Origin of the sequence: Aliivibrio sp. 1S175 (assembly GCF_001690985.1) — a bacterium.
Classification (GTDB): domain Bacteria; phylum Pseudomonadota; class Gammaproteobacteria; order Enterobacterales; family Vibrionaceae; genus Aliivibrio.
This window is the reverse complement of the sequence record NZ_MAJS01000035.1, coordinates 162,871-278,213: the sequence shown is the minus strand read 5'-3', so window position 1 is coordinate 278,213 and position 115,343 is coordinate 162,871. Positions and strand designations below refer to the sequence as shown.

Annotated in this window: 94 protein-coding genes and 1 riboswitch (2 of these 95 only partly in view); of the genes, 48 read left to right on the top strand and 46 right to left on the bottom strand. The window is 39.3% G+C overall.

Features of this window, described 5'->3' with window-relative positions; genetic code table 11:
- Positions 1–152, bottom strand: the 5' portion of a protein-coding gene (locus tag A6E06_RS12640) for a TerC/Alx family metal homeostasis membrane protein (protein WP_065593375.1). The gene continues 793 nt to the left of window position 1, outside the view; 152 of the gene's 945 nt are visible here — the first part of the coding sequence; it begins with the start codon at positions 150–152; the stop codon falls past the left edge of the window.
- A 389-nt stretch (positions 153–541) separates the two neighbouring features.
- Here A6E06_RS12640 and A6E06_RS12635 point away from each other — a divergent pair, with 389 nt between their 5' ends.
- Positions 542–1,705, top strand: coding sequence for a tetratricopeptide repeat protein (locus A6E06_RS12635; protein ID WP_065593376.1), 1,164 nt, complete (start codon positions 542–544; stop codon positions 1,703–1,705).
- 94 nt (positions 1,706–1,799) lie between these two features.
- On the opposite strand, the gene A6E06_RS12630 is transcribed toward A6E06_RS12635, so the two are convergent.
- Positions 1,800–2,684 (bottom strand): endonuclease/exonuclease/phosphatase family protein, encoded by an 885-nt coding sequence (locus A6E06_RS12630; protein ID WP_255312087.1) that lies wholly within the window; start codon positions 2,682–2,684, stop codon positions 1,800–1,802.
- Between the two features lie 239 nt (positions 2,685–2,923).
- Here A6E06_RS12630 and nrdD point away from each other — a divergent pair, with 239 nt between their 5' ends.
- The 4 genes from nrdD (at position 2,924) to A6E06_RS12610 (ending at position 7,505) form a co-directional block, all read left to right on the top strand.
- Positions 2,924–5,044 carry an anaerobic ribonucleoside-triphosphate reductase gene (gene nrdD, locus A6E06_RS12625; protein ID WP_065593378.1) on the top strand — a complete coding sequence of 707 codons (2,121 nt, stop codon included), beginning with the start codon at positions 2,924–2,926 and terminating at the stop codon, positions 5,042–5,044.
- On the top strand, positions 5,044–5,514 hold the full coding sequence (gene nrdG, locus A6E06_RS12620) for an anaerobic ribonucleoside-triphosphate reductase-activating protein (protein WP_065593379.1): 471 nt from the start codon (positions 5,044–5,046) through the stop codon (positions 5,512–5,514). Before nrdD ends, nrdG begins: the two co-directional genes overlap by 1 nt.
- 90 nt (positions 5,515–5,604) lie before the next feature.
- A complete protein-coding gene (locus A6E06_RS12615; RefSeq protein WP_065593380.1) occupies positions 5,605–6,792 on the top strand; it encodes an amino acid aminotransferase in 1,188 nt (395 codons plus the stop codon).
- Positions 6,793–6,860: 68 nt separating this feature from the next.
- On the top strand, positions 6,861–7,505 hold the full coding sequence (locus tag A6E06_RS12610) for an ATP-dependent zinc protease (protein ID WP_065593381.1): 645 nt from the start codon (positions 6,861–6,863) through the stop codon (positions 7,503–7,505).
- 74 nt (positions 7,506–7,579) lie between these two features.
- On the opposite strand, the gene A6E06_RS12605 is transcribed toward A6E06_RS12610, so the two are convergent.
- The 4 genes from A6E06_RS12605 to A6E06_RS12590 form a co-directional block, all read right to left on the bottom strand.
- Complete coding sequence (locus tag A6E06_RS12605; RefSeq protein WP_176713291.1) at positions 7,580–8,995, bottom strand: lytic transglycosylase F; 1,416 nt, start codon at positions 8,993–8,995, stop codon at positions 7,580–7,582.
- 169 nt (positions 8,996–9,164) lie between these two features.
- Positions 9,165–11,090 (bottom strand): methyl-accepting chemotaxis protein, encoded by a 1,926-nt coding sequence (locus tag A6E06_RS12600; RefSeq protein ID WP_255312086.1) that lies wholly within the window; start codon positions 11,088–11,090, stop codon positions 9,165–9,167.
- Between the two features lie 57 nt (positions 11,091–11,147).
- Positions 11,148–11,687, bottom strand: coding sequence for a hypothetical protein (locus tag A6E06_RS12595; protein WP_060992246.1), 540 nt, complete (start codon positions 11,685–11,687; stop codon positions 11,148–11,150).
- An 83-nt stretch (positions 11,688–11,770) separates the two neighbouring features.
- Entirely contained in the window at positions 11,771–12,148 is a 378-nt protein-coding gene (locus A6E06_RS12590) for a YgiW/YdeI family stress tolerance OB fold protein (protein ID WP_065593383.1), read from the bottom strand.
- 225 nt (positions 12,149–12,373) lie between these two features.
- Here A6E06_RS12590 and A6E06_RS12585 point away from each other — a divergent pair, with 225 nt between their 5' ends.
- Genes A6E06_RS12585 through yjjG form a run of 5 tightly spaced genes read left to right on the top strand, consistent with a single transcriptional unit; the run spans position 12,374 to position 17,122 of the window.
- Complete coding sequence (locus A6E06_RS12585; protein ID WP_065593384.1) at positions 12,374–13,861, top strand: cobyric acid synthase; 1,488 nt, start codon at positions 12,374–12,376, stop codon at positions 13,859–13,861.
- A 13-nt stretch (positions 13,862–13,874) separates the two neighbouring features.
- Positions 13,875–14,609 carry a molybdate ABC transporter substrate-binding protein gene (gene modA / locus A6E06_RS12580; RefSeq protein ID WP_065593385.1) on the top strand — a complete coding sequence of 245 codons (735 nt, stop codon included), beginning with the start codon at positions 13,875–13,877 and terminating at the stop codon, positions 14,607–14,609.
- A complete protein-coding gene (gene modB / locus A6E06_RS12575) occupies positions 14,609–15,298 on the top strand; it encodes a molybdate ABC transporter permease subunit (RefSeq protein WP_065593386.1) in 690 nt (229 codons plus the stop codon). Before modA ends, modB begins: the two co-directional genes overlap by 1 nt.
- Position 15,299: 1 nt before the next feature.
- On the top strand, positions 15,300–16,394 hold the full coding sequence (modC, locus tag A6E06_RS12570; protein ID WP_065593387.1) for a molybdenum ABC transporter ATP-binding protein ModC: 1,095 nt from the start codon (positions 15,300–15,302) through the stop codon (positions 16,392–16,394).
- A 47-nt stretch (positions 16,395–16,441) separates the two neighbouring features.
- Positions 16,442–17,122, top strand: a complete 681-nt coding sequence (gene yjjG / locus A6E06_RS12565) for a pyrimidine 5'-nucleotidase (RefSeq protein WP_065593388.1) — start codon at positions 16,442–16,444, stop codon at positions 17,120–17,122.
- 96 nt (positions 17,123–17,218) lie between these two features.
- Here the strand turns inward: yjjG and A6E06_RS12560 are convergent, their stop codons facing one another.
- Positions 17,219–17,407 carry a DUF2986 domain-containing protein gene (locus A6E06_RS12560; protein WP_065593389.1) on the bottom strand — a complete coding sequence of 63 codons (189 nt, stop codon included), beginning with the start codon at positions 17,405–17,407 and terminating at the stop codon, positions 17,219–17,221.
- A gap of 4 nt (positions 17,408–17,411) precedes the next feature.
- Positions 17,412–17,930 carry a DUF2058 domain-containing protein gene (locus tag A6E06_RS12555; RefSeq protein ID WP_065593390.1) on the bottom strand — a complete coding sequence of 173 codons (519 nt, stop codon included), beginning with the start codon at positions 17,928–17,930 and terminating at the stop codon, positions 17,412–17,414.
- 87 nt (positions 17,931–18,017) lie between these two features.
- On the opposite strand from A6E06_RS12555, the gene A6E06_RS12550 reads away from it, so the two are divergent.
- From A6E06_RS12550 to A6E06_RS12530, 5 genes are all read left to right on the top strand, one after another.
- Positions 18,018–18,326: a DUF1289 domain-containing protein gene (locus tag A6E06_RS12550; protein ID WP_065593391.1), complete on the top strand. Its 309-nt coding sequence runs from the start codon at positions 18,018–18,020 to the stop codon at positions 18,324–18,326.
- A gap of 330 nt (positions 18,327–18,656) precedes the next feature.
- The gene (gene torE / locus A6E06_RS12545; protein ID WP_065593392.1) at positions 18,657–18,833 is read left to right on the top strand and encodes a trimethylamine N-oxide reductase system protein TorE; all 177 of its coding nucleotides are present in this window, start codon (positions 18,657–18,659) and stop codon (positions 18,831–18,833) included.
- A 57-nt stretch (positions 18,834–18,890) separates the two neighbouring features.
- On the top strand, positions 18,891–20,069 hold the full coding sequence (gene torC / locus A6E06_RS12540; protein WP_065593393.1) for a pentaheme c-type cytochrome TorC: 1,179 nt from the start codon (positions 18,891–18,893) through the stop codon (positions 20,067–20,069).
- A 23-nt stretch (positions 20,070–20,092) separates the two neighbouring features.
- Positions 20,093–22,555, top strand: coding sequence for a trimethylamine-N-oxide reductase TorA (gene torA / locus A6E06_RS12535; RefSeq protein ID WP_065593394.1), 2,463 nt, complete (start codon positions 20,093–20,095; stop codon positions 22,553–22,555).
- Between the two features lie 276 nt (positions 22,556–22,831).
- A complete protein-coding gene (locus tag A6E06_RS12530) occupies positions 22,832–24,571 on the top strand; it encodes a glycoside hydrolase family 36 protein (protein ID WP_065593395.1) in 1,740 nt (579 codons plus the stop codon).
- 274 nt (positions 24,572–24,845) lie between these two features.
- Here A6E06_RS12530 and A6E06_RS12525 read toward each other — a convergent pair whose 3' ends face one another.
- The 6 genes from A6E06_RS12525 to pspF form a co-directional block, all read right to left on the bottom strand.
- Complete coding sequence (locus tag A6E06_RS12525) at positions 24,846–25,670, bottom strand: ATP-binding cassette domain-containing protein (RefSeq protein WP_065593396.1); 825 nt, start codon at positions 25,668–25,670, stop codon at positions 24,846–24,848.
- Positions 25,654–26,667: an oligopeptide/dipeptide ABC transporter ATP-binding protein gene (locus tag A6E06_RS12520; RefSeq protein WP_065593397.1), complete on the bottom strand. Its 1,014-nt coding sequence runs from the start codon at positions 26,665–26,667 to the stop codon at positions 25,654–25,656. The genes A6E06_RS12525 and A6E06_RS12520 overlap by 17 nt, the downstream gene beginning before the upstream one ends.
- On the bottom strand, positions 26,667–27,554 hold the full coding sequence (gene sapC, locus A6E06_RS12515; protein WP_065593398.1) for a putrescine export ABC transporter permease SapC: 888 nt from the start codon (positions 27,552–27,554) through the stop codon (positions 26,667–26,669). The genes A6E06_RS12520 and sapC overlap by 1 nt, the downstream gene beginning before the upstream one ends.
- Entirely contained in the window at positions 27,541–28,503 is a 963-nt protein-coding gene (locus tag A6E06_RS12510; RefSeq protein WP_065593399.1) for an ABC transporter permease subunit, read from the bottom strand. The genes sapC and A6E06_RS12510 overlap by 14 nt, the downstream gene beginning before the upstream one ends.
- Entirely contained in the window at positions 28,503–30,128 is a 1,626-nt protein-coding gene (gene sapA / locus A6E06_RS12505) for an ABC transporter substrate-binding protein SapA (RefSeq protein ID WP_065593400.1), read from the bottom strand. Before sapA ends, A6E06_RS12510 begins: the two co-directional genes overlap by 1 nt.
- Positions 30,129–30,206: 78 nt before the next feature.
- Entirely contained in the window at positions 30,207–31,247 is a 1,041-nt protein-coding gene (gene pspF, locus A6E06_RS12500) for a phage shock protein operon transcriptional activator (protein ID WP_065593401.1), read from the bottom strand.
- A gap of 196 nt (positions 31,248–31,443) precedes the next feature.
- On the opposite strand from pspF, the gene pspA reads away from it, so the two are divergent.
- From pspA to thiE, 12 genes are all read left to right on the top strand, one after another.
- Positions 31,444–32,109, top strand: coding sequence for a phage shock protein PspA (gene pspA, locus A6E06_RS12495; protein ID WP_065593402.1), 666 nt, complete (start codon positions 31,444–31,446; stop codon positions 32,107–32,109).
- Between the two features lie 45 nt (positions 32,110–32,154).
- Positions 32,155–32,379 (top strand): envelope stress response membrane protein PspB, encoded by a 225-nt coding sequence (gene pspB, locus A6E06_RS12490; protein WP_012551815.1) that lies wholly within the window; start codon positions 32,155–32,157, stop codon positions 32,377–32,379.
- The gene (gene pspC, locus A6E06_RS12485; RefSeq protein ID WP_017021854.1) at positions 32,379–32,765 is read left to right on the top strand and encodes an envelope stress response membrane protein PspC; all 387 of its coding nucleotides are present in this window, start codon (positions 32,379–32,381) and stop codon (positions 32,763–32,765) included. Before pspB ends, pspC begins: the two co-directional genes overlap by 1 nt.
- Before the next feature lie 135 nt (positions 32,766–32,900).
- Positions 32,901–34,298 (top strand): YcjX family protein, encoded by a 1,398-nt coding sequence (locus A6E06_RS12480; protein WP_065593403.1) that lies wholly within the window; start codon positions 32,901–32,903, stop codon positions 34,296–34,298.
- Positions 34,295–35,332: a YcjF family protein gene (locus A6E06_RS12475; protein WP_065593404.1), complete on the top strand. Its 1,038-nt coding sequence runs from the start codon at positions 34,295–34,297 to the stop codon at positions 35,330–35,332. The genes A6E06_RS12480 and A6E06_RS12475 overlap by 4 nt, the downstream gene beginning before the upstream one ends.
- 63 nt (positions 35,333–35,395) lie before the next feature.
- Positions 35,396–35,493: riboswitch (TPP riboswitch) on the top strand.
- A gap of 100 nt (positions 35,494–35,593) precedes the next feature.
- Positions 35,594–36,448: a bifunctional hydroxymethylpyrimidine kinase/phosphomethylpyrimidine kinase gene (thiD, locus tag A6E06_RS12470; protein ID WP_065593405.1), complete on the top strand. Its 855-nt coding sequence runs from the start codon at positions 35,594–35,596 to the stop codon at positions 36,446–36,448.
- A 5-nt stretch (positions 36,449–36,453) separates the two neighbouring features.
- Positions 36,454–37,221, top strand: coding sequence for an ABC transporter ATP-binding protein (locus tag A6E06_RS12465; protein ID WP_065593406.1), 768 nt, complete (start codon positions 36,454–36,456; stop codon positions 37,219–37,221).
- A 55-nt stretch (positions 37,222–37,276) separates the two neighbouring features.
- Complete coding sequence (locus A6E06_RS12460) at positions 37,277–38,032, top strand: ABC transporter permease (RefSeq protein ID WP_255312093.1); 756 nt, start codon at positions 37,277–37,279, stop codon at positions 38,030–38,032.
- Between the two features lie 27 nt (positions 38,033–38,059).
- Complete coding sequence (locus A6E06_RS12455; RefSeq protein WP_065593408.1) at positions 38,060–39,007, top strand: ABC transporter substrate-binding protein; 948 nt, start codon at positions 38,060–38,062, stop codon at positions 39,005–39,007.
- Between the two features lie 33 nt (positions 39,008–39,040).
- Positions 39,041–39,703 carry a thiaminase II gene (gene tenA, locus A6E06_RS12450; protein WP_065593409.1) on the top strand — a complete coding sequence of 221 codons (663 nt, stop codon included), beginning with the start codon at positions 39,041–39,043 and terminating at the stop codon, positions 39,701–39,703.
- A 54-nt stretch (positions 39,704–39,757) separates the two neighbouring features.
- The gene (thiM, locus tag A6E06_RS12445; protein ID WP_083190330.1) at positions 39,758–40,561 is read left to right on the top strand and encodes a hydroxyethylthiazole kinase; all 804 of its coding nucleotides are present in this window, start codon (positions 39,758–39,760) and stop codon (positions 40,559–40,561) included.
- 10 nt (positions 40,562–40,571) lie between these two features.
- Positions 40,572–41,192 (top strand): thiamine phosphate synthase, encoded by a 621-nt coding sequence (gene thiE, locus A6E06_RS12440; RefSeq protein WP_065593410.1) that lies wholly within the window; start codon positions 40,572–40,574, stop codon positions 41,190–41,192.
- Positions 41,193–41,233: 41 nt separating this feature from the next.
- Here the strand turns inward: thiE and A6E06_RS12435 are convergent, their stop codons facing one another.
- The 6 genes from A6E06_RS12435 to A6E06_RS12410 all read right to left on the bottom strand — a co-directional run bounded on the left by A6E06_RS12435 (position 41,234) and on the right by A6E06_RS12410 (position 47,033).
- Positions 41,234–42,016 carry a GGDEF domain-containing protein gene (locus A6E06_RS12435; protein ID WP_065593411.1) on the bottom strand — a complete coding sequence of 261 codons (783 nt, stop codon included), beginning with the start codon at positions 42,014–42,016 and terminating at the stop codon, positions 41,234–41,236.
- 336 nt (positions 42,017–42,352) lie between these two features.
- The gene (locus A6E06_RS12430; RefSeq protein ID WP_065593412.1) at positions 42,353–43,081 is read right to left on the bottom strand and encodes a DsbA family protein; all 729 of its coding nucleotides are present in this window, start codon (positions 43,079–43,081) and stop codon (positions 42,353–42,355) included.
- Positions 43,082–43,091: 10 nt separating this feature from the next.
- Positions 43,092–43,628 (bottom strand): protein disulfide oxidoreductase, encoded by a 537-nt coding sequence (locus A6E06_RS12425; protein WP_065593413.1) that lies wholly within the window; start codon positions 43,626–43,628, stop codon positions 43,092–43,094.
- Positions 43,628–45,727 carry a protein-disulfide reductase DsbD gene (locus A6E06_RS12420; RefSeq protein WP_255312092.1) on the bottom strand — a complete coding sequence of 700 codons (2,100 nt, stop codon included), beginning with the start codon at positions 45,725–45,727 and terminating at the stop codon, positions 43,628–43,630. The genes A6E06_RS12425 and A6E06_RS12420 overlap by 1 nt, the downstream gene beginning before the upstream one ends.
- A 61-nt stretch (positions 45,728–45,788) precedes the next feature.
- Positions 45,789–46,100, bottom strand: coding sequence for a hypothetical protein (locus tag A6E06_RS12415; protein ID WP_255310596.1), 312 nt, complete (start codon positions 46,098–46,100; stop codon positions 45,789–45,791).
- 234 nt (positions 46,101–46,334) lie between these two features.
- Positions 46,335–47,033: a metal-dependent hydrolase gene (locus A6E06_RS12410; protein ID WP_065593416.1), complete on the bottom strand. Its 699-nt coding sequence runs from the start codon at positions 47,031–47,033 to the stop codon at positions 46,335–46,337.
- A gap of 56 nt (positions 47,034–47,089) precedes the next feature.
- On the opposite strand from A6E06_RS12410, the gene A6E06_RS19835 reads away from it, so the two are divergent.
- Positions 47,090–47,260, top strand: coding sequence for a hypothetical protein (locus A6E06_RS19835; RefSeq protein WP_141676963.1), 171 nt, complete (start codon positions 47,090–47,092; stop codon positions 47,258–47,260).
- Between the two features lie 169 nt (positions 47,261–47,429).
- Here the strand turns inward: A6E06_RS19835 and A6E06_RS12405 are convergent, their stop codons facing one another.
- The 7 genes from A6E06_RS12405 to A6E06_RS12375 form a co-directional block, all read right to left on the bottom strand.
- Positions 47,430–48,098: an OmpA family protein gene (locus tag A6E06_RS12405; protein ID WP_065593417.1), complete on the bottom strand. Its 669-nt coding sequence runs from the start codon at positions 48,096–48,098 to the stop codon at positions 47,430–47,432.
- A gap of 155 nt (positions 48,099–48,253) precedes the next feature.
- Positions 48,254–48,811 carry a DUF1566 domain-containing protein gene (locus A6E06_RS12400; protein ID WP_065593418.1) on the bottom strand — a complete coding sequence of 186 codons (558 nt, stop codon included), beginning with the start codon at positions 48,809–48,811 and terminating at the stop codon, positions 48,254–48,256.
- A 2-nt stretch (positions 48,812–48,813) separates the two neighbouring features.
- Entirely contained in the window at positions 48,814–50,313 is a 1,500-nt protein-coding gene (locus A6E06_RS12395; RefSeq protein WP_065593419.1) for a DUF1566 domain-containing protein, read from the bottom strand.
- A complete protein-coding gene (locus tag A6E06_RS12390) occupies positions 50,310–52,625 on the bottom strand; it encodes a proprotein convertase P-domain-containing protein (RefSeq protein WP_065593420.1) in 2,316 nt (771 codons plus the stop codon). The genes A6E06_RS12395 and A6E06_RS12390 overlap by 4 nt, the downstream gene beginning before the upstream one ends.
- A gap of 9 nt (positions 52,626–52,634) precedes the next feature.
- A complete protein-coding gene (locus A6E06_RS12385; RefSeq protein ID WP_065593421.1) occupies positions 52,635–54,770 on the bottom strand; it encodes a TonB-dependent hemoglobin/transferrin/lactoferrin family receptor in 2,136 nt (711 codons plus the stop codon).
- A gap of 15 nt (positions 54,771–54,785) precedes the next feature.
- A complete protein-coding gene (locus A6E06_RS12380; RefSeq protein WP_065593422.1) occupies positions 54,786–56,789 on the bottom strand; it encodes a prolyl oligopeptidase family serine peptidase in 2,004 nt (667 codons plus the stop codon).
- A gap of 261 nt (positions 56,790–57,050) precedes the next feature.
- Entirely contained in the window at positions 57,051–57,518 is a 468-nt protein-coding gene (locus A6E06_RS12375; protein ID WP_065593423.1) for a MarR family winged helix-turn-helix transcriptional regulator, read from the bottom strand.
- Between the two features lie 148 nt (positions 57,519–57,666).
- Between A6E06_RS12375 and A6E06_RS12370 the strand changes: the two genes are divergently transcribed.
- Both A6E06_RS12370 and A6E06_RS12365 read left to right on the top strand, forming a co-directional pair.
- Positions 57,667–58,089 (top strand): organic hydroperoxide resistance protein, encoded by a 423-nt coding sequence (locus A6E06_RS12370; RefSeq protein ID WP_017021830.1) that lies wholly within the window; start codon positions 57,667–57,669, stop codon positions 58,087–58,089.
- A gap of 37 nt (positions 58,090–58,126) precedes the next feature.
- Entirely contained in the window at positions 58,127–58,522 is a 396-nt protein-coding gene (locus tag A6E06_RS12365; protein ID WP_065593424.1) for a DoxX family protein, read from the top strand.
- Positions 58,523–58,628: 106 nt separating this feature from the next.
- Here A6E06_RS12365 and ygjK read toward each other — a convergent pair whose 3' ends face one another.
- The 3 genes from ygjK to A6E06_RS12350 all read right to left on the bottom strand — a co-directional run bounded on the left by ygjK (position 58,629) and on the right by A6E06_RS12350 (position 63,153).
- Entirely contained in the window at positions 58,629–61,010 is a 2,382-nt protein-coding gene (gene ygjK / locus A6E06_RS12360; RefSeq protein WP_065593425.1) for an alpha-glucosidase, read from the bottom strand.
- A 142-nt stretch (positions 61,011–61,152) separates the two neighbouring features.
- Positions 61,153–62,148: a protein YgjJ gene (gene ygjJ, locus A6E06_RS12355; RefSeq protein ID WP_065593426.1), complete on the bottom strand. Its 996-nt coding sequence runs from the start codon at positions 62,146–62,148 to the stop codon at positions 61,153–61,155.
- A 234-nt stretch (positions 62,149–62,382) separates the two neighbouring features.
- Positions 62,383–63,153: a helix-turn-helix domain-containing protein gene (locus A6E06_RS12350; RefSeq protein WP_176703454.1), complete on the bottom strand. Its 771-nt coding sequence runs from the start codon at positions 63,151–63,153 to the stop codon at positions 62,383–62,385.
- A 94-nt stretch (positions 63,154–63,247) separates the two neighbouring features.
- Here A6E06_RS12350 and A6E06_RS12345 point away from each other — a divergent pair, with 94 nt between their 5' ends.
- On the top strand, positions 63,248–64,480 hold the full coding sequence (locus A6E06_RS12345; protein WP_065593427.1) for a CynX/NimT family MFS transporter: 1,233 nt from the start codon (positions 63,248–63,250) through the stop codon (positions 64,478–64,480).
- A 127-nt stretch (positions 64,481–64,607) separates the two neighbouring features.
- Here the strand turns inward: A6E06_RS12345 and A6E06_RS12340 are convergent, their stop codons facing one another.
- The 9 genes from A6E06_RS12340 to A6E06_RS12300 form a co-directional block, all read right to left on the bottom strand.
- Positions 64,608–66,029, bottom strand: coding sequence for an amino acid permease (locus A6E06_RS12340; RefSeq protein ID WP_065593428.1), 1,422 nt, complete (start codon positions 66,027–66,029; stop codon positions 64,608–64,610).
- A 303-nt stretch (positions 66,030–66,332) separates the two neighbouring features.
- Positions 66,333–69,242 carry an HD domain-containing phosphohydrolase gene (locus A6E06_RS12335; RefSeq protein WP_255312085.1) on the bottom strand — a complete coding sequence of 970 codons (2,910 nt, stop codon included), beginning with the start codon at positions 69,240–69,242 and terminating at the stop codon, positions 66,333–66,335.
- A gap of 161 nt (positions 69,243–69,403) precedes the next feature.
- Positions 69,404–70,831 (bottom strand): amino acid permease, encoded by a 1,428-nt coding sequence (locus A6E06_RS12330; RefSeq protein WP_065593429.1) that lies wholly within the window; start codon positions 70,829–70,831, stop codon positions 69,404–69,406.
- A 131-nt stretch (positions 70,832–70,962) separates the two neighbouring features.
- Positions 70,963–71,415 carry a beta-galactosidase subunit beta gene (locus A6E06_RS12325; RefSeq protein ID WP_065593430.1) on the bottom strand — a complete coding sequence of 151 codons (453 nt, stop codon included), beginning with the start codon at positions 71,413–71,415 and terminating at the stop codon, positions 70,963–70,965.
- Positions 71,415–74,516: a beta-galactosidase subunit alpha gene (gene ebgA, locus A6E06_RS12320; protein ID WP_083190329.1), complete on the bottom strand. Its 3,102-nt coding sequence runs from the start codon at positions 74,514–74,516 to the stop codon at positions 71,415–71,417. The genes A6E06_RS12325 and ebgA overlap by 1 nt, the downstream gene beginning before the upstream one ends.
- Before the next feature lie 340 nt (positions 74,517–74,856).
- On the bottom strand, positions 74,857–75,852 hold the full coding sequence (gene ebgR, locus A6E06_RS12315; RefSeq protein WP_065593432.1) for a transcriptional regulator EbgR: 996 nt from the start codon (positions 75,850–75,852) through the stop codon (positions 74,857–74,859).
- Positions 75,853–76,005: 153 nt separating this feature from the next.
- On the bottom strand, positions 76,006–77,346 hold the full coding sequence (locus A6E06_RS12310; RefSeq protein ID WP_065593433.1) for an MATE family efflux transporter: 1,341 nt from the start codon (positions 77,344–77,346) through the stop codon (positions 76,006–76,008).
- A 119-nt stretch (positions 77,347–77,465) separates the two neighbouring features.
- Entirely contained in the window at positions 77,466–78,476 is a 1,011-nt protein-coding gene (locus A6E06_RS12305; RefSeq protein ID WP_065593434.1) for a substrate-binding domain-containing protein, read from the bottom strand.
- 172 nt (positions 78,477–78,648) lie between these two features.
- A complete protein-coding gene (locus A6E06_RS12300; protein WP_065593435.1) occupies positions 78,649–81,741 on the bottom strand; it encodes a beta-galactosidase in 3,093 nt (1,030 codons plus the stop codon).
- A 338-nt stretch (positions 81,742–82,079) separates the two neighbouring features.
- On the opposite strand from A6E06_RS12300, the gene A6E06_RS12295 reads away from it, so the two are divergent.
- Complete coding sequence (locus A6E06_RS12295) at positions 82,080–84,194, top strand: alpha-galactosidase (protein WP_065593436.1); 2,115 nt, start codon at positions 82,080–82,082, stop codon at positions 84,192–84,194.
- A 272-nt stretch (positions 84,195–84,466) separates the two neighbouring features.
- On the top strand, positions 84,467–85,846 hold the full coding sequence (gene melB, locus A6E06_RS12290; RefSeq protein WP_065593437.1) for a melibiose:sodium transporter MelB: 1,380 nt from the start codon (positions 84,467–84,469) through the stop codon (positions 85,844–85,846).
- Between the two features lie 54 nt (positions 85,847–85,900).
- On the opposite strand, the gene A6E06_RS12285 is transcribed toward melB, so the two are convergent.
- The 3 genes from A6E06_RS12285 to A6E06_RS12275 are packed head-to-tail and all read right to left on the bottom strand — an operon-like array spanning position 85,901 to position 89,547.
- Complete coding sequence (locus A6E06_RS12285; RefSeq protein WP_083190328.1) at positions 85,901–86,617, bottom strand: 3'-5' exonuclease; 717 nt, start codon at positions 86,615–86,617, stop codon at positions 85,901–85,903.
- Positions 86,614–88,464, bottom strand: a complete 1,851-nt coding sequence (locus A6E06_RS12280) for a DUF294 nucleotidyltransferase-like domain-containing protein (protein ID WP_065593438.1) — start codon at positions 88,462–88,464, stop codon at positions 86,614–86,616. The genes A6E06_RS12285 and A6E06_RS12280 overlap by 4 nt, the downstream gene beginning before the upstream one ends.
- 12 nt (positions 88,465–88,476) lie before the next feature.
- Positions 88,477–89,547, bottom strand: coding sequence for a LacI family DNA-binding transcriptional regulator (locus A6E06_RS12275; protein ID WP_065593439.1), 1,071 nt, complete (start codon positions 89,545–89,547; stop codon positions 88,477–88,479).
- Between the two features lie 247 nt (positions 89,548–89,794).
- Here A6E06_RS12275 and A6E06_RS12270 point away from each other — a divergent pair, with 247 nt between their 5' ends.
- From A6E06_RS12270 to A6E06_RS12240, 7 genes are all read left to right on the top strand, one after another.
- On the top strand, positions 89,795–91,897 hold the full coding sequence (locus A6E06_RS12270; RefSeq protein ID WP_065593440.1) for an alpha-galactosidase: 2,103 nt from the start codon (positions 89,795–89,797) through the stop codon (positions 91,895–91,897).
- 235 nt (positions 91,898–92,132) lie between these two features.
- Entirely contained in the window at positions 92,133–93,833 is a 1,701-nt protein-coding gene (locus tag A6E06_RS12265; RefSeq protein WP_065593441.1) for a solute:sodium symporter family transporter, read from the top strand.
- Positions 93,834–94,078: 245 nt separating this feature from the next.
- On the top strand, positions 94,079–95,089 hold the full coding sequence (galE, locus tag A6E06_RS12260) for a UDP-glucose 4-epimerase GalE (RefSeq protein WP_065593442.1): 1,011 nt from the start codon (positions 94,079–94,081) through the stop codon (positions 95,087–95,089).
- Between the two features lie 101 nt (positions 95,090–95,190).
- On the top strand, positions 95,191–96,243 hold the full coding sequence (locus A6E06_RS12255) for a UDP-glucose--hexose-1-phosphate uridylyltransferase (protein WP_065593443.1): 1,053 nt from the start codon (positions 95,191–95,193) through the stop codon (positions 96,241–96,243).
- 194 nt (positions 96,244–96,437) lie between these two features.
- Complete coding sequence (gene galK, locus A6E06_RS12250; protein ID WP_065593444.1) at positions 96,438–97,598, top strand: galactokinase; 1,161 nt, start codon at positions 96,438–96,440, stop codon at positions 97,596–97,598.
- Positions 97,599–97,608: 10 nt separating this feature from the next.
- The gene (gene galM / locus A6E06_RS12245; protein WP_065593445.1) at positions 97,609–98,670 is read left to right on the top strand and encodes a galactose-1-epimerase; all 1,062 of its coding nucleotides are present in this window, start codon (positions 97,609–97,611) and stop codon (positions 98,668–98,670) included.
- 167 nt (positions 98,671–98,837) lie between these two features.
- A complete protein-coding gene (locus A6E06_RS12240; protein WP_141676962.1) occupies positions 98,838–101,429 on the top strand; it encodes an ATP-binding protein in 2,592 nt (863 codons plus the stop codon).
- A gap of 52 nt (positions 101,430–101,481) precedes the next feature.
- Here A6E06_RS12240 and A6E06_RS12235 read toward each other — a convergent pair whose 3' ends face one another.
- The gene (locus tag A6E06_RS12235; RefSeq protein WP_065593446.1) at positions 101,482–102,486 is read right to left on the bottom strand and encodes a substrate-binding domain-containing protein; all 1,005 of its coding nucleotides are present in this window, start codon (positions 102,484–102,486) and stop codon (positions 101,482–101,484) included.
- A 130-nt stretch (positions 102,487–102,616) separates the two neighbouring features.
- Between A6E06_RS12235 and A6E06_RS12230 the strand changes: the two genes are divergently transcribed.
- From A6E06_RS12230 to A6E06_RS12215, 4 genes are all read left to right on the top strand, one after another.
- Positions 102,617–102,949, top strand: coding sequence for a tRNA-binding protein (locus tag A6E06_RS12230; protein WP_065593447.1), 333 nt, complete (start codon positions 102,617–102,619; stop codon positions 102,947–102,949).
- A 297-nt stretch (positions 102,950–103,246) separates the two neighbouring features.
- Positions 103,247–104,755 (top strand): sodium:alanine symporter family protein, encoded by a 1,509-nt coding sequence (locus A6E06_RS12225; RefSeq protein WP_065593448.1) that lies wholly within the window; start codon positions 103,247–103,249, stop codon positions 104,753–104,755.
- Positions 104,756–105,147: 392 nt separating this feature from the next.
- On the top strand, positions 105,148–106,641 hold the full coding sequence (locus tag A6E06_RS12220) for a serine hydrolase (RefSeq protein ID WP_083190327.1): 1,494 nt from the start codon (positions 105,148–105,150) through the stop codon (positions 106,639–106,641).
- A 59-nt stretch (positions 106,642–106,700) separates the two neighbouring features.
- Entirely contained in the window at positions 106,701–107,204 is a 504-nt protein-coding gene (locus tag A6E06_RS12215; RefSeq protein ID WP_141676961.1) for a hypothetical protein, read from the top strand.
- A gap of 43 nt (positions 107,205–107,247) precedes the next feature.
- Here the strand turns inward: A6E06_RS12215 and A6E06_RS12210 are convergent, their stop codons facing one another.
- Positions 107,248–107,697, bottom strand: a complete 450-nt coding sequence (locus A6E06_RS12210) for a hypothetical protein (RefSeq protein ID WP_065593451.1) — start codon at positions 107,695–107,697, stop codon at positions 107,248–107,250.
- A 12-nt stretch (positions 107,698–107,709) separates the two neighbouring features.
- Entirely contained in the window at positions 107,710–109,821 is a 2,112-nt protein-coding gene (locus tag A6E06_RS12205; RefSeq protein ID WP_065593452.1) for an LruC domain-containing protein, read from the bottom strand.
- A 517-nt stretch (positions 109,822–110,338) separates the two neighbouring features.
- Between A6E06_RS12205 and A6E06_RS12200 the strand changes: the two genes are divergently transcribed.
- From A6E06_RS12200 to A6E06_RS12190, 3 genes are all read left to right on the top strand, one after another.
- Positions 110,339–110,686 (top strand): RidA family protein, encoded by a 348-nt coding sequence (locus A6E06_RS12200; protein WP_065593453.1) that lies wholly within the window; start codon positions 110,339–110,341, stop codon positions 110,684–110,686.
- Positions 110,687–111,097: 411 nt separating this feature from the next.
- Positions 111,098–112,414: a branched-chain amino acid transport system II carrier protein gene (gene brnQ, locus A6E06_RS12195; protein ID WP_083190326.1), complete on the top strand. Its 1,317-nt coding sequence runs from the start codon at positions 111,098–111,100 to the stop codon at positions 112,412–112,414.
- Positions 112,415–112,507: 93 nt separating this feature from the next.
- Positions 112,508–113,410: a histone deacetylase gene (locus tag A6E06_RS12190; RefSeq protein ID WP_065593455.1), complete on the top strand. Its 903-nt coding sequence runs from the start codon at positions 112,508–112,510 to the stop codon at positions 113,408–113,410.
- 94 nt (positions 113,411–113,504) lie between these two features.
- Here A6E06_RS12190 and A6E06_RS12185 read toward each other — a convergent pair whose 3' ends face one another.
- Positions 113,505–114,464: a LysR family transcriptional regulator gene (locus tag A6E06_RS12185; protein WP_065593456.1), complete on the bottom strand. Its 960-nt coding sequence runs from the start codon at positions 114,462–114,464 to the stop codon at positions 113,505–113,507.
- Between the two features lie 146 nt (positions 114,465–114,610).
- On the opposite strand from A6E06_RS12185, the gene A6E06_RS12180 reads away from it, so the two are divergent.
- Positions 114,611–115,343 carry the 5' portion of a hypothetical protein gene (locus A6E06_RS12180; RefSeq protein ID WP_065593457.1) on the top strand. The gene runs 50 nt beyond the window's last position, so 733 of the gene's 783 nt are visible here — the first part of the coding sequence; the start codon lies at positions 114,611–114,613; the stop codon falls past the right edge of the window.

The following is a 115,343-nucleotide window of genomic DNA, read 5'->3' as shown; positions in this document are numbered from 1 at the left end:
GCAGCACAAAAAATAAAGGCAAGAACAAACCAGAAAAAAGACCAAAGTAATGCTTTTTTCAAGCTTGGTGCTTCTTTTCTTGTTTGAAACATATCTAGAGCGAATAGAGCGAGAACAACGAAACCAAAAAGTTCCCAAGTTAACGGTGACATAATAATTCCTTACAAGTAGGTGAAAGGAATCCCGCTAAAATGAGTGAGTAAACCTTCCACCATAAACAATAAAATTAACGTTATGGTGTTTGGTCTTGTCAAAGTGATTGGCATTCATTTGCCCACTTACAGATACCGGAAGCCTAAGCTTCGGGATGACGATATCTGAACAAAGTTAAGTATTAAACTTTGTGACTACTCCCCAAGATCTGGATAGTAATCCTCATTTTTGATTTTTACAAACAAAAACTACTTGAATGGAAGTAATTTATAAATCAAAGGCATCAGGCATGAATATTTTCAGCATAAGTCACAAAGTTTTCTCTCGAGTTTTTACCTTTTGTGTCGATAATATAGGAGATGTCAAAAAATAGAATAAATGGTGTAACATGAATTGGATTCAAATTGCTGTTGGTGGATTAATTACTTTACTTGTATTGGTGAGTGTGAATTTCTTCTTTGTAAATCAAAAACAAAATAAAAAAGAGAAGCAAAGGGAGATGAAAGCAAGCTCTTATCGTAGAGCATTAGCGGATGCTCGTGCTGCTGAACATCAAGAGCGAGTATATAAAGCACAAACAGGTCATATTTCAACTCAACTTTTTTTAGCGAAAGAAGCTGAAATGAATAACTTTGATGAAGCGTTACATTGGTATGAAATGGCTGCAAAGTTAGATAATAATATAGCAATGCGTTCGGTTATTCGTTTATGTGATAGCCGTCGTGAAAATTCAGGTCTAAAAGAAAAATCTGTATTTTGGAGTAAAGTTGTTGCAGCTCAAGATGGCGGAGCTGAAGAGAAATTAATACTGGGTATTGCCTTTTTACAAGGTAATGGCGTAGACGTTAACATGGAAAAAGGGATTAATTTAATCTCTGAAGCTGCAGAATTAGATTATATACCAGCGCAATTATTCATTGCTGATTGGTATATAGCAGAATCCAATCCCCAACCTAATGCACGATTAGCCGCAGAATGGAATTTACGAGCAGCAATGCTTGATAATGTTGAAGCTCAAATCCGTATTGGTAAACAATATGCAGAGGGGCGAGGTGTTCAAGTTGATCCTAAAAAAGCCACGTATTGGTTAGAGCTTGCGGCAGAATCAGGTGATGCTAAAGCTCAGTATTTTGCTGGCGAAATGGGAGCAGGTACGAGCGAGAAGGGCAACTCTATTGCTTATATTTGGTTATGGTTAGCAGCAAAAAATGGTATTGAAGCTGCCGTGTCACGACGAGATCATGTTGGCCATCTAGTGGGGGTTGATACTGTTATTGGCTTACAGGGCATGGCCAAACCACTTTATGAAAAGATGGCGAGAAGTAAATTAAAAAAACACACCATTATTAAATCACTGGATAAACTATACCAACGTGAAAGCTATTTCCCTGAGAATAACGAATTTGTTGTAGGTGAAGAGATCGCAAGTAAATCGAATGATGATGCTAAAGAACTTAGCTCGGTGAAAGAACAACTAAATGTAGATAAAGCAGAAAAGAAAGAAAGTATTAACTTTAGTCAAACTAAAATGGATGGCGCTGCAAAATTCTAACCTATGGATAGTATGTTTAGCGTATAGATGTAAGGAGCACTTCATGGTGCTCCTTTTTTATATCTAGAATAAAGTCAATTGGCTTTAAGCGGTTTTAATTATATTCAAAAAGAATAGGACAATGGTCTGTCAGTTGGTATTTTTTAACGTCAGCTTGTTCAAACGATTGTTGAGTGACATTGAAATGGCTTTCAGACATGTTGGTAACTCCATGGTCAATTAAGCGAGTAAAAGTAGTGTACTTTGGCCAGCCTCGTTTCCATTGCTTGACGGTACAGCTTGCCTTTGTTTGCTCTGTCAGTAGAAAAGGCGTTTCTTCTGTTTGCTTATCAATATTTTTCCACAACCAACTTCTTCGGTGAGCAAGAGTATGATTAAAATCACCTAATATTAAATAAGAGTCGTTATTTATTTCTCGTAAATTAATCCAGTCAGTTAGCTCTTTGGTTTGTTGATCTAACGTTGAACATGCGTAATTCTTTTTCTTTTGTCCCATACAGCCTGATTTTAAATGTATTGAAAGAAGATGGACTGGCTGCTTATCAATAATAGCAATGACATAAGTGGCGTAGCGTAATTTACTGCTTTTTTTCTTGGGTAAAAGAGAGATGTCTCTAGGATCTGTAACTGAAATTGACTCATGAATAGCGAAACCAGTGTATTGGTTTATGTCATTAAACTGCTTTTTTGGGTGTGATGAACGATCGGATAAGTAAATTTTATACTCATTACCAACTACTTTTTTTATAGCCTCTACAGAATCCACTTCTTGAAAAGCTAAAATCTGACTATTAGATTGTACAAAATATTTATTTAGTTGTTCAAAATCCTGTTCATGCCTTTCGGAGGAAGAAAATTCTTTAACAGGATTGAGCGTCAACCATTCCATGTTCCATGTTGATAATGTGATCGCGTTACTAGTAAATGAACTAAAAATGAGTATGCAAAAGCTAAGTAAGTGAGTAATTCGTTGATTCATAAGTCCTCCTGAAATGGCAAGCAGTTTAATCAAAATCTTACTGCATAGCACATAAAAAAATGTTTCATTTTATAGATTGCATAAAATTTGAGAACAATCTTAAAGCAGTGGTGAAACTAGAATCACCCTCAGATTTATGTTGATCTAGATCAAGGTATTTTATTCGTAGATCGAGCTTAATACACCACATCTTGTGTTAGCGAGTCTAATGCATCCACTATTTAGTATTTGGAGCCACTGTGAACATAACTGTAATCAAACGAGATGGAAGTCGTGCTGCCTATAAGAATTCTCGTATTATTGACGCTGTAAAAGGTGCATCAGAGCAGGTTACGCCTGAAATTGATAGTTATGCACAATTAGTGGCTCACGCTGTAGAGATTGCACTACAGGGACAAAAAGAAGTAGCGATTCGTCAGATCCAAGATTTAGTTGAAAACGAATTAATGCAAGGTCCGCACAAAGTGTTAGCGCGTGCTTATATTGAGTATCGCCATGACCGTGACATTGCTCGTGAAAAAATCAGTGTGCTAAATAAAGAAATTAGCGGCCTGATTGAACAAAGCAATGCTGAATTACTGAATGAAAATGCCAATAAAGACGGCAAAGTTATCCCAACGCAGCGTGATTTACTGGCGGGTATTGTGGCTAAGCACTATGCGACACGTCATATTTTACCGCGTGATATCGTTCAAGCGCATGAGCGTGGAGAGATCCATTACCACGATTTAGATTACGCACCGTTCTTCCCAATGTTCAACTGTATGCTGATTGACTTAAAAGGCATGTTAACAGGTGGCTTTAAAATGGGTAATGCGGAAATTGATACGCCAAAGTCGATTGCAACAGCAACCGCAGTAACGGCTCAAATCATTGCTCAAGTAGCAAGCCATATCTATGGCGGAACGACGATTAACCGTATTGATGAAATTCTTGCACCTTATGTAACGGTTAGTTACGAAAAAGCGAAGAAACTGGCTGAGAAATGGAACATTGCGGATACTGAAGCGTTTGCTCAAGCTCAAACAGAAAAAGAATGTTATGACGCATTCCAATCTCTTGAGTATGAAGTCAATACACTGCACACAGCAAACGGGCAAACGCCTTTTGTTACGTTTGGTTTTGGTTTAGGTACAAGTTGGGAATCAAAATTAATTCAGCGTTCAATTTTATCGAATCGTATTGCAGGTTTAGGTAAAAACCGTAAAACAGCGGTATTCCCTAAATTAGTCTTCGCTATTCGTGATGGCTTGAATCATAAAAAATCAGATCCACATTACGACATTAAAGAGCTTGCACTTGAATGTGCAACAAAGCGTATGTACCCAGATATCCTTAACTACGATAAAGTGGTTGAAGTGACGGGTTCATTTAAAACCCCAATGGGTTGTCGCAGCTTCTTAGACGTTTATGAAGAAAATGGCGAACAAATTCATGATGGCCGTAATAACATTGGTGTTATCAGCTTAAACCTTCCTCGCGTTGCGATTGAAGCGAAAGGTGATGTAGCAGCATTCTACAAATTGCTTGATGAGCGTCTACTTCTTTGTCGTCGCGCATTAGAAACGCGTATTTCTCGTCTTGAAGGTGTGAAGGCTCGTGTTGCTCCTATCCTTTATATGGAAGGGGCGTGTGGTGTTCGTCTGAAACCAGATGATGACATCATTAATATCTTTAAAAATGGCCGTGCTTCTGTATCACTGGGTTACATTGGTGTGCATGAAACGATTGAAGCATTATTTGGTAATGATGATCACTTATATGACAATGCTGAACTTCAAGCAAAAGCATTAGAAATCATTCAATACCTAAAAGATGCGGTAGAAGTGTGGACAAAAGAAACAGGCTTTGGCTTTAGTCTTTATGGCACGCCAAGTGAAAACTTATGCTCACGTTTCTGTAAATTAGATAACACACAATTTGGTGTTATTAATAAAGTGACAGATAAAGGCTACTACACTAATAGTTTCCATTTAGACGTTCAAAAAACAGTAAATCCGTACGATAAGATTGATTTTGAAATGCCATACCCTGAGATTTCAAGCGGTGGTTTTATTTGTTATGGTGAATTCCCTAACATGCAACGCAATATTGAAGCGTTAGAAAACGTATGGGATTACAGCTACAGCCGTGTGCCTTATTACGGAACAAACACACCCATTGATGAATGCTACGAATGTGGTTTTACGGGTGAATTTGAATGTACAAGTAAAGGTTTTACGTGTCCTAAATGTGGCAATCATGACTCAACCAAAGTGTCAGTAACACGTCGAGTATGTGGTTATTTAGGCAGCCCTGATGCACGTCCATTTAACTTCGGTAAGCAAGAAGAAGTTCAACGTCGAGTGAAACATTTATAATGAATTATCACGTATATCATTCAATTGATGTGATTAACGGACCGGGTACGCGCTGTACCCTGTTTGTTTCTGGTTGTGAGCATAACTGTAAAGGGTGCTATAACAAGTCCACATTAAATCCAAACTCAGGTCATGTATTTTGTCAGCAATTGGAAGATAAGATCATTGCCGATTTGAATGATACGCGTATTCATCGTCGAGGGTTGTCGCTGTCAGGTGGCGATCCTCTTCATCCAGCCAATTGTGAGGCTGTGCTTAAGTTAGTTAAGCGCGTTAAGTCTGAATGTGAGAATAAAGACATTTGGATGTGGACAGGTTATACGTTAAGCGAGCTTAACCCAACGCAGCAAGAGATTGTGAATTTGGTTGATACGTTAATCGATGGCCGATTTGAACAAGAGAAAGCGGATCCATCATTAGATTGGCGTGGAAGCAGTAATCAAATTATTCATTATTTTAATGAGTTGTAAAATTAGAGTAAAAAATTAAGTAATAAACCGTGATATTTTCCTATCTGAATGGTAATTTAAATGTATTACAGATCATAAGGATATGAAAATATGCTGCAAAATATAGCGACTCCTGCTAAAGATCCCATTCTTTCTCTCTCTATTGAATACCGTGCTGATGATCGCGACAACAAAGTCGATCTCGGCATTGGTGTTTATCGTAACGACCAAGGTCATACTCCAATCATGAAAGCGGTGAGTGATTCAGCGAAAGCTATCGCTGCTGAGCAAACCACAAAAGCGTACGTTGGCCTTGCTGGTTGTGAAGTCTTTAACCAAAGCATGGTTGATCTGTTATTACGTGATACGTCTGCTTATGAGCGTGTTTCTGCCATTCAAACGCCTGGTGCCAGTGGCGCATTGCGTATGATTGCCGATTTGATTAAATCAACAGAACCAGGCGCCACAGTTTGGATAAGTAACCCAAGTTACATTAATCATCAACCGGTAATGGAAGCGGCAGGCTTAAAGGTTAAGCATTACTCTTATTTTAATCCTGTAACGAAACACGTTGATAGTGAAGCGATGATGGCTGATTTAGCCAAGGCTGGACCTAAAGACATCATCTTGCTGCACGGTTGTTGTCATAACCCAACAGGGGCGGATATTCGTCTGTCTGATTGGATAGCAATTACTGAATTGGCGTTGAAAAACGGCTTTATTCCTTTTGTTGATATTGCCTACCAAGGTTTTGGTGATGGCTTAGAATCTGATGCTGCAGGGTTACGCTTTATGGCGGATCGTGTGCCTCAAATGTTTATTGCAACTTCATGTTCTAAAAACTTTGGCTTGTACCGTGAACGCACTGGTGCAGCAATGGTTATTGCTGCCAATATTGAGATTGCGATGAACGCTAAAGCGAAATTATTACAAATGGCACGAGCGACTTACACCATGCCACCTGATCACGGTGCGGCAATTGTAGGGCGTATTTTAAATGATGAAGCATTAACGCTATCATGGCGAACTGAGCTAGATACGATGCAAAAGCGTTTACTAGGTTTACGAACGAATCTTTGCGCTGCATTACGAGATGAAACGCAATCAACTCAGTTTGATTTTATTGAACAACACAAAGGTATGTTCTCTGTCATTGGCTTCAATAACGAGCAAATGTTGGCATTAAAATCTGACTATGGAATTTATGCAGTAGGGGACGGTCGTATTAATATTGCGGGAATGCAAGAGCAGCATATTGATTATATTGCTAAATCTTTTGCCTCTGTTGCAAATAAGTAACAGATTTTTTTGAGATTTATTACTATAATAGAATTAACGATTACAGATAAGACAGTAAAGGAAAACGCATGAAGATAACAAAAGAATGGTCAACGTTACTTTTACCTATTTTGCTTGCTGGTTGTATGTCAACCACCGCAACAACGCCAACGGACACCGCAACAACGGATAAACCGGCTGTTGAGCAACCAGTAACTCCGGAAACAAAGCCGGAAGTAAAACCAGAGCAAAAGCCACAAGTTGATCCTAAACCACCTGTAGCTAAAAATCTAAAAACTGCAGATGGTAAGTTGATTTTAGGCGAAGAAGAGTGGATGTACATCAAAGCGATTAACCATAACTCGAAAGCTCGAATTGATACAGGGGCTACAACCTCGTCAATTTCAGCGGTTGATATTGAAATGTTTGAGCGTGATGGAAAAGATTGGGTTAAATTTAAACTTGCTCATGGTGATAGTGAGACAAAAGAGTTTGAATCACCAGTGGCTCGTATCGTAACTATTCGTCAATCAAGTACAGAGAAACGTACTGATCGTCCAGTAATCGAAGCATGGGTACAAATTGGTGATTTAAAAACCAAAACTGAATTTACTCTTAATGATCGCACACACATGACATACCCAGTATTACTTGGGCGAACTTTTTTCCGTGATGTGGCAGTTGTGGACGTAAGTAAAAAGTACATTCAACCAAAAGTGAAATTAGCAAAATAACGTAAATAAATTATTTTGAAATAAAAAATGCCCAAATATCATATTTGGGCATTTTCGTTTGTGAATTTACATTATCAAAATAACTTATAATTAGAGGCGTTTTGTTGTTCTCTAAGGGCTTGAAGCAAGGCTATTTGTTTATAAATAACATAGTAACGGCTAATATTGGTAACGTAATGAACCGGTTCTTTGCTGACGTATTTTCTAGCCATTATCTCAACGTTATTGAACCAAACATTAGGGTCATAGCCATGTTTTACTGCCATTCTACGCATTTTCCTTACGTTTGCAGGCCCAGCATTATAAGCGGCTAATGAAAAATACATTTGATTTTCTTTTGTTATTTCTGGCTTTTGGAAATAACGTTTATGCACAAAACTCATGTATTTAACACCAGCATGAATGTTGTGTTCTAATTGTCTAAAATTTTTAATGTTTATGTAAGGCTCTTTTGCTGTCTTTGGCAATACTTGCATAATACCGACAGCGCCCATGTGAGAAACCAAACGATTATTGAACCTAGATTCTTGATACGCTTGTGCTGATATCATCAACCAATCAAACTTATACTGGTCTGCATATTGTTCAAATAAAACAGCCAGAGCGTTAAATTGTTCCACTGTATTTGGGTTTAACGCTTTTGTAAGCCATTTGGAATTATCGAGATATTTATTGTAAATGACATTGCCTAAAAACGATCCTTGTTTTATTTTATTCGCGTATTGATTCACTTCCGATTTTAACTGGGGGCTGTTTTTTCTCATTGCCCAACCGATACTGGCGTCAGTACGAAGGGGAAGCTCTTCATGAATAACGATATTATCCATTATTTTTGTCCACAGTTGAGATTTATGGCTATCAATGACTGTTATAGGGAGAATGTCTTGATTGATCATCTCCATTAGTTCGTAATCTTGTAGGTTTTCTTCAATAAATTGAACATGAATAGGAGGAACGCCATTAGCAGATAGCTGCTTGTTAATCTGTTGCAAACTTTCAAAGTAGCTCGAGCTGGCTCTTACCCAAACTTCCTTCCCTGATAGCTCTTCGTACGAAGTAATTGCTGGTGTTTTTTTTGATGTCACCAGCCATTCTTGGCTGTTACTAATGATAGGATCACTGAAATCAACATATTTTAATCGTTGAGGGGTAATGGTTAAATTAGCAACTGCAATATCACCAAAGCCGGCTTCAAGAGCATTAAGAAGGTCATCTCTTGGTACGGGGATCACTTGTACATTCACATTTATCTTTTTCTTATGTAAATGCAATTCAAAATGATGAATAAACTCGGCAATAATCCCTTTGGGCTGCCCTTTTTCTATATAGTAAAAACCGAGATCTGCAGAAACAAGAACACGGACGGTTCCTTTTTTCTTTAGGCTATCAAGATCTCCAGTATAAGGAACTTGTGCCAATGGAGAGAGTTCCAAAGCAAATACTAGGCTAGGGAAGAAGAAGAATAACAAAATATATTTATGTAAAAACATCATGTCGCAACATCCTTTTTTAACAACATGATAACAAGTTAGAGTTAAAAGGGCATGAAATCAAGTGTTTTTAGGATGATTGTTGTAATTCCTGTTTATAAACCAAAAACCAGAGTATTCATAATGAACACTCTGGTTTAATTTTGTTTTATACAAGTAACTTTAACGGCTAATACTTAAATAAGTTAACCTGATTATTAAGTTGCTTAGAAATACTACGCAGCTCTTCAGATAGCTTTTGAGAATTATCTGCTTGATGCGACATTTGGTCGGATACATCATTAGCGGATTGAATGTTCATACTTACTTCATCTGTCACTGTTCTTTGTTCTGCTGCGGCATTGGAGATCTGTGTTGCCATATCTGAAATTTGTATAATAGAAATTGAAATTTCTTCTAGGGCTTGCGTGGCATTATTTGCATCATCAACACTTGATTGAGCAAAAGTCTTACTTTCATCCATACTCTGAACAGCATTTGCGGTATTACGCTGTAAAGTTTCAATCATATGTCGGATCTCATCGGTAGAGCTATGAGTTCTTTGCGATAACACGCGAACTTCATCAGCAACAACAGCGAAACCACGACCTTGCTCACCCGCTCGTGCTGCTTCAATGGCAGCGTTTAGTGCGAGTAAGTTCGTTTGCTCTGCAATATCTCTAATTGTGGACAAAATAGTATTAATGTCTTGTGCATTTTTATTTAATTCTTGAATTATGCCTGAGGCATTCTCTACTTGAGAAGCTAAGTTAGTAATCGATTCTTGGTTTCGCATGATTACTTTTTTACCCTGTTCACAATGCTCAGTAGAGTTAACAGAAGAATCCGCTGTGATTTGTGCATTATTAGCGACTTCTTGAGCTGTTGCAGACATTTCATGAACAGCCGTTGCTATTTGAGATATTTCATTTAATTGAATAGCTAATCCATCACTAGTTTGACGTGCAACGGAAATACTGATTTTTGATTGAGAATCAAGCTGAGAAGATGAGGCAGCAATGTCTTTTACAATAATTTGTAGCTTTTCTACAAAGCCATTAACATGAGTCGCCAAAGTACCTATTTCATCTTTTGATTCTACTTTAATGCGTTGAGTTAAATCCCCATTACCATTTGATAAATCTTCCATTGCTACACTCAACACATTGAGGGGAGCTAATGCTTTTTGAACTAAGTACATAGCAAGTGCCGCAATAATAGTGATTTGCAACAAGGTCATTAATGCTGAATCGAATAAAACATCACGAACAGAAGAGAATGCATGTTGCTTATCTATAGTGACAAGTAAAAACCAATCTGTTTGTGGGATTTTTGCTGCAGTAACAAAGGCTGTTGAGCCATTTACTTCTATTTCTGTTTGTGTATTTTTTTGAGCAAGTTGCTGAATATCACGTAATGAAAAACCGCTTCCTAAAGAAGACGCTGGTTTCATTGCGAAGCTTGAATTAGGGTGAGCAACGAAATTACCATCACCATCAACTAAGAATGCAGATATTCCATTTTGATTGATCGCTTGAATATCATCGATAATAGATTGAATACTAACATCAGCAGCAATAACACCGCGTTCATTATTTGTAATGAATGGTTGAGCTATGGTGATAACTAGTCCGCCATTACTGACATCCATATAAGGGCTAGTGACGACGGTTTTATTTTTGTTCGTTGCATCAATATACCAATCTCGTTGACGAGGATCATAATCATCAGGGACGGGATTGTCTTGATTGCTCTCATAAAAATCACCATTATCAAGGCCTGCATAAGAAATAATAAAGAGTCCAGATTTTTCTGCTTGATTTAGATATTCAACTGGAGAGCCTGAATGTGAAAAAGCACTAATAGATGCTTCGACAATATTAATCCGACCATTGATCCATTTTTCAATGCTAGAAGCACTTGTTTTTGTAATAGCGGCAGACAGTTGGTTAATAGAACGATATGTTTCCGTTATTAATTGTTTGCCTGTCATTGCTGTTTGAATGGATGCCATGACTAAAATGACAATAACGAACATTAAGGTAAGTTTATTTTTAATTGAGATATTTTTTAACATATTAAAACCACTAATTAATCCTTTAATAACGAACAACATAAAGCTGTCCAAAGCTTGTATCTTTAATAAGTTTGTAGAGGGAATTGATTTTTAAAATTAAAAAGTAAATCGTGCTGTCATCATCATTTGACCACCATAAACACCATTGAACTTAGCTTCAGCGCCCACTGATAATTGTTCGGTTGAGTGGAAGCGGAAATGAACACTGCCAATGTCTTTACTTACGTCACTATTAAATAGTTGACCGTATTGAGCACCTACTTCAATTTGCTGCATTAGCCATAATCTAAAGCCAATATTAATTTCAGTAAGCATCTCATCACCGAATTTGTCACTGCTGTTGTCTTTTACATTATGAAGAAGTAGTTGACCGTAAATATCGGAAAATTCATTAATTGGGCCATTAAAACCGATACCTCCAGCCACATCCCAATCACCTGAAAATTCAGTATCTACTTTAGCTACAAGGTGAGAGTTTTCTGTGAATTGTTGGTTAACTTGCACACCATAGGTACCTGGACTTGTACCGATACGAGCTTCAAAAAAACTATAAGGGAAATTGTTCGCCATTGCCGTTGAAGATGTCAGCGCTGTCGCTAAAAGAAGGGCTTTTTTGATGTACTTAGTTGATTCCATAACGTAGTTAACCTGATATTCATGAGTTTTATCTATGAAAAAGCCTGCAATAAGCAGGCCAGATTATCTATTGGTTGTTTATTTTATAGTGCTTGTAAGCGTTCTACTTCAATCTCTGGAGTACTTCCACCTTCATACTCACCAAAAATACGAACTTTAGTGGTTTCATTGATCGCGGTTGGTAGCGAAATATCATCATCCAGTTCAATTTGGATTTCAGTTGTACCATCAGAGAATACGTATTTATCTTTGCGAATATGACGAACAATATGGCCATCAATCGTTGCATCTTGTTCTGCAAACATTCCTGTGTCTTTTAATAACTCGGCCACAGTCGTTGTTGTTACTGGACCTGTGTAGTTCAATTGAGCGTGTTTATTGTTATGGTCGCCATTGTCAGCTAAAACGATGGTTGGAGATAAGATTAAGGCTGCTGTAATTGCAATGATTGTTTTTTTCATAATGGAATCCTTCATTAAATAAAATAGTTCAGCGCAGTGCGCTTTGTTTCGATGAGGCTATTAAAACAAAGTGTGGCTGAATCTATCGTGACTAATGTATTCATATTCTATTCATCTAAGAGACATGAATAAGAAGAAGGAAATAAGAGGTTGGATAATTAGCCTCTCAACTAAGAACAATGTTAACATTATCGATCTGACGTATAACGAAAACTAGATGGAATTATGACCGCTTTATCTCCGTTAATGGTTCAAGGAACCACTTCTGATGCCGGAAAAACCGTGCTTGTGGCAGGCTTATGCCGAGTGCTTGCAAATAAAGGTATCCAAGTTGCCCCTTTTAAACCTCAAAATATGGCACTCAATAGTGCGGTCACCGAAGATGGAGGGGAAATTGGTCGAGCTCAAGCGCTGCAAGCGGATGCCGCAAGAGTAAAACCTCATGTCCATATGAACCCTATCTTACTTAAACCCAATACAGATATCGGTGCGCAAGTTATTGTTCAAGGTAAAGCGATTGAAACCATGGATGCATGGGGTTTTCAAGATTATAAAAAACTAGCAATGCCTTATGTTTTAGAATCGTTTTCTTATTTGAACGATAACTATCAATGCGTAGTTATTGAGGGGGCAGGAAGCCCAGCAGAAATTAATCTACGTGAGAATGATATAGCGAATATGGGCTTTGCTGAAGCGGCTGATGTTCCTGTTATTATTGTTGCCGATATTGATCGTGGTGGGGTATTTGCGCATCTTTATGGCACATTAGCACTACTGTCTGAATCAGAACAAGCACGAGTAAAAGGCTTTGTTATTAATCGCTTTCGTGGTGATATTTCTTTATTGGTTCCGGGTCTTGAGTGGCTAGAAGAAAAAACAGGTAAGCCGGTATTGGGTGTTATCCCTTATTTGCACGGTTTAAATTTAGAAGCGGAAGATGCAATTAAAAGTGAGCAACAAGAAAAGGGCAAGTTTGTTGTAAAAGTGCCAGTCGTTACTCGTATTAGTAATCATACTGATTTTGACCCATTGCGTTTACATCCAGAAATAGATCTTCAGTTTGTTGGTAAAGGGCAGTCATTGTCAGGGGCTGATTTTATTATTTTGCCGGGCAGTAAATCAGTTCAAGCTGATCTGAATTATCTTAAGTCGCAAGGCTGGGATAAAGACATTGAACGACACTTGCGCTTTGGTGGGAAAGTCATGGGAATTTGTGGTGGCTATCAAATGCTAGGTGAACGTCTTTCCGATCCTTTAGGTCTTGAAGGTGAAGCCTCATCTATTGATGGGTTAGGTTATTTAGCCATTTCAACAGAATTGAAAAAACAAAAACAGCTTACTCTTGTTGAAGGGGAGTTGATATTACCGGATCAGACCGTTGCTAAAGTTACTGGTTACGAAATTCATGCAGGAGTTAGTACGGGCTCTCTATTGAATGAATCCCCGATAATGATTAATAATGAACCGTCAGAAAGACGTGATGGTACAGTTAATCAAGAGGGGTCTATTTTTGGAACCTATTTACATGGTATTTTTGATGAACCAGAAGCATTTGAAGCCATTTTATCTTGGGCGGGTTTGAAAGAAACTAAAGCGATTGATATGAATGCGATTCAAGAAGAAGCAATCGAACGTATTGCAGAGTCAATTGAAGAAAGCTTGGATTTATCTCAACTATGGCCAAGCTTGTTTGAAAAGAAACCCGCATATTAAGGATCCAGTAAATATGTCTCGAATTACGTTATTTTTTATATTGTTGTTTAGTTCTTTATCCGCATCTGCGAGTGTGACGGTTTATGCCGCATCATCATTAACCAATGTAATGAACGATATTGTGGATGCATATCAGAATAAAACGGGTGAAAGAGTTCGTGTGAGTTACGCTGGTTCGTCGTCATTAGCTCGACAAATTGAGAATGGTGCACCAGCAGATATTTATCTTTCTGCAAATACTAAGTGGATGGATTATCTCATTGAGAAAGATGAAATTGAAGCGGACACGAAAGTAGATTTATTACGTAATAGTTTAGTGTTAATTGCATCAAAGACGACCCCGACAGAAAACACATGGCAATGGTTTCTTGGGCAAAAAGGTCTTCGTCTTTCAATGGCCGATCCTAGACATGTCCCCGCAGGTATCTATGGTAAGCAAAGTTTAGAGAAACAGTACCGCTGGTCTGAAGTGAAAGATAATATTGCATCAGGAAATAATGTACGATCTGCTTTACTATTTGTTGAACGTGATGAAGCACCATTAGGTATTGTCTATAAAACGGATGCTTTATTATCAAAAAATGTAACCATAGTTGAAGAATTTCCTGCAGACTCTCATGATCCTATTGTGTACCCAATGGCGATTGTGAAGAACAAAAACTCAGATGAAGTGGCGGCTTTTTATCGATACTTACTTTCTGAAAGTGCAAAAGATACCTTTATTTCTTATGGATTTACAACAATTTAATGATATTGACAGATTACGAAATAGAAGCCTTATTGCTGAGCCTAAAAGTCGCAGGGATTGCGGTTAGTTTTTCTTTGCCGATTGGGATTTTGTTAGCATGGATACTTGCTCGCTGTGAGTTTAAAGGCAAAGCAATATTGGATGGATTAATTCATCTTCCCTTGGTATTACCGCCTGTAGTGATAGGTTATTTATTACTTATTTCAATGGGGCGACAAGGCGTTATCGGTAAGTGGCTTTATGAGTTATTTGGTTTAACTTTTAGTTTTAACTGGAAAGGAGCGGCATTAGCCTCAGCCATTGTTGCATTGCCCTTAATGGTCCGAGCTATTCGCTTAGCATTAGAATCGGTAGACCAAAAACTGGAACAAGCAGCAAGAACATTAGGCGCGTCTCGTTTTAAAGTTTTTTCTACGATCACACTTCCTTTAATGTTGCCGGGTATTTTAACGGGGGCAGTATTAGCGTTTGCTCGTAGCTTAGGAGAGTTTGGTGCAACCATCAGTTTTGTTTCTAATATAGAAGGTGAAACTCGAACGCTTCCTCTTGCTATGTTTAGTTACATTGAAATCCCTGGAGCAGAAATGGAGGCTGCACGCTTATGTGTGATTTCTATAGTTGTGGCGTTAATTTCGCTATTGCTCTCAGAGTGGTTAGCAAGAATAAGTAAAAAAAGGTTGATGGGATAAAATGTTAGTTATTGATATTCAAAAACAATTAGGTGATTTGGATTTGAACGTTCAATTATCACTCCCATCATCGGGTATTAGCGCTATATTTGGTCGTTCAGGGGCGGGTAAGTCGTCACTTGCCAATGTGATTAGTGGTTTAACGTCTCCTGATAAAGGGCGGATCTCACTTAATAATTCGGTATTGTTTGATTCAAGTAAGAAGATATCAATACCGCCGGATCGCAGACATATTGGTTATGTTTTTCAAGATGCACGCTTATTTCCGCATTATAAAGTAGAAGGAAATTTACTTTATGGGTGTGATGGAAAGCGAACAACGTTATTTAATGATGTAGTGAAATTATTAGATATAGAACCTTTACTGCAACGTTATCCGCATTCATTATCAGGTGGTGAAAAGCAAAGGGTAGCAATTGGTAGAGCTATTCTTTCTGAGCCAGCACTGCTTATTATGGATGAACCGTTGGCTTCTTTAGATTTACCAAGAAAGCATGAGGTCATGCCTTATTTAGAAAGACTAGCCAAAGAGATTCAAACCCCGATCATTTATGTCTCACACAGTTTAGATGAGATCCTAAGATTAGCGGATCACATGGTCTTACTTAATAATGGAACCGTGAGTTTATCTGGTGACATCACATCGGTATGGAGTTCTCCATTAATGCGCCCTTGGTTAAATGCATCAGAGCATTCTGCATTATTAGAAGGGACGATAACTGAGCTGCATTCAGAGCACCCAATGACCTTGGTTACATTAAAGAATACGGCACAGGGCATTTGGGTGAAATCTCCTTGTGAGTGCACAGAAGAAGGTCAAAATATTCGTTTACGTATTCGAGCAAATGATGTTTCATTGATAAAACAACAGCCAGAATTTAGTTCCATTCGGAATATTCTCCCTGTTGTTATTGAGAGTTTAACCGAAGATAAAGAAAACGATGTAGTGGCAGTAAAACTGAATTTGTCTGGGCATGTATTATGGGCAAATATCACTCGTTGGGCAAAAGAAGAATTAGCGTTAGAGCCAAAACAAAAATGGTTCGCACAAATTAAAGGCGTAAGTGTTACTCAATCAGACTTGTGTTCTAAGTGATTGACTCATTTTATAACGATGTAGATATGACAGTAAGGATGTAGTTAATGAAGTACCAATGGATATTATTCGACGCTGATGAAACTCTCTTTCATTTTGATGCGTTTGCTGGTTTGCAACGCATGTTTTCAGGCTATGGTGTTAATTTTAGTAAAGAGCAGTTCATTGAATATCAGTTGGTAAATAAACCGCTGTGGGTACAATATCAAGATAATGAAATTACTGCGCAACAGTTGCAAGAAATTCGCTTTGAATATTGGGCTAACGAGGTAGGTGTAACACCAAAAGCGATGAATACGGCTTTTATGATGGCAATGGCCGAAATTTGTGCGCCATTAGATGGTGCTAGAGAGTTGCTTGATTCATTGTTAGCAAACAATGTAAAAATGGGGATTATCACTAATGGCTTCACTGAACTGCAAAAAATTCGATTAGAAAAAACAGAGTTTAGTCATTATTTCGAGCTTATCGTGATTTCAGAGCAAGTAGGCGTCGCAAAGCCAGATAAACGTATTTTTGAACATACTTTTTCTATGATGGGTGAGGTGGAGTTGTCCTCGATACTTATGGTTGGTGATAATCCTGACTCAGACGTGCTTGGTGGTATGAATGCCGGTATTGACACATGCTGGCTAAATGCAAGCCTACAAGCGTGCCCTGACGGCGTTAAGCCAACGTATACAGTCAAGACACTTAATGATTTACAAGTGCTGCTAGATGCTGCCTAGAAGCCTTCCTACGCAGTAACCTATGCTGTTGTTATAAAAAAAGCCCCACTGTTTATTATAACAATGGGGCTTTTTTGTACCATTTGAGCAGAAATATTACTCTTCTGATGGTGTTAGTTGTTCAGTGTTTTCTGTTTCAACCGCTGCTTGTTCTGCCTCAAGCTCCATTTTCTCACGATCAGCTTTACAGATGTATTTTGGCTTATTGTGTGAACGGCTATTTTTTGTTTGAGTTCTGCGGTGCTTCTTTAAAAGGTTTTCTTTGATTTTGTTTTTACGGCTCATTGTATTACCACATTAAATCATCAGGAATAACGAACTCAGCGTATGGGTCGTCTTCATCCTGCGCATCTTCCGCTATTACGTTGTTAAGTACAACAACAGATTCATCGCGCAGAGTAATCTTATCGGCAACACCAGCAGGAACAACTTCGTAATCTTCATTAAAATGAACAATCGCTAAGCGACCAGCAACCAATTGAGTTTGCATTGTTTTATCAACATACATTTTTTTGACGAGTACGCCATCAGTAAAGTTATAACCGATATCACCATGTGTGCGATCCAGTTTATTTGCTGAGATAAGCTGTTTGATTTGCGCAAGCAATTCTTTCTGGTCTTTCTCTGCTTTGTGTTGTGCGCTCAATTCTTTGTCTTTTTCAGCTTGAGCTGCTTTGTTCAATTCAACCGCTGCTTTTGCTTCGCGATTTTGAACTCGAGATTTTTTTGAAGCTTTCTTTGCTTTTGCTACTTTCTTTTGGTTCACTAACCCAGCTTTTAGCATTTGCTCTTGTAAGCTTAGTGCCATAAATAATTCCTAATAATAACGATGTCGAATTCCGACGATTATCCCATGAGTTGTATGGGATTTAAAGGACTATAGAGAGAAGTAAAGATGAAAACACCGTGTATTGCTGCTTGTAAAAATGAAGGTGGTATTTGTATTGGCTGTAAACGCACCATTACTGAAATAATTGAATGGAAATCAATGAGCGATGGAGAAAGGGATAAAGTGATGGAAAGGCTATCGGGAAAATCATCCACACATACTTGTCCAGAATGCACAAAACCAGCCCAGTGCGATATCAAAATGGGGAAAGAGACGTGTTGGTGTTTTGAGGTCGAAACTCGGGATGTAGGTATCATTTCTGAGAACAATGAGTGTTTATGTCAACATTGTTTAGCAAAGAAACCTATAGCGTAAATTTTACGTGCTACTTTATAAAATAGAGAGTTAAAATTGATATGGATCTACTGACAAGGTTACCAATCTCACCTATACCTTAGTGGCATTTAACATTGTTAACAATTTTCACATAAAATTAATCTTTCACAAGTGTTAATAAATTTACACATTTAATTTCAATTAATTACATCTCTGGATGAACGCAAAAAACTAGTAGATAAAAGGGTTTATCTTGAAAATTTAATTGAAGCACTATTTATGAGGGATTAAAATCTATGTCAGATAGGTTCGACAACTTGTTAACATTTTCTATAATTATAAAGTAGAAAGATAACTAGGAATAAAATTATGAGCAATGCAATAAAGCAAAACGATGGAGCCAAACGTTCATCTGAATGGAAAGCCTTTTTCTTCATCACAGTTGTTCTTTTCCCAATTCTAAGTGTGGGTGTGGTTGGTGCATACGGTTTCTCTGTGTGGTTAATGCAGGCGCTGTTTTTTGGTATGCCAGGTCACGGTGGTTGATTCTTTTAAGAATACAACCATTACAACGAATTAGAATTAGATAAAAGAGAAGCAATTATGATGTCATTACTTAAAAAAGCTTGGTCGGTTTTTGCTCGCCCAAGTGTTCATATCAGCTTGGGTGTACTAACCCTTGGTGGTTTCATCGCTGGTGTTATCTTCTGGGGTGGCTTTAACGTTGCGCTAGAGGCAACAAATACAGAAGAGTTCTGTGTTAGCTGTCATGCAGACAACATCCAACCAGAATACGCAGGTACAATTCACGATAAAAACCGTTCAGGTGTTCGTGCTACGTGTCCTGATTGTCATGTACCTCATGAGTGGACTTCTAAAATTGCTCGTAAGATGCAAGCAAGTAAAGAAGTATTTGCTCACGTATTCGGTTTTATCGATACACCTGAGAAATTTGAAGAGCGTCGTATCGTTTTAGCCCAGCACGAATGGGACCGTTTTAGCGCAAACAAATCTCTTGAATGTCGTAACTGTCATGATTATGACGGTATGGATTTTTCTAAAATGCAACCAACAGCACGTATTCAAATGCAAGGCGCAAAAGAACGTGATCAAAGTTGTGTAGACTGTCATAAAGGTATTGCTCATAGCCTTCCTGCAAATATGGACAGTTCTGGCGGCATGGTAAGTGAATTAACTCAACTGGCGAGTAATACTAAATATGAAGATGGACAAACTTATGTATCTGTTCGTCACCTTCCTATGTATGAAGACGCTAAGCTGACTGTTGAAGCGGGCCTATTAAACCCTGCCTCTCAAGTGACGGTACTTGAAGAGAAAGGCGATGCAATGAAAGTTGCTATTGAAGGTTGGCGTAAAGTTAAAGGCTTCGGTCGTGTTATCCAAGAAGATTTTGGTATGAACATTGCGGTTGGTGCTTTACTTAAAGATGCAGCTCAGAACGATAAATTTGTTCAGAAATTTGAAACGAAAGAAGATGACCTAACGGGTCTACCTTGGCAACGTGTAACGGTGAGTCTATGGATGAAGAAAGAAGATTTCTTACCTGACTACACAACGGTTTGGCAAAAAGCGGAAGAATCATACAAAACTAACTGTTCTGTATGTCACACTCAACCAGCTGAAGGTCACTTCGATTCAAACACATGGCCTGGTATGTTTGACGGTATGATGGCATTCGTTAACTTCGATACAGACAGTAAATCACTTGTATTGAAATACCTACAAAAACACTCTTCAGATTTTTCTGACGAAAAACACTAAGAATTAATGGAGTAGATAGCATTATGTCTATTAGCAGAAGAAGTTTTCTAAAAGGTGTTGCAACAACAAGTGCAGTATCTCTAGTAGGTCCAAGCCTACTAATGTCTTCAAAAGCAAGCGCAGCTGAAACTACAGGCACATGGCGCATGTCTGGCTCACATTGGGGTGCGTTCCGTGCGCACATCTATGCGGGTAAAGTTCAAGAAATTAAAGCATTAGAAATGGATAAGCATCCAACAGAAATGTTGAATGGTATCAAAGGCATTATTTACAGCCCAAGCCGTGTACGTTACCCAATGGTTCGTCTAGATTGGCTGAAAAAGCACAAGTACTCTACTGAAACTCGTGGTAACAACCGTTTCGTACGTGTAACTTGGGATGAAGCGTTAGATTTATTCTACCGCGAGCTTGAGCGTGTTCAAAAAGACTACGGTCCATGGGCGCTTCATGCAGGTCAAACTGGTTGGAACCAAACAGGTTCTTTCCACAACTGTACTGCTCAAATGCAACGTGCCGTTGGTATGCATGGTAACTTCATCAAGAAAGTAGGTGACTACTCGACGGGTGCAGGTCAAACAATCATGCCTTACGTTCTTGGTTCTACAGAAGTGTACGCACAAGGTACTTCTTGGTCTGAGATCATCGAGCATTCAGATAACATTATTTTATGGGCAACGGATCCAGTTAAAAACCTACAAGTAGGTTGGAACTGTGAGACTCATGAATCTTACGCATACCTTGAGAAGCTAAAAGAAAAAGTGGCTGCAGGTAAAGTAAATGTTCTTTCTGTTGACCCAGTTAAAAACAAAACACAACGCTTCTTACAAAATGACCACATGTACTTGAATCCACAAACTGATGTGGCGTTCATGTTAGCTGTGGCTTACACGTTATACACTGAGAACTTGTACGACAAAGCGTTCATCGATACTTACTGCCTAGGCTTTGACGAGTTTATGCAATACGTGCTTGGTGAAACGAAAGATAAAGTAGTTAAGACTCCTGAGTGGGCTGCTGAGATCTGTGGCGTATCACCTGAGCAAATTCGTGAATTTGCGAAAATGATGGCAACTGGCCGTACACAAATCCTATTTGGATGGTGTATCCAACGTCAACAACACGGTGAGCAACCATACTGGATGGGTACGGTTCTATCTGCAATGACTGGCCAAATCGGTCTTGCTGGTGGTGGTGTATCTTACAGTCACCACTACTCAAGTGTTGGTGTTCCTTCTACTGGTTTTGCAGGTCCTGGTGGTTTCCCACGTAACGTGGACCAAGGTCATGAGCCTAAGTGGAATAACAACGACTTCAATGGTTACAGCAATACTATTCCTGTAGCGCGTTGGATTGACTGTCTATTAGAACCAGGTAAAGAAATCCGTTATAACGGTAATAAAGTCGTATTACCTGATTTCAAAATGATGGTTATTTCTGGTAACAACCCTTGGCATCACCACCAAGATCGTAACCGTATGAAGCAAGCGTTCCAAAAACTTCAAACGGTTGTAACGATTGATTTTGCTTGGACTGCAACGTGTCGCTTCTCTGATATCGTACTACCTGCATGTACGCAATGGGAACGTAATGATATTGACCAATACGGTTCATACTCGGCGCGTGGCTTAATTGCAATGCACAAGCTGGTTGATCCACTATACCAATCAAGATCTGATTTTGAGATCATGACTGAACTGACTCGTCGTTTTGGCCGTCATAAAGAATATACTCGTGGTATGGATGAGATGGAGTGGGTTCGTTCACTTTATGCTGAATGTCGCACAGCAAACGAAGGCAAATTTGATATGCCTGAATTTGATGTATTCTGGGAAAAAGGCGTTCTAGACTTCGGCGAAGGTAAACCATGGGTTCGTCACGCTGATTTCCGTAAAGATCCTGAAGTGAATGCACTAGGCACACCTTCTGGTTTCATTGAAATCACAAGCCGTAAGATTGCGCGCTTTGGCTACGAAGAATGTCAAGGTCACCCAATGTGGTTCGAGAAATCTGAACGTTCACATGGCGGCCCGGGTTCTAAAGAACACCCATTCTGGATGCAATCTTGTCACCCTGATAAGCGTCTGCATTCACAAATGTGTGAATCTGAAGAGTTCCGTGCAACTTACGCTGTTCAAGGTCGTGAGCCGGTATACATTAACCCTCAAGATGCTAAAGAAAAAGGTATTAAGAGTGGCGATCTAGTTCGCGTATTTAATGGTCGTGGTCAGCTTCTTGCTGGTGCTGTTCTTACTGATAGTTACCCTCGTGGTGTTATCCGTATCGAAGAAGGTGCATGGTACGGTCCATTGAACGAAAAAGTGGGCGCAATCTGTACTTATGGCGATCCAAATACACTGACACAAGATATTCCATCATCAGAGCTTGCTCAGGCAACATCTGCGAATACATGTCTAGTTAACTTTGAGAAATTCAAAGGTAAAGTTCCACCAGTAACTTCGTTCGGTGGTCCAATTATTGTTGAATAAGACAATAAAAGTTAATTAATTAAAAAGCACCTATATTTAGGTGCTTTTTTTATATGTTTTATTCTCACACGAAAGCACCTCAAATGGATATACAGAATAAGTTGTCATAATATTTATTTCAGTTGCTTTCTCTTTTTTAACCGTCTAATTTTTCATAACTTCTTCTAGATCTCGTCTTACGCCTGTTATTGTTGCTTGTATTTTGAATCGTAGTATTCTACGAAAATCACATAGTTAGTTGATTAATTTCGTACAAAAAACAGCAATAGGAAGCACATGATGACCCCGCTATTTTTCTTATGTGGACAAGAAGCACTTTCTGTTCAAAGTGATTTAGTCTATGAATTAAAAAACGATCAAATAACCCTGCGCTTTGCTGGGATTCATAATTCTCCTATTAATGATCATTACTTAATCCTGCAATTTCCAACACAACTTGAGCATGATGCTAAAATTTTGGGTGATGGCTTTCAAATGTTAGCTCAAACAGCCGGTCAAGTTGATGCGCCAAAAGACATAGGTCGTTGTCCTGATAATAATTCAAGCTACCGTTTATATTCTGAAGATGCGAAGAAACGGTTTTATAATTATCTAGTCGTCGAACAATCAGATGGTTTTACTTTGTTTGGTTTTACATCGTGCCATCGCTTTGCGGGATATTTTGAAATACATGAATCTCAAGGCAACATGAATGTAATGGCCTTTCTTGATGGTGAGCACACACGACCACAAGATTGGGCAAGTAATCACATGGAAGCCGTAACCGTAATTACGGCAGATTCACTGGCTGAGATCTATGAACTTTATGCGGTGAAAATTCAAGAAAATCATCCTATTAGAGCTGGGGTAAAACGCAATGCTCCGGTTGGTTGGTGTTCTTGGTATGCATACTATGCAGAGGTTACCGAAAAGAATGTACTCGATAACGTAGAAGTGATGTGTACAGAGCAACAAGATTTTGAATGGGTGCTATTAGATGATGGTTATCAAGCATTCATGGGAGATTGGCTAACGCCATCAAGTAAATTTCCTAATGGCATTCAATCTTTGCTTAGAGAGATTAAAGATAGAGGGAAAAAGCCTGCTATTTGGATCGCCCCATTTATTGCACAGCCAGAATCAGACGTATTTAAAAACCACCCTGATTGGTTTGTTCGTCACGAGAACAGCGATTTACTAAAAGCAGACGATATTACTTATGGTGGTTGGCGTTGCACGCCATGGTACATTCTTGACACCTCAAAACCCGCGGTTCAACAACATCTAACAAATGTTATTCATACTATGCGAGAAGAGTGGGGCGTTGAGCTTTTTAAGCTAGACGCAAACTTTTGGGGTTGCTTAAAAGGGCATCGAGTTCAATCTGGAATTACAGGTATAGAAGCTTATCGTCTAGGTATGCAAGCCATTATTAATGGGGCAGGGGATGCATTAATACTAGGGTGTAATGCCCCGATGTGGCCATCTTTGGGTCTTGTTGATGCAATGCGTATTTCGGATGATGTTGAACGTAATCCTGAACGTTTTGAACAACTTGCTAAAGAGACATTTTACCGCAGTTGGCAGCATCGTAAGTTATGGCAAATAGACCCTGATTGTGTAACGTTGGTTTCTTTGCCTAATCAAGGCACAGAGCGAAAATATTATGAGTTCCATCGTAATGTGATTCTTGCTTCTGGAGGTTTAGCACTATCTGGTGATCCACTACCAGAGTTAAATGAATTTGCAAAAAAAACGTGGAAGAACTTACTGTCTCGTCTGCGTTTAACTCAAGATGCTGCACAATTTAAATCGCTATCAAACCACCATTGTACTTTACGATTAAATCATCAGCATGAGCTGCATTGTGTATTTAATTATGATGATGAACCTATGGAACATACATTAGTCGCTGACCAACCATCAATCTGGCGTGACTTTTGGACGGGTGAGCAGTTAAATGAAGAACCAATGCAAATGTTATTGCTTACATTAGAAAATGGATTAAGTAGCCGAGCCATTCTGGTTTCTAATTAAACGTTCTCATATAATTTGAAATTAAGGGTGTTATTTCCAATGTAAGGAATTAGCATCCTTTTTTTATAAAAAGATCTAAAACATCCAAGGAAATCGCGATTTAATATCATGAAATATAAAGGTTAATTTTTATCATCACGTTTTTTGTCATTTGAAGTTAATAATATGGGTTCATATACTTCATCACCATTTGCTTTTATAAGTACAGTTAACTCTCATAATCAATGGTCATATTTGTTGTTTTTATTATTTCTTTTTTATTCATAGGTGTTAATTAGCACTCAATTTTAGGTGTTGCTGCACTGATTCGTTGTTTTCTATCATGCGTTGGTGCATCAAAATGACTTGCTAGCAAACGCTGTGTAATAGAGTGTTGAGGGTTAGCAAAAATTTCTTGAGTTACCCCTTTTTCTACTACTTCCCCTTCATGCATCACCATTACTTTATCTGTAATATGTTTTACCACCCCAATGTGCTGAGATACGTAAATAAATGAGATAGCCATTTCTTGTTGAAGCTCTAAGAACAAATTAATGATCTGAGAACGCATAGCCATATCCAACCCATTCAATGCTTCGTCCGCGACAATAATAGAAGGTTGTAGTATTAACGCTCGAGCTAGACATACACGTTGTTTTTGTCCTGTTGCTAACATTTGAGGGTAGAAGTACGCATGTTCCGGTAATAATCCTACACGTTGGAGCGTATCTTTTACTCGTCGCTCTCGTGCATCTTGAGACATACTGGTATTACGCTTTAGTGGACCTTCTAGTATATGACCTATTTGAATTCTAGGGTTCAACGAAGAGTTCGGATCCTGAAAAATCATACGGATCAGTTTACAGCGAGTTTTAAAATCTTTGTAATCTAAGACTTCACCATTAACTTTAATTATTCCTGATGTAGGCTCAACAACACCAGCAAGCATTCTGGCTAATGTTGATTTTCCAGAACCATTAGCACCAATAAAACCAATGGTTTGACCTGCCTCTAAAGAAAAGCTAACTGGCTTTACAGCCTCTCTAATTTGTTTACGAAAAAGGCCAGTACGAAATACATAGTCTTTTTTAAGGTCAGTAACTTCAAGAAGCGCAGTCATTCTTCTTCTCCTCAAAATTTAATGGGAAATGGCAGCTAAATTTATGGTCTTTCACTTTTTGTCCTTCAGGGACTTGTACGCATTTACGTTGAGCATAAGGGCAACGCGGACCTAAACGGCAACCAATCGGTAAATGTTGTAGTGGAGGAATTGTTCCTGGCAATGATTCTAGCTTGGCTTTATGGGGGATCCCATCTTTACTAAAATCAGGCATCGCGCGTAATAATGCATTGGTATAAGGATGCTTTGGTGCCTCAAGAATTTCTTTACGACTAGCCGATTCGACTGATTGACCACAATACATTACGGTAATTCTATCTACCCATTGAGTTAACGTTATTAAATCATGACTAATTAATAGAATTGTTGTGTTGTTAACTTGATTCATACGACTTAATAATCGAAATACTTGTGACTGTGTCACAGCATCAAGTTCATCTGTCGGTTCATCGGCGATCAAAATACGTGGTTTATTAGCGATAGCCATGGCAATCATAACTTTTTGACATTCACCAGCGGTAAGTTCATAAGGATAACATTTCATAATATGCTTATGATCTTTAATACCCACTTTATGAAGTAGGGCAATTGCCCCTTTGGTACGCCAATTCCAGCGTTGCCACCATTTACCTAAAAAGTACTTTGATGGGATTGCTTCTTTAAGCTGATTCCCGACTTGTTCTGAGGGGTCAAGACACGTAGAAGGTTCTTGGAAGATCATTGCCATTTCACGGCCAATAACACGGCGTCGTTCTTTTGGAGATAAAGCAAGTAGATCAATGTTACCTAAGCGCATTCTGTCTGCGCTTATCTTCCAGTTATCTTTGGTTATCCCTAAGATTGCTTTTGCTACGAGTGATTTACCAGAGCCAGATTCACCAACAAGGCCACGAATTTCACCCTCATTAAGAGTTAAGCTCATACGATCAACCGCTTTAACCATTCCCTGAGGGGTCTCTAATTCAATGGTTAAATGGCGAATGTCTAATAATGGCATTATTCGGTCCCCGCATTTAATGCGCGTTGGATCCCATCACCAACTAAGTTAATGATAATCACAGTGAAAGTTATAACGATACCCGGCAATGTTACGGTCCAAGGGGCGATATAAATCAGCTCAATAGAGTCACCTAACATAGCCCCCCATTCTGGGCTTGGGGCTTGTGCGCCTAATCCAAGAAAGCCTAATGCGGTAATGTCTAAAATCGCAACAGAAAGAGCTAACGTCATTTCAGCAACAATAATAGTTAAAATGTTAGGTAATACCGAATTCCACAACAAATAGAAGTCATTTGCGCCATCTAAACGAGCGGCAAGAATGTAGTCTTTTTCTATTTCACTGTGTACAGCAGTATAGACTGCTCGGATAAAACGAGGAATAAGGGCAAGCCAAATCGCCAGTAAAATACTGAATTCACCAAAGCCTAGAAATGCCACAAAAATAATGGCAAGCAGCAGTGAAGGAATAGATAAGATAGTATCTAAAAGGTGATTCAAGGTACTTGATATTAGCCCTTTAGTCATACCAGCAAAAATGCCGATACCACAACCCACAAACCCAGAGAGTAGGGTAACGATTACAGCATAGCCAAAAGTAAGCTGAGAGCCTGTAACTAATCGGGATAAAATATCTCTTCCTAGATCATCGGTGCCTAAGAAAAAAGTCACGTCCCCTTCTGAGTTCCAAGACGGTGGCATGAGTAAATTCTCTGATTGCCACTGTGGATCGTATGGGCTCAACCATGGAGATGCAATCGTAATAATAATGATGAGTAATAAGCACCAAAAACCAAACATTGCCAATGAATTAGCACGATAACTCAGCCAGAAACGCTCCATCTGAGTAGGGATGTGTTCTTCTTGATAAACGCTATTTGAGAGCATAGAACTCTTTCCTTACTAACGGGTTTACAGCGGCACCTAATAAATCCGATAAGATATTAGCCAATAAAATAAATGAAGCTACGGTAATAACCCCGGCTTGAATAGCTACAAAATCTTGATTAATAATAGCATCAAGTAACCAACGTCCCACTCCTGGCCAGTTAAAAATAGACTCAGTTAATATGGCTGCGGTAAACAAACCCGATAATTGAATCCCAAGTTTTGGAATTATAGGGGGTAAGGCGTTACGTATAATATGTTTTATCATGATCTCAAATTTAGAGAGACCTTTAGTATGAGCCACTTTAATGTAATTCTGAGTGATGACGTTGGATACCGAAGAGCGCATTAAGCGGATGACTTCAGTCATTGGAGCAATAGATAAAACCAAAGTAGGTAATATTAAGTGATGAATAATATTCTCTAGCATTTCAGCACGGTAAGGTGAGTCAGATGCTAAAACATCAATAAAGACAAACCCAGTTCTTATATCAAATTCATACAATAAACTGTAACGGCCAGAAACAGGGGTCATACCAAGGTTTAAACTGAAAAACATTAATAATATTAGTGCAATCCAAAATAGAGGCATTGAGTAGCCGACTAAAGCGATGGAAGAGACAATCGTATCTGTTGGTTTACCTTGGCGCATACCGGCAATAGTACCGAGAGGAGTACCAATGATTAAGGCGATAAAAAAAGCAAAAAGGCAAAGTTCAATAGTCGCGGGGAAAACTCGAAGAATTTCATCGAGCATATTTACCCCAAATTGGTTAACACCTAAGTTCCCATTGGTTAATTGGCCTAGATAAGTGACCCAGCCAGAAAAGAAAGAGGTTTGAGACCATACAGAGGTTTCATCAAGGCGTAAAATGTTGAACCCAATTAAGGTAAGGATCAATAGCGTTATAATAAATAAATTAAAACGTCGAATCGTGTATATCCACATTATTTTGCCTCCTCAAATCTAACCACGTTATGGAAAGAATACGTATTAAATGGACTTAAAGTAAATCCTTTTAATGATGATTGATTTGCCTGATATTTCACACCATGAGCAAGTGGGATAATGGGTAGCTCTTCACTTAATAAGTTTTGAATTTGACGATAAATATTAATACGGTAGCGAGGTTGGTTGGTCTCTTTAGCAAGGTCTAATAAAAGGTCAAACTCTTCATTACACCAGTTAGCAACGCCGAATCCTGCTTGTTTTGCATTACAAGAAAGTAAAGGTCTAAGCATTGAATCAGGATCCGAGCTATTGGCATTCCACCCAGTAAGGACGAGGTCAATATTATTATTAATTAACTCATTACGGCTTAATAAATCACTGGTAATAAGCGTTAAATTAACCCCTATTTTTGCAAAATCATTTTGTATGATTTCTGCTGATTTTTTAGGGCTAGGGTTATAAGAGTTATTGTCCAAAGGAACCCACATCTTCAATTCTAGAGGAGTGTTAACTCCTGCCTCTCGTAACAAGCCTTTCGCGTAGTTTAAATCATAACGGATAAATGAACTGTCGTTTCCATAAGCCCATGATGCAGGAGGTAAAATCGATTTAGCTTCTATGCCTGAGTTATAATAAACCGAATTTATTAAGCTTGAGCGGTCTATCGCTAGATTTAATGCTTTACGAATACGACGATCTTGTAAAAGAGGTTTTTGCGTATTTACGGCAATAAAAGCGACGTTCGTTGCTGTTTGTGAGAACAACGTAAGGTCGTCGTTTTCAATAATAATAGGCAATTGACTTGAGATCGGATTAACAACCACATCGCATTCCTGACGTAATAATTTTGCCAGAGAACCAGTACCGCGACTTGAAATATCAAAAACAACCTGTGACATTTTTGCAGGGCCTTGCCAATAGTTATCGTGTCTTTTTAAGCGAACGAGTTCACTTTTCTGAAACTGATCAAGTTTAAATGGTCCTGTGCCTACTGGTTTAATATCTATTAATTCTTTCTCATCAATGGATGCTAATTTTTGAGCATATTCCTGAGAGTGGATAACCGCATATGAACTCGAGAGTGCGGATAAAAAAGTATTGTCAGGAGCTGAAAGCACGAATTGCACTTTGTTGTTGCCGATAGCATTAACCGATTTGACGGTGTTGGAAAAATTAATGCTATCAAACCAAGGGTAGTGACCAGAATTTACGGAGTGATAAGGATTTTCGGGATTAAGAATACGTTCAAAACTAAACACAACATCATTGGCATTCATGGCTCTTGTTGGAGTGAACAGTTCAGTTGAATGAAAATCGACATCAGGTAATAAGGTAAAGGTATAAACAGTACCTGTCTTATCTATTTCCCAAGAGCTTGCTAAATTAGGAGAAGGCTTTTGTGAGATAGGGTCAATGATTAATAGACGGTCATAAATCTGAGCGCTAATTGCCTCAAGAATGCTATTTTCATCAGAAACTTGTGGATTAAAAAATTCCACACTTCCAGATTCACAATAAATGAATCCTGTTTCCTGAATAGTCTGTTTGATCCCCGCATCATAACAGCCAGTAAGATTAAATAATCCCGTGGCAGCAATGAGTATACGCGTAATAATCTTCATAATGACCGCAGCTTTTATCAATTTTAATTAATGAACCAGTCATTTTATACCCAAGTGACTGGTTCTGCACTTAAATATCTAAGATTCTCCCTTGTTTGTGTCTAAGATTTGATGCTTTTTTAATAATCCTCGAAATTGGTGATAGGTAATGCCTAATTCTTCAGCAGCTTTTCGTTGATGATGTTGCGTTTTAAGTAACGCCTGTTCTAACAAGTCTCTTTCTTGTTCACTTTGAAATTGTTTTAAATTCAAAGGCAGCATGGTAGTTTGAGTTTGAGTTTGAGTTTGAGTTTGTTCATTGTGAATGTTGAGTATAGTCGAAGTCGGCGTCTTCACCTGTTCACTTTCCCAAGGAGAGATAAATGGATTAAGTTGGATAGATTCAATTTGTGCTTCTTCATGATTATGCTTAAACACGGCACGTTCAATGCAATTTCTTAATTCACGCACGTTACCAGGCCAATCATGAGCTAATATTTGTTGTTTGGCATAATAAGAAAACCCAACGAAATAACGTAAATTCATCTCTTGGCACATTTTTATCGCAAAATGCTCAGCAAGCAATAGTACGTCTTGCTCGCGATAACGCAATGGCGGTAAGTGAATGACATCAAAAGACAATCGATCGAGTAAATCCGCTCTGAATTTTTTCTCTTCAACCATTTCCTGAGGGTTCTGGTTTGTCGCACAAATTAAACGCACATCGGCTTTTAAGGTGCGTGAACCACCGACACGTTCGTATTCGCCATATTCGATAACACGAAGTAGCTTTTCTTGAACGGTTAAAGGCGCGGTGCCAAGTTCATCTAAAAATAGAGAGCCACCATCTGCTCGTTCAAATCGACCTTGATGACGCTGTTTTGCGCCCGTAAACGATCCCGCATCATGGCCAAATAATTCAGAATCTAATGTACCTGAACTTAATGCAGCGCAGTTTAAACTCACGAGTGGCTCATCCCACCGTTTGGATAAGAAGTGAAGACGCTGAGCAATCAGCTCTTTACCTGTTCCTCGTTCGCCCAAAATCAGAATTGGTCGATCAATGGTAGCTAATTGAGAAGCATGATCTAACGCAGATAAGAAGGCGTCAGACTCACCAATTAAACTGTCTTTTCTCATATCTTCTCCATAGTAGTAATGGTCAATATAGCCAAATAATGGTCTTTTTAATCATGGACTAAAATTTGGTTGTGGTCAATTTAATGTAAGTGATTGATTTTTAGTGTGTGAAAAGTTGGCATGCATTGTGTAATAGTTATAGTAAGTTTCAAAACAACGAGTTATTAGATTCGTATTAAATTAAGAGGAATTGATTATGGGTATTTTTTCACGCTTTGCAGACATCGTTAATGCTAACGTTACTTCATTATTGGATAAGGCGGAAAATCCAGAAAAGATGATCCGTTTGATCATTCAAGAAATGGAAGACACGTTAGTTGAAGTTCGTACTGCATCAGCAAAAGCAATCGCAGATAAAAAAGAACTGACACGTAAAATTGGTTCAATTGAAGCACAAGTCACCGATTGGCAAGAAAAGGCGAGCTTAGCGTTAATTAAGCAACGTGAAGATTTGGCTCGTTCAGCGTTGATAGAAAAACAGAAAGTTCAAGATGTACTATCAAGCTTAAAAACAGAATTTATTCTTGTAGAAGAGTGCATTGAGAAGCTAACCACAGAATTAACTGAGTTAGAGACTAAACTGACAGAAACTCGTGCTCGTCAACAAGCGTTAGTGATCCGTCAGCAAACAGCCCAACACCGTAATGACATCAAAGCGCATACGCATTCAGGAAAAACAGAACGTGCAATGGCAAAGTTTGAACAATATGAGCGTCGTATTGACGAATTGGATGCAAAGGCAGACACTTACTCAATGGGTAAAGCAAACTCACTAGAACAAGAATTTGCAGAGCTGCAAGCGCAAGATGAAATTGAAAAAGAATTAGAGCGTCTAAAAGAACAAATGAAGAAAGACGCATAATAGATTACAAGAGTTGATCGAATTTGAATTACTAAGGAGAAAACAATGAGCGGCTTTTTTGCTTTCCCATTGGTTATATTTTTTATTTTTGTTGCCCCGTTATGGCTGTTTTTACATTACCGAAGCAAAGGTAAAACAGCACAAGGTCTGTCGCATGAAGACACACAGTTATTGAAAACAATGACAGAACGTGCGGATAAAATGCAACGTCGTGTTGAAACATTAGAGAAAATTCTGGATGCAGAATCCCCGAGTTGGAGGGAGCGCTAATGTCAAAAGAACTGTATAGAGATACTCGAAATGGAAAGATTGGTGGCGTCTGTGCAGGCATTGCTCAGTACTTTGGTATTGAACCTTGGATAGTACGTATATTAGTCGTCTCAGCAGCCTTGTTTAGTGCTGGTTTTCTGGTGATGTTAGCCTATTTTGCAGCCATGCTTTTTTTAGATAAAGCACCGGTTGAAATGTACTACCGAACAGAAGAAAAGCGTGAACACACGGTAAAAAGCAAACCGTGGCAAGCAGGGCAATCGCCATCGGAAGTGATTAAACGTGTTGATAAAGACATGGCGAGAATGGAAGAAAAAATTCGTCGAATGGAAGGCTATGTTACGTCTTCTGAATATAAGGTTCGTCGTGAATTTAGAAACTTATAACTGGATTAATTAACAAGAGCAGTCAATAACTTATGTAGATTGACATGAAACATAGGATTACTATCTTGTTCATGGGGTGTTCAGAATCAGTTCTGTACACTCCATTTGTTGTTTATAGAAAAGAGAGAAATATGAATGAGCAGATTAACCAAAGAAATGAATAAATTAGTTAGCCGTAGTATGGATCGCCACGTCAAATTGGCGGTTACAGGGCTATCGCGTGCAGGTAAGACGGCATTTATTACCTCTTTAGTTAATCAGTGCTTACATGCCGCATCAAGTGATAAATTGCCTTTGTTATCAGTGACTCGTGAAGGCCGAATGATTGGTGCGAAACGCATACCGCAATCAAATCTTTCTATTCCTAGTTTTACTTATGACGAAGGAATGGACTCGCTACTTTCTGTGCCACCAACATGGCCAGAGCCAACACGAGATGTGAGTGAGTTACGTTTAGCGATAAAATTTAAACCAAAGTCGGGTTTCTTAAAGCATTTACAAGACAGTGCGACCTTGTATGTGGATATTGTCGATTATCCGGGTGAATGGTTATTGGATTTACCGCTTTTGGATATGGATTATTTAGCGTGGTCTAAACAACAGCAATCGAATTTAACTGGGCACCGTAAAGTGTTGTCTGAAGCTTGGTTGCAAGAAGCGAAGAAGTTAGATCCTCTAGCGCCTGTTGATGAAAAGCAACTTGCTCATATTGCTGAGTTATTTACACAATATCTTCATGATTGTAAGGATTCTCAGGGATTACATTGGGTGCAACCGGGGCGATTCGTTTTACCGGGTGAGTTAGCAGGCGCGCCTGTTTTGCAATTCTTTCCTTTTATGTTTTTGCATAAATACACAGAAGAAGAGTTGGCAAAAGCGAAGAAAGATTCAAACATCGCCGTGCTTAAAAAACGTTATCAGCACTACCAACAACATGTAGTGAAAAAGTTTTATAACGAGCATTTTAGACATTTTGATCGTCAAATTGTATTGGTTGATTGCTTACAGCCGTTAAATGCGGGTGAACAATCATTTAATGATATGCGTCAGGCTGTCGATCAGTTGATGCGTAGTTTCCAGTATGGCAAAAGCTCAATGCTTAAACGTCTGTTTTCCCCAAAGATAGATAAAGTGTTGTTTGCTGCCACCAAAGCCGATCACGTTACGCCTGAACAACACCCCAATATGGTGTCGCTGTTGCAACAAATGATCCACCAAACATGGCAAGAAACCGCTTACGAAGGCATTAAAATGGAGTGCATGAGCATTGCCTCAATTCAAGCAACCACCGCGGGAATGATTGAGGACGACGGTGAATTGTTTTCTGCAATATCAGGGGTCACCGCCGATCAAACACCGATGATGATGTTTCCGGGTGAGGTGCCTAAACGTATTCCGAGTAAAGCCTACTGGGAAACAGAACCGTTTAATTTTATGAGTTTTCAGCCGTTAGAAAGTGAGACTGACAAACCGCTACAACATATCCGTATGGATAAGGCGATGCAGTTTTTATTAGGAGACAAATTAGTATGAGTGAATTAAAAAAACAGCGCGTATTTCAATCTGAGCCTCAATTTACAGAAAATGAGCAGACAACAGAATCGCTGAATACTCAAAAATTGTTCGAAGAAACACAAACTTTTATTCCTCAAGCCATTGAAGACGAAAGTGAATTGGATGATCTTGATATTGAAACGCCATTAGTGAAAAAGAAAACCCATTGGAGTATTAAAACACTGATTGGTGGATTCCTTGGATTAACAGTATGGCAAAGTATTGATCATGTTATTACCGCGATTCAAACCGCCGATTTCTTATCATTGGGTTGGGCGGGATTAATCAGTTTAGCGGCGTTAATGGGGGTGACGGCTATTAGTCGTGAACTATGGACGCTACGTAAACTTAAAAACCGTGCCGAGATCCAACATCAAGCCACTGAATTGATGGAAGGCAATGGTATTGGGCAAGCAAAACCGTTCTGTGAAGCATTAGCTAAGAAAGGAGCGACGGCGAATACGGCAGAATATACGCGCTGGGAGAACAGCATTGAATCACATCATAACAACGCTGAAGTATTTGAAATGTATGACAGCATGGTGGTGTCAGAGCAAGATAAACGAGCAAAAGCATTAATTAGTAAACACTCAGGTGAATCAGCATTGATGGTGGCATTAAGTCCATTAGCTGTGGTGGATATGTTATTAGTAGCGTGGCGTAATATTCGATTAATCGAACAAGTTTCTCAAGTTTATGGGGTAGAGCTTGGCTATTGGGGCCGCTTACGTTTGTTCAAAATGGTTTTGCAAAACATGGCGTTTGCAGGAGCAACTGAAATGGTGACGGATGTTGGTGTTGATATGCTATCTACTGGCCTTGCTGGTAAATTATCAACCAGAGCAGCACAGGGGTTAGGGATTGGTTTATTAACGGCACGTTTTGGATTAAGAACCATGAATTTAATGCGTCCATTGCCATGGCAAGTAGGTGAAGCGCCTAAGCTTTCTGATATGCGTAAAACGATAGTTGCTCAATTAGCATCCAAATTGAGTTCTCAAGATAAGAATTAACTAATACAGTTATCATTCTCATAAAAAAGCATACTATTTACAAATCGATTAGTGATAGTATGACGCCATTAGTCGGGGAGCCAATAGGCTGAGATCGCAATAGCGAACCCGTTGAACCTGATTCAGTTAATACTGACGTAGGGAACTAATGGTCTTCTTGAAACGATCTCTCTGATTAGTTTCTTTTAATGAGATAGCACCTACTCGGTATCTTTATCTCATGTGACTGTTTTTCCTAACCGTTAGTTAGGGAAAATAAGTATGCCTTCGTTACACACTACCGCACTTTTATCGACATTATCTGCAACAACACCGATTGTACTAACCATTGCTGGCTCTGACAGTGGTGGTGGCGCAGGCATCCAAGCTGACATCAAAGCAATTTCTGCAACCGGCAGTTATGCGTGCTCTGTGATTACCGCATTAACGGCTCAAAATACGCAAGGCGTGACGGGCATTTATCCAATCAACAGTGAATTTGTTGAGCAGCAACTTGATGCTGTTTTTTCTGATTTGAATGTTATCGCCGTTAAAGTCGGCATGTTAAGTGATTCTGATATCATCCGCTCTGTTGCGAAAAAAATAAAACAATACTCTCCTCGCTATCTTGTGGTTGACCCTGTTATGGTGGCAACCAGTGGTGATCTTCTTCTGCAATCCTCTGCTATTGAAAGCCTTAAATCCGAACTACTTCCTCTTGCCGATGTTATCACGCCAAACCTCCCTGAAGCGGCGGCACTCATTAACGCTAAAGTACCCGAAAGTGAAGCTGAAATGACGGCAATGATTGATGAACTTCGTCAATTAGGTGCTAAATCAGTATTGCTAAAAGGTGGGCATTTAGAAAAGGATGAGAACAGTACTGATTTACTGATTTTATCTGATTCCATAGAGCGTTTATCGACACCCCGAATTGAAACTCGCAATACACATGGCACGGGCTGTACGTTATCGTCAGCGATTGCTTCATATTTAGCGCAAGGTCATGAGTTACAGGCGGCAGTAACACTAGGTAAGCATTATATTACTCAAGCGATTATTCATGCGGATGAACTGAATATTGGTCAGGGGCATGGGCCTGTGAATCACTTCTTTGCTTTACATACTCAAGAGTAACGGGAATGAACAATCGCATTAGTGCCGTCATTTCTAATGGGGCGTTACAGTATAAAGACAGCGAACAGCCTATTATTTTCAATCTAAATATGACGATCCCTAAAGGAAAATGGACCGCCATATTAGGTAGAAGTGGTTGTGGTAAAACCTCTATTTTGCGTTATCTCGCAGGATTATTGACCGATAAAGTCATGTGGTCAGGGGATGTTTCGATTGATGGCGTAGACGCATTAGAAGGCAATATCGCGTACATGGCGCAACAAGATTTATTGATGCCGTGGTTAAACGTAATAGATAACGTCTGCTTTGCCGACAAGTTTGCAACGAACTCTCGCTTTAATTCAACGAAACCGAACTCGGATAAACACAGAGCGCATGAACTTTTAGAGTTAGTTGGACTAAAAGGGCACGAGTTTACGATGCCGTCGCAATTATCGGGTGGAATGCGGCAGCGTGTGGCGTTAGCTCGGACATTAATGCAAGACAAACCAATGGTATTAATGGATGAACCTTTTTCTGCGTTAGATGCCGTCACTCGTTATCGCCTGCAAGATCTTGCTGCTCAAGTGTTAGCAGATAAAACCGTTTTATTGATCACGCATGATCCACAAGAAGCGTTAAGACTGAGTGATGCGGTTTATATCATGCAAGGACAGCCTGCTTCAGCGGTCTCCTTACCCGTTCCAAGTACGTCGATACCTCGCAAGATTGATGCAGAGTTGGCGGTACTTCAACAGCAGATAATTGATACGTTAGAGGTCGATTATGTCTAAATCACTCCTTATAAATCCGACATCAGCAACGATAGGAAAGGTAACGCAAAAACCAATGCTACAAAACGTGAAATCCTTAATAAGAATCTTAATCAGTGCGGTGGTTATTCTTGGGTTGTGGCAATTCATCGTAATCGTTTTTGCTTTACCAAGCTTCATTTTACCGAGTCCATTGGCTGTCTTTACTAAATTAATACAACGATACGATGTGCTACTTGCTCATTCATGGATAACGGCTCAAGAGATCTTACTTGGTCTTGGTTTGGGCCTTTCTATGGGGTTGTTATTTGCGCTTCAAATGCTGTTATTTGATCCACTTCGCCGTTGGTTATTACCAATTTTAATTGCGAGTCAAGCAATCCCCGTTTTTGCTATAGCACCTATTTTGATGTTGTGGCTAGGCTATGGCATTGCATCAAAGGTCGTGATGGCGGCATTAATTATCTTTTTCCCTGTGACTACCTGTTGTTATGACGGGCTGCGAAATACCCCTAGTGGTTACCTTGATTTAGCCCACACGATGGGTGCATCAAAATGGCAATTATTAAAATACGTTCGCTTACCTGCGGCTTTACCTGCCTTAGCGTCTGGTATCCGTGTTGCTGTTGTTGTCGCACCTATTGGTGCAGTCGTTGGTGAATGGGTAGGGTCAAGCGAAGGCCTCGGCTATTTGATGCTGCAAGCGAATGCTCGAATGATGATAGATGAAATGTTTGCTGCGTTATTTATTCTCGCGGCGCTATCCGTCAGTTTGTATTTTCTTGCGGATGTATTGATTCAAAAACTCATACCGTGGCAACACGATAAATAAATTCATAATAAAAGGACTCATTGAATAATGAAAAATAGAGTAATTAAAGGGGCGATGGCTCTGCTTATTTCAAGCTACTCCATGATGGCAAGCGCGGAAGACAAAGCGATGACATTAATGTTGGATTGGTTTGTAAATCCGAACCATGGGCCAGTGGTTATCGCACAACAAAAAGGCTACTTCAAAGAAGAAGGCCTAAATGTGACGATTCAAGAACCCGCCGATCCAAGTATGCCGGCAAAATTAGTGGCGGCCAATAACATTGATTTAGCCATTTCTTACCAAACCAGTTTAACGATTGATGTAGCGGCAGGTTTACCGTTAATTCGTTCAGCTACTCTTATCGCTACGCCATTAAACACCTTAATGGTACTGGATAACGGCAAGATAAACTCTTTAGCTGATTTGAAAGGCAAGAAGATTGGTATTGCGATTGCGGGTAATGAAGACGCTACGATAGGAACGATGCTGAATACAGAAGGGGTTGATTTTTCTGAGGTTAAAATCATCAATGTCGGTTGGGCATTATCGTCGTCATTAGCTTCAGGAAAAGTGGATGCTATTTGGGGAGGGCTACGTAATTTTGAAACCAATCAATTGGCATTAGAAGGCTACAAAGCGAAATCGTTTTTCCCAGAAGAGCACGGTGTGCCCTCGTATGATGAGCTTGTTTTTGTTGCGAACGCTAAGACGTACGATGCCGATACGCTAAAGAAATTTAACCACGCTATCGAAAAAGCGACGCAGTTTATTGTGAATCACCCTGATGAATCGTGGAAAACCTTTGTTTCTTACGCGCCAGACACTCTAAACAATGAATTAAATAAACGCGCATGGAATGACACGTTAACGCGTTTTGCTTTACGCCCATCAGCGGTTGATTTAGAGCGCTACAATCGTTTCTCTGAGTTTATGTTCAAGCATAAGATCATAAAAACACAACCTAAAGCTCAAGATTTTGTGCCGGTGTTGTAATCCATTTTTCCTATTTATTTTTAGAGAATCAGTATGAATCATCAAGACTTAATTCAAGCGTGTCAAAACGAGTGGACCGAATACACTGAGCACAGCTTCGTTCAACAATTAGCGCTTGGAGAGCTAGCGCATTCGTCATTTCTACATTATTTAAAACAAGATTTTCTGTTTTTAAAGCAGTACACAAGAGCGTATGCCTTAGCGATTTATAAAGCGAGAACGTTAGCAGAAATGCGAATGGCGTTACCGAGTGTACAAGCGTTATTGAGTTCTGAAATTGCACACCATGTGACTTATTGTAGTGAGTGGGGCGTGTCAGAATTAGAGATGGAAGCAGAGCCAGAAGCCTTTGGCACGGTCGCTTACACTCGATTTGTATTAGATACTGGCATGTCTGGTGATGTCATTGATTTATACGCAGCATTAGCACCGTGTTCGATTGGTTATGGGGTGATTGGCGCGCAGCTACTAGCAAGAGAATCAACTAAGCTTGAAGGCAATCCGTATGCGAATTGGATCAAGATGTATGGTGGTGAAGAGTTTCAATCAGGCGTGCAAAAAAGCATTACACAGTTAGATGAATTGCTTGCCGATATCGACCTTGATAGTCAGCGTGGGCAGCGTTTGTGTCATATTTTTAAAACGGCGACTCGTATGGAAGTGGCGTTTTGGCAGCAAGGATTAGATGAAGCCTAATTGTTGATGATTAGTACTCAATTAATGAATAAGCGAACGAATTAAGGAAGAACAATGACGGTCATGAACACGCAAAAGATTATTGACGCATTAGCGATATTACGTGAGAAAAAGCCATTAGTTGTGAATATTACCAACTACGTCGTGATGAATAACACTGCGAATGCGTTATTGGCGTTAGGTGCGTCACCAATCATGGCGCACAGCCAACAAGAAATGGCAGAGATGATGAGTTTCTCTGGTGCGTTAGTCATTAATATTGGTACGTTGGATAGCGTATGGACACCAAGAATGCATTTCGCGGTAGAGCAAGCAAACCTTAATAATAAAGTGGTGGTGCTTGATCCGGTGGGATGTGGTGCAAGTCAACTTCGTACCCAAACCGCGCGTCAAATCGCAGAAGCCGCGAATACACTGATTATTCGTGGTAATGCCTCTGAGATCATCGCTTTAGCGGGTGAGAACGCGCAGAGCAAAGGCGTAGATGCATTAGACAGCAGTGATTCTGCGTTAGGTGCGGCTTGTTATGTCGCGCAGCAGTATCAATGCAGCGTCGTTATTTCGGGTGAAACTGATTATGTAGTTACGAAAGATGCGCAGTACCAATTGAATAATGGCCATGCGATGATGCCTTTTGTTACGGGAATGGGTTGCACACATACTGCATTAACGGGTGCTTTTGCTGCAATAGGTGAGCATTCAGGGGTTGCAGCTACCGCTATTTTAGGCATTGCAGGTGAAATCGCCGCAGAGCAATCAGCAGGTCCAGGTAGCTTACAAATGAACCTATTAGATTCACTTTATCAGCTAGATGAAGAAACGATTACACGTCGTTTGAAATTAACGATTAATGCATAGGTTTCGTAATATGAATAACCCTTATACATTATATTTAGTGACTGACGATCAACAAGATATTGATACGTTGTGCCACGTTGTTGCAGAGGCAATAAAAGGCGGCGTAACCATGGTGCAGATCCGTGAAAAACATGGTGATGTACGTGCTTTTATTGAACGCTCACTAGCGATAAAAAAAGTATTAAAAGACAGTGGTGTACCATTAATTATAAATGATCGTGTTGATGTGGCATTAGCGGTGCAAGCGGATGGGGTTCATTTAGGTCAATCGGATATGCCTGCAAACCTTGCTCGTCAATTGATAGGTCCTGATATGATTTTAGGGTTGTCTGTTGAAAATGAAACGCAGTTGCGTGAAGCGCAAGATCTGCCAGTTGATTACCTTGGTATCAGTGCGATATTTTCTACGCCAACTAAGACTAATATTATTAAAGAGTGGGGCATTGACGGTTTAACGAAAGCGGTTAAAGAAAGCAAACTCCCACTTGTTGCCATTGGTGGAATTAACGAAACGAACATTAAGAAAGTAGCAGATACTCAAGTGGATGGTATTGCTTTAGTGTCGGCAATTTGCCATGCAACATCGCCAAAGCAGGCAAGTGAAGGGTTACTTGAATTGATGGGACGTTAATTGTTCTATTAGTTAGCTTATCAATATGAAATTTGAGCACTTTAGGTGCTCTTTTTTAGTGATTTTTTCATTTTATACATCGCTTTATCTGATTGTATTAATGCTTCTTCAAAGTTTTCTTTCGTTGCTTTTTCAATCCCGTATGAGAATGAAATAAGATCATTTTCTAATGTTTTATAAACACTAGCGATATATGAGTTTGCTCGATTAGGCTGAGTGATAACAATAAATTCGTCTCCCCCTGCTCGAAAAGCCATTTCTTGTTTTAAGCAATGCTCTCTAAGAACTTGAGCAAAACGAATGATCATAAGATCGCCAATGGCATGACCTTTCATGTCATTTATTTTCTTTAAACCATTTAAATCAAAGTAAATTAGATCAAACGATGATAATGAGATATCGGTAAACTTTTTTCGGTTATATAGTCTTGTCAAATCGTCTTTCATACTTTCTTTTATAATATTTGCCACTATCGTTGTTAGCCCGATAGCAATTAATAAGAAAGCGACTAATAACGTTCCATCATCGAGAATAGTATCAATGATTTCATAGTTGTCAGAATATTTATCAAAGAATGGAATTTCAGTTAATAAATCATAACATTTATTAAATAAAAGTAGGTAAGCCCCATTCATTATTTTAGAGTATGGAATAAGGTGTGGCTTTACCGTAAGGAAAATATAAACAAGTAAAATGAGCGTAGCACCTTCAAAAAAAACATCTGAAATAGAATCAAAACCTACATAACGACTCATTGCAACGATGGCAATTAATAGTAAGGTTGAAATACCGACAGCGATGATAGAAACATTAGATTCAGGCATATTAGTTCAATCTATCCTTGTTGGGTTGATGTTAAGAATACTTAATTTTCCTCAAAAAATAAACGAAATATTTCAACATTACAGGCAATTTAAATGATCGTTTAATATAATAGTACATAAAAAATGCAATTTTATAAATATAGGGTGTTGTTACCGTGAAATGAAGGGTTATTATTTTTATAAATGAAAGGTCGGCGGCTTACAATATAGAAATGTATTGATTATCAATGGTTAATTAATTGATCTACTTTGGTGAGAAAGACTATATATTTTATAATGATGAAAATTAAATAAAGTAGCTGTGGTACAGGTAGGCCACAGCTACTTTATTCTAGCTTATTTTAACTGAGCTTTTATCGTTGCTTCTAATTGGTCTTGAGGAATAAATCCTGGGATAATTTCATCGCCAATGATCAAACTTGGAGTGCCTCTTAAACCAAGTTGAGAGAATATGTCTTCATTTTTTTCAACAAGTTCTTTTTTCTTTTGATTGGGCGTTAAATCTTTCTGAGTATCAGTAAGATCGGCAATCTTCATTACGGAGTTACTGTCATGTCGTGATGGTTTTGCCATCATTAGACGATGTACCTCGGCAAATTTAGAACGGTCATTTTCCCACACATTTAATGCGTACCATGCTGTATTGGTTTTTAGTCCTGGGATCATGCGCTGTTGAAATGGGAGCAGAACATTTACAACGCGGATTTCTGGATGTTTTTTAATCACTTCAATTAATCCTGATTCTAAACGCTTACAATAAGGGCAGTTATAATCGGTGAAGTTGATGATCGTTAGCTTTGGATTTTCAGCACCAAAATAAGGTTGTTCAGGGTTGTTGTATAAGTAATCATGATTCTGTTTTAAAGTATTTTCCAGAGTTTGTTGTCCATCAATATATTGAGTTAAATTTGAATGTAACCCTTCAATAATGTTTGGATTTTGACGTAATAGATCGGATATTTCAGTTAATTGCTTTTCTTGGTTTGGCGTAAGGCTTTCTGCTGAGACCAATGGTGAGAATACAAGACTTGCTGCGATTGATACGGATAATAGTAATGATTTCATGGAGTGACTCCTAAGCGAATAATAAACGTAGCCACAAGCCCATTGGGGTTGTAACGCCAGTTGTAATTGAAGATATTTCACCGTTTTTTACGATGACGATCGATGGGGTAGCCGTAACTCCCCATTCTTTACTAATACTGCCCGTTGAATCATTAATCACGGGAAACTCATAGCCTTTGTAATTCATGAATGTCGTTAACCGAGTATTATCACCGGAGGTTATAGCGACAGAAACAACGTGATGCTCACTTGATAACCAACTCACGCTTGGGCTAACAACATTGCACACTGGGCACCATGTACCCCAAAAATAAAGTAAGACGGGTTCATCTTGACTCATCTTCTTAATGTCTACCCATTCGCCCTCGATTGTGTTGATTGACAGGGAAGGAATAGTTTCTGATGGCATGTCTTGGCTACGCCAAAAATCAACGGCAATAGAAAACAAGGTAATGATAAGCGTGAATTTGACGATCTCTTTTACCCAACGGGTGATCTTTTCTTTCATCGTTTGTGTCTTTTTTGGCGTTATGTCTTTCTTTGCCATTAGTCTGTTCTCCCTGCATATTCCATGGCTTGAATAACGTCATCACTGGTTAATAGCACTGACAATGGTAATCCCTGAGGCGCATTGGGGCCATAAACGACATTGAGTGGCACCCCAAATCGTTGATGGCTTTTTAAGTAATTGGTGATTTTATCGCTTGGGTGCGTCCAATCGCCTTTCATGGTAATGACGTTATCTTGCTGTAATGCTGAATACACAGGATCTTGCAAAATCACACCAATCTTATTGGCCTTACAAGTAATACACCAATCAGCCGTTACATCGACAAAAACCGTTTTTCCTTGTTTAACGTATTCATCAATGGCGTGCTCATTAAGTGGCTGCCAAGCAAGGTTATCTTCAATAGGGCTAGCCCAGTGTTTTGTTGTCATGCTGCCAATAATTAGCGCAGCACTACTTGCAAATACAATGACAGCAATAATCGCAATAACAGTGTTTTTACCTTGGGTTTTACCTATTTGATACAGTAAGTATGTGCTGAGTAATAACCCAATAATGGCAGCTGATAGCCCACCAATAAATGGTGTAAGTAAACTCAGTAACCACAATGTGGTGATTAACATCATGAGGCCAAAAATGAGTTTGACTTTATTCATCCACATGCCCGGTTTTGGCATAAACGAAACAAGGCGAGGGAATAAAGCAAAAACCAACCAAGGTAGTGCCATACCTAACCCTAAGAAAGTGAATATCATCAACATTTCAAGGGTACTTGCACCTAATGCAAAGGCAACCGCGGTACCCAGAAATGGCGCACTGCATGGGGTTGCGAGTAAGGTTGCAAACATCCCTTGTACAAAATGCCCAACCGTTGAATCATTCCCTTTGTTTGCAAGAGAGGTAGAGAATCGACTTGGTAATTGAATTTCAAATACACCAAATAAATTAGCCGTGAATAAGGCGGTTATTGTGACCATAAAACCAATGAAAATAGGGTTTTGGAACTGAATTCCCCAACCAATAGCACTGCCTGTGAACTTTAAGATAAGTAAACCTGCTGCTAATAACCAAAATGAGGTTAATATTCCGGCGGCAGAGGCAAAAAACTGCAAGCGAATTGAGCGTTTACTCGCTTGAGAAGACGCCAGCATGCTGTTCAGTTTCATGCCTAATACGGGCAATACACACGGCATAATATTAAGAATTAAACCACCAAGCAACGCAAAGCCTATCATTGTTAATAAGCTTGTTGATGCCGTTTGTGCAAAAGGCTTGTCATTGATAACAGCCTTCAGCTCATGAGAGAAAAGGGCATCAGACACGGTAATCGAAATAGGTTTGCCGACTAAGTCTGTTTCGCCTAACCAGTTCGTCACCTTATAAGTCGCGGTGACGTCGTTACCATTAATGTCTATTGATGGTTGGGAAAAATAGTCATCGGTAATTTCGCTGCCATCAATGAGGATCTGTGGTTTATCCCAACCTGCATCTTGACGTAATTTAATGTGTAATTGTTGCGACACCTTATTAAAAGAGGCAGCTACTATGGTAATAGAATCACTTGCTGTTGGTACGTTTGAAAACCCTTGTTGGTATAAATGTTGAGCGTCTGCGTCCGTTTCAATATCGGTGAGATTGATAGGAGGTAATTCCAAATCATATTCTGTTAGGACACAAATATTGGTACAAGTTGGCAGGGTCAACTTACCTAAGAAACTAACGGGTTTGGTAATATCATCAACGGTTAACGCCATAGGGAAAACAACATCATGCTTGTAGCCAAGTGTCATTAAGCCTGATTGCTCATAATAAGCAGGGGTAGGCCAATGCCAATCTAAATTAGAAAGGTTGGTTGATTTACTCCAATCGAGTACCGGTGAAACGCCTGCCTCACCAGGTGAGCGCCAATAGGTTTTCCATTCACCATCAAGCTTTACCTCGAGTAAACCTCGTGTTTGATTGTTCTCTTCATCGACTTCACCTGTCAGCATAAAGCGAACTTGTGCCGGTGGATGATCAGGGTGAGTTAACCAACCTGTTGTAATGGGTTGTGCAGATACCGAAAATACCGACAACAAGAGTGTTGACGTTAAAAGAATAGCTAAGCGTAATAGGCTCACTATTTTAACTGGTTGAATTTTAAACACAGTGTTACTCCGAAAATAATTATATAAAAAGATATAAGTACTTACGGTATGTTTATTCTTGAAAGGTACAGAAGGCCAAATGCCGCCGCACACCATAAGAGGTGGTGGGCTCTGTAAATGCATAGGTAGCCCCAGCGTGTTTAAGCATAGACGCAATAATGAGTAGAGCGACGATAAACATGGGGATAGCAAAATCTAAATGAACAGTATGAGCATTAAATAAATGTTCACTGTTATGGCATTGAGAAACACCATCATCAGGAGTTTGAGTGGTTGATTGTTGCTGCAATTGCTCAGTCGCGTCTGGATGAGGCGTTAGTGAGCAAAATGAAGAGAGACCTAAATTTTGAGAAAAGCAAACCATTAGCACAATACTCACTAATATTAGTGACCATGAAGCGAGGTGTTGACGCTTGTATTGGAGTAATGAGAATTTCAAAAAATCAGCTCAACCTTAGGGTGATAACAACAATGCTATTCTATGGAGATAAATAGAAATATCAATGTTGTTTTTGTCATGATTAAAAACAAAAATGAGTAGTTACATTCAGAAGAACAGACAGCGTGAACTTCTGAATGGTTCAATCTTTTTCATTTTTTACCAAATTTTAAATGCTTGCCAGTTACTTAACGTGATAATCGTTGATTCTATCGGAGGGGCGAAAAATGCTAAGATAGCAACAGCAACAAGGAAAACAGTCGTTAATGAGAGATTTGAAAAGTCGGTGAGTTTAAATGCCGAACCAAACGATCGTTTAATTCGTACATTAGCTAAATCGACACTGTATAACTCATCCAACAACAAATGGATTATCCCCCCACAAAAAACAACCCCCCCTGACAGCCATGAAAATAAATCCGCATTTTTAAATTGTTCGTTAATGATGAAGGTTGTGATATTGGTTGTTAATAAACCACAAAATAATAAGAAGAGAATAGAGTGGCATATACCTCGATGAATGGTTTGCCATTCAAATACATTGCGAACGCCATACTTTATAAAAAGATGAATGACTACAGGTAGGCCAATAAGAAGTAAAAATTGTCTTTCATTAATAGCGTCACTAGTAAAATATCGAATACTAAGTAACACGATACAGATCGTGAAAAGATTAAAGATAATATCTAGAGATGTTGAATTATCAGAGTCGATATCAGGCAATAACCCACCAATAGTCCCTAAAAACCAAAGCCATAAGGCCGTATTGAGTTCTATGTGGTTTGCTGATAATAAGGCAGCAGAAGCAATGCCTGAAACGAAAGCGGCGCTGTTAAAATGAGTACTAAAATTTGCCATAGGTTTTTAACGATTTCTTTTGTAAAATAAAGCCTGAATTAATAGAGAAAATAATCATGTTTAAAGTATTTGCATTACTGTTTATCGCACTTGGAATTTATATTGGAATGAATTACGGCGATGAAGTTCAGAACATTATGGATTCAGATGCCTTTGAGAAAGTACAAGAAACTATCGTTGATGGAAAAGATCTTGTCGTAGATAAAATAGAAGACGCGGTTCAATAATTAAATAGAACCAAACTACTTAGCAATTAAGTGGTTTTCCTTAAAATAAAAATCCCCCTTGATGATTAGCATCTTGGGGGATTTTTAATTCTATAGCATCAAATAGTTAAAACCAATCAAATAACTGTATTTATATACAGTTATTTCTGTTTTCTACCCATTTTGATGTTTATTTGAGCGGAAGGATCGTAATTTCAACACGACGGTTACAGGCGCGGCCTTGTGATGTTGAGTTATCACATACTGGGTAACGTTCACCGTAACCTCGAGCGTGAACACGACCAGCGGCTACTTTTTGCTTAATTAGGTAAGTACGAACTGATTCAGCACGCTCTTCTGAAAGAGTTTGGTTTTTAATATCGTTACCAGAACTGTCAGTGTGGCCATCAATTTGAAGAGCGGTGTCTGGGTATTCAACAAGAATACGAGCAACACCATTTAATGTGTTGTAAATGCTAGCGTCTAATTGGTAAGAGCTAGATTGGAAGCCAACACCATTGTCCATGATAAGTTTTAATTCGTTATCACCAACTCGTTCGACTTGTACGCCAGAGCTTTTTAATTCGTCACGTAGAGCTTGTTCTTGGCTATCAAAATAGTAGCCAACACCACCACCAACTGCGCCACCTGCCGCTGCCCCGATTAATGCATTCTTACGACGTTCTTTGGCATTATCGCCAGTCGCAAGTCCAACGGCAACACCTGCAAGAATCCCAGCAAGCGCGCCTTTTGTTGCTGAGTTTGTTTCTGTTTCACCGGTGGTGGCATTTTGGCGCTGAGTCGCTTGGCAACCAGTTAAAGTGATTAGTAGTGCAAGCGCAATAGTGATCTTTTTCATTTTTGTCTCTAGTTATATACATCTGTGCCGGGCAGTCTACTCTTAGATGATCCAAAATCAATGCCTTGGGGTTTTATTATTGATAGAAATACTTATAATTGTATGAAATAGGTCACCTTAATATTCAGTTAAGTATAAGGTGACCTATTTGTATTTTATTCAGCGACTAAAAGAACGCTGAGTTTATGTTGAGCCGGATTATAAGAATAAACTTCCCCATTTGGCGTATCAAATGAGTAAACTTCATTGCCGTTATTTGATGGGGTATTGCTCCAAATATATCCAGCAAGATCACCGACGTCATAGTTAAACGCTTTACCAAAGGCTTTTGTATTAACCGCGGGGCTATAACAAGCGGCTTCTTTTAATGACATGAGTTCTTTGATATTTGGCATTCTCCACTTTTTTATTTCACCAAATTCATGAAGTTGGTGGTTGCCATTTACATCATTAATGGATGCAATCATGGTTAACGCGCTTTGCCAAAAATACGTTTCAGTCGACCCTTCGCATTCTTTGCTGATGTTATTCCATTGCTTTCCAAGTGGACAACGCATCCAAGTTAAGCCCGTTAAATTATCGGCTACCGTACCATTGTCAAAATTGATATAACGGCTGTTGGGGGCAGTGCGAGAGAGATCAGCACTGCATTCTTGTGCAAATGCAGTGATAGAAAAAAAAGAAATAAGTGCAGTAAACATAAATTTGTTCATAATTAATTACCTTGTACTGAAACTAAGCGGGCAGGGAATAAGTAAGAAGGATCATTTTCGTATTCGGCATCAAATTTTAAGGGTGTATTTTCTGTGAATATTTCAATATTACTGACACTGCCTTTACTTCCACCTAAAAGAGTCAATGAATTGAAATTGATGCCACCTTCCGTGTTATAAGGGGAATAGGTACTGTACGTCATTGTTTGATGCCATATTCCACCCACTTCGATGTCAGTGCTTCCTGTTGTTTGATTTGGGAAAAAGTGGGCACTTAGTCCGTAAGTATCCCCATCTTCATTCGTCTTATCTTCCCCAAAATCAATTAAATTATACACCTCATGAAGTCTTGGTAAGCGCCAATTGCTTTTTCCACATAGCTGGATAGAGTTAATGTATTCAGCGTAGTCTTGAGTCGTACAAACGGTATCTCCCTTTGTTTTACAGGTCGCAAGATCTTCATCTTTAAAGAAGGGAGCAACGTTATTTTGCTCTAGCGCTAATTGACGATTCTTAAATTGTATCGAAGTTTCATCCGCCGATTTTACTTCCCAAATTAAACCGCTGCGCTCATCAAGAACACAAGACCACTGAGAGGCTGAGTTGTCTATTTTATTGCCGTCTTGGTTTAATTTTACAAACTTAAACCCATTACCTTGAGTCGCACTACGCTCATTTTTATCAAGTCCAAAGTCGGCATCTTGTCCAGGAAAGCTTTCAGGTGATGTTGCTACGTTATGATCACTATTTTCGTCCGTAAAATAGAGAACGGTTCCTGTGTCATTTAATGGACTACCACTTAATGAAACCGCATTTAACTCTGCAATAAAGGTTGAAGATTGTTCTTCTGTTAATACGCTAGTGACCATATCTATTGGATTATTAATGATATTGGCGCTTAACAACGACAGTATCTGGGTACGGTTTTGGTTTTTAGTGTGTGTCAGCAAGGTGATAATATTTTGTTCTAGAATCGCTAAATCTGGATCTTGTAAATTATCGAGAAGGTTGCCTGAGATTGAAATCCCTTTTGCTGACAGTTGTGCCGTAATCAGAGTGATTGCTTCTGTGGTTGTCATGCCATTGTTCATGTGGCCTGCAATTAATGAACTAATGCCATTAATTTGATTGCCAGTTGATTTTTGAAGACCAGGGGCGACGATATAGGCTTTTGCTAACGTGGCTTGCGATGATTGTGCTGAATGCGAACTAACGGTTTGGAGTACACTTTGTGTCTCTGCCAATAAAGGTAATGTCACAATGTTTTTATTGGTGTCAGTAATCGAGAATTCACCTTTTGAGTTAGCGACGGTACTTGGCTCATTCGCATCACACATTAAATTCTGATTTGTATCGACACAAACTTTGCTGTTTGCTGCGATATGTTGAGTCGCAATAGTGCCAGATACCGTATAACTTGGAACGGAAGTATCTGGAGAATCAGATCCTCCGCAACCGACGAGTGCCAAAGTGGTGGCTAAAAGGGTAAGTTGATATTTCATAGTGTTGTCTTCTTATTGTTGGTAAAAGAAATAGGAAAAGACGGCAGCTGACGACCGCCCATAAATAGGATCAGTAAAAATAACGTGAATAGTGAAAAACTCCCGCCAGAAGAGGCTTTAGCGGCAGTGGTTGATGTCGTTTTTGGTGTTGTACATTGATAAGATTGAATGCTTCCAACGCCCCATGAGATAAGCTTTCCTGAGTCATTAGGTGAAAAGTCGGCGATTTCTAAACGCCAGGTTCCCCAGCTTGGCTCTCCTTTAAAGGGGCTGATTATCGAGTCATGTTTGATGGTGAAATAATCTCGGAATAACGGTGAGGCAGAATCTTTATGGTCTAATAAGGTAACGCGTGTTCCACGGGGAGAAACGAGTGTCACTGTTAAATCAATAAGATGGCTGTGCTCTATATGTAGATAGACTCCAAAGTTATCATCCACACTCCCATTACGGTCTGCTGCGATAAAGTTTACGGTTTGTAATCCTACAATCGGGCGGCCAGAGCTATCAGTTGTTGCGTCTGGGATCCGTGTGTTTATTAAGGGGAAGGTTGACGAAAACGTTGGTGTTCCATTAACTAGTGTCACGTCTTTCGTCCATTCTTTAGTTAATAAAGAAGGATCAAATTGGTAGCTTAAGTTTGTTTCCGTATTAAACGATTGACCACATTGAAGCGCAGTAGGGAGTTTAATATCGATATTGAAAGAATCAAATAGATCGCTGTTGATATCTTTCACTTTGTCATTATTTATGGAAATATCGCCTGTGATCATCGCTTGGCGTTGAGTGGGTAATAACGTGAACTCAATGTGTTTATTCGGAGAAATATAGTGGCTGGTTATTTCTTGCTTAAAGGGCGCAAGAAGCAATCCATGATGAGTGAAGTTATCAGTAAGGATCTGAGCGTACTCTTTGTTTGGGTACAGAGTATTGGCCACAAAAATCATGCTTTCTGTGAGATCATGCATTTTTAAGCCACGTCCTAACCCATACATTGATTCAAGTACAATCGTATCAAACTCTGAGAATGCGGTAATTTCGTAGCGCGTAACCCCTTGTTTTAATGATTGAAAGAGAGGTGTTGACCATAATTCATCCCCGAGCTCTCCCGCAACACTTTCATGAGCACGGTAGTCTGCTTGTTTAAAGTAACGGGCTTTTTGATTCCATAAGCTACGAGTGTTTCTTTTGGCACCAAAGTAGCCATCCCAATTAAATACGGTATCAATTTCAAACTCTTGTCCCGAGCTATTAGCATTCGTAAATTGTTGGCGGTAACTGTAGCTGCCTGCCCAGTAATCCCCAAAACCTTCACCAATCGCGCCGGTGTGACCATAAGCCCAATCAGGAACAATGTGGTAATGAATGCCGTGGCCTAATTCGTGTAAAATAACATCAGCATCAAGTGAATCGGGCGATCCGCCTCCAGTACCAAGTAACAGCGCTTTTGCTCCATAATAGTAGCTTGAATTATTGGCAGACAAAGCGTTAGCATCAAAATCAACAGGGCGATCGAAGATCGTAAATCCTAATGAGGTAATGTATCTAACTGAGGCGTCAAGATGAGTGAATGCCATGATTTGTGTAAAGTTAGGTTCATTTATGTGTGTGGCCTTCAATTCGGCAAGGGAAGAAAACGTAGCCACGCCTTCTTGGGCCAATAATCCAATGTTACTTTCTATTTCTTTTGGATTTTCAGGGGATGTTGGTGTCACTAATGCGAGGGCATCCACTTCTCTTACTCGAGAGTTACTCAAGTAATATTTACCGTTAGATAACAGTACATCATTGTCTTTAATGACGTAGTGAGCAGGGTTAGGGTATTGAGCGATGTCTGTCATTTGTGATGTTGGTTTTGGCTCTCTATCCATGGTTCTTAGATCAGGATCAAACACCGAAAATTCGGCGCGAACAACCTTACCAGTGCTCAGCTCTGGTGGTGGCAGTGATTTTAGTGATCGCGGAGCTTCAAGCTCCGCAGCTGTTGTGGGTTTACCGCTGTTTAGCGTGGTATTTTTTAAGCTTTTAAATATACGAACAATGCGATCATTTTCATTAGTTGATACCACCATGGTTTTTTGTGGTTGATATTGGCCATCAATCCACACATCGAAATTGTAATGTGTTCCTAATATTGAATGAGTTTCATAGCGTAGACGATAATCACCATCGTTCGGATAGGCTTGTTGTAAATATTGTTTGGCTTCTTGTGCTTGCGAAGCGGTCGTTGCATTGGCTAGGTAATCCCATTCTCCTGCAATAGCATGAGATGAACACCACAATCCAATAAGACAAGAAAGATACTTTTTCATTTTCATTCCTTAAAATACGTACTTAGCATTTACGGTGAAGTAACGGCCAGGTTCGGTTGAATACCCTTTTGCAGAATCCATCACACCAGCCACATCTTGATATCGGATGTATTCTTTATCTAATAGATTGATGATGTTTGCACTGAGGTTAAAATCGGAACTAAAGGCATAATTGATACCGAGATCGACGGTTGCCCAACTTGATGTTGTCGCACATTTAGTTTGCATACCTGTTGCTGTGACGCACTCTGGAACGCGATCCATAGAGGTGGCCCAGTTGATGGTGCTGTAAGCTGACAATTTTTCGAGATCGTAAGTCACTCCCACGTTGCCCTCTAATGGGGTTATGGTACGGATGTATTCTCCATCGCCATTTTTCCCATCAACGTAACCTGCCTTTGTGTTCACTCCCCAACGTTGAGTAATTTGATGAGCTAAGGTGAATTCAACGCCGTAGGTTTCAACACCATCCACATTTTGATATTGCTTTAAATAGTTCCCCGTTGATGGATCGAACCCTGTGAGTACGACGTCGATGAACTTTTCGAATTTTTGATAAAAAACAGCAGCATAAACTTGAGTTCGGCCTGAATCGTATTTAATACCATGTTCTATTGAATCACTGGTTTCGGCCTCTAAATCCATATTTGGAATGATTAAGAATGGGGTAAGAGGAACAAAGTCATGGTTGTTATATCCGTAGGCTTTGTCATAAGAAGGCGCGCGATACCCGTGGTTATAAGATAAATAAGTATTAAGGTTATCGGTAAACTGATACGTAGCAGAAAGGCTAGGGGACAGCTCACTGCTGCTCATTTTCTTGACGTCAAACCCTGCTATGGTATTCGATTCATCTGGAGTTAAACGGTGTGCATCAAAACGAAGTCCTCCAGTGAAAATCCAGTCATTTACTTCGACAATATCGCGTAAATAAACGCCAAAAGTGTAAGCTCTCGCTGGAGAGAAAGGTTGTGTTCCCCCAACGTTAATGCCATTCCAGTCAATGGTTGATTTGCTGTTTGGTCGTTCGTATCTATTGGTCGTCATGCTAACGCCATAAGCAAGGCTATGATCTTGATTAAACAGCGTAGAAGATGATGTAAAATCGTTATCAAAACCGATCAATTGATCCGTAAAGCTTTGAACTCTTAATTCTCGGCGTTTTTCTTGAATATTATTACGTTCACGCGACATTAAGCGGTTAATATCCGAGGAGGTTTCGGTACTGCGCCAATACAGCTTTGAGTCTAATTTTTCAAACCATGAATCATAATGGGTATATTCGGCACCAACGTACGCACTGATGTCTTCAATGTGTTCTTTTTGATCATACGTGGCAATCCGCCAAATACCGTCTTTTTGAATAGAGGCCGAGCCCTCTTCACGGATCATTTCTTCGCTGTAATACTCTAGTTTGGCTTTTAACATCAAGCTTTCACCGATGTAGTGGTTTAGAGTGTAAGCGCCATTAATCCCGTCAACATTACGGTTGTATAAATCTTCTTGGTAGTTGCGAGTTTCTTCCCCTTGCCAGTAAGAGACAGTAAATAAACTTTCTGTATCACCTGATCGAAAAGCCAGATTACTGCTGCCTTTATATTTGTTACTAATACCAGAGTAAGTTCCTGATATATCAGAGTAGAAATCGTTATTTTTTAAGTAATCCCCAGGCTGTTTAGTTTCAACAATGACGACACCACCAATGGCACCAGAACCATAAACAGACGAACTTGCTCCTTTTATCACTTCGATAGACTTTACGTTAGATAGATCAAACGAATTACGACCCACTTTGTCATTAATGTCGGAAGCGCCATAACCATCAGACGATTTCACACCATCTTTAATAATGACAATTCGGTTACCTGTCATGCCTCGAATGGTGATGTTTTGTGGACGGCCTGCGCCACCCGTCACACTGACACCGGGTTCACTATTTAACGAATCATATAATTCTGTTGCGCCTTTTTTTTCTAGCTCATCCCCTTTAATTACGGCGATAGATCCCGCTACTTTTGATAGCGGTTGTTCAATTTTATTGGCGGTAACGACCACCTCTTCAAATTGTGTCACCTCAGAATTGGCGTGCACGAAGTTGGCAGTCAGTACACTCAGTACCGCCGCTGTCACAGGGGAAAGCTTCATTTATAGCTCCGTTTTTTAGTTATTTGTTAGAGATAAAAGGAAAATATATTCAAACGCTTGTTGCGCTAATGCGTCTCGTCTATCGGTGGAATGGCCTTGATTGAAATGGGTTTCAAGTAAATAAGGGCCAGATCCTGTGCTCTTATTTCGTATTTTGGTTAGGTATTTTGCCCCTTCCCAATAAGGAACTCGGCGATCATGAAAGCCGACTTGAACAAGAAGAGGGGGGTAAGCCTGTTTTATGATATTAAAGTAAGGATCGGTTTGTTTCATAATGCGTAGCTCGTCAGGGATCGTCGGGTTTCCCCATTCGCTGTATTGCTGCATTGTGAGCGGTAATGTGGGATCTGACATGCTGTTTACAACATCAACAAAAGGGACATTCAATGTGGCCCCTTGAAATGCATCAGGCTGTTGGTTGATAGCAGAAGCCACTAATGTTCCTCCGGCGCTTGAGCCCAATGCGTAAATAGGATGAAGACCATTGTGGTAATAGCGCATTGTTTTTGCTGCGGTAATAAAATCAGTGGTGGCATGTTGTCGGTTAAGCCCTCGACCTGCGTTATACCAAGCATCGCCGTTATAGCCACCGCCTCTGACATGAGCAATGGCGTAAATAATCCCGCGATCCAATAAGCTGATGATTTGTGGCATAAAGTAAGGTTTCATCGTGACACCGTAAGCGCCATAACCATAAAGAAAGACTGGGCTATCGCTGTGTATTTTGTCTTTTCTGTACGCAAGCGTGATTGGTAAATCGACACCATTATCAGTCATGATTATTTGCTCAGTCACGTAATGAGAGGGGGTTATTGTTGGGTAATTATCTTGTGAATAAAGCGTTCGTTCTAATGTTGAGCTATTTACCTTTTCCCATTTTGGCGGTTGAATCATCGACATACTGCGGATATAGAGAGTATTACTTTTAAAGTCACCCACACGACTTACCCATGCCGCTTGCCCTGATGTTGTCAAAGGCTCAATGTCGCGCACTTTTCCGGTATTATTTAAATAGATCAGTTGAGCGTTTTCCCCATTTCCGACTGAGACGACTGGTCCAGATGAAAATAAGTAAAAGTTAGTCAGCGGATGATCTGGCAATGGGCGAAATAGAGATTTCCAATGGGTTATTTCCGTCATTTTAGTTAGGGGGACGGAATACAAGGCAAAATGATGGTCTTTAATATTGCTGTTAATTACAACGGCGTTATTGGCGATATCTGCATAGTACTCAATACCTTCAACACGAGGCTTTATCGGAGAGGATAGATGGCCGGTGATTAAATTTAGTACTCGCTGTTCGCTGCTGTTGTCATTGTTTGATTGAACCAAAGCGTAGTCGAGATCGCTGGCTTGGTAAAAAGACAATAACCAGTCTTTTGTTTGTTCTTTAGCGATAGATTTGATTGTTGAATTAGCTAGAGTGAATTCAACTAATTCAAAGGGCCTAGAAGAAAGGTCTTCTTGTTTAATGAGATACAAAGAGCGGTCATCATGAGACCACATAATGCTTGAATCTACGTTATGAATGAGAGTGGTAATGGTTTGTGTTTTTAAATCGATGACACTGATTTGGTATTGTTCTGATCCGGTCAGATCTTCGCTAATGGCCAATGTTTTATGATCATTACTCAGTGCCCAGCGACCTAAATGATAATAATCAAATGAGTTCGAGCGTTCTGAAATATTAAATAATACGGTCAGTTTTTTTGTTTTTAACGAGCGAGAAAGGAGTTGGCGTTGTCCATCATGTTGAGTGATCGCATATTCTGCATTTCCAATAATATGCCATGGTTGCTGAGATTTAATGGGGTGATTGTCTTGCCATTCTTGCAGTAGTTCGTTGATTTTAGGCTCAAGAGTGGCTTTGAATTTTTCTGTTTGTGTATTTTCATTACTCAAATAGTCGATAACTTGAGTGTTGCTGCGAGAATCGTCTCTTAACCATTGCAAATCGTCTTGAGCAAAAGTGGGGGCAGAGAGAATCAATAACCAATAAAAGAGAGTAAAATAGTTCATAAGCACAGCAAATCCATGAGTTAATTTAATAAACACAGTAAATGCTACATATAAATGAGAATGAGATCAATTATCATTTTCATTTGTTCTTTTTGTTATTGGGACGAGTGTCACAATTTAAAGGGTTAACCTGACGTTTTTTTACATTCAGTGAGTGGATTTATACTGTTTTTTATCCTAGGGGTGGTGCGGAGAGGGAAAGTGAATGGAGTGAAGAGAGCACACAGTAGTTCGATGAATCGTCATACTGTGCGTTTGATGTTAGTTTTGTAAGTTAGACAGTAGCTTTTCACAAGTGGCTTTTAATTGCTGTAATTCTTCAATTTCTAATTGGCTTTTACAGAAAATACCACTAGGAACTGACAAGGCACGCTCTTTTAATTTATGGCCTTGCTGGGTTAGAAAAACCAATCGAATGCGTTCATCTTCGCTACTTCGCTCTCTTGTGATGAAGCCTTTTACTTCTAAACGTTTCAGTAAAGGCGTCAGCGTACCGGAATCAAGATGAAGGTCATGACCGAGATCTTTTACATTAATGCCACTTTTTTCCCAAATAACCATCATTGTTAGGTATTGAGAGTAAGTAAGGTCAAGTTCATTTAATAATGGGCGATACGCTCTGATCATGGCATTCGATGCGCTATAAAGAGAGAAGCATACTTGGTTTTTAAGTAACAATTGAGGTGCTTCCACTTCATTTTTACTGTGTTTCTCAGTTGAATTCGTCATTTCACACCCTTATTAAAAATAGATTGCGCACAATATACTTGTATTTTGTCTTCGGATCGACTTATACTTATTGAAAATAAATTGTGCGCAATCTAATTGCTAGCAATTAAAGTGGCTAATTATCGTATTTAATTTAAAGGACATCATTATGACGACGCTATATACAACAAAAGCAACAGCATCAGCAGGACGTAACGGCCAAGTAACGACAGACGACAACATGCTTGATCTTGCTTTAAGCTACCCTAAAGAAATGGGCGGTACAGGGGAAGCAACAAACCCTGAGCAATTGTTTGCGGCGGGTTATTCTGCGTGTTTTTCAAATGCGATTATTCACGTAGCTCGCGAGATGAAAATCAAATTAACGCAAGCGCCTGTAACCGCTGAAGTAGGCATTGGTCCAAATGATACGAACGGTTTTTCACTCACGGTTGCATTGGTTATTACGTTGGATCTAGAAAATACGGAAGCGCAAGAATTAGTGAAAATAGCACACCAAGTGTGCCCATACTCAAACGCAGTTAAAGGCAATATTGATGTGAAACTGTCAGTAAATGGTATTGCACTATAATTGATTCAATAAGTTGATGTGATTAAGGAAAAATAACGTGAACACTTTATTGTTAACCGCTGGTCGTGTACTTCTGGCATTGTACTTTTTAATCCCCGGCATCATGAAATTTGTGTCGTGGGATATGCATATTCAATTGATGGAAAAGCATGATATGCCATTTGTGCCTGTTTTACTGGGACTTGCTGGTGTTTTCCAAATTGGTGCCGCAGTTTTACTAATAACGAATCGTTTTACGTGGATAGTCGCCTTATTATTGGCAGGATTAGTGTTGGTTATTAATGTGTCGTTGCATGATTTCTGGAATTATTCAGGATTGGAAGGCGCACACGAGATGCAGAATTTCATTAAGAACTTAGGTATTTTTGCTGGTTTATTGGTACTTTCTGGTCACTCAATGCCTGAGTGTTGTAAAGAAAAAGCCAAATCGTAATAACGATATAAAACAATCTCAAATTAAAATAGTAAAAAAGGGATATGACGTTAATCATATCCCTTTTTGTTGTCTGTTATTTAAGATGTGCTAAGTAAAGCGTTTATTATTTTTCTGCGGTGAAGAAATCGTTATACAGCATGTAAAGGTGAGCAGAGCTCCAAGAGAAGTTTGGTGCGCCTTGCTGTTCACCCGTTAGTGGGTTGTAGTTTTCGCGGATAGGACCATCGCCAACCAAGCCATCTGCATGATCAAAGAAAGCGCCTGCCATTTCAACCGCATCGTCACGATAGCCATAGCTTTCCATGCCTTTTAGACCAAAGTAAAATTGATCAACCCACACGCGTCCACGCCAGTAAATATCAGGACCAAAAGCAGGGCTTGTTAATGCCGCAGTGCCTAATGGAACATATGTATTGAACTCTGCAGGGTCTTTCATTACTTTTACAACGGCATCAGCATTGGCTTGCGTTGCGGCTTTATTGAAGAGTGGTGACCAACCTTCTGGGCCTTTACCGCGCTCAACAATTGGTTTACCTGCACAGCCATTAGCCAGAGGTTTATCTTCAATACGAATGTCGTAGAAGAACCCCGTACCTTCATCAAACATACACGTATTGATGTAGCTTGCTAAGTGGTCGGCTTTTTCACGGAAAATAATGGCTTCATCACTGCGGCCTATTATGTCAGCCATTTCCGCGAGGTATTGATTATCACTGTACATGTAACTTGCTTGATCCACGGATTCTTGCAGCAATGAATAGCCCAGTAATGTACCGTCTTTATCTCGGTTTTGAGCGAATTTCACTTCCCAATCAGATCGTTTTCCGCCATTGGCGACATAAGCATCCAGTTGATCTTTATCTATGAAACCAAAAGCGGCGGCGTCATCACGACCTGATTCCCAAGAAGCGGCAGTTTGTGCGGGGATCTCAATGTGGTCATAATCACCAGATTGAATGATCTCTTGGTATTTATCTAGGCCAGACAATTCTTCTGTTTTGCCGTTACGTTCAACCGTAAACAGCATCTCGCCCGCGTCAGTATTGTGGGCTTTGTCGCGTGAAGCTCCGTATTCTGGTACGCCATTGCCATTGTTATCACGGTTATGTAACCACCAATCATGATACGCGACCAGTTTAGGGTACATTTCTTCTAACCATGCTTTATCATTAGTGGTTTTGTAAACTTCCATAACCGCCCATGCGGCAAGGCTTGGCTTAGTATTTCGTTCGTTCCAATTCCCGCCATCACCGCCACGCTCAGGGCTTGTGTTGTAGGCTAATAAATCAGGAATAAAACCCGCATCCCAAGGACGAACTTTATCGTCGGCTTGAATTTGATAAGCAAACATCGCGCGAATATTGTCTTTTGCTACTTCAGGGTTGAAGTGTGCCATTGCATACGCTTGCTTCCATGTATCCCACGGCCATGTTTGGTTGCCAGAGAACCAACGAGCCGTGACCGATGGAGTGACAGAATCAAACTCCATTGCACCAGCCGCACCGCGCCAGTTACCGTTTAAGGTTTCCATTGCTTTTACTGCAACACGCTCTTGCGCTGGGGTTGCGTTTGGATTACTTAACCCTCTTTCAAGGTATTCTTGCCAACGATTTTCGGTTGCCGACATGTATTGATTCGGATTAGCTAGAATATCGTTGATTTTCGCTTGTTCTTTTTTGTTTTCTTCAGCCGTTAATACATGAGAATAAGTGGTGTAAATAGTAGTGGATTGCTCAATATTAGCGGTAGAAGTAAATGTTAAGCCATCAACAGTAGTCGCTGTTGGAATTGATTTATGAACTTGATATTCAGAGGCTCCAGACGTTAATAACGACCATGTTGCACGCACTTCACCAAAAGTGACTTTTAAGCCATCATCTGTTGCTTCAATTTGACGATCATAATCAGGGTATGCTTCAGAAATGGTTTTATCTGATTGAGATTTTTCTTCTTTTGCGTGATTTCCTTCGATTAGCTCACCATCCCAAATCAGCTCAACAGGCGAGTTGGTTGTGATTTTAGTTTCGACTAACGAAGTACGGTTAGTGGCAAAGCGCAGTGTCATTTCTACTTTTACGTCATCAGAACTTAATACTTGCACTAATGCGCCAGGAAGGCTGTACGCTTCCATAGTAAATTCAACTTTCTTGCCATCTTTAAATACACTTAGGCGATCGAAATTGTTTGCCATGAAATTAATGTATTCTTCGGTAAGTAGAGCTGTTCCTGGGAAACCACCCATACCATCATCGTTGTCTGGTAGTAGATGACCGTGCCAAGAGCCCATGTCAAAGAATGGGTTAAAACGTTGATGATCATCAAAATCGTAATCACGCATATATTCAGGGGAACCCGTGCGATCAATCACGTCTTTAAATTGTGCCGCTTTAAGCTCAGTAGAGTTAAGGTCTGTAGGTGATGTTTGTGCGCAGCCCACAGCAAAAAGGGCAGTAGCAACAGCAAGTGCAGAAATTTTTAAATTCATAATTAAATTCTTATAATTGATTTAGCAAGCATTTAGTAAAATTTAGTAAAGTTAACTTGGTAGATATTATTGATAAAGAGAACAATTGTCCGTGAACTCAGTCTCATTTAATGAAGCTGAGTTCAGGAAGAGTGTGATGTCGTTACCAGTAATAGTACTGCATGATAAATATTTCGTTGGCTGAATCTGTCGTGTCATTATTCATGAAAAACTTAGTATCAATCGCGGTAGCAAATTTACCATCGGCGTATTCATACCAAACACCACCATTGAGGTAAGAGGTCGTTTCATCTTCGGCTGTATCAAGCTTAGTATTGGCATAGTTATAAGCCGCAGAAAGGTAAACTCCCTTAGCCACTTCATAATAAGCACTGGTCATGATGCCTGTTTCTGTACCTTCACTAATGTCATTACCTTGATCGGTATGATGCCAAACTCGAGCGGCTAAGGTTTTATATTCCGCTCCGATTAAGTACATCTCACCATCGCCATCGGTAAATTCAGCACCACCAAGTAACGTTAAGTTTTCGGCAATATCATACTGAACATAACCATTTACAAAGGCGGTATAGCTGTATTTATTGGCGTATTCATCATATTTACCGAAGTGAACAAGAGCATCATCTTCAGAAAAATCAGACTCTGGTGCTGCAGAAACACTGTAACGAAGGGCTCCTTCCTCATTACGGATTTTAATTCCTACATTTACATCTCGGGTATTTGGTAGGGTATAACCATTTTCTGGTGTTGCATCTCCCCACCATTGAATATCATCCAAAGATGAGTCTATGCGACCAGCAATAAACTCTGTTCCTGCGTCAGTTCTATAACCAGCATAAAAGCGGTTGATCCCTCCTTCAAATCCACCCCAACCATGGCCGGTTGCCCATGCATTGCCATCATCATCCGCTTGTACTGTCCAACCCTCACCGTAAATGAGACCGAACCAGTTGCCTTCTTCAATGGCGAGTCCGCCTTCAATATAGGTGCCATCACTGTAGCGACCTTTATCGTCACCATCAAAGAATGTGCGACCACCAATGCCCATTTCACCGTAAAAGTCGGTTTCAATGGCATGGACATTCGCTGTTAAAAGTAGAGTGGAAAGTAAAGACAGCTTTGCAAAAGTAGGTTTCATGTTTAGAGGTTCTCACTGTTGTGGGTAAATTTTTCTTATTAGAAATTGATTGGGTTACTCGGTAATAAATAAATACGGAGTGAATTATCAATAAAGAAAGAATAGCGAGGAGAGATAAGAAAAAGAAGAATAAAACGGCATAAATGTGAGGGTGATGAGGCTGTTTTTACCTATATTTACTTAAAGTTTTACTTCTAAAAAGATCTAATTTACATAGACCTTATTAAGGAGTATTTACTTAATCTTCATGTATTGTTTTGGTGAGCGGCCTAATGTTTTTTTGAAGAAAGAGATAAACGCACTGACCGATTCATAACCCAAATCTTCAGCAATGCGTTGAACCGCGTCTCCAGAAGAGAGTTTTTGCAACGCCACTACAATGTGTAATTGACTGCGCCAATGGCCAAAGGTCATTCCTAACTCTTGTTTTACTAATCTTGATAGCGTTCTTTCACTCATGGCAAAGCGTTTTGCCCATTCACCAACAGTGAGGCGATTGCTTGGATCACCGTACATTTCTTTGGCTATTTTATGTAAGCGAGGCTCTGAGGGGATAGGGAAATCAAAGTGCTCTGCTGGCATGGCGGTTAATTCATCGAGCAGTACCTCTACTAATCTTGCGGTTCGCCCTTCGGCTTCATAATGTTGATCGGTTGATGATAACGCAATGATCGATTCGCGCAATAAAGGGGAGATAGACAAGGTACAGCTCTTCTCTGGAATGCCTTTTATGTCGGGATCAATAAAAAGCATACACACATCAGAACCTGATGATATTCGATTGCTGTGAAATACTTGGCTTGGTATCCAAACGGCACAATTTGCAGGTACCATCCAAATGGCGTCGGCAATAGTACAAGTGACAAATCCGCTTAACGGCATCACCAATTGACCTCTTTGATGCTGATGAAAGACCGTTTCTTCTTCTTGATTAATACGAAGAGCGGTGACTTTTTGTGAGTAGGCATCAGAATCAAAATTATAAAATATTGAATTGTTAGGCATGGCTTTGACCGTTTATCGTTATTTATTGTCAATATACATAAATTCGGATGAGAAAGTAAGGTATATGATAGAGCCTAGATTTGAGGAGATTGATATGTCACATAAAAATAAAATTAAAAAACTGGCGCACCCTGGGCTTGTGATTGTTGGTATTTTACTTATTGCGAGTAATCTTCGAGGTCCAATTACGGGAATTGGACCCATTTTAGATTTCATTTCACAAGATTTGGGATTAACGGCAACAGAAGCCGGAATGATCACCACCGTTCCTCTGTTGGCCTTTGCTTTCTTTTCTCCTATTTCATCAGGATTAGCTCGAAAAATAGGATTAGAATCGTCATTAATGGTGGCTTTGATCGCGATTACCGTCGGTGTTCTTCTTCGTTCGGCTGGGTCGGCTCCGATGCTGTTTTTAGGAACCAGTATTATTGGGGTCGGTATTGCGATTGGTAATGTATTACTGCCAAGTTTACTAAAGCGAGATTTTCCAAAGAAAGTGACGACGTTTACGGCTATCTATGTATTAATGATGGGGGTTGGGTCGACCATTAGTTCAAGTTCCGCTATACCAATGCTAAATTTAGCAGATTCTTTGGGTATCACGGCCATACCAAATTGGGCTGTATCACTGGGTTCGGTCATTATCTTTCCCATTATCGCTATTGCAGTGTGGTCATTACAGTTAGGTAATCGCACGGCACCAACGAAAGATACGGCACAAATTGACAGTCACAGCTATATCTGGAAAACAGCGGCGGCATGGCAAGTGACGGTTTTCTTAGGGTTGAACTCATTCATTATGTACATCTTCATTGCTTGGTTACCGACTATCTTGGTTGATAATGGGTATTCAGAGCATCAAGCGGGGTATTTACATGGGATTTTACAACTTTCAACAGCGGTACCGGCGTTAATTCTTATTCCGTTAATGTCGAAAATAAAAGACAAACGAGTATTAAGTGTGTTGATGTCAACGTTAGCGTTTGTTGGTATCTGTGGTTTATTAACGATGCCAGAGCTGGCGGTTGTTTGGATCATTATGTTTGGTTTTAGTTGTGGTGGTGGTTTTATTTTAGGTTTGTCGTTTGTTGGTATTCGAACTCACGATGCACATCAAGCGGCCGCATTATCAGGGATGGCTCAATGTATGGGGTATCTTCTTGCGGCAGGAGGGCCTATCTTTTTTGGTTTGTTGCATGAGATGACAGGAAGCTGGAATGCGCCATTGATGATGTGTCTTGGTGTTTGTATTGCGTGGGGTATCACTGCGATGTTTGCAGGGCTGCCATATACGATAGATAAAAAAGGCCATGCCAAACGAGTGTAATATTCATTTCATACTGATTGCATTTAGGCATTAGCTAAATAAGAACAGACACAAAAAAGGCACTGAGGAGATCAGTGCCTTTTGATTTTAGGGAGATACGAAAACTAAACGCTAATTTGATTCCTACCTATTTTACCGTTGCTGTTTTTAGTTCAGCATTTTTAGCTTGTTTCTTTTCAAAGCGAGAGATCCACCACCATGCAATGGCAGAGAATACAGCGGTCATAAACACGTTAATAAAGAAGGCCTTAACTAAATCAACACCGGTTGGGAAGGCTGATGCAGTCATACTTACGACAAAGATAGCAATAAGAACAGACACCACACTCATACCAAACTTACGAGAACCCATGCGGAAATCTCGTGGCGTATCGTCATACTTAAGACGGAAAACAAAGTAAGCAACCATAATAAAGATCGGCGGTAGCATTGCGGTACCAGCAGTTAGGTTGATAGCGGTGTTCATCATTTCTTGTACTGATTCAGAACCAAAGCCATTCACGATTAACATTACAACAACGAAAGCAAATTGCCACCAAGCGGCGCGAACAGGAACACCGTGTTCATTTAGTTCAGTTGTTTTCTCACCGTAAACACCTTTTGGAATTTCAGAGAAGTGAATCTTAACAGGAGCAGCAGTCCACATCATCATCGAGCCAAACATAGCGATGAACAGAACGATACCAACAAAGCGACCAACTAATGATTCAGAGATACTGAAGTACTGAGCCATACCCGTAAATATTTCAACCATACCACCTGCGTAAGTCAACGATTCACGAGGCACAAACACGTTAACTAGCAGAGAGCCTACCGCGTACATAGCGCCTATAAGAACACCTGCTGCGATGATTACTTTAATGAAAGTCTTCTGACCGCCTTTCACATCTTTCAAGTAGGCTGCGGCGGTTTCTGCCCCACCGGCTGCTTGGAAAATCCAACACATAATGCCGAGTGTTGCCCAGTTAATGGTTGGAGTCATTGCTTCTAGTGTGATTGGTTCTGCTGGAACGTGATCCCCACCCAATGCCATTAGCGCGCCAATGACGTAAATACCAAACAATGCGAACACACCGTATGCCACTAACTCTGAAATTTTACCTAACCAAGATGCCCCTTTAGTTGAAATATGGGTAGCCCCGGCAAACAACACAATCGATATGATAGAAGTCACCATTGGCGAGAAACTGTATTCATAACCCAGCATTGCATAAGACGCGTAAGCAATAACGTTAGGTAATAGAGAGATAAACCAAAATAGATTTACGAACCAATAAAGGAAAGAACCTAAATACGCCGCTTTAGTGCCTAATGGTTTTTTTAGCCAATCGTACATGCCTGATTCTGAATCTTTGTTTGCAGACACAAATTCAGAGATGATAAATACGAATGGAATGAAGTAAACAAGGGTAGCAAGTAAAAAGATGGGCGCAGAACTCAGTCCCAATTCGATATTATTATTCACAATGTTGCGGACATTAAAGACCGCGGCGAGGGTCATAGACAGTAAAGCAAATTTTCCTATTGTCCCTCGTAAAGAATCAGACATAGTAATGGTATCCCTATAGTTATGTTTGCAGATTACTCTAATTAATAGTTTTAGGTAACTTTTAGTAAAATTATGGTAATTAAATTTACTAAAAGTTACTGTGAGTTCTGTCATTAAACCGGGAATAAAAAAACAGCAAACTGTGATGGGGATCTACGCTAGCATAGAGAATAGTGATCAGTAGAAAAATAAAAGAAATAACTTTGCACCCATATTTATAGGTGCAAAGAAGTCAGACATAGGAAGTACGGAAGGTTATTTGGGTTGTCGTGCGCAATAAACCAGAAAGTAGCGCTAATACGACTAGCTTAGGTAGTTATTAATATCAACGTCATCACATTGTTCTGGGTTTAAGTGTATTTCTGCGTATTTGAGATAAAGACCAGAGGTTAAAAACAAATTAAATAAGGCTTTATCTATGTGTTTATCTTTAACCATGAAGCTCATGATTTTTAAAGATTCCGTTAATGTTTTTGCTTTCTTATATGGTCGATCGTGACTGGTTAGGGCTTCAAAAATATCAGCAATAGCCATTGCTCGTGCGGTGAGTGGCATTTCTTCTGCTTTTAGTCCCATAGGGTAACCAGTGCCATCGACTTTTTCATGATGGCCACCTGCTATTTTTGGAACATCCTTCATCGTTTTTGGAAATGGGAGAGCTTCCAGCATTTTAATGGTCTGAATAATATGGTCATTTATTGTGAATCGCTCTTCATTATTTAACGTACCGCGCTGAATCGATAGATTATAGGCTTCACCAATATTATTTGTGTATTCTGGAGGTTGTAATGTAAAGCGTGGATCTTGATCTGTATTGGTTGTTCTCGGAATTAAGTGGGATTGATTGTCTTGTAAGAGAGTAACCGTTAAGGGAACTCGGATGTTATTTGAGCTATTCAGGCGTGCTTTTTCTTCCCATGCCAGACCAAGACTATTATCTAGTGTCTGTACCCAGGTTTGTTGACCAATTTTCTGAATTTTTTCAGCGTCTTGCTCTGATAAGAACTCATCACCCACATTTACCCTCGCAATAAGAGCAAATTCTTCATCTAATCGTTGCCATTCTTGTTCCAGTTCTTCTCTATACTCATCAGGCAGTGTGTTGTTGAACGCTTGTTTCCATTGTTTTATTTCAGCATCACGTTTTAATACTTCAAATCTTGTTCTTATTTCATGAATTCGATTGTAAATAGTTTCTAATTTTGTTGCTTTATCAACGATGTATTCTGGTGTGGTTATTTTACCGCAATCATGTAACCACGAAGCAATTCTTAACTCTTCTTGTTGTGTTGAACTCAGTTTAAAATCGTTAAAGGGTGGAGTGGAAGAATCACTTGCCACTTGCGAAAGCCATTGGGTTAATAAAGGCACTTTCTGGCAATGGTTTCCAGTATAAGGAGACTTTGTATCTATCGCACTTGCCATTATTTGAATAAAAGAGTCGAGTAAATTCTTTTGATTTTGTTGCATTTTTCTTCCATCGAGAGCAATCGCGGTATAATTCACTAAGGATTCAAAGTAGTGAAATTGAGTATGACGAATGTACTCGCTCTCTTTCACATCAAACACTAATACCATTGCCCCTATGGTTTGTTTTTCTCTAGAAAATAAAGGAAAGGTGATAGACCATATTTGTTCACTGTTTAAACCCAATTTGCCCTGTTCTTGTTTGTCGAGCAGATTAATATTAAGGTTTTCAAAGGGTTTCTTTTTGATCATCATGTGTTCAATTATTTTTGCTATTTTTTCATCATTTAGAGCAAAGCTTTCTAATTGACTAATGTCTTCGTTTTGTGTGGTGGCTCTCCATGCAAATTGAGGCTCTATGTGCGTTTCTGCATCATTAACAAGGTAAAGATAAGCAGCGTTTGCTTTTGTTGCTTCGGCAGTACTGCGGCCAATGAGTTTTATTAATTCATCAAAATCATTTTCTTTTGATATTGAGTTCGTTAGATTGAAGTAATTTTCTATTGCTGATTTCATGCTGGAAATCGATCGGGTTAGATTTTCTATTTCAAGAATTTTAGTAGGAGTTTGATCGATAGATGAAAAATCAAATGTAGATATTAATCGTGCTTGCTCTGTGGCTTGTTGCATTGGCTTTGATATTCTTTGTGATAGGAAGTAGACGCAAGGAATAGATAGAATAAGGATAACGAAAGACCACAAGATGGTTTGTTGGCGAATAATATAGGCACTAGATAATAACTCTGATTCTTTTACCGCAATCAATAAGTTTAATGTTCGCTCTGTATTAATTTGAACCGAAAATATTTTCCCATACCATTTTTCGCCATTATTTTGATATGGTTGAATTTCTTGGTCTAAATTGATGTGATTAATTGAATTTAATACCTCAGGGTTAAATAAATCACTCAAATTAATAATTTTACTTTCTTCTTTTTTAATTAAAGCGAGGCTAGGGGCATTACTTGCGTAAACGATGCTTTTTTCATCGTAAAGCACTCTAAGAGAGGAAGGGTAAATAGTCGTACTTTTTAATACGTGACTGAGTTTTTCCATTAAAATATCAGCACTTACAACAACGTTATTCTCAGCTTTCTTATGAAGGGTTAAACCAAATTGTTGTAATCCTGAAAAGTAACGAGGTTTAGATAAAACAATTTTTTCTTTGTTTGAATTCTTAAACCAATTTTCATTTCTTGGGTCATATTGATGTTCATTAAGTTCATCTGAACGGATAAAACGTGCTTGATCATCGTAGAAAAAAACGGTGGTTTTATTTTCGATAACAGAGTTATGATTGATGAAGAAATAGTAGGTACTCTCTGGTGCGTTTAGTCTTTTTCTAAATAAAGAATTACCTAATATACCAACCCCAAACCAATCGCCATTTGGAAAGGTAATACGATAAGTTGAAACGTGTTTATGTAAATCTAATAGCATCGCTAATTCGGTAAAGTAAGCGTTGCGGTGCTCTAATGTTTCGGTATGGACTATATCTCTCTTGGTGAGCTTAGAGATTGCGTTAAATACAGGTCGGTATTCACTTCTTATTAAGTTACTTGTTTCGGTTGATACTCGGGAAAAAATGCTTGAGGTAGCTTCAAGCAAAAGGTGATTAATACCTTTGTTGGTTATGTATATTTGCACCGAACAGATGACTACGATCATTACCGTAAACAACGTCGATATATGAATGTGCAGTGGCAATAGTAGTTTGTTTTTTATTCTTATTCTTAGGGAGTTCATAACACACCATTGATTTTTATTATCTAGAATAAACGTAGTTTACAAATAGGGAAAAATCGATGGCGAATAACGGATAAAGTATTAATTAAAATAAAAAAACCGAGAGTGTGATTACTCTCGTTTTTTTTCTGTTTAGTTTTATTTAATTAAAAAACCATGAATTATTGAACAGAAGGTTTTGCTTCTTCAATTCGTTCTTCTTTAGATAATGATTTTTCGTACTTGCTATATTTCCACCACGCATAACCAAGGAAGATAACAATACCACCGACGTTGTAGAAGATGATGGTCATGATGTCGCCACCAGTAGGGAAGGTTGACGCAAAGAAACCAACCGTAAAGATACCAATTAAGATAGAAACAATCGTGATACCCGTGAAGCGAGAGCCCATTTTAAAGTCACGCTCTAGATGATCCAGTTTTATACGTAAGTTTAAGTACGCAATCATGATGAACAGTGGTGGAAGCATAGAGGCTGCCGCTGTCATGTTAATGATGGTGCTCATTAAGTCTTGTACCGTATCAGACGCTAATGTTGGGATAAACATCAGTGGAATAACGATTAAGAATTGAATCCATGCGGCACGTACTGGGACGCCTTCTTTGTTTAGGGCGACTGTCTTTTCACCAAAAATACCTTTTGGAATTTCAGAGAAGAAGATTTTAACTGGTGTAGCTGTCCACATTAGTAACGAACCTAGCATTGCAGTAAACGAGACGATACCAACAAAACGGTTCATGATAATTTCAGAAAGACCGAAGTGTCTTGCCATGCCTTCAAATACTTGAACAGAGCCACCAGTAAATTTAAGCTCTTCACGAGAGACAAACACGTTAGCAACGACTGAACCGACAGAATAAAGCACACCGATAAAGATACCTGCAATGATGATCACTTTAACGAACGATTTGTGACCGCCTTTGATGTCGTTTACATAAACCGCAACCGATTCTGCACCGCCTGCCGCCATGAATATCCATGTGATTACACCAAGGAATGCCCAGTTAAATGTTGGAGTCATTGCTTCAATAGTGATTGGGTCTGCTGGTTCAATACCACCAAGAAGTGCACCACCTGATAGAAGAATGTATGACAAAGTGAGTAGTAACATTAACGATGAAGTGATAGAGGTTATTGGCCCTAACAGTTTTGCACCATTGTTTGATACGTGCGTTGCTACTGCAAAGAGTAGGGTACTTAATACCGCCGTAGTGAGTGGCGTAAATATGTACTCGAACCCTAAGAAAGCGTAAGACGCATAAGCGATAATTCTTGGCAGTAAAGAGGTAAAGAAAAATAGGTTAACAAACCAATAAGTATAGGCCGTGATGAATGCCCAACGGCCACCTAATGAGCTTTTTACCCATGCGTAAACGCCAGCTTCAGAGCTTTTATTTAAGGATACAAATTCAGCTACTATTAAACAGAATGGAACAAAATAGAGTAGAGTAGCAAGAAAGAACATCGGGGCGGAAGATAAGCCAATTTCGATGTTATTGTTAATGATATTATTGAAGCTATAAACTGCTGCAAAGGTCATAGACAGCAAGGCGAACTTGCCTATGGTGCCTCGTGTTGATGTAGACATAAGGTACTCCGATGAATCACATATTGTAGGTATGATGGGAGAGATTTGGTTGCGATTTGCGATCCAATCTCTCCCTATTATTTGGCTCTGAATATATTTTCAGATGCCGTTTATTATTGGTTTTCTATTGCTTATTTATTCAGGAAGTAACCGTCTTCGATAGTGACTTTTAGAACCACTTTACGAACACGACTATCGCCATGGAATTTGTAGGCTTTACTGTTATCAAATACTGCGACTTGGCCTTCACAAAGTTGATGTATTTGACCGCTGCCATTTAGGTGCTCACGGTCCGTTTCATCTGAATACGCTTGCACGCTTTCTAGTTCAGATTTATCAGCGACTTCTATCGTTTCACGACCTTCTAGGTAGTAATGAATATCGAAGTAACGACGGTTTCCAACAAAGTTTTCAGTGTTTTTAGCCACGCCATCTTCAATCATGTACACCAGAGAATCACCAATCGAATACATAATGCCATCTCTAAGATTCGCAATGTTTTCAATTGCTTCTACACAACGGTTCCATTTACGGCCGTCACGATATACCACTTTAAATTGTTCTAGGTTGTCTAAAATGATCATTACTTTTCTCCGCCTTCAACTGTTGTTTTTGAAGTGAATGTCGTGTTTGAGGTAAATGTGTGATTAGCTAATGTTTTTGGTGAACAGCCACCCTTTTGGAATGGAACCAAAGTCAGTGCGTATTGGAATTTATCCATGTAAACACGGTATGAATCCAACACCTCAGAGCCCCAAGAGTTTGAACCTAAGCCCATTAATTTATGGTCAAGGTTAAGTGTGATGTAGCCACTCTTCTCAAGCTCAATCGTGTGCTGTGCTTCGTGAATGTTTTGGCTAGTGTAGAACCAAGCGCTGAAGTTAATATCTTGCTCAGGTTTAACAAACAAACCACTACCATGACGATTGGCTAGCGATGCCCAACGAACGTGTTGACGGTTGCCGTTATTTTGTGGGAACGGGTAGTTCTCAAACATATTCGCAACGGTGGTTTGGTATACATCAATCATGTTTGCTTGTTGGCTGTCTTGGTAGTTCTCTTCAGGACCTCGGCCGTAGTATTGAACTTGGTCAAACTCATTATTGATGCCAAGATCTAAACCAATCACAGGGATAACATGAGGGTAATCACCGTAACGTTCACCAGATAACTGAATATTTAACTGGCCTTCTTTATTGATTTCATAAACGTAAGTACAACGCATACCAAAATCAAACACAGGTGGCGCAATAATGCTGGTTACCGTGAAAGTGGCTTTACCATTTGATGCATCAAGGTCGATGGAGCGGAAGTGCTCTTGCATGATTTGAAGATGCGCAGGCTCCCACAGACCTTCATGCTCTTGCTTATGGTTATCCACCATTGGTTTGAAGAAATTCAGTTTAGGTGATCTTGCGATTAACTCTTCGCCATTCACTAGCCATGAGGTTAATTTACCGTTCACTTTTGAGAAAGTAAGCGCAAAGTTCAACCCTTTCACTACATAATCTAAACGAGATGTTGTGATATCAAGAGCTATCGCATTGCTGTTAGAGAACACTGGCAGTTGCTCTGTGTTTTCTTTTAACTGAACTTGGTAAATCGCAATGTCGTGATTTGCTTCGCTGTATAGAGTGCGAGAATCTTTACGCACAGTGAAGTTAATGAAGGCTTCACGGCCGTCTAGCTCTGGCAGTGCGATTTCAATATCACGGCTTGAGTTTTCAACCAAACCTTCTACTTTAAGCGTGGTGCTTTGCAGTGTTTCGCCTTCGGCACGGATCTCTGCGGTAATGGTGTAGTCATCAAGGTTTGAGAACCACAGTTTATTGTCTACTGTGAAAATGCCGTTTGCTGCGTCTTTCGCTTGGATCTTAACTGGTGCGATAACTTGCTTGTACTCTTTCAAGCCAGGACCTGGAGTTTGATCCGAGTAAACTAAGCCATCCATACAGAAGTTGTAGTTGTTTGGATAATCGCCGTAATCGCCACCGTATTTTAAGAACTCAGTGCCGTTTTCATCTTTAGCTAGGATGCCGTGATCACACCATTCCCAAACATAATGTCCTTGAATAGAGTCATGCTTGTAGAACACGTTTTGGTATTCAGTTAACCCACCTGGGCCGTTACCCATTGCGTGTGCGTATTCACAAATGATGCGTGGTTTATTATGAGGGTGCTCACCAAAGGCATTCATTAGTTGAGCGCGTGAGTACATGGTACTGATGATATCAACCACTTCAGCATCACGGTCTTCTTCATAATGAACCAGACGAGTGTCATCAATTGCTTTTGCAGCATCGTACATAGATTTGATATTACAGCCGTAGCCAGATTCGTTACCTAGCGACCACATGATGATTGATGCATGGTTTTTCTGTGCATGAATATGGCGTTGAATTCGTTCTACAAAGACGTCTTTCCATTCTGGATCATTGGTAATTCGGCTTAAATCTCCAACGTTAGCAAAGCCGTGTGTTTCTACATCGGTTTCACCCATAACAAATAAGCCGTAAACGTCACACAGTTCATAGAAACGTGGGTCGTTAGGGTAGTGTGCAGTACGAACAGAGTTAATGTTGTGTTGCTTCATCAATACGATGTCTTTCTCAACACGATCCATACCTACAGCACGACCTTTTAAGTGGTCGTTATCGTGACGGTTTACGCCATGCAGCATTACGTATTTGTTGTTGATGTAGAACAGGCCATCACGCACTTTAATGTCACGGAAACCAACGCGGTTTGGGATGATTTCTAGTGTTTTACCGTTTTCATCTTTTAGAGTTAGGATAAGTTGGTATAGGTAAGGATTTTCTGCCGTCCAATGCGTTGGGTTTTCCATATCAATCTTGATATCGACACTATGGTTCGCATCAAAAGAAAGCGAATTTACAGAACCTTCAGAAACAGCCGTCTTACCATCAAACAGTGCGTAACCAAGTGAATAATTAGATATTGAGCTATTTGTTAGGTTTTCTAATTGTGCCTTACAAGACAATGTCGCACTTTGATAGTTTTCATCAAAATCAGCACGAATCGTAATGTCTTGAACATGAACTTGCTCTTTACCTACGAGGTAAACATCACGGAAGATACCGCCTGTCCACCACATATCTTGGTCTTCAATATAGGTTGAATCAGCCCATTGCATCACACGAACAGAAAGCAGGTTTTCACCTTGTTGTGCAAATTCAGAGATATCAAATTCTGCGGTTAAACGGCTGCCTTTACTAAAACCAATGTAATTACCGTTTACGTACACTTCAAAGTAAGTTTCTACGCCATCAAATTTGATAATAGTTTGTTTGTCGTTCCACGTTTCGCCTAGAGTGAATGTACGTTGGTAAGCGCCTGTTGGGTTATCACTTGGTACAAAAGGAACATCGATAGGGAAAGGAAAGCCTTCATCTGTGTATTGAAGATCGCCATGACCTTCCATTTGCCACATGTTAGGAACAGTAATATTGCCCCAATCGCTCATGTGTTCAGAGTAGAACTCGTCAGGCACAAGCAGCGGGTTAGTGAAGAAGTTGAAAGTCCATTGGCCACTTAATAGCTGGTAGTGGCTGCTTAATTCACGTTGGAATGTTTTTGCAGACTGAACTGAATCGTATGAGAAGAAGTAAGCGCGTGGTGCCATGCGGTTCTCATTTAAACGGAAGAAGTTTTCCCAATTGTTCACGTGTAGCCTCCCGGACGATGCCGATAGTTCTTATTAATAGGTAATAAATCAATCTCTGGTAAAAGATATTAACTAAAGTTTTAGTAAAGCAAATCAGTAAATTGTTTTACTTTTAACTTGGTCACATAATGAACTGAGCTTTGTGAGCTTGGTAACGTTAATCTGAGTTGTAGAAACAATTCATTAACTTGAATTGATTAATAAATAGATAAAATAAGTGTGAAGTGATGCGGTTTTGTGCAGAAATAGAAAAGAGTAGGATAATTCGTTAAAATTTAGATGTAAAAAAAAGCAGCGAGATAAACGCTGCTTAATATCAGTAAAAAGTGATTCGAGTCATTTATTTTTTAGTGGTATCACGTAAACGTAACTTACTCGGAATATAGGCTCTGATAGGGATAACACGTTCATCACGACGACGCTCAATCAACAAGTTAACGCCTTGGCTTCCCATCAGTTCAGAATGAATGCGAACGGTAGACAGAGAAGGGAAGGTAAATTTCGCTGTCGGAATATCATTCACACTGATTAACGCGATGTCGTCAGGTATACGTAAGCCTTTTTCATGAATGGCACGTAATACACCAATAGCGATTGAATCTGAGGCAATAAATAACGCACTTGGGTGATCGGTTTCTAACATGATTTTTGCAAGCTTATAGCCCGATGAGCTTGAAAACGCACCACGATATAAATCAGATTCAGAGACCACGCCTTTTAATTGGCCGTATTCAGTAAAGACTTCTTCACGAATATCAGAGCAATCAATATCATCTTGCCCACCAATAAAGCCAATGCGATCGTAACCTTGATTGATAAAGTAGTTGATCACTTCTTTACTGATCCTTGTTAGATCTATATCAACAGAATCAAATTCTTGGTCGTGATCGGTGTAATCAATATAAACAATATTACTGCAGATCTTTTGAATCTCTTTCAGCTGCTTTTTACTTTGGCGGCCAACGAGTAAAATACCATCAACGTTATGGTTTTTAATATCAAGATTACTTTCATAGCTATTGGTTAATGCGATATCAAATTTATCACATTGGGTTTCAATACCATGACGAATTGCTAGGTAATAAGGGTCATTCACTTCTGTTTCTTGCTTATAATTATAAAGCGCTAAAAAGTGAAGATTTCCTTGTACTTGTTTTGGTAATACGGCAGCGAGTTTTCGAGTGCTACTTGTCTTGTATTCTAGCTTTTCAGCAATTTCAAAAATGCGTCGTCTGGTTTCTTCTTTTACGCTCAACGTCGGATCTTCGTTCAATACGCGAGATACGGTTGCTAATGAAACTTTAGCCTCGTTGGCGATTTCCTTTAACGTTGCCATTCATCCTCCAGCCAATCGTTTTATAATTTATTCTTTTGATATAGTACTGAATTAACACTTAGTACGATACTCAAATTATCATTAATTTAGTAAAACTTTAATTATATCGAGATAAGCACATCATATTTTAGTTAATAGAGTAATATGTTGTAGCTATAGCGTGTATTTTATCCATTTCTTTGCTCGCCAACGATAAGCCATAATCAACCCTCTAAACCACTCATCCATGGCAACGGCAAGCCAGGCTCCTAATACACCATAACCCCAATGTATACCTAAGAAGTAACTCATTACGACACCGATGCCCCACATACTTAGTATTCCCATCTGAACAGGGAATTTAATGTCTCCTGTCGCTTTTAAGGCAGATATAAATATAAGATTAAATACACGACCTGCTTCAAGCAGTATTGAGCCTGTAATTAAGCTTGCGACCAAAAGAATAACCTCAGGATCTTGGGTAAATACATCAATGATCTCGAATCGGAAAAGATAAATCGTGATAGTGATAATTAAAGAGGCAATAAAGCTGACGACAAAATATTTTTGTACTTTTAAAGTAATGTCATCTATCCATCCTTTGCCGACAAAATATCCCGTCTGAATTTGGCTGGCTTGACCGATAGAAAGGGCAAAGGCAAAAGAAATACGAGCAATGTTTTGTGCGTAAGTGAAGGCGGTTAATGACGCGGTACCCATTTGAACGATAAAGAATACTATCGCCATTTGCGCCATATTATAAGAAAGTACTTCACCTGAATTCATGGCACCAATGGTTAATATTTTCTTGTATATCGCTTTTGGTACGCCACGATATTGAGCGAGTGGTAAAGTGATTTCTTTTTTACGCAGCACCACCAAAAATAATAAGGTGCCGATGCATTGACTAAATACGGTTGAGATAGCAACACCAGCAACGCCATAAACAGGCAATCCAAAAGGTTGATACAAAGCACAGTAATTACCGATGATATTAATCGCGCCTGCAATGAGATTTATGACCATTGGGGATTTTGCGTATCCGTGACTACGTAGAATTGTTGAGAATACAATACCAATGGTGATAGAGAAGGTGAACGCTCCGCTAATTAATAAATATTCAGTTGCGTACTGTTCGACTTGGGCTTCTAAATTGTAAAGAGGGATCAAATATTCGGCGCCAGTTACGGCAAACAAACTGAGAAGTATCCCGACAATAATAGCCAGAAATACACTGGCAATACCTACATGGACGACGTCGTCGTAACGACCAGCGCCATTGTATTGAGAGATTAATATGCCAGTACCGCTGCTGACCATGCTAGAGACTACGATTAGGAAAAAGGATATTTGAGAAATAACCCCAACAGCAGAAACAGCGTGATCAGAATAGCTAGATAGCATGAAAACATCACTGGTATTAATGGCAGTGCGAAGTAGCGTTTCAATGAATATTGGCCAAGTTAAGGCAATAATATTCATTCTTTTATTCATTGTAGCTTCGGTTCTTGGCATGGAAATACGCTCTAAATAAGAAAGCGATTAAAAATAATGACATGCCGAGGGCTCAGCATGCCATGGAAAATGATTCAGGTTTATAAGTTACTATTAAGGTTGTTGGTTTTAATGTGTATTTATTTCGATGAAATACAACCAACAGAAGAGCGACGAACTAAAATTGGAATAAATAACTTATGATCGGTTTGTTCTTCAGCATCGCGACTCGCTAATTTGAGAGATAAGTTTACCGCTTGATTCGCCATGATTTGGATAGGGTAACGAATAGTCGTTAATCGAGGATAAATATAGCGAGCAATATGACCATCATCAAACCCAATGACCGACATGTCTTCAGGGATCCGAATCCCGTTCTCTTGCAATAATGCCATGCATCCAGCGGCCATATAATCGTTATAAGTGGCGATAGCGGTAATCGGCGTATTCTTGGCAATTAAGTTTATAACTGCTTGCTCTCCGCCTTCTTCATCGGGTTCGCCATACTCAATGTATTCTTCTTTTACAGTAATCCCATTATCTTCTAATGCTTGTAAGTAACCGGTTTTACGGTCATGGGCATCATCAATGTCATGACTTGAGCAGATATAACCGATGTGCTGATGGCCTTGGCGGATCAAGTGCTCCGTCGCAAGGTAAGATCCTTTATAATTATCAAGTGCAATGCAACGAGACGCAATTTCAGGAATAAAACGGTTAATAAGAACCATGCCCGGAACTTCATCAGCTAACTTAATCAGTACTTCATTACTTAACCCTTTACTGTGCACCACTAATGATTCACAACGGCTATTAATTAACAAATCAATGGCGTTTTTTTCTTTAGTCGCATCATGATATCCATTACCAATAAGGACTTGTTTCCCTTGTTCATTGGCAACCGTATCAATGGCTTTTACCATAGAGCCAAAGAAAGGAGCTGAAACATCATTAACCAATACACCAATGGTATTTGAGGTTTTACTCACTAAAGCACGAGCGTTTGAATTGGGGCGATAACCTAAGGTTTCCATGGCTTTTTTGACAGCAACAATCGCTTTTTCACTGGTGTGTGGGGCATTGTTAATGACTCGGGATGTCGTCGCAATTGATACGCCTGCTTCTTTTGCTACGTCTTTAATGGTGGCCATAGAAATCTCTTATTCTTATTTGTGCAGTAGGGAGTATTGGTTTGTTATGAAGTAACTTGTTTAATATAAAGGATTTTATCTTTAAATAAAGCAATGTAATTAACATAGCGATAAGAAAAACAAAAAAATCCTCAGAACCGTGATTCTGAGGATTTGATTTGAGTTAGTGAGCTTAATGCGTTTTAGGTTTAAAACTTAATTGATAACGGTAAGATTTATCGGTTAACTGATATTCCTTATGAACGCTTGGACTCCATGAGTCATCACCACCAACGCCCATGTGTTTATGATCGATTCGTAAATAGAGCGTATCTTCTTCATGCAAATCATTGGTGTGTTTGGCATTTGTTAATTGTTCTAAGCTGTATCGGCTGACATTAAATTGATAGTCGCCCATGATTTCAATATCACCAGCTTGCAGCCACTTAGTATGGCAACGCAACCCACTGTCTGTCGGGAAAATATACGGTGTATGCATATTTTCTAGCGATTGAGTGTAGTGGCCAAAACGTGCGGCAGCTAAACGGTCAGGATAGTTCTCAAATGGCCCTAATCCTTTCCAAGATATATTCATATTTTCTTGTTTTAATGGCAGTTCAAGCTCTAAGCCAATACGTGGCATGGGTGGTAAGTGATCTGCTAATGTCACTGAGATATCAAGCGACATTTCACCATCATCACAGAACGTATAATTCCAAACAGAGAGTGCTTGAACTTCATTATTGTGTTGGTACGCAAACGTCGAGCTGACCACGATAGAATCAGACGTGGTATTAGCATGACATTTTATGCACTCTTGCTTCCAGTGACCTATACCGGCTTCTTCCCAACGACATACCCACGCATTTGGGTCGACGAAATCGACTTCACTCACACCAATGTCATTATCTAATGGCGCACGGAAGAAGTTATCTTTTGGTGATGCTAAAAACTGAGGCTCACCGTTGACTTGCCAATCACTCAAAAGACCCGTCGTACGATTCAATTGCCATTGATGCACTTCATTATGACTGGTAATAAATACGTGGTTCTCATCTTCTGTTAATAAAGGAGCAACTAGGGTGTTGGTTGCAGGGAGCATTAATCCATTTGAATTGGTGAGTGCAAATTGCTCTGTTGTCACTACATGGCCCGCTGACGCCCAAAGAGTATCATTAAGTAAAGCCACATCAATGGATAAGTGGTACTGCGCTTGTGGTTTTGTGGTGAATGTGAGGTCTAGATTCACGGTTTCTTTATCGTTCGCCTCTGTATTTAATACGTGTTCACCGGTTAACATTGCAACGCCATTTTCTAATAAACTCCATTGCAATACTTCATTATCAGTCGTGCGGAAAAGATGTTCATTATGAATACGTAAAGTACATTGATTTGATGTTTGTTTTATCAATTCAATACTGATCATTCGTTGGCTATATTTTGCTTCTTCTAGCGTAGGGTGTGGCGTTCGATCAGGGAACATCAACCCATTAATACAGAATTGACGATCATTAATGACATCACCAAAATCACCGCCGTAAGCCCAGAAGTGTTGTCCATTTTCATCGTGTTGACTGATCCCTTGATCAACCCAATCCCAAATGAAACCACCTTGAAGGCGAGGATATTCACGGAAGGCTTGCCAATAATCATCAAAACTACCCAGACTATTGCCCATCGCATGTGCGTATTCACATAAGATTAATGGACGTTGTTCGTTTGGTAATGAAACCCATTTTTTAATTGGCCATTTCGGAACGGCGTCATCTTCAATGGTGGTATCTACACGTGCGTACATTGGACAAATAATGTCAGTTGCCGTGCTATTTGCACCACCACCTTCATATTGAACAGGACGTGAGGGATCAAATTGTTTTGACCAAGCGTACATTGCATTATGAGTACAGCCATGGCCTGATTCATTACCTAGCGACCACAAAATAATAGAGGCGTGGTTTTTATCACGTAACACCATTTGTGTGTAACGACTCATGTAGGCGTGTGTCCACTGAGGATCGGTTGATAAGCGGTTCATTGGGATCATGCCATGCGTTTCAATATTGGCTTCATCACACACATACAAACCGTATTCGTCACACAGTTCATACCATCGAGGGTGGTTAGGGTAGTGCGCAGTACGTACGGCATTGAAGTTATATTGTTTCATCAGACAGATATCGCGGATCATATCTTCTTCTGTCATCACATGCCCAAGTTCCGGGTGATGTTCATGGCGGTTAACACCACGGATCAATAAAGGCTGACCATTAAGTTTTAGCTGACTATCGCTGATTTCAATTTTACGAAAACCAACGTGATAGGCTTCACTTTCAATATGTTGTCCGTCTTCGTCTAATAATGAAACAACAAGGCGGTATAGATTTGGTGTTTCAGCGGTCCATTTTTTTGGATCTCGAACTGACAGTGTTTGGAAAATAACATTGTCATACGAGCCACGCTCATCAATGCGTTTGTTATGTGGTGAAGCAATGATAGCGTCAGTAACGGCACCGTTTTCATCAAAAAGCTGAGCTTGAACTTGAGAAGTTACTGGTGCATTAATGGTCGTGACAATCGATAAGCTGCCATCACGATAACAGGCATCTAAATCAGGAGTAACAAACACATCTTCAATGCACTGTTTTGGTTTTGATAATAAAGTGACATCGCGGAATATTCCACTTAGCCACCACATGTCTTGATCTTCTAAATAGCTGCCATCACTCCAACGGATCACCATTACCGATAAGGTATTGCTACCAACATGAAGGTGCTCTGTTAGATCAAACTCAGTAGGTAAACGGCTGTCTTGGCTGTAACCAATCCACATACCGTTACACCACAAATGAAAAGCGGAATTAACGCCATCAAAAATAATACGCTGTGTTTCTTTAAGGTTTTCTTCTGTTAATGACAGCGTTGTGCGGTAGCAACCTGTTGGGTTCTCTTTTGGAACATAAGGAGGATTGACGTCAAATGGGTATTTTACGTTGGCATAAATAGGTTTGTCATAACCTTGAAGTTGCCAATTTGAGGGCACTGTGATGTCATTCCATGCGGAGTCATTAAATTCAGGTTTAATAAATTCACCATTGACGGCTTCTGGTGCCGAAAATAAGTGAAATTTCCATTGTCCGTTTAATGAAGTGCGTTGAGAACGCTGATTTTCTTGTGCGTCAGCAAGAGAGCGAAAGCTGGCTAATGGACTGTGTGCTTTTAAGCAATGAATATTAACCGACTGTGGGTTTTCCCAATCGCGTCGTTGCAAAATGGCTGAAAATTCCATCGTGATATTCCTACGTACTGATTTAATGAGAGTGCGAAATAGGTAAGTAAAAAGGAGGAATCGTTACCCTTCGCATTAATATGGGCCTAGTGTAAATACTTTTTGGAAACGTTTACATGACGTGAGCGGCATTTTTACTTTATCGTCCTTTTTATCCTATTAATCGTGATCTTTCTCACGTTAAGTTCTCTTTTTTATCTATTTAAAATCAGTATTTATTGATCGTTGTTGTTTTCTTTTAGTTTTTGTAAACGTTTCCATAGTTTGCGGTAATTCACAGAAATATTCCTTTTTTTCTTTATTATAGAGGGCAATTAAAACTGCTTACGGTTCATCTCATGACGCAAAAAGAAATCATTGTATTAACGGGTACAAATAGCCAGGTGATTATTGACGCTGGCGACTGTGCAGAGATCTTGCACTGGGGTAAGCCAGTAAGTGGGGATATTGCCTCTTTCTGTTCTTCTCTTTTGCGTCCAGTTCCTTATGGCCGTTTGGATAATGATGTTGCAATGACGCTCGCGCCAGAGTTAGGCCGAGGTGTATTTAGCAGTCCGTGTCTTGAAGGACATCGTAATGGTGCTGATTGGGCGCCTGTATTTACAATGACAGAGATTAAATCGAATTCACATAGCGTGACTCTGACGAGTGAAGATGCGCTTGCTGGATTGCGAATGATAACGGAGTTGAGTTTAGATAAACAAGATGTGATGAAAACTCGTCATTCTCTTATCAATATAAAATCAACACCTTACCAAATTAATCGATTAGCAAATACCTTACCGCTACCTGCTCGAGCTGCTGAGTTAATGACGTATTACGGTCGTTGGGTCCATGAATTTCAAACGGTTCGTCAGCCATTACAACAAGGTGGATATCAACAAGAAAACCGTCGTGGGCGTACGTCTCATGAGCATTACCCGGCATTAGTTGCAGGCACCCGTCACTTTGATGAAATGCAAGGCGATGTGTATGGGTTCCATTTTGCATGGAGTGGTAATCACCGTTTGCGTGTTGACGTAAAAGCCGATGGCCGTCGTTATATGCAGGCCGAAGTGATTTATCTTCCGGGTGAAATTACCTTGCAACAAGGTGAGGAATTAACAACACCGTGGCTGTATGCAAGTTACAGTGATCAAGGATTGAATGGCATGAGTCATCAATTTCACTCACACGTCAGAGAATCAATTCTTGATAAGCAAATAATAAATACTGCACGCCCAATTCACCTTAATACGTGGGAAGGGATCTATTTTGAGCATGATCCTGACTACATTATGGAAATGGCAACGCAATCGGCTCAAATGGGAGTAGAGCGTTTTATTATTGATGACGGTTGGTTCAAAGGTCGAAGCGGTGATAAAGCCGCATTGGGTGATTGGTTCTTAGATCACAACAAATATCCGAAAGGGTTAACGCCAATTATTGATCATGTTCGTGGATTAGGTATGGAGTTTGGTCTTTGGTTTGAACCTGAAATGATCAACAAGGATTCTGATTTATATCGTCAACACCCTGATTGGTTGTTGGCGGTTGAAGGTTATGATCAACCAACAGGACGTAACCAATACGTTATTGATCTGCAAAATGACGAGGCGTTTAACTACCTCTATGAACGATTAGATCATTTCTTAACCCAGTATGCGATTGATTATATTAAGTGGGACATGAATCGTGAAGTCGTACAGCCAGCTCATAATGGTCTGGCGGCAGGGCGTCAACAAGTAGCACGTTACTATCAATTGGTTGATAAGATCCGTGCTGCACACCCAACGGTTGAGATTGAATCGTGCGCAGCCGGTGGTGGACGTATTGATTTTGAAGTGTTGAAACGTACTCATCGTTTTTGGCCATCGGATAATAATGATGCGCTAGAACGACAAAGCATTCAACGAGGTATGAGTTACTTCTTTCCCCCAGAAGTGATGGGCAGTCACATTGGTTCAAGCCATTGTCATAGTACACGCCGCCGCCATAGCATTGAGTTTAGAGGGTTAACGGCGATATTCGGACACATGGGTATTGAGCTTGATCCAGTAAAAGAGTTACAAGAGGAAAAGCAAGGGTTTGAGCGCTATATCAAGTTGCATAAAACCTTACGCCCGTTACTGCATACAGGTCGAACGTGGCGGGTTCCATCGGATGACGAAGCACACCAAATTCATGCGGTAGTGGCAAATGATCAATCTGAAGCGGTCGTCATGTTGGCGCAATTAGCAATGCCAACCAATTCGTTAAGTGGGCATTTACGTATTCCTGGTTTAGATCGTACCGCTGTATACCGGGTGAGTATTCTAGATAAACCGTCTAATTATAATGAGATTGTAAATTACCAACCATTTTGGACTGAAGAGAGTTGTGATTTGTCCGGGGAATGGTGCGAAGACGTAGGATTAACGATGCCGATTTTAGATGCAGAAAGTGCGATGTTGATAAAATTAGAAAAATTGTAAACGATAACAATAAAATAGAATAATCCAGAAGCCTCCTTTTTGTATAGAATATCAATATATACAAATAATGAGGCTTTTTAATTTTTAAAAACAAAGGTTTATAATTAAATCTTGTTAAGGTCTCATTTTTGGAATATTACTGGAAACGTTTCCATAAAGTGGTTTTTGGTCACGGTATAATGGTTACGGAGTAGGTAGCATGGCATCATCAATTAAGTAGGAATGAATCTCTAGTTAAAAAGAGAACTTCCACCATCGGAAAGGAATATAAGATGTCTGAAAAAATTACTCTACAAACTAAACTTTCTTACGGTCTTGGTGCATTAGGTAAAGATTTTGCTTGTGCGCCAATTTATATATTTTTAATGTTTTATTTTACCGACGTGGCAGGTTTGTCTGCGGCGTTTGTGGGAACGATTTTTTTAGCAGCTCGTATTATCGATGCTATTACTGATCCGATGATGGGTGTTATTGTTGATAATACTCGTTCTAAATTTGGTAAATTTCGTCCTTGGATTGTGATTGGCACGCTCTTAAATGCAATCGTACTTGTCGGTCTTTTTAGTACGCACATGTTTGAAGGCACTGCGTTATACATTTATGCGGCAGCGGCTTATATCCTTTGGGGCTTAACTTACACCATTATGGATATTCCTTATTGGTCAATGATCCCTGCGCTATCAAGTTCTCGTCAAGAACGTGAAAAACTGGTTGTATGGCCTCGTTTATTTGCCAGTCTTGCATGGTTCATTACCGGTACTTATGGTCTACATATTGTGGGTGAACTAGGTAACGGCAATCAAGGTGATGGTTTCTTTAATGTTGCGATGCTAATTGCGGTTTTGTTTGTACTAAGCGCCTTCTTAATTGCTCGTAATGTAAAAGAGCCAGTAACAGAAGCAAGCGTAAAAGCAGAGAAATTCAGCTTTAAAGATGTATTGGTTATCATTGGTAAAAATGATCAATTAAAAGCGTTGATTGGTACGATATTATCATTTCAAATTGCTAACCTATTAGTGGGTGGCTTTGCTATTTACTACTTCACTTATGCGTTAGGTAACCCTGAGTTATTTCCAGTTTATATGATGGTTGCAGGTATTGCTGAAGTGGCTGGCGTCTTTTTGTTCCCGCGCTTAGCGACACTCTTTCCTCGTAAATACTTGTGGTTAATGGCGTGTGGTTTCCCTGTGGTTTCTTGTGTGCTTCTTATTCTTATGGGTGTTGTTTCTCCTGGTAATGTTCTGTTAATCGGTTGTGCTGGTGCTGCAATCAAGTTTGGTGTAGGTATTGCGAATGCATTGCAAACAGTAATGCTAGCGGATGTAGTGGATTACGGTGAATACAAAACGGGTCGTCGTAGTGAGAGTGTTATCTTCTCAGTTCAAACGATGCTTGTGAAATTTGCGGGTGCGGCAGGTGGCTTTATCGTAGGTATGGGGTTATCGATTGTTGGTTACATTCCAAATGTAGCGCAATCAGCAGAAACTATCATGGGACTTCACTTTATGATGGCAGGTGTTCCTGCAGTTCTAATGACGGTGAGTGGCTTGGTGTATCACCGTTATTACCGTTTACATGATGGTTTTAACCCTGAAGCAGTTGAGGGTGAAGAAACAGTGAAAGCGAGTACTCAAAAAGCAGTTGAAGCTTAATTATATTTAATCTAAAAAAAAGAAGGCCGCTGCTGTTAAAGGAGCGGCCTTTTTTTATTGTGAATACTGATAAATGTGATCAATGGTTTGGTTTTCTTTTTTTAATATTTTCTGTGTTTGAGCTAAAAATAATTCAGCCGTTGCTAACGAATCAATAAGGGCATTATGTGCGGCATAGCGTGGTAATTTATAGCGCTCTCTTACCCGATGCAATTGCTGGCTTTGTTGCGTCATTATTCCCAGTTTTCTGGCAATGTTGACTTCAATTGAAAGCGTATCAATCCAAACAAAAGGCAGGGGAGGCAATGAAAAATACGTTTTGGTGTTATGCGCTAAAAAAGCGTGTTCAATTGATTTGCCATGCACTATGAGACTTCGATTTTTTGCGGCTGCTAGAAACAGCGATAAGACCTCATTTAATGGGGATCCCTCAGCCAGCATGGTTGGCGTAATATGATTAATCACCGCGGTTTCTTTTTTTACGTCGTGGCCATGATTAATGTAATAATGTTGAGCGGACGACAGATCTATCTTGCCTTGGTTTATCTCTACCCAGCCGATACTTAATATTTGGTCATTTTGGGCATTCACTCCGGTTGTTTCTAAATCAAAAACAAGAAAAGACAAGTCTTTAATTAATGTTGTCCCTAGTGGTAATGAAAAATTGAGTGCAGATCTTATCTCTTCTGTTAGGGCCTCTTTAGCTAGGTATTCTCGTTTGTGTTTAATGAGCTTTTGCCATGAAGTTTGGCGTTGGAATAAAGAGATCATACCAATAATCCTAAATTTACTTTGGTGACTTTTTGCCAATCGTCAATTAAGCGAAAGGCGTCTTTAATGTGTTGTCGCTCAAAGCTCCCAAAATAATTGGGGTTGATATGATGATCCGGTTGCTGACCATGGGCAATAGCATCAGCTTGATATGAAAAGCGGAAATTACATAAAAAGTCGTACGCACTTAATATGTTTTTTAGTGACCCATCACTGATTAAGCCTTGTTGATTGGCAATCAGTAAGCGTTCACGGGTATTTGGCTCCGATGTTTTTGCGGCTAAACTATATAAGCGGGCCAAGTCGACAATAATGTTAATTCCGTGCCGTTTAATATTCAGCGTTTTTTCATTGTTGTCGTTTTTTACCAAAATTAAATTATTAAAAATGCCTAATGGCGCTCGGTGTTGTAATGAATCAGTAAATAGCGTGGTAAGCAAATAGGGATTGGAAGTTCGATCTTGTATTTCGTCTTGGATTGAACGAAGAAACGATGCATTACCTGCGATGACTCTGGTATCGAGAAATACACTAAGATTCAGTAAAAAAGCGTATTCAGGATTGACGATCCATTTTTTATAATAGGCTTTCCATATCGATAACGGTTGGCACCATTTTGGTGTTACAGCCATGAATTTTCCTGGGCATAAACTGTAGCCACTGCTGTCCATGCCTTTTGTTACTATCATTGCAAGGTGTTGAAAATACAATCTATCTTGTGATGTTGCATCATCCGATAATATCAGAGCGCTGTCTTGATCTGAGGAAATGTGTACTTCATTACGTGCATGAGAACCAGCCACAATCCATGCATATTCGCAGGGTGGTTGACCTAGGCGATCAATCGCAATATCAATCAGGCGTTGGTTATAAGTGTCCATAATAATGGTCATGATCTGGCTGATCACAGCGGCAGGAACTTTATCTTTAACTAACTGATTAAAAATGACTTGGCGTTGAGAGGCGTATTGAGAAAGTTCGTTTTCATTGTGTGCTGATTTGACTTTATCTATAAAAAATATCGCTTGTAATCGGTTGTTTTGTAGTAACAAAGGCAAGGTGACTAACGCGACGACTTTGTGACCATCCATCACTGGAAGATGCTTAATGTTGGATTGCATCATGGTAATAATGGCTTGATAAATCAAAGAAGAAGCGCAAATGGTGATGGGATTTGCTGTCATAATATGATGTATTGGCTGATGAATATCGAGCGCATCTGCTATCACTCTTTCAGTCATGTCGGCATTCGTGACAATTCCCACTAAACGGTCTTTATCCGTAACAACGACGCAAGAGACTTTACCGAGACGAATACGTTGCGCTACCTCATAAATCGATTCATTCCTATCTACTTCAAGAGTGTGTGAAGTGGAGACATCTTGAATACTATTTAAAAAATGATTGTTATCGTTATTTGACCATACGGCATTTATCGCAGAGTTAATGCGCACTTCTGTTTCTGAGTCAAACAGATGTGAGTATTCAGGGTGTGAGTGTTGTATATCATGAATGACGCTAATGGGAATTAAATAAAGTAACGAACTTTCAATCGCTTTGATCTGATAGCCATGCGTATTTTTTAATAAGCTAAAACCAAACACATCTTCTTCACCTAAACGTGAGCGTAATGAACCATCTTGATTAATTTGTTCGATAGCACCTGTGCGGATAAGATACAAATATTGTTGATGCTCTTGAGTTGATGAGTCAAGGTCATCATTTTTTGCCAAATAGATAATGCGAATTTTTGATGAGATACGCTCGACTATCGTTTTAGGCAGACGTGTAAAGGGATCAATGTGTGAAATAAAATCAATGATGTTTTGAATTAAAGGATCTTGCATTAGATGCTCACATTATGCGTCAGGTAATAAATGTTTTATGTCATTTAATAAACGAACAAGATTTTCTTTTTGATACGTTTTTTTTGTTCTTGGTGCGGTACTTTGACGTTGAACAAAGGCGACATCAAGATTACGTTGAATAAGTTCGGAACTGTCTTGTTCGTCGGAACGTAAACCAATAATTACCGCCTCTTTACCTATTTCAAGAAAGTGCTGCTTCACCGTGGTGAGTGGGGGGGTGAAATAGGCGCTGTCATTAATATCATCAAATCCGATAACCGATACTTGAGAAGGCACAGTGAGTCCGAGTTCATTTAGGGCTCTTAATACGCCTAAAGCCATTTGGTCATTCGCCACTAATACAGCGTCAAACGTAATTTGATTTGCGACCGTCTCTCGAACGGCAAGATAGCCGCTGTTTGCTTGCCAGTTACCTTCTACCGTGTTTACTGGCTGTAATTTATTTTGCTCTAGAACAGATAGCCAGGTTTGATAACGAGACATTGATGCGCTTGAGGCCTGTGGTCCTGTTATCAATAAAAACTGTTGATGTTGGGTGTCTAATAAATGCTGAGTCGCTAATTGCGCTCCTGATTGATGGTCACAACATACATAATGCACTCGGCTCTCTTCTGGTACGTCAATAAACACAAAATGTAAATGAGGGTATTGCTCAACTAACTGTTCCGCAGCGGTTGCCGTTAATGGGATATTCAAAATAATGCAGGTGGCTTGCTGTGAAATAAGCTCATGTATAGAAGCTTGAATATTTTCTAAGCAGGGAGTATCTACGACAGAAAAGACAGTGCCATACCCCATATCGTGCGCTTGTAATCGAATGCCGTTAGCGATTAAGGCTGCCCCATGGAGTGACATTTCCAGAGTGATTAGGCCGATCACATTTGATTTTGAGCGGCTTAACATTTGAGCGCTTTTGTTGGGAATATACCCAAGTTGTTTAATGGCTTTATTGACTTTTACACGAGTGTTTTCGGAAACATTTATTGACCCGTTAGTGACTCGTGATACGGTTTGAGTGGAAACTCCCGCCAATTTAGCAACATCTTTAAAGGTGACTGTCATTTATCTCTTCTTGTTTTCGTTATCATAATAGGAAGGTAACACGAGACTCTTATTAAAACTGTAGTATGGTTCAAATAATTGTCGAGATAACAAAAAATATTGTTTTCGAAAACAATAAGATCAAGCGCACATTTGGTTGGTTTTTAGTGCCTTTAAGATCACATTAATCGCAGCTGTAGCTAGAAAAAAGCCATCAAAAGAACACAATGCAACCATAGTTTGTTTACGAAAACAATTTGGAAGTACTATGGATAAGTTGATTCATTTAAGCAGTAAAAATCACAGCATTATTATCAAAGTAGATTTGATCCCTGAGATCATTCACTGGGGCGGTAAAATTAATGAGATTGATAGCGATTTATTGTTTGCGATAGAGCGACCAATTTCACAAGCTCGTCTTGATATCGATGTGCCTTTGTCTCTTTGTCCTGAACTTGGTCGTGGTCATTTTAATGCGCCAGGTATTGAAGGGCACCGACATGGCATGGATTGGGCTCCAGTTTTCCATATTGTTGATCAACAAGTGGATGGTCAATCGGTTCAAATTACCTTGCGTGATGAGGTTGCTCTGCTTGAATTGTTGGTTGAATTGCATATAGACCACGATTCAGATGTCGTAAAAAAACGCATTACTGTTACCAACAGAGGTGAATCAGATTACTACTTAGGTAAATTGTCTTCGACGTTACCATTACCAAATCATGCTAATGAATTAATGACGTTTCACGGTCGCTGGTGTCAAGAGTTCCAGACACAACGTCAACCTCTTGAACATGGCGGATTTATGCAACAGAACCGCCGCGGCCGTACGTCGCATGAAAACTTCCCAGGCTTGTTTGTGGGAGAACATGGATTTAGTGAGCAACAGGGGCAAGTGTGGGGCTTCCATTTAGGTTGGAGTGGAAACCATGAACTGCGTGCGGATGTGCGTAGCGATGGTCGTCGTTTTGTTCAAGCAGGTGAATTACTGTTTTCAGGCGAGTGCATTTTAGGCGCAAATGAAACGTATCAATCGCCTTGGTTATATGGTTGTTATAGCAGCAATGGCTTGAACGGGATCTCTGAACGTTTCCATCAGTATGTTCGTCAAAACATTATTTCGTTCCCAGCGGATAAACCTCGTCCTGTGCATTTAAATACATGGGAAGGGATCTATTTTGATCATAAACCTGAATACATTATGCAAATGGCAACCGAAGCGGCAGAGATGGGCGTTGAGCGTTTCATTATTGATGATGGTTGGTTTGTCGGTCGCCATGATGATAAAGCTGCGTTAGGCGATTGGTATTTAGATGAAGAAAAATACCCCAATGGTCTAGAGCCTGTGATAGCTCACGTTAACGAAAAAGGCATGGAATTTGGATTATGGGTTGAACCAGAAATGGTCAGCAAAGATTCCAATTTATACCGTAATCACCCAGAGTGGATGCTTGGTTTAGAGGGATATCATCAACCTTCTGGTCGTTGGCAGCACGTATTGGATTTGCAGAATGCTGAGTGTTTCCAATACCTATTTGACCGTTTAAATGAGTTGTTAACACGCTATAACATTACGTATTTAAAATGGGACATGAACCGTGAGTTGGTTCAACCAGGTCATAATGGTCGTCCTGCCGTTCATGGTCAAACCAAGGCGCTTTATGCGTTAGTCGATCAATTATTGGCACAGCACCCAAGCGTTGAAATCGAATCGTGTTCTTCTGGTGGTGGCCGTATCGATTTTGAAATTTTGAAACGTACACACCGTTTCTGGGCATCGGATTGTAATGATGCACTAGAGCGACAAACGATCCAACGTGGTATGAGTTATTTCTTCCCACCAGAGGTAATGGGCGCACACATTGGCCCTGCTGAATGTCATTCCACCAATCGTCAGCATCATATTAATATGCGCGGTGTGACGGCATTGGGTGGGCACATGGGCGTAGAACTTGATCCAGTAAAAGAGTCAATGGAAGAGAAAGCCGCGTTCTCTCATTACATTGCACTACATAAAAAATACCGTCATTTATTGCATTCTGGTCGTAGTTTCCGCATGGATGTTGCTGACAAAAATCAATACGTTTATGGCGTTCAAGGTGAAGATGAAACCATTGTTACGGTATGCCAATTAGCGATGCCAAGTTATGCGTTACCATCGCCACTACGAATGACCTGTGTTGATGCGGATGGAAAATATGAAGTGACATTAGTTGAGATGCCTAAAGCCAGCTTCCAATTAATGAAACAAGCACCAAAATGGTTAGATCAAACATTAACGCTAACGGGTAATAACTTACAAGAAATCGGTTTGATATTACCAATCCTTGATCCTGAATCTGCGCTTATTGTTTCGTTAAAGAAAATATAAGCGAGCACCATACATAATGAGTGGCGGCATTGGCTGCCACCTATTAATACTATGAATTAATACCAATTGTAGTAAATAACTGGTCATTCTAGCTGGTTAAAATGCTCGATAACGGTGTTGAAATTTTTGATTGTAGAATAACTATTTATTTAAAAATTTCACCTTGTTCTCAAGCATTTTTCCTACGCTATTTCTGATCACTTACTTACTGTGATTGCTATAAGGAAGCAAAAAAATGTCCATCACAGTATTTCTATCATTTCTTCTCTTTACGGGTTTTGTTGGGTTTTATACCTATAACAAAGTAAAAAACACGCAAAATAAGTCACAAGACGGGTATTTCTTAGGCGGTCGAAGTCTAACGGGTGGGTTAATTGCCAGTTCGTTAATCCTAACCAATTTAAGTGCCACCAGTTTTGTAGGCATGAGTGCTCAAGCATATACGCATAACATGAGTGTTATGGGTTGGGAAGTGGCGTCAGGCGTCACGCTTGTGATTATTGCTTTGTTGTTGGTCCCGCGTTATCTAAAACAAGGGATCACCACCATTCCTGATTTCTTAGAAAGCCGCTATGACATGTCGGTAAAGAAATTCGTTACTTTATTATTCTTGTGCCAGTATGTGATTAATATTTTGCCTACAACCTTATACGCTGGCGCAGTAGTACTTGGTGAAATATTTGATGTTCAAGGATTATTGGGTGTTTCTGAATTTACTGCGATTGCGATTATTTCAGCGACAATTGGGTTATTAGGCTTCTTCTATGCGATTTATGGCGGCTTAAAAGCAGTCGTTATTGCGGATACCATTAATGGCATTGGTTTGATCATTGGTGGTTTGATGATCCCTGTCTTTGGATTGATGGTTCTTGGTGACGGCAGCTTTATGTCTGGGTTAGATACGGTATTAACCGCAGCGCCAGAGAAACTGCAATCAGTCGGTACATCAACGGATCCTCTGCCATTCTCTACGTTATTTACGGGTCTATTATTGGTTAACTTATATTACTGGGGTACAGACCAATCGATCATTCAACGTGCGTTAGGTGCTAAGAATTTAAAAGAGGGGCAAAAAGGGGTGATCATGGCGGGGGCAATTAAAGTGATTTCGCCGTTATTCCTGATTATTCCAGGCATCATTGCTTACCATATGTTTGGTGCTAACGCTGGTAACCCAGATACAATGTATACGCGTTTAGTCAATGAAGTGTTACCAAAACCGCTGGTTGGTTTTTTTGTTGCCGTGATGTTTGGTGCTATTTTAAGTACGTTTAACGGCGTGTTAAATAGCTCGACAACGTTGTTTGCACTTAATGTATACAAACCCCTATTTGGTCAAAATGCAACCGATGAGGAATTAGTAGGCAAAGGCCGTATCTTTGGTGTGTTCATTGCGATTATTTCAGTGTGTATTTCACCGTTTATTATGTTTGCACCTGAAGGTTTATTTCAATATTTACAAATGGTTGCCGGTTTCTTTAGTGTTCCAATTTTTACGATTGTATTTGTTGGCTATATTTCAAAGCGTGTACCTGCAATTGCAGCGAAAGTCGCTCTGGTTGTATTCGTTAGTTCTTATGCTGCAATGCAATTAATCTTCAAAACACCACTGCATTTCTTACATCAGTTAGCGATTTTGTTTGTGGTATGTACTGCACTGATGTTCTTGATTGGTATGTTTATGCCGCGTGATACCGATTATGTGATGCCAGTGAATGAAAGCATGGATGTAACTCCTTGGGAGTTCAGATTTGAAGCGTCAGCCATTGTACTTTATATGGTACTTGGCGCGTATGTTATGTTCTCGAACGTAGGCTTTATATCGGATGACCCTTTCTTCATGCAAGTATACGGTGTGTGTGGTTTGGTGATGTTTGTTGGTATATTTAGACGCATTTTCAAGCAACGTAAGAAAATGGCATTGCAAGCAGAGTAACGTTGTTATCACCTTACGATATTCCCCCTTAAAAATATCGTGTTCTTAAGTCAAAGAAGCCGTAAGTTATTACGGCTTCTTTTTTGTCTTTTTATTTTCCAATTAGACAGAGCGAAGCCGTGTTATTTATTAGTTTTGATGAAATGAATAATTTAGTGTAAACGTTTACATTTTTTGAAAGTGATCACGATATTCGTTTAAATTCGCTGATAGACTTGATGAAAATTCAGTAGGAAGAGTTAATCATGAAAGTATTAGTAACAGGCGGAATGGGCTATATCGGTAGCCATACATGTATTCAAATGATTGAAGCAGGCATTGAACCTATCATTTTGGATAACTTGGGAAACAGCAAAGTCGCAGTGCTTGATCGTATCGAAGCGTTAACTCAAGTTCGTCCTGTCTTTTATCAGGGGGACATTCGTGATGAAGCCTTTCTAGATAGTATTTTTGCTGAAAACACTATTTCATCGGTGATCCACTTTGCTGGTCTAAAAGCCGTGGGTGAGTCTGTTGCAAAACCTCTAGAGTATTACGACAACAACGTTAATGGTTCATTGGTGCTGGCTCGTTCAATGCGAAAAGCGAATGTAAAAAGCATCATATTTAGTTCATCAGCAACCGTCTATGGCGATCCTGCTATTGTTCCTATTACTGAAAACTCGCCAACTGGCGCAACTACAAATCCTTATGGTCGCAGTAAATATATGGTTGAAGAGTGTTTCTCAGATCTGTTTGATGCAGAGAACGATTGGAGCATTACCTTACTTCGCTATTTCAATCCAGTAGGCGCGCATCCATCTGGCACCATGGGAGAAGATCCACAAGGCATTCCAAATAACCTAATGCCATTTATTGCTCAAGTTGCGGTTGGTCGTCGTGAATCATTGTCTGTATTTGGGAATGATTACCCAACACCAGATGGCACAGGCGTTCGTGATTATATTCATGTAATGGACTTAGCGGATGGACACATCGCCGCACTAAAAGCCGTGGGTGAAAAATCAGGCCTTCATATTTACAACTTAGGCACAGGTAAAGGTTCAAGTGTTTTAGAAATGGTTGAGGCGTTTGCAGAAGCTTCAGGTAAGCCAGTTCCTTATACTTTATGTCCTCGTCGTGCGGGTGATATTGCTGAATGTTGGGCAAGCACTGAAAAAGCAGAGAAAGAATTAGGCTGGAAAGCGACTCGCAATGTAATGGAAATGAGTGCGGATACATGGCGCTGGCAGTCGAATAATCCAAAGGGTTATTGAGAGAGCTAAGGTTTCAGGTTTAAGGCTTCAGGGAGGAAACTTATAAGAGAGTATCCCCCTTGAATTAGCTAATCATTTTTAAAGAATTGAGTATAAAAATTATGTCAAATGTTGAGTTTAACCCAGTAGATCATCCGCATCGCCGTTATAACCCATTAACGGGTCAGTGGATTTTAGTCTCGCCACATCGTGCGAAACGTCCGTGGAGTGGTCAAGATGAAAAACCATCAACGGCTGAGTTACCACAATATGACAAAGGCTGTTTCTTATGCCCAACCAATGATCGTATCTCTGGTGATACCAACCCAGATTATAAAGGCACTTACGTATTCAGTAATGACTTTGCCGCACTAATGACGGATTCACCTGAAGCGCCAAAATCAATAAATCCCTTATTTAGAACCGAAGGCGTTCGTGGGTTAAGTCGTGTTATCTGCTTCTCTCCAGATCACAGTAAAACATTACCAGAGCTGCCAGTAGGTCAAATTCGTAATGTAATTGAAACGTGGAATGACCAAATTGAAGAGTTAGGTAAAGAGTACGTTTGGGTACAAGCATTTGAGAATAAAGGCGAGACAATGGGCTGCTCTCAACCGCACCCACACGGCCAAGTATGGGCAAACAGCTTTTTACCAAACGAGATTGAACGTAAAGAAAAACACCTTAAAGAATACTACCAAGAACATGGTTCTAACTTGTTGGTTGATTATGTTGAGTCAGAACTCAAAGATGGCGAACGTACAGTTGTAGAAACGGAACATTGGATTGCAGTAGTTCCTTATTGGGCTGCTTGGCCATTTGAAACCATGTTATTGCCAAAAACGCACATTCGCCGCATGAGTGAATTAACGGACGAGCAACGTGATGATTTGGCGTTAGCAATCAAAAAACTAACCAGCCGTTACGACAACTTGTTCCAGTGCTCATTCCCATACTCAATGGGTTGGCATTACGCGCCTTTCTTTGAAGAGGGCACAGACGTTGAACATTGGCAACTGCATGCACTGTTTTATCCGCCACTGCTTCGCTCTGCATCGGTTCGTAAATTCATGGTGGGCTACGAAATGTTAGCCGAAAGCCAACGAGATTTAACCGCAGAGCAAGCCGCGCAAAAACTGCGTGATGTGAGCGATGTGCATTATAAGGATCTTTAAAAGAGCAGATCGCTCCGCTTGAAGATCGCTTCGCTTAAAGAGTTCAGAAGTGCTTGTGATGAATATAACACTCACAAAAAATGACTCTGAACTCTGCAAGGGAGCTTGCGACCGATCTGAATTCTAATCAATAAAAATATTTGAAGACATCTTTGAAATAACAAAGATAACAACTCTAAAATTTGGAAATAGCCATGACAAACTTAATTAAAAACGTAAAAGACGCATTCAATACCGTACTTTCTTACGCTCCAACTCACATTGTTCAAGCGCCGGGTCGTGTGAACTTAATTGGTGAACACACTGATTACAATGACGGTTTCGTATTGCCTTGTGCGATTAACTACCAAACGGTAGTGGCTGCAGCAAAGCGTGATGACAATATCGTTCGTGTCGTATCGGTAGATTATGGCAATGAAACTGACGAGTTTGATATCACTCAAGAGATCACATTCCAAGAAAACAAAATGTGGGCAAACTACATTCGTGGCGTAGTGAAATGTTTAATTGGTCGTGGTTTTGAATTCAAAGGCGCAGATATTTCAGTCTCAGGTAATGTTCCTCAGGGTGCTGGTCTTAGTTCATCAGCCGCATTAGAAGTCGTTATTGGTCAAACCTTCAAAGAATTGTATAACCTAAACATCAGCCAAGCAGAAATCGCGCTAAATGGTCAGCAAGCAGAGAATGAATTTGTAGGTTGTAACTGCGGCATTATGGATCAAATGGTGTCAGCAGAAGGCAATGAAAACCACGCAATGTTATTGGATTGTCGTTCTTTAGAAACAACAGCCGTAGCAATGCCAGAAGACATGTCAGTGGTTATTATTAACTCAAACAAAAAACGCGGTTTAGTGGATTCAGAATACAATACTCGTCGTCAGCAATGTGAAGAAGCCGCACGAATCTTTGGTGTAAAAGCACTGCGTGACGTAACGATTGAAGAGTTCAACGCAAAAGCACATGAATTAGATGAAATGGTCGCAAAACGTGCGCGTCACGTGATTACAGAAAATGATCGTACCGAAGAAGCTGCAAAAGTGTTAGCGTCTGGCGATATGAAACGCATGGCTGTATTGATGGCAGAATCCCATGCCTCTATGCGTGATGATTTTGAAATCACAGTTAAAGAAGTCGATGCGCTAGTTGATATCGTTAAAAACGTGATTGGTACAGAAGGTGGCGTTCGCATGACGGGCGGTGGTTTTGGTGGCTGTATCGTTGCTTTAGTGCCACCAACATTGGTTAATGAAGTAAAAGCAGCAGTTGAAGAGTTGTACGAATCGGCAACGGGTTTAAAAGAATCTATTTATGTGTGCCAAGCAAAAAATGGTGCAGGTCTGGTTGAAAAACACTAAAGGACAAAACATGACAGAACAATCAACCTTGTTCGAAACCATGACAAAGGAGGCGGCCAGTGATGGTCGCCTTGCTCAGTTATTCGAACTTGAAAATAAAAACGGAATGCACGCCGTGTTTATGGATATTGGTGCAACGTGGTTAAGCTGTAAAGTACCAGTAAAAGGCAAGCTACGTGAAGTAATGCTAGGCCAGTCGACAATGGCTGACTTTGAGAAACAGCAAAGCTACATGGGCGTTACCGTTGGTCGCTATGCGAATCGAATTGCGAACGGAAAATTCAACATTGATGATACTAAATATCAGGTAGAGATAAACCAAGCAGGAAATACGTTGCATGGTGGGCCAGAAGGATTTAATAAACGTCGCTGGGCAGTGGTTAAAGAAGCAACAAATTGCGTCGAATTTAGCCTAGTTTCACCGGATGGTGATCAAGGCTTTCCAGGTGAATTAACCGTTAATGTAAAATACCAACTTAGCGACGATAATGAAGTCGTGATTAGTTATAGCGCCAAGACAACGAAATCAACGCCGATTAATTTAACCAATCACGCCTATTTTAACTTGCTTGGTGCAGACAGTGGACACCTTGGATTGGATCATATTTTAAGTATCAATTCAGAGCAGTTTGTACCGACAACTGAGTTTGGTATACCTAAAGGAGGGTGGAAAAAGGTAAAAAATACCAATTTCGACTTTACTGATCCAAAAGTGATTTCTCAAGATTTCATGCTTGATAAAGACCAAGAGAAAGCCAAAGGTTATGATCATTCTTTTGTGCTTGATAAAGGCTGTGCAAAAGGGGAGTGTGCTGCGAGTTTAACGTCTCCAGATAGTTTGGTGACTTTGCATGTTTCAACCAGTAAGCCGGCTATGCAGTTGTATACTGGTAATTGGCTTGAGAGTACGCCAAACCGAGTTGGGGGAGAATATCAAGATTATTCAGGCATTGCTTTAGAAACACAGTTTCTACCTGATGCGATCAATCATCCAGAGTGGGATCACCCTAGTTGTCTTCTAGGACCAAGTGAAATCTACCAGCATGAGACTCGTTATCAGTTTATTGTATAAGTGATTTTTTAGTCTTCATATAAAAATCCCTATGAGTGAACGCTCTTAGGGATTTTTTTATTCGCAAATTAATGAGGCTTTAATCATATTTAACCATGATTTTTTATGAAAATATGCCTATGCTGTTTATAGTTAATTATTATATCGATTAAATAAGTGTTGGGTTTATGAGTAAAGATATGTCATTGAAGAAAAAGAGCATACTAGCATTAGGTTGCTACGTTTGTTTTTTAATTACCATTATTGGAAGTATCACTTATTACGTTGTTCAATCTCCCATTCGATCAAATCTAGAAAGTAATCTTGATTTAAGAACTCAACTTCTTTCGCGTGAAATTGATGACCCATTGAGTCATTCGCTTTCAACATTACATGCTTTGGTTGGTGTTGTTGTTAGTGGGAACTCTCTAGACATTATTCAAAACATGTTGTCTTCAGTGCTTAATGAAAGTGATGAGATCATTATTAGTGGTGGTATATGGCCAGAACCAAATACTATTACCCCTTCTAAAAAGCTCGCCAGTTTATTCTTTTCTCGTAATGAAGACGGAAATATCACATTAATAAACGATTACAATGTACCTAGTACTTCACCTTACCAAAATGAATCTTGGTATCTATCTGTGGCGCATGAGAATAGTCATCAACGAATTTCATGGTCTGATGTTTATGTTGATCCTTTTACTAGACAGCAAATGATCACGGCATCTCAACCGTACTTTAGCGATGGGCAGTTTGCTGGTGTTGCGACGATTGATATTTCATTAAAAGGATTAATCAGTGTTATTGAATCTCAAGCAGAGAAGCATAAATTAGGTGTTATTATTAATAATGGTGCTAATAGCATTGCGGAATATAAGTTTAATGTACAAGAAAACATGTATGTAGTGAAACATACAATGGAAGATTTTAATTGGGAAATTAGTGTTGTTAATTCTGAACGAACGGTTTCTGATGAAATTTATGCCCAGATAATTAATATTGAGTTAGGTATTGTTCCTATTTTATTACTGTGTGTGATCATTGGTTACTACATCATTAATCGCAGTTTAATTAACCCTATTGTCTTAATATCAAATCAAATTAATGAAACAGATTCTAATGAAAAAATAGACATTAATTATACATCTAATGATGAAATTGGACATTTGATCTCATCATTTAATAAAAAGACCGAATTTCTTGAGGTCGAAAAAATTAAAGCTCAGTCGTCGACAAAAGCAAAAAGCTCATTCTTAGCGAATATGTCCCATGAAATACGTACACCGCTAAATGGAATTATTGGTATGTCAGATATTTTATCGGATACTGAGCTTAATCCTATTCAAGAGGAATACTTACAAACGATTGAAACTTCTTCTCAAACACTGTTGCTATTAATTAATGATATTTTGGATCTATCAAAAATTGAATCGGGTAATTTAGTATTAGTCCCTCAACAAGCAAATATAGTTGAAGTTGCGTACGACACATTAGCAGTGGTTCTAAGTAAGGCGACAGAGAAAGGATTAACATTGCATGTTAATTTATCAGAGAAATTACCAAGTATAGTCATCATTGACGAACACCGACTCCGTCAGATTTTAATGAATTTAATGTCAAATTCAGTGAAGTTTACTGAATCTGGTTCTGTTGTACTTTCGATTGGTTATCAAGAAGAATCACTCACCACCGCTATATTGTCTTTTTCTGTGAAAGATACGGGTATTGGTATTGCGAAGGATAAACAAAAACAAATATTTGAACCATTTACGCAAGAGGATAGCTCGATTACTCGTCAGTTCGGTGGTACTGGTTTAGGGTTGGCTATTTGCCACCAATTAGTTGAATTATTTGGTGGGCATATTGAACTAGAATCAGCAAAAGGCTTTGGTAGTAACTTCCATTTCAGTATTAATGTAGGTCTTGTTGATACAGATAACGCTACCAATGTAGAGTTTAATAATGAAAAATGTTTAATTATTAGCAACCAAAAATCTTATGCAACTTTGCTTGAAGCGGAATGTATAAAACGAGGTTTAGTTCCAACATTATGTAATGCTCAAAGTAGTGACATTATACCGACATTAGACAAGTACGATATCGTGATGTATTGCCAAAAAACGTTAGCCGCAGCGATACAGGATATAGAAAAATTTAATATGTTACCTTCTTGTCCTGCATTGATTATTTGTAATAACCAACAAGATGAAAAAATAGATTTTAACCACGCGATTGATGGTTTTATTATTAGTCCATTATTTGGTAAGCGTTTTGTTAAATCAATACGTAATGCACGGAAAAATACAGAGAAACGACGTATGAATGCTAAAGCCAATGTTGACAAATTAGCCTCAAGTTCTCTTATAGATGCACCTCAAATTACAGAGGCTACGAGAATGATTCTTGTCGTTGAAGATAATTTGATTAACCAAAAAGTCGCGTCTTTGTTATTGAAAAAAGAAGGGTTTGGCGTTGTGATTGCAAATAATGGTCAAGAAGCGGTGGACATGATTAAGGCAGATACGACAGATTACGAATTAATATTGATGGATTGCATGATGCCAGTGATGGATGGGTTTGCAGCAACACGCGCTATCCGAGAGTGGGAGCAACAACAAGATAGAGCTCGGCTTCCAATCATTGCTTTAACGGCCAGTGTTTTTGTTGAAGATATTGATAAATGTTACGCTGCAGGAATGGATGATTATGTGGCTAAACCCTTCAAGAAAGAAATGATTTTAGAAAAATTAGAAGGGTTAAACACGGTCTCTTCATAAGGGATGCCGTTAACGACAAAGTAAGGGGTTACCAATAGAAGGTAACCCTTTTTTATTTCTTTGCGGTTGATGATCGTTCAATTAATTGAGGCTCAAATTTTTGGCCTTGAACACCATCACCATCACCATTTCCTTTGACTAAAGCTAATGATAATTTGATGGCATGCTCTGCCATGGTTTGAATAGGGTAGTCTATGGTACTTAACTTTGGGTAAAGGTATTTAGCAATTAAGCCGTTATCGAATCCCATTAAAGAAATATCAGCAGGTACAGATATGCCGTGTTCTTCAAGCGCTGATAATGCCCCAGCTGCCATGTAATCGTTATAACAAACGATGGCAGTGATTGGTAAATTACGCTCGAGTAATTGATTTATAGCTATTTCTCCACCTTCATCTGTTGGCTCTACTTCTATGATATAAGTACTGTTAAGTTGGATGTTGTTTTTTTCTAATGCGCTTAAATAACCCGCTTTACGGTGATGTGAATCATCAATATCGTGTTCAGAATTAATATAAGCAATGTGTGAGTGGCCTTGTGAGATTAAATGCTCAGTCGCTATTTGTGCGCCTTGTTGGTTATCTAATGAAATGCAGCGACCTGAAATTTCTGGGATATGGCGATTAATAAGCACTAAACCAGGAATTTCCTCTGCAAATTGAATCAATTCTTTATTGGGTAATCCTTTTGAGTGGATAACAAGAGATTCGCAGCGGTTGTTTATTAAAAGCTCAAGAGCTTCTCTTTCTGTTTGTTCATCGTGGTAACCATTACCAATCAATAAATGTTTTTGATGGGTTTTAGCGACATTATCGATGGCTTTTATCATCGAACCAAAAAAAGGATCCGACACATCACCGACCATTACACCAATGGTATTCGTACTTTTGCTTACTAAGGCTCGGGCATTTGCATTAGGACGATAACCTAATTTCTTCATTGCTGAGCTAACGGATTCTATTGCCGCTTTGCTTGCTTTAGGGGATTTGTTTACCACACGAGAAACCGTGGCAACAGATACACCAGCTTCCTTTGCTACATCTTTTATGGTTGCCATAATGACTGCTAAACCTTGTAATTTGATCAAGTTAAAATTTTAGTAAATTTTCAATGCTGTTTTCTTGCTCAATTGTATTTTACTGATAATGTAAACGTTAACATTAAGCGTAAGTTAAGGATAAAGTAAAATGGAAACAATTGCATACGGTGATTTTGCAAAATTAGATATTCGTGTTGGAAAAATTACAGAGGTAAAACGTCACGACAATGCAGATAAGCTTTATATAGTACAAATTGATGTGGGTGAGAAGAATCTACAAACCGTGACTAGTTTGGTGCCTTATTACACAGAAGAAGAATTAGTGGGCAAACAAGTGGTTGTGCTGTGTAATTTAGCAAAAGCGAAAATGCGCGGTGAAACATCAGAATGTATGCTGTTGTGTGCGGAGACTGAAGATGAATCAGAAAGCGTGCTATTAACGCCAGAACGTTTAATGCCTGCAGGGGTTAAAATCGTTTAATTTAATAAGCCTAGAAATGACGTTTTTCTAGGCATTTCTCCTTCAATCTTCTATTTTTAACTATTACCTCATCACTTATTGCTTAAATATTGGTCACTGCGTGCGTAAGCAGTACGAATAATCATCAATTATTATCTTGTCAGTTTTATCTCATCGTTTTTTTTAGATTACCCACTATTTAGTGCTTTAATTCACATTTTTATCTTTACGAAGTCTTTTGTTGTTAACTTATTGTTACTTAATAGGGTATGGTTTGGTTAAGTTTTAAGCCGTATTAATAAATAAAAAGGATTTTATATGCAAGATATCGTTGATTTTCTCAATGGCATAATCTGGAGCCCTGTGTTGATTTATCTCTGCTTAGGGTCGGGTCTCTTTTACTCCATTCAAACTCGGTTTGTTCAAATTCGCCATTTTAAAGAGATGTGTCGTTTACTTGTATCTAACAAAGAATCAAGTAAAGGGATAAGCTCATTCCAAGCATTAGCCGTTTCATTATCTGGCCGTGTTGGTACGGGTAATATTGCGGGGGTTGCCGCTGCTATCGGTTTTGGTGGCCCTGGTGCTGTATTCTGGATGTGGGTTGTTGCTTTCTTAGGTGCTGCGACAGCGTATGCTGAATCAACCTTAGCGCAAATATATAAAGAAGAAGATGAAGGGCAGTTCCGTGGTGGTCCAGCTTACTATATTGAAAAAGCGATGGGTCAAAAATGGTATGCGTGGATATTTGCTATTGCGACGATTTTTGCGTGTGGCGTGTTACTTCCCGGTGTGCAATCAAACAGTATTGGTAATGCAGTAGAAACTGCGTTTGGTACTGGTGGCATGATTGATACTGGTATTGGGGTATTTAGTTTTGCTAAAATCTTTACTGGTGCTGTGATTTCAGTGATCCTTGGCTTTATCATCTTTGGTGGCGTTAAACGTATCGCTCATTTCACCCAAATTGTTGTGCCTTTCATGGCATTGGCATACATCATTCTTGCTTTTGTTATTATCCTATTAAACATTTCTGAAGTACCAACAATCTTTGGGATGATCATCGGTGATGCCTTCACTCCAATGGCCGGTTTTGGTGCCGCAATTGGTTGGGGTGTTAAACGTGGGGTTTATTCTAACGAAGCGGGTCAGGGGACGGGACCTCACGCTGCGGCTGCTGCGAGTGTTGAGCATCCTGCACAGCAAGGTTTGGTTCAATCGTTTTCTATTTACATCGATACTTTGTTAGTTTGTTCCGCTACCGCATTCATGATCTTAATTACAGGTACTTATAATGTTCACGGCAGTGGTGAAGAGGTATTTTTAGTACAAAATCTAGCAGCGAATGTTGGTGCAAATGGCCCGATGTTTACTCAAATGGCGATTGAGAGCACGCTACCTGGTATTGGTAAAATCTTTATTGCTTTTGCTCTATTCTTCTTTGCTTTTACTACTATTCTTGCTTACTACTATATTGCAGAAACAAACATTGCTTACATTCGTCGTACGTTTAAAGTCGATGGCATGATGTTTATACTTAAAATCGTAATTATGTCTGCGGTATTCTACGGAACCATTAAAACGGCAAATCTTGCATGGGCGATGGGTGATGTGGGGGTTGGTTTAATGGCATGGCTGAATATTGTGGGTATTTTAATTATCTTCTTTATGTCTAAGCCTGCACTTAAAGCGCTGAAAGATTATGAAGAACAGCAAAAAAGAGGTGTAACAACTTATACTTTTGACCCAGTAAAATTAGGCATTAAAGGGGCTACATATTGGGAAGGAAAGCTAGAGAGACATAAGAACAAATCAAGAGAAAAATAGTTATCTAATTTGTTAAATTTATATAATAACGCCATCCATTGTGATGGCGTTTTTTTGTAGTGATGGCTCTGTACAGATGACATGAATTTGTGGTTTAACGAACTATATCTACTATGAACTTTGAAAAAAGAGGAAGAATTAGATGTAACAATTAAGGCTTTAAATCAACACTCAATCACAAAAATAGCTTTCACATTCGATAATCTATTTATATAAAGTTTTACTCTTATATTCAATTACTTATTATATGAATACTTTAGTTCAGCGAGCTATTAAGTAAATTATTTAACTTAAGGTTGATATGCATCATGAAAAACTAGTGCATATATATAAATAATCGTAAGGTTAAATGTTTATAGATATAAATACGTAATTTAATATAAGGATATATTATGGTAATTACAGGTGTTAGTTTGATATCCGTCCTAAAATGGAGATTACTATCGTTCAGATATAGTTCATTTTTATTTGGTTGTTTAAAGCTTAGAGTCTATTTTTTGTTTGTTATCTTATGCTCATTATCTACTACTTCTCTTTCATCAGAGATAGATCCTTATAGTGGTATTTATAGAGGAGATTCAGCTTATATTATTATTAAAAATCATAATAATCGCTATTTTGGTAGCGCATCTTCTGGTTCAGTTGAGTTATTTATTTATGATGACGGTAAATTTAGAGCGAAAGATATCACCATTGATATAACCGGATATTTTGAAGATAAAATAGAAGGAAGGTATCAGAAAAAAATGGTTAGTTTATTTGGTATTCATTCTGTATATGAACGAGTAGATCTCCCACAGGACGAATTCATACCTGTTTTATATGGCTCAGATAAACAAATGACAAACTTTAGTAGTTCAGATATAGATGTCTGTGACGATAGCTATCCTGCCTCGTCATTAAATAATACGACTGATAAATATGAAAATATTGATGCGCTTATTTCTAAAGTTGAAAAAGGAAGGAATGTTTACAAAAATATTGATAGTTTATTAATTTTGAAAGATGGTCAATTAGTTGTGGAACGTTACTTTAATGGATGGAATGCTGACGAGCCACATATGATTCAATCAGTAAGTAAAAGTCTAACTTCATTATTAGTTGCTTCAGCGATTAAAGAGAATAAAATAGTGGATGTAAAGCAAACACTTCCACTGTTATTACCTGATTATAAAAAATACCTTCATGATGGGAAAGAAAAAATAACATTACAGAATCTTCTTACTATGTCGGCCGGGCTTTATTGGAATGAATGGGATACTTCTTACTCTAATCCTGAAAATATTCGTCATAAAGAAATATTCAGCGAAGACTCTGTCGCATTTACTCTTAAACAACCTCTTGTTGAAAATCCCGGTGATAGATTTAATTATAGTGGTGGTTTTGTTTCTGTTGTTGGTGAAGTTATTAGTCAAGCAACAAATCAATCACCGATGAGTGAGTATACTAAGGAAGGTCCACTTTCAGCGCTTTGTTTTAAGAATGCTTACTGGCTTAAGCAAAATGATAATCGTACCAATGTAGCTGGTGGTGCTTTTTTAAGGCCAAGAGATATGTTGAAAATAGGACAACTTGTGCTTAACGATGGTAATTGGAATGGTAAACAACTTGTAGATAAACATTATCTCATTGAATCAACCGAGCCACTTATTGATACAAATTTAACAGGGAAAAAATATGGCTATTTTTGGTGGAATACAACATTTTATGTAAATGGCAAAAAATATTCTGCGATTTTAGCACAAGGTTATGGTGGGCAAGATATTGTTGTTATTAAAGAATTAAATTTAGTTGTCGTAAAAACAGCGTCTAATTTTAATTTCCCTTCTCTTATTGGAAAAATTATGAGTGTGCATGTTATTCCTGAATTTGAGGATTATAAATAATAAATGTGTCGCACTTTAATTTTTTATTTGTTCATAATTATCATGTGGTTATTAGTTTAATGATAGAGTATTCAGATAATCTATCTGGAATAACTATTTTGAAAAGATATCCATATAAAATAAATACAGTGTTAAGAAAGACATATTCGTCAGTTTTAATGATAATAGCTTTGCTATTGTTTAGCTTATTTTCGTCATCTGGAGATATGTTGGGTATATGCATAGGTTTACTTGTATTGATTATTATTGGTGGCTTTGGGTATACCTCTTATAAAGAATATGAAGTAGAACAAAGGATCTTGGATAAAGAACATTTTATTGTGGTTTTTGAGGATGGAATCCTCTTTCACATTGAAGATCCAACAAACCACCACTACTTTGATAATGCTAGATATACATGGGATCAAGTATTGGCAATAGATATAAGTAATTATCGTTCTGGAACGAACTTGGTTTTTAAACTTAAAGAAGGTATGATTTTTATTTGCTTCACTAATTTATTGAATGCTAATCAACTATTTAAAGATGTAGAAGATAGACTCGGTAATGTAGAACATAAATAAGGAAAACGGCCCAAATATTAAGGCCGTTTTTTTATTTTTAGCTTTACAGAACCGCACTTACATTATTATCAACTATATCTACCGAGCTACTAATTTTACTCCCTATTGCTGAAGGATACCAAACTTCAATCCACACTTTATCAACGTGATTTGGGAGCGTTATAATACTCTCAAAGACGGTTTGGTCATTCATAGGGGTTACTATTATTTGAGAGGTATAATCAACAACACCTTCGTTGAACTCTGTATATATTGACATAAACCCTCGTTCACTTTGAGAGTTTGCAACAGAGAGATTAAAGGTGACTTCTCGTTCTGTTGAAAATGCAAACCCTTCAGGCGCAGATAGCTCACTTGTACGGATCCCATTAGCGACTGAAACCGAGCTTGGTACTGAACTATCATTGTTGCTACTGCCGCCGCTATCGCTGCCACCACAAGCCGAAAGAAGAGATATGCCTGCAATGCTTAGTAATAAATTAATCTTTTTCATAAATACTCCTGATTAGTCTTCTGTTGACCAAGTTTTGCTGGCTTCTGGATTAAGGTACCACGTTGGGTTAGATGTTCCTCCTGATGTAACCCATGCTGCGAAATCGGGATAGGCATGGCTAATATCAATATACTCTGATGGATGATTCCAAGGTGATGAAATTAATATTCCCCATGGAATATTTTCAGTAGTACGGTAATATTTATTATTTGTAGGGTCTGAATCATCTTGAGCTATTCCATAGAAGTCATCAACTAACGAGCCTCTACTTGTCGGTGGGAACCCTGCCGTATGTATTTCTAATTCATTACCTGGAGCGACAGAGAAACTATCCCCATGGTATGAGCCGTGTCCCGGAGCAAAAATGAATGGGTCAAAGCCGTTTAAAGGTAATAATGAACTCACACTTGGTTCATCTCCTTCATTGAAGGGAAGAGAGATACTAAATGTCATTTGTTCTGATTCTAACGATGCACTGCAATTCGGATTAGTTCGGTGGAACTGACACTCTGCGTTGATTGGTATGTCGTTAAGCAAGTTTAAAGATGCGATAACAATCAGATCACCACCTGGAGAAAGTACGGATTTATCTTCACCTGTGAATGGTGAGATATTTGGGCGAGTTGAACCATTTTTTTCTACTCGAGATAATGGAAGATTAATATCTGATTCTTCAAATCCACTCAATTTCCAAGCTAAACCGTTACCATAAGATGCGCCATATGCGGTAATACTACCGGTAAGGTCAAATCGAATTACTTTGTCGTCTTTACTTATAATCGTTGTACGGTAGTAGGTGACTACGTCATTAAGATCGAAATCCCCTGTTTCTGGCCAATTATCTTCGAAAGCCGCGGTATAGTATCCAGAGTGTTGCACCGTCGTTCCTGATTCAGTTACAGTAAACACGTAGTCTTCGACTTCACCGTCACCAACATATCCACCGCTTGGGATGTCTGGACTGCTAGATAAACGGAATCGAGTTTGGACTGATCCAATAACCGCATTATCACCAACTCGTATAGGTATGATTTGTTGGCCGTTAGTGACCGAATAGTTTGTGATGATCTGTTCACCGTCATCAAAAGTACCATTCATGTCCCAATCGGCCCAACCTTGTAAATAACCATTCCCAACAACGTTAACTCTAATTAAAGAATCTAAACCTACTTCTAAGTTTGTTAATACCGTAATACCATCGTCATCGTTACCGCCAATATCTAAGTCATCTCCGTTTGAAGCGATACTTGGTTGGCCGTCGGTATCTGCATCGATACTTGCCCCTAGATATAGGGTTGATGAGATTGCATGTTCAGCCCCGTTACTTGCTTGCAATGTACTGTAGCTATTAGGAGCGTCACCGAAATCTGATTCGTCAGAACTTTGAACCGGGGAAGTAAAACCATTTAAGTCCCAGTTACCGTCAAAAGCAGAGAAAATTCGGTTTGGAAAAGAGCTGCTGCTGCTGGTAACTGTTTCAAATTGAAGCGTAACAATAGATGTGTTTTTGAAGGTAAATTTTACGGCCCCAGAGGTGTCGGTTTCGCTGTAATTGGTTCCCGGACCACTGAACAATACGGATTGTCCATCAGGACTTTCTTCTACGGTTAAGCTCGCTTCAGCTGAGCCGGTCTGATAACTGTAAAACCCTTCATTCTTGAAGACTCTGACTTGCTCTGATTGGACTGGCTCGCCATCAATATCATAACCAATCATATCAAATTCAGGAACTGAGTAAGGTACTGAGAACGTACCAGATAGCCCACCGGTGCCGTCGTAAAATTCAAACGTATAAACAAGACCCGCAGGCCCTGCTGAGTTAGTTTGATATAGAAAACCGATATCGCCTTCGGGTTGGCTAACCCCATTTTTATAATTTGGAGTGTGGTATAAGAAAGTCGCATCTCCGAATATTTCACTGCTTACTTTAGCGTCAATGGTTTTTCCATTGTGAATACCGACATTAAGAAAATGCATTACAGGCCCATCATAAGAAGGACCAAAGCTATTATTTAAATTAGTAGCCTCTACATGATTTGAAAAATCCAAATCTACAGAAGTTGCACAAACAGGGATAGTCGCAGCAGTGAGTGCAATAAAGGAAAAAAGTTGTTTATATTTCATAATAAGCCTCTACTTCTATTTAATAGGGATGTCCTAGCACAATGAATAGATACATGAACTTGAAATTACGTAGTAAATAAAGACAACTCGGTTTTCTTAAATGCGAATTGGGATACAGTATGGAAATTACCAATATACAAGCAAGGTCAGTTAGTGCATTTAAATACCTTTTTATTCACGTATTTATAACAAGCAATGGCTGTACCAGATTTAGTTATGTTGTTGGTTTTTTTATTTGTAAGGTTCTTAGTTATTGTTATATAAATGTTTTTTTATTCTGTTGTTCGTCAATTTCTGTTTTTTTTTATAGGTTTTAAATAAATAATCTCCATTTTTTCAAAATAAGAATCAATTTGATAATCGATAAGTCCATTTAGGAAGCATCAGTTATGGTAAGTAATGAATAATTTTGGTGATTTGATATGACATTTGTAGATTGTTGAATATATTCGATGAATATTTAGAATCTTCTGGTAAAATTTGCGTCTATTTACCTTACTATTTTAAAAAGTGAAAAATGGATATTCAACGTATTAATCCAAGCGAAAAATGGTCTGATGTTACTGTCTTTAACAAGATGGCGCATTTTGTTGAAGTTGCTTGTGACGAAAGTGCAGATATGCGAGGTCAAACTGAGCAAGTTTTTGCACAAGCTGAAGAGATGTTAGCAAGCGTAAACAGTGATAAATCACGATTGGTATCAGTGACTATTTATGTGACTGATTTTTCTAATTTAGCCATATTTAATGACGCGTGGATAAAATGGTTGCCTGAAGGTTGTGCGCCAAGCCGTGCATGTTTAAAGGTTGAGTTAGCTGATCCTGATTATTTAGTTGAAATTGCGTTTGTGGCAGCAGTTAAATAAGTTTATTTAGTATTATTCAAACACCCGTGTATTTTTTCGGGTGTTTGAATATCTTTATTAATCAATTATATATGACATGTTTATCAATAATACATTATCTGTTATTTTGTACATAAATAGAATAATAGATATTCATTAGATAATTAGTCTTTACAATCTGTTGGCTTTCCTTTAGTTTAAGGACAATTATTTTTTATAGAGTGTGTAAGTTATGTCTACAGACATCAAGCAACATCAAGCAGGTTTACTCACTGCTGCTAAGCATAATGCTTATGCACTCGTCTCTGTCGTCGTTGTCATTTACTGATACTGACGATTTTTTATTCGTCAGTTAGGCTGGCGGATAAGAACCTTTCTTTATAATCTTCTAGCCAAATTGACACCACGTTTCATTTTATAAAGGTATGTCGTTTGAACAGAAGAGATCTCGCCGCTATCGGCTTTATGACATTTGCACTCTTTCTCGGTGCAGGTAACTTAATCTATCCTCCATTAATGGCACAACAAGCTGGCGACAATTGGCTTATTGCTATTGGCGGTTTCTTACTGACTGCTGTCGGACTTCCTGCTATCACTTTGGTCGTATTAGGCCGTTTATCTTCTGCGGATAAGCTGACATCATTATTACCTAAGTGGATGGATCGCTCATTTTGGTTCTTGGTTCTTACCACGTTAGGCCCTGCATTTGTATTACCGCGAGCAGTAACTGTTGCTTATGAAATGGGTATTAAGCCATTTTATTCGGGTAATGGATTAATGGTGTTTTCTGCTTTGTTTTGTGCATTAACCTTATGGTTAGCATTAAAACCAGGTAAATTAGTCGATTACATCGGTAAAGTAATGACACCTGCACTTATTGCGATGCTTACGATATTGGTTGTTGCTGCGTTGCTAAATCCATTGGGTTCTCCAAGCCAGGCCATTGAGATTTATGAACAAGCCCCAGCGGTTAATGGTTTAATCCAAGGTTATATGACACTGGATGCGATTGCCGCAGTAGCATTTGGGTGGGTAATTATCCAAACCATTCGCAGTAAAGGTGTTGAGAGTAAAAAAGCCATTTCTTACTACACATTACGCATCGCGGTTATTTATTCGGTATTAATGTCATTATGTTATTTAGCGATGGGCTATTTAGGGTCGACATCATCTGGCATTGCACCGAGTGCAACTAACGGTGGTGAGATACTAACCAGTTATGCGGCAGGAGAGTTTGGTGTATTAGGTCAATTACTATTAGCTGCCATTACGTTAATGGCGTGTTTAACGACAACAATTGGCTTAACTAATGCAAACTCTGAGTATTATAAAAATACTTACGGTGTCACATTTAAAGTAAGTGCAACGGTAATTATGGTGCTTACGGCTATCATTTCAAACGTAGGGTTAGAAACGATTATCGAAGTGAGTTTACCCGCAATTCTTATTTTATGTCCAATAGCTATTGCGTTGATCATTGCGATGATTTTACTGCCAGAAAAAACAGAGTCAGAGAAATCGATGATTTCGATGAGCCATACAACTATTGTATGTATTGCAGCATTGTTCGGAACTATTGATGCATTGCATATTTTAGGTACCTTACCGGAAGGTATGACTGCCTTTTGTGAGCAATGGTTACCGTTATTCTCTTCTCATACTTCTTGGTTTCTGCCTGTACTTATTACTATTTTAACGAATAAAGTGTTCAGTAAAGTTCAAGCAACGAATGCTGCCGTAAGTAATTAAGTTAGACTTATAAGGCGACTTCCCCCTTGTTTATTGGAAAAGAGCAGCCATAATAGCTGCTCTTTTTTTGTTTCTGAATGGGGCTATTTGATCATGTTGCCGTTAATTTATCATCCAATTTACTCGCAATTAGATCTTCCTAAAGATCATCGATATCCTATTCAAAAATACCAACGTTTATATCAAGCGATTCAATCCCATTATTCAAATGCTCCTCTCTGTTATTTTGAGCCAATTGCGCTTGCGGTCGATGTCATTAAACAAGTACATGATGAAAACTATGTTGATGCTTTAGTTTCTGGAACGCTCCCGGCAGGTAAAATGCGACGTATTGGATTTCCGTGGAGCGAGTCGTTAATTCAAAGAACCTTAACCTCTACTTCTGGAACTTGTTTAACTGTAGATAAAGCATTAGAGCATGGTGCAGCCATTCATCTAAGTGGTGGATACCATCATGCGCATTACGATTTTGGTAGCGGATTTTGCTTGGTGAATGATTTAGTGATAGCGGCGAATCATGCATTACAGCAAGACAACATTGATAAAGTATTAATTATTGATAGTGATGTGCATCACGGTGATGGAACTGCAACGCTGTGTGCGGATCGCGACGACATTATTACACTCTCTTTTCATTGTGATAAAAACTTTCCTGCTCGTAAACCCATCTCTGATTACGATGTGCCGTTATCAATAGGGACACAAGACAGTGAGTTCTTAGAGGCGTTTAAGCAAGTGGTTGAATTAGCGGTGAATCATCATCAACCTGATCTGATTATTTATGATGCAGGGGTAGATATTCACATTGATGATGAGCTAGGTTATTTGGATGTATCAACTGAAGGCTTATATCAACGAGATCTTTGGATGAGCTCGTTTACCAAACAAAAAGGCATTCCTATTGCCAGCGTGATTGGTGGAGGATATCGAAGTAACCATCAAGATTTGGTTGAGCCTCATTTGCAGCTAATTCGAGCTTTTTTGAGCGGCGTGTAGCGTTAACAATTACGGTGAGTTTTTATCAAATTTATGTTTGATTAATAAATAAGAGCACCACCAGGAAAATTAATTATTAGTTACCTGATTTTCATTATTGTTTTGAGGAAAGGGATGTTAGGGCAATGCCAGACAGTTTCTCGGTAATGACTTTTTTTACAACCTCACAAATATGGTGATATAACGGAAGTTGATGATTTCGTTCTAAATAATAGATGGCATGTTGAATTCGGGTTGGCATTAAATCTTCAAGCCAGTCTGCGCGTATTGTCGTTATTTTATCGTTACACATTGATGCAGATAAAGCCTCTGTTATTGCTATCATATCTGAGCTTTCAGCAAGGCAAGTTAAGACCGACATACTTGCTGAGCGATATTTAAAATCAAAAGAATCTGTGTTGTGTTTTTCTAAAATCGCAAGATGTTCATTCAGTCCCGGGAGTAACATTCCTCCAATGGTATAATCACGGATCTTATCTTTAGCCATCCCGTTTTTCAGCCACGGATGTTCATTACGAGCGATAAGTACTGGGTAAGTGGTGGTTAATGGGATTGCACGAATAGATTTAGGTACATCAATAGGGTCAAAATTTAAGCCAACGTGCACAGTGCCATTCTGTAGCTCTTCAATGGTTTTATCTGTCCATGTTGTAATGTTAAGTTTGGCGTTAGGAAATGAATCAAAAATTACGCTGCTGGCTAATTCGGTCGCTAATGCTTCTAAAAACAGACTTGAGACCGCGACAGTAAGTTCACCATCAAAAGCTTCTGGTTCAAAAAAAGAATGATCGACAAGGCTTCTGTCCAGTAGCGAAATGTGATCATTCAGTCCATGTCCAATTTTATCAGCACGAGCGGTGGCTTGTAGTTCTGAGCCGACGGAATAAAATAATCTATCCCCTGTAAAATCTCTCATTTTAGTTAACGTTTGGCTTACTGCTGATTGTGATATTTCGAGGGTTTTAGCCGCTTTTTTGGTGCTTTTTGTCATATAAATAGCATTGAATATACGCAGATAATTCAGGTTTAATTGTTGATTGTATTTTTTATACATGAGATCTCCTCGTTAAATGTCATTGTGTCTAAGGTGTATTAGTAATGCTTATTATTGCTATAAGTGGCTTGAAATCTTATCTGTGATTAAAGTGATACCACAATAACTATTCGGCGACTAGCCATAATAATAAGAGTGATGAAATTATGAATAAAACAATAATCGGCGCAGTGATTACCAGTTTATTAATGTCAGCCACAGTAAGTGCTAACGAGGGTAAAACAGAGGGATACCATGATGCGGATCCTCGTAATAGTAGTGCTCGTGCAGCTGTATTTGCTGATGAAGATGGTGAATTAAAATTACTGGCGGGTGGGGGTGCAAGTGGGTTAACCAGTGATATTTCACAAACGGTAGGGTTTGCTGAATATTACACTCAGTCCCATAATGCTCGTTTACGTGCTGCGCATTTTGACAGTTTTGGTGGTGTATATGTTGATGTTTACCATTTAGATGAAGCGGCTGGTATGTATACTGCGGGTTACATGTTGCCACTATCGAGCGACGAAGGTACTCTGTTTTTTCCATCATTAAATTACACCTATGTTGATTTTAAAACAAACGACATTGCAGAATTAGCAACAGGAATGGCCGGCTCTCCGATCCCTAAAATCACCTCAAGCCAAGTGTCAGCAGCATTAGGTGGTGAAGAAGCACATTTGGGCTCAGTGAACTTATATGCCTTACATCCTTGGAACGATACGCACTTCTCGGTATTTAATGTGAATCTTGGTTCATCTTATGGCGGTGTTGATATGCAAGTGGCGAATATTATGTGGGTACAAGGGATAAAAGCCAAAGTTGCAGACAAAAATATCAACATTATGTTTGAGCTTAAATACGATATGATTCAGTTGAATGATACCTCTAGAGGTGAAA

Bases quoted from the DNA above. Each gene is read 5' to 3' on its own strand.
- A6E06_RS12635 (WP_065593376.1), top strand. From the start codon at position 542: ATGAATTGGATTCAAATTGCTGTTGGTGGATTAATTACTTTACTTGTA.
- A6E06_RS12630 (WP_255312087.1), bottom strand. From the start codon at position 2,684: ATGAATCAACGAATTACTCACTTACTTAGCTTTTGCATACTCATTTTT.
- nrdG (WP_065593379.1), top strand. From the start codon at position 5,044: ATGAATTATCACGTATATCATTCAATTGATGTGATTAACGGACCGGGT.
- A6E06_RS12615 (WP_065593380.1), top strand. From the start codon at position 5,605: ATGCTGCAAAATATAGCGACTCCTGCTAAAGATCCCATTCTTTCTCTC.
- A6E06_RS12610 (WP_065593381.1), top strand. From the start codon at position 6,861: ATGAAGATAACAAAAGAATGGTCAACGTTACTTTTACCTATTTTGCTT.
- A6E06_RS12605 (WP_176713291.1), bottom strand. From the start codon at position 8,995: ATGTTTTTACATAAATATATTTTGTTATTCTTCTTCTTCCCTAGCCTA.
- A6E06_RS12600 (WP_255312086.1), bottom strand. From the start codon at position 11,090: ATGTTGTTCGTTATTAAAGGATTAATTAGTGGTTTTAATATGTTAAAA.
- A6E06_RS12595 (WP_060992246.1), bottom strand. From the start codon at position 11,687: ATGGAATCAACTAAGTACATCAAAAAAGCCCTTCTTTTAGCGACAGCG.
- A6E06_RS12590 (WP_065593383.1), bottom strand. From the start codon at position 12,148: ATGAAAAAAACAATCATTGCAATTACAGCAGCCTTAATCTTATCTCCA.
- A6E06_RS12585 (WP_065593384.1), top strand. From the start codon at position 12,374: ATGACCGCTTTATCTCCGTTAATGGTTCAAGGAACCACTTCTGATGCC.
- modA (WP_065593385.1), top strand. From the start codon at position 13,875: ATGTCTCGAATTACGTTATTTTTTATATTGTTGTTTAGTTCTTTATCC.
- modB (WP_065593386.1), top strand. From the start codon at position 14,609: ATGATATTGACAGATTACGAAATAGAAGCCTTATTGCTGAGCCTAAAA.
- modC (WP_065593387.1), top strand. From the start codon at position 15,300: ATGTTAGTTATTGATATTCAAAAACAATTAGGTGATTTGGATTTGAAC.
- yjjG (WP_065593388.1), top strand. From the start codon at position 16,442: ATGAAGTACCAATGGATATTATTCGACGCTGATGAAACTCTCTTTCAT.
- A6E06_RS12560 (WP_065593389.1), bottom strand. From the start codon at position 17,407: ATGAGCCGTAAAAACAAAATCAAAGAAAACCTTTTAAAGAAGCACCGC.
- A6E06_RS12555 (WP_065593390.1), bottom strand. From the start codon at position 17,930: ATGGCACTAAGCTTACAAGAGCAAATGCTAAAAGCTGGGTTAGTGAAC.
- A6E06_RS12550 (WP_065593391.1), top strand. From the start codon at position 18,018: ATGAAAACACCGTGTATTGCTGCTTGTAAAAATGAAGGTGGTATTTGT.
- torE (WP_065593392.1), top strand. From the start codon at position 18,657: ATGAGCAATGCAATAAAGCAAAACGATGGAGCCAAACGTTCATCTGAA.
- torC (WP_065593393.1), top strand. From the start codon at position 18,891: ATGATGTCATTACTTAAAAAAGCTTGGTCGGTTTTTGCTCGCCCAAGT.
- torA (WP_065593394.1), top strand. From the start codon at position 20,093: ATGTCTATTAGCAGAAGAAGTTTTCTAAAAGGTGTTGCAACAACAAGT.
- A6E06_RS12530 (WP_065593395.1), top strand. From the start codon at position 22,832: ATGATGACCCCGCTATTTTTCTTATGTGGACAAGAAGCACTTTCTGTT.
- A6E06_RS12525 (WP_065593396.1), bottom strand. From the start codon at position 25,670: ATGACTGCGCTTCTTGAAGTTACTGACCTTAAAAAAGACTATGTATTT.
- A6E06_RS12520 (WP_065593397.1), bottom strand. From the start codon at position 26,667: ATGCCATTATTAGACATTCGCCATTTAACCATTGAATTAGAGACCCCT.
- sapC (WP_065593398.1), bottom strand. From the start codon at position 27,554: ATGCTCTCAAATAGCGTTTATCAAGAAGAACACATCCCTACTCAGATG.
- A6E06_RS12510 (WP_065593399.1), bottom strand. From the start codon at position 28,503: ATGTGGATATACACGATTCGACGTTTTAATTTATTTATTATAACGCTA.
- sapA (WP_065593400.1), bottom strand. From the start codon at position 30,128: ATGAAGATTATTACGCGTATACTCATTGCTGCCACGGGATTATTTAAT.
- pspF (WP_065593401.1), bottom strand. From the start codon at position 31,247: ATGAGAAAAGACAGTTTAATTGGTGAGTCTGACGCCTTCTTATCTGCG.
- pspA (WP_065593402.1), top strand. From the start codon at position 31,444: ATGGGTATTTTTTCACGCTTTGCAGACATCGTTAATGCTAACGTTACT.
- pspB (WP_012551815.1), top strand. From the start codon at position 32,155: ATGAGCGGCTTTTTTGCTTTCCCATTGGTTATATTTTTTATTTTTGTT.
- pspC (WP_017021854.1), top strand. From the start codon at position 32,379: ATGTCAAAAGAACTGTATAGAGATACTCGAAATGGAAAGATTGGTGGC.
- A6E06_RS12480 (WP_065593403.1), top strand. From the start codon at position 32,901: ATGAGCAGATTAACCAAAGAAATGAATAAATTAGTTAGCCGTAGTATG.
- A6E06_RS12475 (WP_065593404.1), top strand. From the start codon at position 34,295: ATGAGTGAATTAAAAAAACAGCGCGTATTTCAATCTGAGCCTCAATTT.
- thiD (WP_065593405.1), top strand. From the start codon at position 35,594: ATGCCTTCGTTACACACTACCGCACTTTTATCGACATTATCTGCAACA.
- A6E06_RS12465 (WP_065593406.1), top strand. From the start codon at position 36,454: ATGAACAATCGCATTAGTGCCGTCATTTCTAATGGGGCGTTACAGTAT.
- A6E06_RS12460 (WP_255312093.1), top strand. From the start codon at position 37,277: ATGCTACAAAACGTGAAATCCTTAATAAGAATCTTAATCAGTGCGGTG.
- A6E06_RS12455 (WP_065593408.1), top strand. From the start codon at position 38,060: ATGAAAAATAGAGTAATTAAAGGGGCGATGGCTCTGCTTATTTCAAGC.
- tenA (WP_065593409.1), top strand. From the start codon at position 39,041: ATGAATCATCAAGACTTAATTCAAGCGTGTCAAAACGAGTGGACCGAA.
- thiM (WP_083190330.1), top strand. From the start codon at position 39,758: ATGACGGTCATGAACACGCAAAAGATTATTGACGCATTAGCGATATTA.
- thiE (WP_065593410.1), top strand. From the start codon at position 40,572: ATGAATAACCCTTATACATTATATTTAGTGACTGACGATCAACAAGAT.
- A6E06_RS12435 (WP_065593411.1), bottom strand. From the start codon at position 42,016: ATGCCTGAATCTAATGTTTCTATCATCGCTGTCGGTATTTCAACCTTA.
- A6E06_RS12430 (WP_065593412.1), bottom strand. From the start codon at position 43,081: ATGAAATCATTACTATTATCCGTATCAATCGCAGCAAGTCTTGTATTC.
- A6E06_RS12425 (WP_065593413.1), bottom strand. From the start codon at position 43,628: ATGGCAAAGAAAGACATAACGCCAAAAAAGACACAAACGATGAAAGAA.
- A6E06_RS12415 (WP_255310596.1), bottom strand. From the start codon at position 46,100: ATGGTTTGCTTTTCTCAAAATTTAGGTCTCTCTTCATTTTGCTCACTA.
- A6E06_RS12410 (WP_065593416.1), bottom strand. From the start codon at position 47,033: ATGGCAAATTTTAGTACTCATTTTAACAGCGCCGCTTTCGTTTCAGGC.
- A6E06_RS19835 (WP_141676963.1), top strand. From the start codon at position 47,090: ATGTTTAAAGTATTTGCATTACTGTTTATCGCACTTGGAATTTATATT.
- A6E06_RS12405 (WP_065593417.1), bottom strand. From the start codon at position 48,098: ATGAAAAAGATCACTATTGCGCTTGCACTACTAATCACTTTAACTGGT.
- A6E06_RS12400 (WP_065593418.1), bottom strand. From the start codon at position 48,811: ATGAACAAATTTATGTTTACTGCACTTATTTCTTTTTTTTCTATCACT.
- A6E06_RS12395 (WP_065593419.1), bottom strand. From the start codon at position 50,313: ATGAAATATCAACTTACCCTTTTAGCCACCACTTTGGCACTCGTCGGT.
- A6E06_RS12390 (WP_065593420.1), bottom strand. From the start codon at position 52,625: ATGAAAAAGTATCTTTCTTGTCTTATTGGATTGTGGTGTTCATCTCAT.
- A6E06_RS12385 (WP_065593421.1), bottom strand. From the start codon at position 54,770: ATGAAGCTTTCCCCTGTGACAGCGGCGGTACTGAGTGTACTGACTGCC.
- A6E06_RS12380 (WP_065593422.1), bottom strand. From the start codon at position 56,789: ATGAACTATTTTACTCTCTTTTATTGGTTATTGATTCTCTCTGCCCCC.
- A6E06_RS12375 (WP_065593423.1), bottom strand. From the start codon at position 57,518: ATGACGAATTCAACTGAGAAACACAGTAAAAATGAAGTGGAAGCACCT.
- A6E06_RS12370 (WP_017021830.1), top strand. From the start codon at position 57,667: ATGACGACGCTATATACAACAAAAGCAACAGCATCAGCAGGACGTAAC.
- ygjK (WP_065593425.1), bottom strand. From the start codon at position 61,010: ATGAATTTAAAAATTTCTGCACTTGCTGTTGCTACTGCCCTTTTTGCT.
- ygjJ (WP_065593426.1), bottom strand. From the start codon at position 62,148: ATGAAACCTACTTTTGCAAAGCTGTCTTTACTTTCCACTCTACTTTTA.
- A6E06_RS12350 (WP_176703454.1), bottom strand. From the start codon at position 63,153: ATGCCTAACAATTCAATATTTTATAATTTTGATTCTGATGCCTACTCA.
- A6E06_RS12345 (WP_065593427.1), top strand. From the start codon at position 63,248: ATGTCACATAAAAATAAAATTAAAAAACTGGCGCACCCTGGGCTTGTG.
- A6E06_RS12340 (WP_065593428.1), bottom strand. From the start codon at position 66,029: ATGTCTGATTCTTTACGAGGGACAATAGGAAAATTTGCTTTACTGTCT.
- A6E06_RS12335 (WP_255312085.1), bottom strand. From the start codon at position 69,242: ATGAACTCCCTAAGAATAAGAATAAAAAACAAACTACTATTGCCACTG.
- A6E06_RS12330 (WP_065593429.1), bottom strand. From the start codon at position 70,831: ATGTCTACATCAACACGAGGCACCATAGGCAAGTTCGCCTTGCTGTCT.
- A6E06_RS12325 (WP_065593430.1), bottom strand. From the start codon at position 71,415: ATGATCATTTTAGACAACCTAGAACAATTTAAAGTGGTATATCGTGAC.
- ebgR (WP_065593432.1), bottom strand. From the start codon at position 75,852: ATGGCAACGTTAAAGGAAATCGCCAACGAGGCTAAAGTTTCATTAGCA.
- A6E06_RS12310 (WP_065593433.1), bottom strand. From the start codon at position 77,346: ATGCCAAGAACCGAAGCTACAATGAATAAAAGAATGAATATTATTGCC.
- A6E06_RS12305 (WP_065593434.1), bottom strand. From the start codon at position 78,476: ATGGCCACCATTAAAGACGTAGCAAAAGAAGCAGGCGTATCAATTGCG.
- A6E06_RS12300 (WP_065593435.1), bottom strand. From the start codon at position 81,741: ATGGAATTTTCAGCCATTTTGCAACGACGCGATTGGGAAAACCCACAG.
- A6E06_RS12295 (WP_065593436.1), top strand. From the start codon at position 82,080: ATGACGCAAAAAGAAATCATTGTATTAACGGGTACAAATAGCCAGGTG.
- melB (WP_065593437.1), top strand. From the start codon at position 84,467: ATGTCTGAAAAAATTACTCTACAAACTAAACTTTCTTACGGTCTTGGT.
- A6E06_RS12285 (WP_083190328.1), bottom strand. From the start codon at position 86,617: ATGATCTCTTTATTCCAACGCCAAACTTCATGGCAAAAGCTCATTAAA.
- A6E06_RS12280 (WP_065593438.1), bottom strand. From the start codon at position 88,464: ATGCAAGATCCTTTAATTCAAAACATCATTGATTTTATTTCACACATT.
- A6E06_RS12275 (WP_065593439.1), bottom strand. From the start codon at position 89,547: ATGACAGTCACCTTTAAAGATGTTGCTAAATTGGCGGGAGTTTCCACT.
- A6E06_RS12270 (WP_065593440.1), top strand. From the start codon at position 89,795: ATGGATAAGTTGATTCATTTAAGCAGTAAAAATCACAGCATTATTATC.
- A6E06_RS12265 (WP_065593441.1), top strand. From the start codon at position 92,133: ATGTCCATCACAGTATTTCTATCATTTCTTCTCTTTACGGGTTTTGTT.
- galE (WP_065593442.1), top strand. From the start codon at position 94,079: ATGAAAGTATTAGTAACAGGCGGAATGGGCTATATCGGTAGCCATACA.
- A6E06_RS12255 (WP_065593443.1), top strand. From the start codon at position 95,191: ATGTCAAATGTTGAGTTTAACCCAGTAGATCATCCGCATCGCCGTTAT.
- galK (WP_065593444.1), top strand. From the start codon at position 96,438: ATGACAAACTTAATTAAAAACGTAAAAGACGCATTCAATACCGTACTT.
- galM (WP_065593445.1), top strand. From the start codon at position 97,609: ATGACAGAACAATCAACCTTGTTCGAAACCATGACAAAGGAGGCGGCC.
- A6E06_RS12240 (WP_141676962.1), top strand. From the start codon at position 98,838: ATGAGTAAAGATATGTCATTGAAGAAAAAGAGCATACTAGCATTAGGT.
- A6E06_RS12235 (WP_065593446.1), bottom strand. From the start codon at position 102,486: ATGGCAACCATAAAAGATGTAGCAAAGGAAGCTGGTGTATCTGTTGCC.
- A6E06_RS12230 (WP_065593447.1), top strand. From the start codon at position 102,617: ATGGAAACAATTGCATACGGTGATTTTGCAAAATTAGATATTCGTGTT.
- A6E06_RS12225 (WP_065593448.1), top strand. From the start codon at position 103,247: ATGCAAGATATCGTTGATTTTCTCAATGGCATAATCTGGAGCCCTGTG.
- A6E06_RS12220 (WP_083190327.1), top strand. From the start codon at position 105,148: ATGGTAATTACAGGTGTTAGTTTGATATCCGTCCTAAAATGGAGATTA.
- A6E06_RS12215 (WP_141676961.1), top strand. From the start codon at position 106,701: ATGATAGAGTATTCAGATAATCTATCTGGAATAACTATTTTGAAAAGA.
- A6E06_RS12210 (WP_065593451.1), bottom strand. From the start codon at position 107,697: ATGAAAAAGATTAATTTATTACTAAGCATTGCAGGCATATCTCTTCTT.
- A6E06_RS12205 (WP_065593452.1), bottom strand. From the start codon at position 109,821: ATGAAATATAAACAACTTTTTTCCTTTATTGCACTCACTGCTGCGACT.
- A6E06_RS12200 (WP_065593453.1), top strand. From the start codon at position 110,339: ATGGATATTCAACGTATTAATCCAAGCGAAAAATGGTCTGATGTTACT.
- A6E06_RS12190 (WP_065593455.1), top strand. From the start codon at position 112,508: ATGTTGCCGTTAATTTATCATCCAATTTACTCGCAATTAGATCTTCCT.
- A6E06_RS12185 (WP_065593456.1), bottom strand. From the start codon at position 114,464: ATGTATAAAAAATACAATCAACAATTAAACCTGAATTATCTGCGTATA.